The organism is Pseudomonas sp. CFBP 5748, from assembly GCF_053850495.1.
The window spans coordinates 1-110,932 of sequence record NZ_JBSPTN010000008.1; the positions used below are offsets into that span (position 1 = coordinate 1).

At 60.9% G+C, this 110,932-nt stretch carries 109 protein-coding genes (1 of these 109 cut by a window edge); 58 read left to right on the forward strand and 51 right to left on the reverse strand.

The window, feature by feature from the left end:
• Nucleotides 1-344: 344 nt before the first annotated feature.
• Nucleotides 345-1,061 (reverse strand): SIMPL domain-containing protein, encoded by a 717-nt coding sequence (locus ACWNZ1_RS18815; RefSeq protein ID WP_135843676.1) that lies wholly within the window; start codon nt 1,059-1,061, stop codon nt 345-347.
• Between the two features lie 254 nt (nt 1,062-1,315).
• On the opposite strand from ACWNZ1_RS18815, the gene ACWNZ1_RS18820 reads away from it, so the two are divergent.
• The 4 genes from ACWNZ1_RS18820 (at nt 1,316) to ACWNZ1_RS18835 (ending at nt 5,830) form a co-directional block, all read left to right on the forward strand.
• Nucleotides 1,316-2,578, forward strand: coding sequence for an ATP-binding protein (locus ACWNZ1_RS18820; protein WP_135843677.1), 1,263 nt, complete (start codon nt 1,316-1,318; stop codon nt 2,576-2,578).
• On the forward strand, nt 2,571-3,131 hold the full coding sequence (locus tag ACWNZ1_RS18825; protein ID WP_047229017.1) for a response regulator transcription factor: 561 nt from the start codon (nt 2,571-2,573) through the stop codon (nt 3,129-3,131). Before ACWNZ1_RS18820 ends, ACWNZ1_RS18825 begins: the two co-directional genes overlap by 8 nt.
• A 97-nt stretch (nt 3,132-3,228) precedes the next feature.
• The gene (locus tag ACWNZ1_RS18830) at nt 3,229-4,956 is read left to right on the forward strand and encodes an ABC transporter ATP-binding protein/permease (protein WP_456027803.1); all 1,728 of its coding nucleotides are present in this window, start codon (nt 3,229-3,231) and stop codon (nt 4,954-4,956) included.
• A 127-nt stretch (nt 4,957-5,083) separates the two neighbouring features.
• Nucleotides 5,084-5,830: a FadR/GntR family transcriptional regulator gene (locus ACWNZ1_RS18835; protein WP_018601868.1), complete on the forward strand. Its 747-nt coding sequence runs from the start codon at nt 5,084-5,086 to the stop codon at nt 5,828-5,830.
• Between the two features lie 99 nt (nt 5,831-5,929).
• Here the strand turns inward: ACWNZ1_RS18835 and ACWNZ1_RS18840 are convergent, their stop codons facing one another.
• Nucleotides 5,930-6,274, reverse strand: a complete 345-nt coding sequence (locus ACWNZ1_RS18840) for a hypothetical protein (protein ID WP_135843679.1) — start codon at nt 6,272-6,274, stop codon at nt 5,930-5,932.
• Nucleotides 6,275-6,646: 372 nt separating this feature from the next.
• Between ACWNZ1_RS18840 and kdgD the strand changes: the two genes are divergently transcribed.
• The 5 genes from kdgD to ACWNZ1_RS18865 all read left to right on the forward strand — a co-directional run bounded on the left by kdgD (nt 6,647) and on the right by ACWNZ1_RS18865 (nt 13,292).
• Nucleotides 6,647-7,558: a 5-dehydro-4-deoxyglucarate dehydratase gene (gene kdgD / locus ACWNZ1_RS18845; RefSeq protein WP_135843680.1), complete on the forward strand. Its 912-nt coding sequence runs from the start codon at nt 6,647-6,649 to the stop codon at nt 7,556-7,558.
• Nucleotides 7,559-7,626: 68 nt separating this feature from the next.
• Nucleotides 7,627-9,072, forward strand: coding sequence for an aldehyde dehydrogenase family protein (locus tag ACWNZ1_RS18850; protein ID WP_135843681.1), 1,446 nt, complete (start codon nt 7,627-7,629; stop codon nt 9,070-9,072).
• Between the two features lie 87 nt (nt 9,073-9,159).
• Entirely contained in the window at nt 9,160-10,524 is a 1,365-nt protein-coding gene (locus tag ACWNZ1_RS18855; RefSeq protein WP_135843682.1) for an MFS transporter, read from the forward strand.
• A 13-nt stretch (nt 10,525-10,537) separates the two neighbouring features.
• Nucleotides 10,538-12,091, forward strand: a complete 1,554-nt coding sequence (gene garD, locus ACWNZ1_RS18860) for a galactarate dehydratase (RefSeq protein WP_135843683.1) — start codon at nt 10,538-10,540, stop codon at nt 12,089-12,091.
• A 259-nt stretch (nt 12,092-12,350) separates the two neighbouring features.
• On the forward strand, nt 12,351-13,292 hold the full coding sequence (locus ACWNZ1_RS18865; RefSeq protein ID WP_135843684.1) for an AEC family transporter: 942 nt from the start codon (nt 12,351-12,353) through the stop codon (nt 13,290-13,292).
• A 135-nt stretch (nt 13,293-13,427) separates the two neighbouring features.
• Here ACWNZ1_RS18865 and ACWNZ1_RS18870 read toward each other — a convergent pair whose 3' ends face one another.
• The 6 genes from ACWNZ1_RS18870 to gatC all read right to left on the reverse strand — a co-directional run bounded on the left by ACWNZ1_RS18870 (nt 13,428) and on the right by gatC (nt 18,699).
• On the reverse strand, nt 13,428-13,808 hold the full coding sequence (locus tag ACWNZ1_RS18870) for a carboxymuconolactone decarboxylase family protein (protein WP_256454267.1): 381 nt from the start codon (nt 13,806-13,808) through the stop codon (nt 13,428-13,430).
• A complete protein-coding gene (locus tag ACWNZ1_RS18875) occupies nt 13,805-14,866 on the reverse strand; it encodes a calcium/sodium antiporter (protein ID WP_135843686.1) in 1,062 nt (353 codons plus the stop codon). The genes ACWNZ1_RS18870 and ACWNZ1_RS18875 overlap by 4 nt, the downstream gene beginning before the upstream one ends.
• A gap of 49 nt (nt 14,867-14,915) precedes the next feature.
• Nucleotides 14,916-15,293, reverse strand: coding sequence for a septal ring lytic transglycosylase RlpA family protein (locus ACWNZ1_RS18880; RefSeq protein WP_092225335.1), 378 nt, complete (start codon nt 15,291-15,293; stop codon nt 14,916-14,918).
• 194 nt (nt 15,294-15,487) lie between these two features.
• Complete coding sequence (gene gatB / locus ACWNZ1_RS18885; RefSeq protein WP_135843687.1) at nt 15,488-16,933, reverse strand: Asp-tRNA(Asn)/Glu-tRNA(Gln) amidotransferase subunit GatB; 1,446 nt, start codon at nt 16,931-16,933, stop codon at nt 15,488-15,490.
• Between the two features lie 10 nt (nt 16,934-16,943).
• Nucleotides 16,944-18,395 carry an Asp-tRNA(Asn)/Glu-tRNA(Gln) amidotransferase subunit GatA gene (gatA, locus tag ACWNZ1_RS18890; RefSeq protein ID WP_256454268.1) on the reverse strand — a complete coding sequence of 484 codons (1,452 nt, stop codon included), beginning with the start codon at nt 18,393-18,395 and terminating at the stop codon, nt 16,944-16,946.
• A 16-nt stretch (nt 18,396-18,411) separates the two neighbouring features.
• A complete protein-coding gene (gene gatC, locus ACWNZ1_RS18895) occupies nt 18,412-18,699 on the reverse strand; it encodes an Asp-tRNA(Asn)/Glu-tRNA(Gln) amidotransferase subunit GatC (protein WP_003197816.1) in 288 nt (95 codons plus the stop codon).
• Nucleotides 18,700-18,913: 214 nt separating this feature from the next.
• Between gatC and mreB the strand changes: the two genes are divergently transcribed.
• The 8 genes from mreB (at nt 18,914) to tldD (ending at nt 30,174) form a co-directional block, all read left to right on the forward strand.
• Nucleotides 18,914-19,951, forward strand: coding sequence for a rod shape-determining protein MreB (mreB, locus tag ACWNZ1_RS18900; protein ID WP_002555108.1), 1,038 nt, complete (start codon nt 18,914-18,916; stop codon nt 19,949-19,951).
• Between the two features lie 142 nt (nt 19,952-20,093).
• Nucleotides 20,094-21,227 carry a rod shape-determining protein MreC gene (gene mreC, locus ACWNZ1_RS18905; protein ID WP_265073087.1) on the forward strand — a complete coding sequence of 378 codons (1,134 nt, stop codon included), beginning with the start codon at nt 20,094-20,096 and terminating at the stop codon, nt 21,225-21,227.
• The gene (gene mreD / locus ACWNZ1_RS18910; protein ID WP_003197820.1) at nt 21,224-21,712 is read left to right on the forward strand and encodes a rod shape-determining protein MreD; all 489 of its coding nucleotides are present in this window, start codon (nt 21,224-21,226) and stop codon (nt 21,710-21,712) included. The genes mreC and mreD overlap by 4 nt, the downstream gene beginning before the upstream one ends.
• A gap of 37 nt (nt 21,713-21,749) precedes the next feature.
• Nucleotides 21,750-22,346, forward strand: coding sequence for a Maf family protein (locus ACWNZ1_RS18915; protein WP_265072703.1), 597 nt, complete (start codon nt 21,750-21,752; stop codon nt 22,344-22,346).
• A gap of 55 nt (nt 22,347-22,401) precedes the next feature.
• Entirely contained in the window at nt 22,402-23,859 is a 1,458-nt protein-coding gene (gene rng, locus ACWNZ1_RS18920; RefSeq protein WP_025211842.1) for a ribonuclease G, read from the forward strand.
• 60 nt (nt 23,860-23,919) lie between these two features.
• Nucleotides 23,920-27,723: a YhdP family protein gene (locus ACWNZ1_RS18925; RefSeq protein WP_280944691.1), complete on the forward strand. Its 3,804-nt coding sequence runs from the start codon at nt 23,920-23,922 to the stop codon at nt 27,721-27,723.
• Nucleotides 27,724-27,862: 139 nt separating this feature from the next.
• On the forward strand, nt 27,863-28,726 hold the full coding sequence (locus ACWNZ1_RS18930) for a carbon-nitrogen hydrolase family protein (RefSeq protein ID WP_135843692.1): 864 nt from the start codon (nt 27,863-27,865) through the stop codon (nt 28,724-28,726).
• Between the two features lie 5 nt (nt 28,727-28,731).
• The gene (gene tldD / locus ACWNZ1_RS18935; RefSeq protein WP_135843693.1) at nt 28,732-30,174 is read left to right on the forward strand and encodes a metalloprotease TldD; all 1,443 of its coding nucleotides are present in this window, start codon (nt 28,732-28,734) and stop codon (nt 30,172-30,174) included.
• 45 nt (nt 30,175-30,219) lie between these two features.
• Here the strand turns inward: tldD and yjgA are convergent, their stop codons facing one another.
• Nucleotides 30,220-30,744 (reverse strand): ribosome biogenesis factor YjgA, encoded by a 525-nt coding sequence (gene yjgA / locus ACWNZ1_RS18940; RefSeq protein WP_135843694.1) that lies wholly within the window; start codon nt 30,742-30,744, stop codon nt 30,220-30,222.
• 108 nt (nt 30,745-30,852) lie between these two features.
• Between yjgA and pmbA the strand changes: the two genes are divergently transcribed.
• The 6 genes from pmbA (at nt 30,853) to ACWNZ1_RS18970 (ending at nt 36,146) form a co-directional block, all read left to right on the forward strand.
• Nucleotides 30,853-32,199 carry a metalloprotease PmbA gene (gene pmbA / locus ACWNZ1_RS18945; RefSeq protein ID WP_135843695.1) on the forward strand — a complete coding sequence of 449 codons (1,347 nt, stop codon included), beginning with the start codon at nt 30,853-30,855 and terminating at the stop codon, nt 32,197-32,199.
• A gap of 179 nt (nt 32,200-32,378) precedes the next feature.
• Nucleotides 32,379-32,774: a FagA protein gene (locus tag ACWNZ1_RS18950; RefSeq protein ID WP_135843696.1), complete on the forward strand. Its 396-nt coding sequence runs from the start codon at nt 32,379-32,381 to the stop codon at nt 32,772-32,774.
• Nucleotides 32,767-34,143: a class II fumarate hydratase gene (locus ACWNZ1_RS18955; RefSeq protein ID WP_135843697.1), complete on the forward strand. Its 1,377-nt coding sequence runs from the start codon at nt 32,767-32,769 to the stop codon at nt 34,141-34,143. The genes ACWNZ1_RS18950 and ACWNZ1_RS18955 overlap by 8 nt, the downstream gene beginning before the upstream one ends.
• A 26-nt stretch (nt 34,144-34,169) precedes the next feature.
• Complete coding sequence (locus ACWNZ1_RS18960; RefSeq protein WP_135843698.1) at nt 34,170-34,610, forward strand: hypothetical protein; 441 nt, start codon at nt 34,170-34,172, stop codon at nt 34,608-34,610.
• 2 nt (nt 34,611-34,612) lie between these two features.
• Nucleotides 34,613-35,236, forward strand: a complete 624-nt coding sequence (locus ACWNZ1_RS18965; RefSeq protein ID WP_135843699.1) for a superoxide dismutase — start codon at nt 34,613-34,615, stop codon at nt 35,234-35,236.
• A gap of 19 nt (nt 35,237-35,255) precedes the next feature.
• Nucleotides 35,256-36,146, forward strand: a complete 891-nt coding sequence (locus tag ACWNZ1_RS18970) for a ZIP family metal transporter (protein ID WP_135843700.1) — start codon at nt 35,256-35,258, stop codon at nt 36,144-36,146.
• 193 nt (nt 36,147-36,339) lie between these two features.
• Here the strand turns inward: ACWNZ1_RS18970 and ACWNZ1_RS18975 are convergent, their stop codons facing one another.
• The 10 genes from ACWNZ1_RS18975 to ACWNZ1_RS19020 all read right to left on the reverse strand — a co-directional run bounded on the left by ACWNZ1_RS18975 (nt 36,340) and on the right by ACWNZ1_RS19020 (nt 43,347).
• The gene (locus tag ACWNZ1_RS18975; protein ID WP_135843701.1) at nt 36,340-36,615 is read right to left on the reverse strand and encodes an HPr family phosphocarrier protein; all 276 of its coding nucleotides are present in this window, start codon (nt 36,613-36,615) and stop codon (nt 36,340-36,342) included.
• Between the two features lie 15 nt (nt 36,616-36,630).
• A complete protein-coding gene (rapZ, locus tag ACWNZ1_RS18980) occupies nt 36,631-37,488 on the reverse strand; it encodes an RNase adapter RapZ (RefSeq protein WP_135843702.1) in 858 nt (285 codons plus the stop codon).
• A gap of 2 nt (nt 37,489-37,490) precedes the next feature.
• On the reverse strand, nt 37,491-37,955 hold the full coding sequence (gene ptsN, locus ACWNZ1_RS18985; RefSeq protein WP_135843703.1) for a PTS IIA-like nitrogen regulatory protein PtsN: 465 nt from the start codon (nt 37,953-37,955) through the stop codon (nt 37,491-37,493).
• A gap of 12 nt (nt 37,956-37,967) precedes the next feature.
• Nucleotides 37,968-38,276: a ribosome hibernation-promoting factor, HPF/YfiA family gene (gene hpf, locus ACWNZ1_RS18990; RefSeq protein WP_135843704.1), complete on the reverse strand. Its 309-nt coding sequence runs from the start codon at nt 38,274-38,276 to the stop codon at nt 37,968-37,970.
• A 76-nt stretch (nt 38,277-38,352) separates the two neighbouring features.
• The gene (locus ACWNZ1_RS18995) at nt 38,353-39,846 is read right to left on the reverse strand and encodes an RNA polymerase factor sigma-54 (protein WP_135843705.1); all 1,494 of its coding nucleotides are present in this window, start codon (nt 39,844-39,846) and stop codon (nt 38,353-38,355) included.
• A 164-nt stretch (nt 39,847-40,010) separates the two neighbouring features.
• Nucleotides 40,011-40,736, reverse strand: a complete 726-nt coding sequence (lptB, locus tag ACWNZ1_RS19000; protein ID WP_135843706.1) for an LPS export ABC transporter ATP-binding protein — start codon at nt 40,734-40,736, stop codon at nt 40,011-40,013.
• On the reverse strand, nt 40,736-41,284 hold the full coding sequence (gene lptA, locus ACWNZ1_RS19005; RefSeq protein WP_135843707.1) for a lipopolysaccharide transport periplasmic protein LptA: 549 nt from the start codon (nt 41,282-41,284) through the stop codon (nt 40,736-40,738). Before lptA ends, lptB begins: the two co-directional genes overlap by 1 nt.
• Complete coding sequence (gene lptC, locus ACWNZ1_RS19010) at nt 41,271-41,840, reverse strand: LPS export ABC transporter periplasmic protein LptC (RefSeq protein WP_456027804.1); 570 nt, start codon at nt 41,838-41,840, stop codon at nt 41,271-41,273. The genes lptA and lptC overlap by 14 nt, the downstream gene beginning before the upstream one ends.
• 7 nt (nt 41,841-41,847) lie before the next feature.
• Nucleotides 41,848-42,372, reverse strand: coding sequence for a KdsC family phosphatase (locus ACWNZ1_RS19015; protein WP_135843709.1), 525 nt, complete (start codon nt 42,370-42,372; stop codon nt 41,848-41,850).
• Complete coding sequence (locus ACWNZ1_RS19020; RefSeq protein ID WP_135843710.1) at nt 42,373-43,347, reverse strand: KpsF/GutQ family sugar-phosphate isomerase; 975 nt, start codon at nt 43,345-43,347, stop codon at nt 42,373-42,375.
• A gap of 275 nt (nt 43,348-43,622) precedes the next feature.
• Between ACWNZ1_RS19020 and ACWNZ1_RS19025 the strand changes: the two genes are divergently transcribed.
• The 10 genes from ACWNZ1_RS19025 (at nt 43,623) to hisC (ending at nt 51,673) form a co-directional block, all read left to right on the forward strand.
• Nucleotides 43,623-44,432 carry an ATP-binding cassette domain-containing protein gene (locus ACWNZ1_RS19025; protein WP_135843711.1) on the forward strand — a complete coding sequence of 270 codons (810 nt, stop codon included), beginning with the start codon at nt 43,623-43,625 and terminating at the stop codon, nt 44,430-44,432.
• Nucleotides 44,432-45,229 (forward strand): lipid asymmetry maintenance ABC transporter permease subunit MlaE, encoded by a 798-nt coding sequence (gene mlaE / locus ACWNZ1_RS19030; RefSeq protein ID WP_135843712.1) that lies wholly within the window; start codon nt 44,432-44,434, stop codon nt 45,227-45,229. Before ACWNZ1_RS19025 ends, mlaE begins: the two co-directional genes overlap by 1 nt.
• Nucleotides 45,229-45,696 carry an outer membrane lipid asymmetry maintenance protein MlaD gene (mlaD, locus tag ACWNZ1_RS19035; RefSeq protein ID WP_135843713.1) on the forward strand — a complete coding sequence of 156 codons (468 nt, stop codon included), beginning with the start codon at nt 45,229-45,231 and terminating at the stop codon, nt 45,694-45,696. Before mlaE ends, mlaD begins: the two co-directional genes overlap by 1 nt.
• Before the next feature lie 11 nt (nt 45,697-45,707).
• A complete protein-coding gene (locus tag ACWNZ1_RS19040) occupies nt 45,708-46,361 on the forward strand; it encodes an MlaC/ttg2D family ABC transporter substrate-binding protein (RefSeq protein WP_135843714.1) in 654 nt (217 codons plus the stop codon).
• Between the two features lie 8 nt (nt 46,362-46,369).
• The gene (locus ACWNZ1_RS19045; protein ID WP_256454448.1) at nt 46,370-46,675 is read left to right on the forward strand and encodes an STAS domain-containing protein; all 306 of its coding nucleotides are present in this window, start codon (nt 46,370-46,372) and stop codon (nt 46,673-46,675) included.
• Between the two features lie 189 nt (nt 46,676-46,864).
• Nucleotides 46,865-47,104, forward strand: coding sequence for a BolA family protein (locus ACWNZ1_RS19050; RefSeq protein WP_135843715.1), 240 nt, complete (start codon nt 46,865-46,867; stop codon nt 47,102-47,104).
• A 22-nt stretch (nt 47,105-47,126) separates the two neighbouring features.
• A complete protein-coding gene (murA, locus tag ACWNZ1_RS19055) occupies nt 47,127-48,392 on the forward strand; it encodes a UDP-N-acetylglucosamine 1-carboxyvinyltransferase (protein WP_025211869.1) in 1,266 nt (421 codons plus the stop codon).
• 129 nt (nt 48,393-48,521) lie between these two features.
• A complete protein-coding gene (gene hisG / locus ACWNZ1_RS19060; protein ID WP_135843716.1) occupies nt 48,522-49,157 on the forward strand; it encodes an ATP phosphoribosyltransferase in 636 nt (211 codons plus the stop codon).
• Between the two features lie 123 nt (nt 49,158-49,280).
• Nucleotides 49,281-50,624 (forward strand): histidinol dehydrogenase, encoded by a 1,344-nt coding sequence (gene hisD / locus ACWNZ1_RS19065; protein WP_135843717.1) that lies wholly within the window; start codon nt 49,281-49,283, stop codon nt 50,622-50,624.
• Nucleotides 50,621-51,673, forward strand: coding sequence for a histidinol-phosphate transaminase (hisC, locus tag ACWNZ1_RS19070; RefSeq protein WP_135843718.1), 1,053 nt, complete (start codon nt 50,621-50,623; stop codon nt 51,671-51,673). Before hisD ends, hisC begins: the two co-directional genes overlap by 4 nt.
• Nucleotides 51,674-51,824: 151 nt before the next feature.
• Here hisC and ACWNZ1_RS19075 read toward each other — a convergent pair whose 3' ends face one another.
• The 3 genes from ACWNZ1_RS19075 to algW form a co-directional block, all read right to left on the reverse strand.
• Complete coding sequence (locus tag ACWNZ1_RS19075) at nt 51,825-52,544, reverse strand: DUF4198 domain-containing protein (protein ID WP_135843719.1); 720 nt, start codon at nt 52,542-52,544, stop codon at nt 51,825-51,827.
• Nucleotides 52,545-52,555: 11 nt separating this feature from the next.
• Nucleotides 52,556-54,658 carry a TonB-dependent siderophore receptor gene (locus tag ACWNZ1_RS19080; protein ID WP_456027805.1) on the reverse strand — a complete coding sequence of 701 codons (2,103 nt, stop codon included), beginning with the start codon at nt 54,656-54,658 and terminating at the stop codon, nt 52,556-52,558.
• A gap of 159 nt (nt 54,659-54,817) precedes the next feature.
• A complete protein-coding gene (algW, locus tag ACWNZ1_RS19085; protein WP_135843721.1) occupies nt 54,818-55,978 on the reverse strand; it encodes a Do family serine endopeptidase AlgW in 1,161 nt (386 codons plus the stop codon).
• A 104-nt stretch (nt 55,979-56,082) separates the two neighbouring features.
• Here algW and ACWNZ1_RS19090 point away from each other — a divergent pair, with 104 nt between their 5' ends.
• The 3 genes from ACWNZ1_RS19090 to cysN all read left to right on the forward strand — a co-directional run bounded on the left by ACWNZ1_RS19090 (nt 56,083) and on the right by cysN (nt 59,919).
• Nucleotides 56,083-56,841, forward strand: coding sequence for a Nif3-like dinuclear metal center hexameric protein (locus ACWNZ1_RS19090; protein ID WP_135843722.1), 759 nt, complete (start codon nt 56,083-56,085; stop codon nt 56,839-56,841).
• Between the two features lie 252 nt (nt 56,842-57,093).
• On the forward strand, nt 57,094-58,011 hold the full coding sequence (gene cysD, locus ACWNZ1_RS19095) for a sulfate adenylyltransferase subunit CysD (protein WP_003178041.1): 918 nt from the start codon (nt 57,094-57,096) through the stop codon (nt 58,009-58,011).
• 9 nt (nt 58,012-58,020) lie between these two features.
• The gene (cysN, locus tag ACWNZ1_RS19100) at nt 58,021-59,919 is read left to right on the forward strand and encodes a sulfate adenylyltransferase subunit CysN (RefSeq protein WP_135843723.1); all 1,899 of its coding nucleotides are present in this window, start codon (nt 58,021-58,023) and stop codon (nt 59,917-59,919) included.
• 118 nt (nt 59,920-60,037) lie between these two features.
• On the opposite strand, the gene ACWNZ1_RS19105 is transcribed toward cysN, so the two are convergent.
• The 3 genes from ACWNZ1_RS19105 to ACWNZ1_RS19115 are packed head-to-tail and all read right to left on the reverse strand — an operon-like array spanning nt 60,038 to nt 63,443.
• The gene (locus tag ACWNZ1_RS19105; RefSeq protein ID WP_456027806.1) at nt 60,038-60,946 is read right to left on the reverse strand and encodes an acyltransferase; all 909 of its coding nucleotides are present in this window, start codon (nt 60,944-60,946) and stop codon (nt 60,038-60,040) included.
• A complete protein-coding gene (gene pta, locus ACWNZ1_RS19110) occupies nt 60,947-63,046 on the reverse strand; it encodes a phosphate acetyltransferase (RefSeq protein ID WP_135843725.1) in 2,100 nt (699 codons plus the stop codon). It abuts the gene before it with no gap.
• A 58-nt stretch (nt 63,047-63,104) separates the two neighbouring features.
• The gene (locus ACWNZ1_RS19115) at nt 63,105-63,443 is read right to left on the reverse strand and encodes a DUF3565 domain-containing protein (RefSeq protein WP_135843726.1); all 339 of its coding nucleotides are present in this window, start codon (nt 63,441-63,443) and stop codon (nt 63,105-63,107) included.
• Between ACWNZ1_RS19115 and ACWNZ1_RS19120 the strand changes: the two genes are divergently transcribed.
• From ACWNZ1_RS19120 to ACWNZ1_RS19130, 3 genes are all read left to right on the forward strand, one after another.
• Nucleotides 63,412-63,897, forward strand: coding sequence for an FKBP-type peptidyl-prolyl cis-trans isomerase (locus tag ACWNZ1_RS19120; protein ID WP_003178049.1), 486 nt, complete (start codon nt 63,412-63,414; stop codon nt 63,895-63,897). The genes ACWNZ1_RS19115 and ACWNZ1_RS19120 overlap by 32 nt on opposite strands.
• 113 nt (nt 63,898-64,010) lie before the next feature.
• Nucleotides 64,011-64,493, forward strand: a complete 483-nt coding sequence (locus ACWNZ1_RS19125) for a glutathione peroxidase (RefSeq protein ID WP_135843727.1) — start codon at nt 64,011-64,013, stop codon at nt 64,491-64,493.
• 203 nt (nt 64,494-64,696) lie between these two features.
• Nucleotides 64,697-65,800 (forward strand): NADH:flavin oxidoreductase, encoded by a 1,104-nt coding sequence (locus ACWNZ1_RS19130; RefSeq protein WP_135843728.1) that lies wholly within the window; start codon nt 64,697-64,699, stop codon nt 65,798-65,800.
• A 118-nt stretch (nt 65,801-65,918) separates the two neighbouring features.
• Here the strand turns inward: ACWNZ1_RS19130 and ACWNZ1_RS19135 are convergent, their stop codons facing one another.
• Nucleotides 65,919-67,115 (reverse strand): glycosyltransferase family 4 protein, encoded by a 1,197-nt coding sequence (locus ACWNZ1_RS19135; protein ID WP_135843729.1) that lies wholly within the window; start codon nt 67,113-67,115, stop codon nt 65,919-65,921.
• A 40-nt stretch (nt 67,116-67,155) separates the two neighbouring features.
• Nucleotides 67,156-67,911: a sulfate transporter CysZ gene (cysZ, locus tag ACWNZ1_RS19140; protein WP_135843730.1), complete on the reverse strand. Its 756-nt coding sequence runs from the start codon at nt 67,909-67,911 to the stop codon at nt 67,156-67,158.
• 312 nt (nt 67,912-68,223) lie between these two features.
• Here cysZ and trxB point away from each other — a divergent pair, with 312 nt between their 5' ends.
• Complete coding sequence (gene trxB / locus ACWNZ1_RS19145) at nt 68,224-69,186, forward strand: thioredoxin-disulfide reductase (protein WP_135843731.1); 963 nt, start codon at nt 68,224-68,226, stop codon at nt 69,184-69,186.
• An 88-nt stretch (nt 69,187-69,274) separates the two neighbouring features.
• Here trxB and ACWNZ1_RS19150 read toward each other — a convergent pair whose 3' ends face one another.
• The 7 genes from ACWNZ1_RS19150 to ACWNZ1_RS19180 all read right to left on the reverse strand — a co-directional run bounded on the left by ACWNZ1_RS19150 (nt 69,275) and on the right by ACWNZ1_RS19180 (nt 73,867).
• On the reverse strand, nt 69,275-70,525 hold the full coding sequence (locus ACWNZ1_RS19150; RefSeq protein WP_256454273.1) for a 2-aminoadipate transaminase: 1,251 nt from the start codon (nt 70,523-70,525) through the stop codon (nt 69,275-69,277).
• Nucleotides 70,526-70,823: 298 nt separating this feature from the next.
• A complete protein-coding gene (locus ACWNZ1_RS19155; protein WP_135843733.1) occupies nt 70,824-71,162 on the reverse strand; it encodes a HopJ type III effector protein in 339 nt (112 codons plus the stop codon).
• Nucleotides 71,155-71,451: a DUF1244 domain-containing protein gene (locus ACWNZ1_RS19160; protein WP_076383573.1), complete on the reverse strand. Its 297-nt coding sequence runs from the start codon at nt 71,449-71,451 to the stop codon at nt 71,155-71,157. Before ACWNZ1_RS19160 ends, ACWNZ1_RS19155 begins: the two co-directional genes overlap by 8 nt.
• A gap of 104 nt (nt 71,452-71,555) precedes the next feature.
• Nucleotides 71,556-71,927 (reverse strand): dihydroneopterin triphosphate 2'-epimerase, encoded by a 372-nt coding sequence (gene folX, locus ACWNZ1_RS19165; protein WP_135843734.1) that lies wholly within the window; start codon nt 71,925-71,927, stop codon nt 71,556-71,558.
• The gene (folE, locus tag ACWNZ1_RS19170) at nt 71,928-72,488 is read right to left on the reverse strand and encodes a GTP cyclohydrolase I FolE (RefSeq protein WP_135843735.1); all 561 of its coding nucleotides are present in this window, start codon (nt 72,486-72,488) and stop codon (nt 71,928-71,930) included.
• 20 nt (nt 72,489-72,508) lie between these two features.
• Nucleotides 72,509-73,219, reverse strand: a complete 711-nt coding sequence (folM, locus tag ACWNZ1_RS19175; RefSeq protein WP_135843736.1) for a dihydromonapterin reductase — start codon at nt 73,217-73,219, stop codon at nt 72,509-72,511.
• A 78-nt stretch (nt 73,220-73,297) separates the two neighbouring features.
• Complete coding sequence (locus tag ACWNZ1_RS19180) at nt 73,298-73,867, reverse strand: antibiotic biosynthesis monooxygenase (RefSeq protein WP_135843737.1); 570 nt, start codon at nt 73,865-73,867, stop codon at nt 73,298-73,300.
• A gap of 222 nt (nt 73,868-74,089) precedes the next feature.
• Between ACWNZ1_RS19180 and ACWNZ1_RS19185 the strand changes: the two genes are divergently transcribed.
• Nucleotides 74,090-75,049, forward strand: coding sequence for a MerR family transcriptional regulator (locus tag ACWNZ1_RS19185; protein WP_135843738.1), 960 nt, complete (start codon nt 74,090-74,092; stop codon nt 75,047-75,049).
• Between the two features lie 23 nt (nt 75,050-75,072).
• Here the strand turns inward: ACWNZ1_RS19185 and ACWNZ1_RS19190 are convergent, their stop codons facing one another.
• Both ACWNZ1_RS19190 and ACWNZ1_RS19195 read right to left on the reverse strand, forming a co-directional pair.
• Nucleotides 75,073-75,678, reverse strand: a complete 606-nt coding sequence (locus ACWNZ1_RS19190) for a hypothetical protein (protein WP_135843739.1) — start codon at nt 75,676-75,678, stop codon at nt 75,073-75,075.
• Between the two features lie 54 nt (nt 75,679-75,732).
• A complete protein-coding gene (locus ACWNZ1_RS19195) occupies nt 75,733-76,209 on the reverse strand; it encodes a PAS domain-containing protein (RefSeq protein WP_135843740.1) in 477 nt (158 codons plus the stop codon).
• A gap of 154 nt (nt 76,210-76,363) precedes the next feature.
• Between ACWNZ1_RS19195 and ACWNZ1_RS19200 the strand changes: the two genes are divergently transcribed.
• From ACWNZ1_RS19200 to ACWNZ1_RS19215, 4 genes are all read left to right on the forward strand, one after another.
• The gene (locus ACWNZ1_RS19200) at nt 76,364-76,819 is read left to right on the forward strand and encodes a flavodoxin (protein ID WP_135843741.1); all 456 of its coding nucleotides are present in this window, start codon (nt 76,364-76,366) and stop codon (nt 76,817-76,819) included.
• Nucleotides 76,820-76,976: 157 nt separating this feature from the next.
• A complete protein-coding gene (locus ACWNZ1_RS19205) occupies nt 76,977-77,759 on the forward strand; it encodes a class II aldolase/adducin family protein (protein WP_135843742.1) in 783 nt (260 codons plus the stop codon).
• Nucleotides 77,759-78,661, forward strand: a complete 903-nt coding sequence (locus ACWNZ1_RS19210; RefSeq protein ID WP_135843743.1) for an alpha/beta fold hydrolase — start codon at nt 77,759-77,761, stop codon at nt 78,659-78,661. Before ACWNZ1_RS19205 ends, ACWNZ1_RS19210 begins: the two co-directional genes overlap by 1 nt.
• A 234-nt stretch (nt 78,662-78,895) precedes the next feature.
• The gene (locus ACWNZ1_RS19215; RefSeq protein WP_135843744.1) at nt 78,896-79,807 is read left to right on the forward strand and encodes an SDR family oxidoreductase; all 912 of its coding nucleotides are present in this window, start codon (nt 78,896-78,898) and stop codon (nt 79,805-79,807) included.
• A 42-nt stretch (nt 79,808-79,849) separates the two neighbouring features.
• Here ACWNZ1_RS19215 and ACWNZ1_RS19220 read toward each other — a convergent pair whose 3' ends face one another.
• From ACWNZ1_RS19220 to ACWNZ1_RS19235, 4 genes are all read right to left on the reverse strand, one after another.
• Nucleotides 79,850-80,617, reverse strand: a complete 768-nt coding sequence (locus ACWNZ1_RS19220; RefSeq protein WP_280944693.1) for an N-acetylmuramoyl-L-alanine amidase — start codon at nt 80,615-80,617, stop codon at nt 79,850-79,852.
• A 280-nt stretch (nt 80,618-80,897) separates the two neighbouring features.
• On the reverse strand, nt 80,898-81,680 hold the full coding sequence (locus ACWNZ1_RS19225) for an ATP-grasp domain-containing protein (protein ID WP_265072708.1): 783 nt from the start codon (nt 81,678-81,680) through the stop codon (nt 80,898-80,900).
• Between the two features lie 122 nt (nt 81,681-81,802).
• Nucleotides 81,803-82,054, reverse strand: a complete 252-nt coding sequence (locus tag ACWNZ1_RS19230; RefSeq protein WP_265072709.1) for a bacteriocin immunity protein — start codon at nt 82,052-82,054, stop codon at nt 81,803-81,805.
• Nucleotides 82,051-83,997: an S-type pyocin domain-containing protein gene (locus ACWNZ1_RS19235; protein ID WP_456027807.1), complete on the reverse strand. Its 1,947-nt coding sequence runs from the start codon at nt 83,995-83,997 to the stop codon at nt 82,051-82,053. Before ACWNZ1_RS19235 ends, ACWNZ1_RS19230 begins: the two co-directional genes overlap by 4 nt.
• A 628-nt stretch (nt 83,998-84,625) precedes the next feature.
• Here ACWNZ1_RS19235 and ACWNZ1_RS19240 point away from each other — a divergent pair.
• From ACWNZ1_RS19240 to ACWNZ1_RS19255, 4 genes are all read left to right on the forward strand, one after another.
• Nucleotides 84,626-86,419, forward strand: coding sequence for a DUF1302 domain-containing protein (locus ACWNZ1_RS19240; RefSeq protein WP_135843748.1), 1,794 nt, complete (start codon nt 84,626-84,628; stop codon nt 86,417-86,419).
• A 22-nt stretch (nt 86,420-86,441) separates the two neighbouring features.
• On the forward strand, nt 86,442-87,809 hold the full coding sequence (locus tag ACWNZ1_RS19245; protein ID WP_135843749.1) for a DUF1329 domain-containing protein: 1,368 nt from the start codon (nt 86,442-86,444) through the stop codon (nt 87,807-87,809).
• Between the two features lie 291 nt (nt 87,810-88,100).
• Nucleotides 88,101-90,656 (forward strand): helix-turn-helix transcriptional regulator, encoded by a 2,556-nt coding sequence (locus ACWNZ1_RS19250; RefSeq protein ID WP_256454276.1) that lies wholly within the window; start codon nt 88,101-88,103, stop codon nt 90,654-90,656.
• Nucleotides 90,657-90,785: 129 nt separating this feature from the next.
• Complete coding sequence (locus ACWNZ1_RS19255) at nt 90,786-91,487, forward strand: hypothetical protein (protein WP_256454277.1); 702 nt, start codon at nt 90,786-90,788, stop codon at nt 91,485-91,487.
• On the opposite strand, the gene ACWNZ1_RS19260 is transcribed toward ACWNZ1_RS19255, so the two are convergent.
• Entirely contained in the window at nt 91,452-92,273 is an 822-nt protein-coding gene (locus ACWNZ1_RS19260; RefSeq protein ID WP_256454278.1) for an IclR family transcriptional regulator, read from the reverse strand. The two genes, ACWNZ1_RS19255 and ACWNZ1_RS19260, sit on opposite strands and share 36 nt — an antisense overlap.
• A 151-nt stretch (nt 92,274-92,424) precedes the next feature.
• Here ACWNZ1_RS19260 and hmgA point away from each other — a divergent pair, with 151 nt between their 5' ends.
• Genes hmgA through maiA form a run of 3 tightly spaced genes read left to right on the forward strand, consistent with a single transcriptional unit; the run spans nt 92,425 to nt 95,683 of the window.
• Complete coding sequence (hmgA, locus tag ACWNZ1_RS19265) at nt 92,425-93,729, forward strand: homogentisate 1,2-dioxygenase (RefSeq protein ID WP_135843753.1); 1,305 nt, start codon at nt 92,425-92,427, stop codon at nt 93,727-93,729.
• Nucleotides 93,730-93,732: 3 nt separating this feature from the next.
• Nucleotides 93,733-95,037, forward strand: coding sequence for a fumarylacetoacetase (gene fahA / locus ACWNZ1_RS19270; RefSeq protein ID WP_280944697.1), 1,305 nt, complete (start codon nt 93,733-93,735; stop codon nt 95,035-95,037).
• Nucleotides 95,038-95,047: 10 nt separating this feature from the next.
• Nucleotides 95,048-95,683 (forward strand): maleylacetoacetate isomerase, encoded by a 636-nt coding sequence (gene maiA, locus ACWNZ1_RS19275; RefSeq protein WP_256454280.1) that lies wholly within the window; start codon nt 95,048-95,050, stop codon nt 95,681-95,683.
• A 191-nt stretch (nt 95,684-95,874) separates the two neighbouring features.
• Here the strand turns inward: maiA and ACWNZ1_RS19280 are convergent, their stop codons facing one another.
• Nucleotides 95,875-96,678 carry a SirB1 family protein gene (locus ACWNZ1_RS19280; RefSeq protein WP_256454281.1) on the reverse strand — a complete coding sequence of 268 codons (804 nt, stop codon included), beginning with the start codon at nt 96,676-96,678 and terminating at the stop codon, nt 95,875-95,877.
• Between the two features lie 186 nt (nt 96,679-96,864).
• Between ACWNZ1_RS19280 and ACWNZ1_RS19285 the strand changes: the two genes are divergently transcribed.
• Complete coding sequence (locus ACWNZ1_RS19285; protein ID WP_135843757.1) at nt 96,865-97,884, forward strand: Glu/Leu/Phe/Val dehydrogenase family protein; 1,020 nt, start codon at nt 96,865-96,867, stop codon at nt 97,882-97,884.
• 7 nt (nt 97,885-97,891) lie between these two features.
• Here ACWNZ1_RS19285 and ACWNZ1_RS19290 read toward each other — a convergent pair whose 3' ends face one another.
• Entirely contained in the window at nt 97,892-99,097 is a 1,206-nt protein-coding gene (locus ACWNZ1_RS19290; protein WP_256454282.1) for a benzoate/H(+) symporter BenE family transporter, read from the reverse strand.
• 321 nt (nt 99,098-99,418) lie between these two features.
• Between ACWNZ1_RS19290 and ACWNZ1_RS19295 the strand changes: the two genes are divergently transcribed.
• Complete coding sequence (locus ACWNZ1_RS19295) at nt 99,419-100,807, forward strand: aminotransferase-like domain-containing protein (RefSeq protein ID WP_135843759.1); 1,389 nt, start codon at nt 99,419-99,421, stop codon at nt 100,805-100,807.
• Nucleotides 100,808-100,886: 79 nt separating this feature from the next.
• On the opposite strand, the gene ACWNZ1_RS19300 is transcribed toward ACWNZ1_RS19295, so the two are convergent.
• Nucleotides 100,887-101,147, reverse strand: coding sequence for a YebG family protein (locus ACWNZ1_RS19300; protein WP_012722374.1), 261 nt, complete (start codon nt 101,145-101,147; stop codon nt 100,887-100,889).
• A gap of 304 nt (nt 101,148-101,451) precedes the next feature.
• Between ACWNZ1_RS19300 and ACWNZ1_RS19305 the strand changes: the two genes are divergently transcribed.
• On the forward strand, nt 101,452-101,952 hold the full coding sequence (locus ACWNZ1_RS19305; protein WP_135843761.1) for a phosphate-starvation-inducible protein PsiE: 501 nt from the start codon (nt 101,452-101,454) through the stop codon (nt 101,950-101,952).
• Here the strand turns inward: ACWNZ1_RS19305 and ACWNZ1_RS19310 are convergent.
• Nucleotides 101,949-102,266: a DUF3509 domain-containing protein gene (locus tag ACWNZ1_RS19310; RefSeq protein ID WP_135843762.1), complete on the reverse strand. Its 318-nt coding sequence runs from the start codon at nt 102,264-102,266 to the stop codon at nt 101,949-101,951. The two genes, ACWNZ1_RS19305 and ACWNZ1_RS19310, sit on opposite strands and share 4 nt — an antisense overlap.
• Nucleotides 102,267-102,762: 496 nt before the next feature.
• Between ACWNZ1_RS19310 and ACWNZ1_RS19315 the strand changes: the two genes are divergently transcribed.
• Entirely contained in the window at nt 102,763-103,173 is a 411-nt protein-coding gene (locus ACWNZ1_RS19315; protein ID WP_256454283.1) for an HPF/RaiA family ribosome-associated protein, read from the forward strand.
• Between the two features lie 164 nt (nt 103,174-103,337).
• Here the strand turns inward: ACWNZ1_RS19315 and ACWNZ1_RS19320 are convergent, their stop codons facing one another.
• Nucleotides 103,338-104,213, reverse strand: a complete 876-nt coding sequence (locus ACWNZ1_RS19320; protein WP_256454284.1) for a helix-turn-helix domain-containing protein — start codon at nt 104,211-104,213, stop codon at nt 103,338-103,340.
• A gap of 140 nt (nt 104,214-104,353) precedes the next feature.
• On the opposite strand from ACWNZ1_RS19320, the gene ACWNZ1_RS19325 reads away from it, so the two are divergent.
• Nucleotides 104,354-105,256 (forward strand): DMT family transporter, encoded by a 903-nt coding sequence (locus ACWNZ1_RS19325; protein WP_135843765.1) that lies wholly within the window; start codon nt 104,354-104,356, stop codon nt 105,254-105,256.
• 45 nt (nt 105,257-105,301) lie between these two features.
• Here ACWNZ1_RS19325 and ACWNZ1_RS19330 read toward each other — a convergent pair whose 3' ends face one another.
• From ACWNZ1_RS19330 to norR, 5 genes are all read right to left on the reverse strand, one after another.
• Nucleotides 105,302-106,273, reverse strand: coding sequence for a 2-hydroxyacid dehydrogenase (locus ACWNZ1_RS19330; RefSeq protein WP_135843766.1), 972 nt, complete (start codon nt 106,271-106,273; stop codon nt 105,302-105,304).
• A 259-nt stretch (nt 106,274-106,532) separates the two neighbouring features.
• On the reverse strand, nt 106,533-107,282 hold the full coding sequence (locus ACWNZ1_RS19335) for a YkgJ family cysteine cluster protein (protein WP_256454285.1): 750 nt from the start codon (nt 107,280-107,282) through the stop codon (nt 106,533-106,535).
• Nucleotides 107,283-107,361: 79 nt separating this feature from the next.
• On the reverse strand, nt 107,362-107,688 hold the full coding sequence (locus tag ACWNZ1_RS19340; protein WP_135843768.1) for a beta-ketoacyl-[acyl-carrier-protein] synthase family protein: 327 nt from the start codon (nt 107,686-107,688) through the stop codon (nt 107,362-107,364).
• 104 nt (nt 107,689-107,792) lie between these two features.
• Nucleotides 107,793-108,695, reverse strand: coding sequence for a chemotaxis protein (locus ACWNZ1_RS19345; protein ID WP_135843769.1), 903 nt, complete (start codon nt 108,693-108,695; stop codon nt 107,793-107,795).
• A gap of 171 nt (nt 108,696-108,866) precedes the next feature.
• Nucleotides 108,867-110,423, reverse strand: a complete 1,557-nt coding sequence (norR, locus tag ACWNZ1_RS19350) for a nitric oxide reductase transcriptional regulator NorR (RefSeq protein ID WP_280944698.1) — start codon at nt 110,421-110,423, stop codon at nt 108,867-108,869.
• 151 nt (nt 110,424-110,574) lie between these two features.
• Between norR and hmpA the strand changes: the two genes are divergently transcribed.
• Nucleotides 110,575-110,932 carry the start of an NO-inducible flavohemoprotein gene (hmpA, locus tag ACWNZ1_RS19355; RefSeq protein ID WP_135843771.1) on the forward strand. The gene runs 824 nt beyond the window's last position, so 358 of the gene's 1,182 nt are visible here — the first part of the coding sequence; its start codon is at nt 110,575-110,577; its stop codon lies beyond the right edge, outside the window.

Genomic DNA, 110,932 nt, shown 5'->3' on the forward strand with positions numbered 1-110,932 from the left:
GCCGCGAAGGGCCATCCATGGCCCAGCGCGGCTATCCCGGCATCCATGCCGGGATGCCCACTCCACAATGCCTGCGTTCGGCCATCGTGGTTAACGGGGCGCCAAAATCTACGTCCACCGCGAGGCGGCCTGACAGCCGGCCTGGTTCTTGGTGGGACCGCGTCCCCCCTGGGAGCGGGCTTGCTCCCGCTGGGGCGCGAAGCGGCCCTAAAAACAGCGACCCCATTCATCTGACATACCGCGGTGTCAGGTTTGGGGCTGCTGCGCAGCCCAGCGGGAGCAAGCTCCCTCGCCACGGGGAATTTCGTTGCTGGGTGTTAGCGTTCAGCCAGTACGAAACGGATTTACTGCATCAGTACCTCAATCGCCCCATCCGCCGTCATGCTGACCTGGCTGGTGCCCGCTTCCACTTCCGGCGTGACCGACTCAGCATCCATGGACGCCGCTTTCATCATCATCTGCGGGCGCATGAACGGTTGTGGATAACCGTTGGTGTTGAAGTTCAGGTTGACGATTTTGTAACCCTTGCCGCCCAGGGCATCGGTGGCCAGTTGGGCGCGGGCTTTGAAGGCGTTGACGGCGTCTTTGAGCAGGGCGTCTTCGCTGCTTTTGCGGGTGGCGGTGGCGATGGCGAAGTCCATGCCGCCCATTTTCATGTCGGTGAGCAATTCGCCGGTGAGTTTGGACAGGGCGGCGAAGTCGGCGCTTTCCAGGCGCAGTTCGGCGCGTTCGCGCCAGCCGGTGATTTTTTGGCCTTTGTTGTCGTAGATCGGGTAGCTGTTGCGGCTGCCTTGGCGCAGGGTGATGTCCTTGACCTCTTTGGCCTGGCCGATGGCTTTGTTCAGCGTGGTGCTGACGGCCGCGGCGAGTTTGGCCGGGTCGGTGTTTTGCTCCTCCGTGTAGAGGGTGACGATCATCAGGTCGCGGGCCACTTCCTGGCTGACTTCGGCGCGCAGGGAAATCTGGTTGTAGTGAAGCTCGTCGGCGGCCAGGGCCGGCAGGCTGGCGAGGGTACCGAGGCTGAGGGCGAACAGGGCGGCGGGGCGACTGAACGTGTGCATGAAAGCTCCTTGGGATGAGGCGCAGGGGTGAGATCCGGGCCTGCGTGAACGGTAAGACTCTAGCTTTTATGGGCGGGTTCGCACAGTTACAACTTCTATACAGATACGTGAGGCCAGTGAAGGGCTCTTGTGGTGGGGAGCAAGAGGGATATGTAGCATTTAGAGCTGTGGCGCTTTGCCGCATAGCTGCCTGTGCAACCCGCGCCTTGGTTATACTCCGTGTGATTCGCCTGGAGCGCTCATCAGGAGAGCTCATGCTCGCCCCTTTGCAACTGACTTCCGCCTCTCGCCAGAACCTCTGGCGTCTGACGTTTATCCGAATTCTGGTCCTGGCCGCCCAGGCCGGGTCCGTGGGGCTCGCCTATTGGTTCGAGCTGCTGCCGCTACCCTGGCTGCAATTGGCGATCACCCTGGCCTGCTCTTCGATACTGTGCGCGCTGACCGCCATCCGCTTGCGCACCTCGTGGCCGGTGACTGAGCTGGAATACGCCGTACAGCTGGCCTGCGACCTGTTTATCCACAGCGCGCTGCTGTATTTCTCCGGCGGTTCCACCAACCCCTTCGTCTCCTATTACCTGGTGCCGCTGACCATTGCCGCGGTGACGCTGCCGTGGCGGTTTTCGCTGATCCTGTCCGGTATTGCCCTGGCGCTGTACACCTTGCTGCTGGCGCGCTTCTACCCGCTGGAAACCTTCCCCATCGCCCGGGAAAACCTGCAGATCTACGGCATGTGGCTGAGTTTCGCCCTGGCTGCGGCGGTCATCACGTTTTTTGCCGCGCGCATGGCCGAGGAACTGCGTCGCCAGGAAGAACTGCGGGCCATCCGCCGTGAAGAGGGCCTGCGGGACGAGCAATTGCTGGCCGTGGCGACCCAGGCCGCCGGTGCCGCCCATGAATTGGGCACGCCGCTGGCGACCATGAGCGTGCTGCTCAAGGAGATGCGCCAGGATCACCACGACCCGGCACTGCAAGAGGACCTCAGCGTGTTGCAGGATCAGGTCAAGCTCTGCAAGGAAACCCTGCAGTACCTGGTGCGCGCCGCCGAGGCCAACCGCCGGTTGGCCATCGACATGCAGGACGTTACTGACTGGCTCGACGAGGCCCTGAACCGCTGGCACCTGATGCGTCCGGAAGCCAGTTATCGCTTCCAGCGCCTGGGGCAGGGCCCGGTGCCGCGCATGGCGCCGCCGCCGGATCTGACCCAGGCGTTGCTGAACCTGTTGAACAACGCTGCCGACGCCTGTCCCGAAGGCCTGGAAGTGGCGCTGGACTGGAACGCCTATGAGCTGACCATCAGCATCCGCGACCATGGCGCCGGTGTGCCGCTGGCGATTGCCGAGCAGATCGGCAAGCCGTTCTACACCACCAAGGGCAAAGGTTTCGGCCTCGGCCTGTTTTTGAGCAAAGCCAGCGTGACACGCGCCGGCGGCTCGGTGAAACTCTACCCCCATGAGGAAGGCGGCACGCTCACCGAGCTGCGCCTGCCCCATGCCGACCGAGGAGACGAACATGAGTGACGAGATCCAAGTCGACGGCGAAGAACTGCCGCACCTGTTGCTGGTAGATGACGACGCTACTTTCACCCGCGTGATGGCCCGGGCCATGTCCCGTCGCGGTTTTCGCGTGAGCACTGCCGGGTCCGCCGAGGAGGGCCTGAGCATCGCCCAGGCTGACCTGCCGGACTACGCCGCCCTGGACCTGAAAATGGACGGCGACTCGGGCCTGGTGCTGCTGCCCAAGTTGCTGGAGCTGGACCCGGAGATGCGCGTGGTGATCCTCACCGGCTACTCGAGCATCGCCACCGCAGTCGAGGCCATCAAGCGCGGCGCCTGCAATTACCTGTGCAAACCGGCGGACGCCGATGACGTGCTGGCGGCGCTGTTGTCCGAGCATGCCGACCTCGACACCTTGGTGCCGGAAAACCCCATGTCGGTGGATCGCCTGCAATGGGAACACATCCAGCGGGTGCTGACCGAGCACGAAGGCAATATCTCCGCCACCGCTCGCGCCTTGGGCATGCACCGGCGGACTTTGCAGCGCAAATTGCAAAAGCGTCCCGTGCGTCGCTGAACCTGCGCTGAACAGGTGTTGTCCACCCTCGCGACACATCGGGCCGTTGCTCTATGATCGGCCCGAATCTGTTCTTTTCTTTATTTGAGCCTTAACCATGAATCAGAACGCTGAATATTCCGCGGTCAATGACGCGGTGCGCGGGCAGTTTTTCCGCCGTGTCTGGCAAATGACCACGCCGTACTGGCGCAGTGAGGAGAAGGGCAAGGCCTGGACGTTGTTGATCGCTGTTATTGCGTTGTCGCTGTTCAGCGTGGCGATTTCGGTGTGGATCAACAGTTGGTACAAGGATTTCTACAACGCCCTGCAAGAGAAGGACAGCGCGGCGTTCTGGCAGTTGATCCTGTATTTCTGCGGCATTGCGGCGGTGGCGATCCTTGGCGCGGTGTACCGCTTGTACCTCACACAGATGCTCACCATCCGCTGGCGGGCCTGGCTCACCGAGCAGCATTTTGCTCGTTGGCTCAGTGACAAGAACTATTACCGACTGGAGCAGGGCGGTTATACCGATAACCCGGACCAGCGGATTTCCGAAGACCTCAACAGTTTCACCACTAATACCCTGAGCCTGGGCTTGGGGCTGCTGCGCACGGTGGTCAGCCTGGTGTCGTTCTCGATCATTTTGTGGGGGGTGTCGGGCAGCATCGAAGTGTTCGGCTACACCATCCCAGGCTACATGTTCTGGTGCGCACTGGTGTATGCGGCGGTGGGCAGTTGGTTGACGCATCTGATCGGCCGTCGCTTGATCACCCTGAACAACAACCAGCAACGCTTCGAAGCCGACCTGCGTTTCTCCATGGTGCGGGTGCGCGAGAACGCCGAAAGCATTGCGCTGTACAACGGCGAACCGAACGAGAACCGCCGCCTGAGCGGGCGGTTCGGCCTGGTCTGGCATAACTTCTGGGACATCATGCGGGTGTCCAAGCGTTTGACGTTCTTCACCTCTGGCTACGGCCAGATCGCGATCATCTTCCCGTTTATCGTCGCTGCGCCGCGCTACTTCGCCGGCAAGATCCAGCTGGGCGAGCTCATGCAGATCAACTCGGCGTTCGGCAATGTGCAGGAGAACTTCAGCTGGTTCATCAGCGCCTACGCCGACCTCGCCGCGTGGCGCGCCACCTGTGACCGTCTGCTGAGTTTCCGCCAGGCCATGAGCGAGAACGAAGACCGCGTGCCGGCCATTGACGTGCAAAACCAGGGCGATGCGTTGCAGGTGCGTAACCTGGGGCTGGACCTGGCCGACGGTCGTCATCTGCTCAGCAGTGCCGAGATGACCGTTGAACCGGGCGAGCGGGTGATGCTCAGTGGCCGTTCGGGCAGTGGCAAATCCACGCTGTTTCGCGCGATGGGGCATTTATGGCCCGCCGGGCATGGCCACATTCTTCTGCCGACGGCGCGTTATCTGTTCCTGCCACAAAAACCGTATTTGCCGATTGGCAGCCTGCGTGAGGTGCTGAGTTATCCACAGGCCGGCGATGTCTATCCCCACGAACGTTATGCACAGGTGCTGGAAACCTGTCGTCTGCCGCACCTGATTGCGCGGCTGGATGAAAGCAACCACTGGCAGCGCATGCTCTCGCCCGGCGAGCAACAACGCCTGGCCTTTGCCCGTGCATTGCTTTATGCACCGCAATGGTTGTACATGGACGAAGCCACGTCGGCGATGGATGAAGAGGACGAAGCGACGCTGTACCAGGCGCTGATCGACCAATTACCGGGCCTGAGCATCGTCAGCGTTGGCCACCGAAGCAGTTTGAAACGTTTCCACCCGCGCCATGTGCGTATTGAGAATGGCCAACTGGTGGAGCGCACCGTCACCGCCTGAACAACCCAAAACCTGTGGGAGCGAGCCTGCTCGCGATGAAGTCGGCTCGGTTTCTGCACCCACGGTGATCATACAACCACGTTGCGCTATGATGACGCCATTCAGCCGTTTGCCGAGACACAGACCCATGGAAAACCCGATCGACGTACCACGCTTTCCCCGCAAGCGCCGCAGCCTGGCGCAGGAGCTGGTGACGGTGTTGACCGAGCAGATTCGCGACGGTCTGCTCAAGCGTGGCGATAAATTGCCCACCGAGTCGGCGATCATGGAAGCCCATGGCGTCAGCCGCACGGTGGTGCGCGAGGCGATTTCCCGCTTGCAGGCGGCCGGCCAGGTGGAAACCCGCCATGGCATCGGCACCTTTGTGCTGGACACGCCGAGCCCGAGCGGTTTTCGCATCGATCCGGCCACGGTGGTCACCTTGCGTGACGTGCTGGCGATTCTGGAGTTGCGCATCAGCCTGGAAGTGGAATCCGCCGGGCTGGCGGCGCAGCGCCGCAGCGACGAGCAGTTGGCGGCGATGCGCGCCGCCCTCGATGCCTTGAACGAAAGCGCCGCCCACGCCAGCGATGCGGTGGCCTCGGACTTCGCCTTTCACCTGGAAATCGCCCTGTCCACCGGCAACCGCTACTTCACTGACATCATGACCCACCTGGGCACCAGCATCATTCCGCGTACCCGGGTGAACTCGGCGCGCCTGGCCCACGATGACCAGCAGCGCTACATGAACCGCCTGAGCCGCGAGCACGAGGAGATCTACGACGCCATCGCCCGCCAGGACTCCGAGGCGGCCCGTGCGGCCATGCGTTTGCACCTGACCAACAGCCGTGAGCGGCTGCGCCAGGCCCATGAAGAGGCGCAAGCGCAGGGTTAGAAGCGCTTGCCATCCTGTTTCGACCAGGGGGCAGGGTGGGCACATCCTGTGGCGAGGGAATGGGGTCCGCCTGTCTGACCAAATAGCAGGCGCGCAGCCCTACGCGTTGATCCGCAACATTTGCGGCTCGGATTTATCGTTGTCCCAGCCGGCCTCGTAACTCACCTCGTAACGAAGCTCTACCAATTTGCCTTCGAATGCTATCAAGTCGGCGTTGGTTACAGTCAATGTCACCTCTTTGCGTGGCGTAGCCTCCTCGCCCTCAGTCAGGGCGGCAAAAGCGCCCACGCGCTTGGAGCCTAGGGTCAATTGAGCTGACGAGTTCGGGTCGAAATCTGCATCCGGAATCTTTACGGTCAACGTCTTTACGTCTGACAGGCTGATCGTGACTTCTGCAGTGGCTGGAAAATCCTTGAGCGTCGGTTTCGCATAGGTCTTCGCCATGATGTCGCTCCTTGTGAGGCGGCCCTGATCGTCGCGTACGGGCGGGCTCACTTAAAAGATTGAGAAAAGGACTACGGCCAGGCATTGCACGGCCATGCCTGGGTTATGCCCCTATGGCGTGAGGGTGCCTACTGGCAGAGTTGACAGTGGCGATGAGCGGTCCTGGTGCTCGGGCGGCCAGTTTCATCCGTCTTTCAATCCCGCTCAAAGCCCCGATTGACAAGGCTTAGCGATAAAACTCCCTCAGGCCGATCCCCGACAAAAGACGAAATGCAGTTGACGTTCACATTTTAAGTTGTACGATGACCTACAACTTCACTTGAAGCTGAACCGTTTCCTACAACACATCATTGCGTCCAGGGTGTTCGAATAATGAATCCACAAGAACTGAAGTCCATCCTCTCGTCTGGCCTGCTATCGTTCCCGGTCACCGATTTCACTGCCCAAGGCGATTTCAATCGCGACAGCTACATCAAGCGCCTCGAGTGGCTGGCCCCGTATGGCGCCTCTGCACTGTTCGCAGCAGGCGGCACCGGTGAATTTTTCTCCCTGGCTGCCAGCGAGTATTCCCAAGTCATCAAGACCGCCGTCGATACCTGCGCCACCAGCGTGCCAATTCTCGCCGGTGTCGGCGGTGCGACCCGTCAGGCTATCGAATACGCTCAGGAAGCCGAGCGCCTGGGTGCCAAGGGCCTGTTGCTGCTGCCGCACTACCTGACCGAAGCCAGCCAGGACGGCGTTGCCGCCCACGTTGAAGCCGTGTGCAAATCGGTGAAGATCGGCGTGGTGGTGTACAACCGCAACGTCTGCCGCCTGAACGCCACTCAGCTGGAACAACTGGCCGAGCGTTGCCCGAACCTGATCGGCTACAAAGATGGCCTGGGCGATATCGAACTGATGGTGTCGATCCGTCGTCGCCTTGGCGATCGCTTCAGCTACCTGGGCGGCCTGCCGACCGCTGAAGTCTACGCGGCGGCCTACAAGGCCCTGGGCGTACCGGTCTACTCCTCGGCGGTGTTCAACTTCATTCCGAAAACCGCGATGGACTTCTACCACGCCATTGCTCGTGACGATCACGAGACCGTCGGCAAAATCATCGACGACTTCTTCCTGCCGTACCTGGACATCCGCAACCGCAAGGCCGGTTACGCGGTGAGCATCGTCAAGGCTGGCGCAAAGATCGTCGGCTATGACGCAGGTCCTGTACGTACGCCGCTGACCGACCTGCTGCCAGAGGAATACGACGCCCTGGCCGCGCTGATCGACAAGCAAGGCAAGCAGTAACCGACCCGACAAGGCCGCTGAGCAATCAGCGGCTTTTTGCGTAAGGCTTTTTGTAAGGAGAAGCATCCGTGACAGATGCAAAGCGTTTCGATAACTACATCAACGGTCAGTGGGTGGCCGGTGCTGACTACTGCACCAACATCAACCCGTCTGACTTGTCCGATGTCATCGGTGAATACGCCAAGGCTGACGCAGCGCAAGTCAATGCTGCCATCGAAGCCGCCCGCGCTGCGTTCCCGGCCTGGTCGACTTCGGGCATTCAGGCCCGTCACGATGCGCTGGACAAAGTCGGCAGCGAGATCCTCGCCCGTCGTGAAGAACTCGGCCAACTGCTGGCCCGGGAAGAGGGCAAGACCCTGCCCGAAGCCATCGGCGAAGTGACCCGCGCTGGCAACATTTTCAAATTCTTCGCCGGCGAATGCTTGCGCCTGTCTGGCGACTACGTGCCGTCGGTGCGCCCGGGCGTTAACGTCGAAGTCACTCGCGAAGCCTTGGGTGTGGTCGGCCTGATCACCCCGTGGAACTTCCCGATTGCCATCCCTGCCTGGAAAATCGCCCCGGCCCTGGCCTATGGCAACTGCGTGGTGATCAAGCCCGCCGAGCTGGTGCCCGGTTGCGCCTGGGCCTTGGCGGAAATCATTTCCCGGGCCGGTTTCCCGGCCGGTGCGTTCAACCTGGTGATGGGCAGCGGCCGTGTGGTCGGCGAAGTCCTGGTCAACAGCCCGAAAGTCGACGGCATCAGCTTCACCGGATCCGTAGGCGTGGGTCGGCAGATCGCTGTCAACTGCGTGTCGCGCCAGGCCAAGGTGCAATTGGAGATGGGCGGCAAAAACCCGCAGATCATCCTCGACGACGCCGACCTCAAGCAGGCCGTCGAATTGGCGGTGCAGAGCGCGTTCTACTCCACCGGCCAACGTTGCACGGCCTCGAGCCGCCTGATCGTCACTGCCGGCATCCACGACAAGTTCGTCGCGGCCATGGCCGAACGCATGCAATCGATCAAGGTCGGCCATGCGCTGAAGTCCGGCACCGATATCGGCCCTGTGGTGTCCGAAGCCCAGCTCAACCAAGACCTGAAGTACATCGACATCGGCCAGAGCGAAGGTGCGCGGCTGGTCAGCGGCGGCGGTCTGGTGACGTGCGACACCGAAGGTTACTTCCTGGCGCCGACCCTGTTCGCCGACAGCGAAGCGTCGATGCGCATCAGCCGCGAAGAGATCTTCGGTCCGGTGGCCAACGTTGTGCGCGTGGCGGACTACGAGGCGGCGCTGGCGATGGCCAACGATACCGAGTTCGGTCTGTCTGCCGGCATCGCCACCACTTCGTTGAAATATGCCAACCACTTCAAGCGCCATTCCCAGGCGGGCATGGTGATGGTTAACCTGCCGACCGCCGGCGTGGATTACCACGTGCCGTTCGGCGGGCGCAAAGGTTCGTCCTATGGTTCGCGTGAGCAAGGTCGCTACGCGCAAGAGTTCTACACCGTGGTGAAGACTTCCTACATCGGATCGTAAGCGCAATACCGGTCGGCTCCGGGCATCCGGCGCCGATCGCATACAACCTGATTTCCTGTATAAAAATAAATAGTGGAAGTAGATGACATGCAAGAAACCAAGCCGACCCGCGTCCGCTATTTGATCCTGCTCATGCTGTTCCTGGTGACAACGATCAACTACGCCGACCGCGCAACTATCGCCATCGCGGGCTCCAGCCTGCAAAAAGACCTCGGCATCGACGCCGTCACCCTCGGTTATATCTTCTCCGCTTTCGGCTGGGCCTACGTGGCCGGGCAGATTCCCGGCGGCTGGCTGCTCGACCGCTTCGGCTCGAAAAAAATCTATGCCTTGAGCATTTTTACCTGGTCGCTGTTCACCGTGCTGCAAGGCTATGTCGGTGAGTTCGGTGTCTCCACGGCTGTGGTTGCGCTGTTCATGCTGCGCTTTCTGGTAGGGCTGGCCGAAGCGCCATCCTTCCCGGGCAACGCACGTATTGTCGCCGCCTGGTTCCCCACCGCAGAACGCGGCACCGCCTCGGCGATTTTCAACTCGGCGCAGTATTTCGCTACTGTGTTGTTTGCACCGCTGATGGGCTGGATCGTCTACCGCTTCGGCTGGCAGCACGTGTTCATCGTGATGGGCGTGATCGGCATCGTGTTCTCGTTGATCTGGCTGAAAGTGATCTACAGTCCGCGTCAGCACCCGATGATCAACGAAGCCGAGTTCAATCACATCGCCGCCAACGGCGCGATGGTCGATATGGACCAGGACAAAGGCAAGGGCAAGAAAACCGACGGTCCGAAGTGGGATTACATCCGCCAACTGCTGACCAACCGCATGATGCTGGGCGTGTACCTGGGCCAATACTGCATCAACGGCATCACCTACTTCTTCCTGACCTGGTTCCCGGTGTACCTGGTGCAGGAGCGTGGCATGACCATCCTCAAGGCTGGTTTTATCGCGTCCTTGCCGGCGATCTGCGGTTTCATCGGCGGGGTATTGGGCGGGGTGATTTCCGACTACCTGCTGCGCAAGGGCCACTCGCTGACCTTCGCCCGCAAGGCGCCGATCATCGCCGGCCTGCTGGTGTCCAGCAGCATCGTGGCCTGCAATTACGTGGACATCGAATGGATGGTGGTGGGCTTCATGGCCCTGGCTTTCTTCGGTAAAGGCGTGGGCGCATTGGGCTGGGCGGTGGTTTCCGATACGTCGCCAAAACAGATCGCCGGTTTGAGCGGTGGCCTGTTCAACACCTTCGGCAACCTGGCATCGATCACTACGCCAATCGTCATCGGCTACATCATCAGCGCCACCGGTTCGTTCAAGTGGGCACTGGTGTTCGTCGGTTGCAACGCACTGGTGGCGGTGTTCAGCTACCTGGTCATCGTCGGTCCGATCAAGCGCGTCGTGCTCAAAGAGCCAACGGCCAAGGATGCCGGTATCTCCAGCCTGTCTGAAGCAAAATCCTGAAGGAGCGGCGTCAATGCAACTGATTGAACATGCCGATTCACCCCGTTACATCCGCCTGCACGAGCGGGACAACGTGGTGATTGTCGTCAATGACCAGGGCGTACCGGCCGGGACTGAATTCCCGGACGGCCTGGTCACCGTGGACTTCGTACCCCAGAGCCACAAAGTCACTCTGGAAGACATTCCCGAGGGCGGCGAGGTGATCCGCTACGGCCAGATCATTGGCTACGCGCTGCAACCGATCCCCCGTGGCAGCTGGGTCAAGGAAGACCAACTGCGCATGCCCACCGCGCCGCCGCTGGACAGCCTGCCGCTGTCCACCGACGTGCCGGTGGCCGATGCGCCGTTGGAGGGCTACACCTTCGAGGGCTATCGCAACGCCGACGGGACTGTCGGCACGCGCAACATCCTGGGCATCACCACCACGGTGCAGTGTGTGACCGGGGTGCTGGACCATGCGGTCAAGCGCATCAAGGACGAGTTGCTGCCCAAATACCCGAACGTCGATGACGTGGTGGCGCTGACCCACAGCTACGGCTGCGGCGTGGCGATCACCGCCACCGATGCGTACATCCCGATTCGTACCGTGCGCAATCTGGCACGCAACCCGAACCTGGGGGGCGAGGCGTTGGTGATCAGCCTGGGCTGCGAAAAATTGCAGGCCGGGCAGGTGATGCATGAGAACGACAGCTCCGTGGACCTCAGCGAGCCGTGGCTGTATCGCTTGCAGGATTCCAGCCACGGCTTTACCGAAATGATCGAGCAGATCATGGCGCTGGCCGAAACGCGCCTGAAGAAGCTCGACCAGCGCCGCCGCGAAACCGTGCCGGCCTCGGAGCTGATCCTGGGCATGCAGTGCGGCGGCAGCGATGCGTTTTCCGGCATCACCGCCAACCCGGCGCTGGGCTATGCCTCGGACCTGTTGTTACGGGCGGGGGCGACGGTAATGTTTTCCGAAGTCACCGAAGTGCGTGATGCGATCTACCTGCTGACCTCCCGGGCACAAACTCGGGAAGTGGCCCAGGAACTGGTGCGCGAGATGGACTGGTACGACCGTTACCTGGCCAAGGGCGAGGCGGATCGCAGCGCCAACACCACGCCGGGCAACAAGAAGGGCGGGCTGTCGAACATCGTCGAAAAGTCCTTGGGCTCGATCGTCAAGTCCGGCAGCAGCGCGATCAATGGCGTGCTCGGCCCGGGCGAGCGGTTCAAGCAAAAGGGCCTGATCTTCTGCGCCACACCGGCCAGTGATTTCGTCTGCGGCACGCTGCAACTGGCGGCGGGGATGAACCTGCACGTCTTCACCACCGGCCGTGGCACGCCGTACGGCTTGGCCATGGCCCCAGTGGTGAAGGTTTCGACCCGCACCGAGCTGGCCCAGCGCTGGCCGGATCTGATCGACATCGACGCCGGCCGGATCGCCACCGGACGCGCGACGATCGAAGAACTGGGCTGGGAGCTGTTCCACTACTACCTGGACGTGGCCAGCGGCAAGAAACAGACCTGGGCCGAGCGGCACAAGCTGTACAACGACATCACGTTGTTCAACCCGGCGCCGATTACCTGATCTGTTGACCACTGAAGAGCCAATGTGGGGGCGGGCTTGCTCGCGAAAGCGGTGGATCAGCTTGCATTGATGTTGGATGTGCCGACGTCTTCGCGAGCAAGCCCGCTCCCACAGAGGGGCTGCGGTGAGTGTAGATTCTGCGTTCATCCGAGAACAAAATGTGGGAGCGGGCTTGCTCGCGAAGGCACTTCACCAGACGCCAATGCCGTGAGTGGCTTATCATTAGCCACCTAACGACGCCCTCTGAAGGTCCCCCGGCATGCTGGCAATTTTCCTCGAAACCCTGAACATCACCGCGCCGGTGTTTGCCATGCTGTTTCTGGGGGCGTTGCTCAAGCGCATCTATTGGATCAACGACAACTTCATCCACATCGCCTCCTCGCTGGTGTTCAACGTCACCATGCCGGCGCTGTTGTTCCTCGGCATCCTCCATGCCGACCTGCACGCGGCGTTGCAGGCGGACCTGTTGATCTATTTCTCGGTGGCCACCCTGGTGAGCTTTGCGCTGGCCTGGGGCTGGTCGATCTGGCGATGCCCGCGCGAAGATCGCGGCATCTATACCCAAGGTGCGTTTCGCGGCAACAACGGGGTGATCGGCCTGGCGCTGGCGGCGAGCATGTATGGCGACTACGGGATTTCCCTGGGGGCGATTCTCGCGGCGCTGGTGATCCTGTTCTACAACACCTTGTCGACCATTGTGCTGGCGGTCTACAGCCCGGTGATCAAATCCGACCCGTGGAGCATCTGCAAAAGCGTGATCAGCAACCCGCTGATCATCAGCGTGATCGTTGCCGCGCCGTTCGCTTATTGGCAGATCGGCCTGCCGAACTGGTTCGAGACCTCGGCCAAATACCTCTCGCAAATGACCTTGCCCCTGGCGCTGATCTGCATCGGTGGCACGCTGTCGCTGGCCGCTTTGCGCAAGAGCGGCAAGATGGCCCTGAGTTCAAGCCTGGTGAAGATGGTCGGCCTGCCGCTGCTGGCCACCCTCGGTGCCTGGCTCTGGGGCTTTCGCGGGGCGGAGCTGGGGATTCTGTTCCTGTATTTCGGCAGCCCCACCGCCGCCGCCAGTTACGTCATGGCCCGGGCGGCCGATGGCAACCATGAGCTGGCGGCGGCGATCATCGTCATCACCACATTGATGGCGGCGATTACCACCAACCTGGGGATTTTTGTGTTGCAGTGGGGTGGGTGGATATAGGTTCTGGCTTGTGGTGTTCTTGAGGGCCAATCGCGAGCAAGCTCGCTCCCACAGGTAATCGCAGGTGTACCGGAATTTTATGTACACCGAAGATCCACTGTGGGAGCGAGCTTGCTCGCGATAGCGATCTCCCAGTCACTCAGATTTCTGATAACTGTCGATCACTTCCTGCGCCGCCCGAAACGCATCAATCGCCGCCGGCACGCCCGCGTACACCGCGCAATGCAGCAACGCCTCGCGAATCTCTTCCACCGTGCAGCCATTGTTCAGTGCGCCACGCACGTGGCCTTTCAATTCCTGCGGGCATTTGAGGGCGGTGAGGGCGGCGAGGGTGATCAGGCTGCGGGTTTTCAGCGGCAGGCCTTCGCGGCTCCAGACGCTGCCCCAGGCATGTTCGTTGACGAAGTCCTGCAGCGGCTGGGTGAATTCGGTGGCGTTGCCCAGGGCGCGGTCGACGAAGGCGTCGCCCATCACCTGGCGACGCATGTCCAGGCCGGTTTTTGGAGTGTCGCTCATGGCAAATCCCTCTTGTGGTGTTGGCGGCGCCAGGCGCGCAGGGAGGTGAACAGCAAAAACGCGAGCAAGGCCGGCAGCACATAAAACAGCATCAGCCGTTCCAGTTGGCCGGCCAAGGGCATGCCAGTGGTGAACGACACCACGTGCAGCCCGTAGGCCAGGTACAAGCCCAAAAACAGCAGGCCTTCGGCGCGAGTGACGCGGTAGCCGGAATAGAATACCGGCAGGCACAACACTGCCACGCCGAGCATCACCGGCAGGTCGAAATCCAGGGCGTTGGGCGAGACCGAGAGCGGCGTCGGCGCAACGAGGGCCGTCACCCCGAGCACGCCCAGCAGGTTGAACAGGTTGCTGCCGATCACATTGCCCACCGCGATGTCGCGCTGGCCGCGCAGGGCGGCGATCAGCGACGTCGCGAGTTCCGGCAGCGAGGTGCAGACGGCAACGATGGTCAGGCCGATGACGCGTTCCGACAGTCCCAGGTCCGTCGCCACTTCCACCGCCGCGCCCAACAGCAGATGCCCGGCGAAAATCAGCATCGCCAGGCCCAGTACAATCATCGCCAGGCTCTTGGGCCAAGCCCCTTGCGCCACATCGACACCCACGGGGTGCGGTCGTCCTGAGTGTCGCGATTGGCGCAGCAACAGGCCCAGGTACACTGCCAGGGCCATCAGCAGCAGTACACCGTCCAGTTGCGTCAGTTCCTCGTTCCAGGCCAACACGAACACCAGCAGGCTGGCGCCGATCATCAACGGGATGTCCAGGCGCACCAACTGGCGCGAGACGCGCAATGGAATGATCAGCGCCGACAACCCGAGGGTGACGAGGATGTTGAAGATGCTGCTGCCGATCACGCTGCCCACGGCGATGTCGGCGTTCTGCGCCAGAGTCGCCTGCAGGCTGACGGCCATTTGTGGCGCGCTGCTGCCGAAGGCGACGACGGTCAGGCCGATGATCAGCGGCCGCACTTGCAAGCGTACCGCCAGGCCTATGGCAGCCCGCACCAGCAGCTCGGCGCCAATGATCAGCAACAACAGGCCACCGAGCAATTCGATCAGGCTGAGCAGTGGTAGGGCGGTAATCAGGGAAATGGTCGGGCTCCGTCTATCAGTCGTCGAGGGCTTGTACGCGTACCCGTGCGGTGCCGCTGCGTAGCATGCCCAGTTGCTCGGCTGCTGCGCGGGATACGTCGATCAGACGGCCTCGAGTATACGGACCGCGGTCGTTGATACGGACCACGACGCTGTCGTTATTTTTCAGATTGGTGATTTTCACCCGTGTGCCAAACGGCAACTGGCGATGGGCGGCGGTCAGGCCGTTCTGGTTGAAACGCTCGCCGCTGGCGGTGCGTTTGCCGTGGTGTTTTGCACCGTAATAGGAGGCGACGCCGGTCTGGTCGTAGCCGTGTGGATCGACCGTCCCGCTCTGGCTGGCACAACCGGCCAACAGGGACAGCAGGGCGCAGGCGCCGAGGAGACGCTTCATGTAGGGTTTTCCAACTACAGATAGGGGAGCTGGCCAGTGGGAGTAAAGCCTGTGGGAGCAAAGCTTGCTCGCGATGAACGATAACGCGGTCCACTGATGGATCGAGGTGTCTTCATCGCGAGCAAGCTTTGCTCCCACGGGCTCGCTCCCGTAAGGGCGAAGGGAGCCAGGCTTGAAATCTGGCTCCATGGCAATCAGCCCTCGAGCTTGCTTTTGAGCAGTTCGTTGACCTGTTGCGGGTTGGCCTTGCCCTTGGAGGCTTTCATGGCCTGGCCGACGAAGAAGCCGAACATCTTGCCGCGCTTGGCTTCGTCTGCCGCACGGTACTGTTCGACCTGCTCGGCGTTGGCCGCGAGCATTTCATCGAGCACGGCGCTGATCGCACCGGTGTCGGTGACTTGCTTCAAGCCGCGCTTCTCGATGATCTCGTCGGCGCTGCCTTCCCCGTTAGCCATGGCTTCGAAAACCATCTTGGCGATCTTGCCGGAAATGGTGTTGTCCTTGATCCGCAGCAGCATGCCGCCCAGTTGCTCGGCCGAGACCGGCGACTCGTCGATCTCCAGGCCCTGCTTGTTCAACAGGCTGCCCAACTCCACCATCACCCAGTTGGCCGCCAGTTTGGCGTCGCCGCCGATGCTCACGACTTTCTCGAAGTAATCGGCTTGCTCGCGGCTGGTGGCCAGGACGTTGGCGTCATAGCTCGACAGCCCGAACTGCGCTTGGAAACGCTCGCGTTTTTGCGGCGGCAGTTCCGGCAGGGTGGCGCGTACGTCGTCGAGGAACGAGTTCTCGATGACCACCGGCAGCAGGTCCGGGTCGGGGAAGTAACGGTAGTCGTTGGCTTCCTCTTTGCTGCGCATCGGACGGGTTTCGTCCTTGTTCGGATCGTACAGGCGAGTCTGCTGGATGACCTTGCCGCCGTCCTCGATCAGTTCGATCTGGCGCTGGATCTCGCTGTTGATCGCCTTCTCGATGAAGCGGAACGAGTTGACGTTTTTGATCTCGCAGCGGGTACCAAATTCAACCTGGCCCTTGGGCCGGATCGATACGTTGCAGTCGCAGCGCAGCGAGCCTTCGGCCATGTTGCCGTCGCAGATGCCCAGGTAACGCACCAGCGCATGGATCGCCTTGACGTAGGCCACGGCTTCCTTGGCACTGCGCATGTCCGGTTCGGAGACGATTTCCAGCAGCGGCGTGCCGGCACGGTTCAGGTCGATGCCGGTGGCACCGTTGAATTCTTCGTGCAGGCTCTTGCCGGCGTCTTCTTCCAAGTGTGCCCGGGTGATGCCGACGCGTTTGACCGTGCCGTCTTCCAGGGCGATGTCCAGGTGGCCCTTGCCGACAATCGGCAATTCCATCTGGCTGATCTGGTAGCCCTTGGGCAGGTCCGGGTAGAAGTAGTTCTTGCGGGCGAACACGTTGTGCTGGCCGATCTCGGCGTCAATCGCCAGGCCGAACATCACCGCCATGCGCACCGCTTCGGCATTGAGCACCGGCAATACGCCAGGCATGCCCAGGTCGACCAGGCTGGCCTGGGTGTTGGGCTCGGAGCCGAACGTGGTGGAGCTACCGGAAAAGATTTTCGACCGGGTGGTGAGCTGGGTATGAATCTCCAGCCCGATCACGACTTCCCATTGCATGTGTTTCTCCTCAGAAGCCGGTTGGGGTGCGGGTGTGCCAGTCAGTGTTCAACTGATACTGGTGGGCCACATTGAGCAGACGACCTTCCTGGAAATACGGTGCGAGCAATTGCACGCCCACCGGCAGGCCATCGACGAAGCCGGCCGGCATGGACAGGCCCGGCAAGCCGGCGAGGTTGGCGGTGATGGTGTAGACGTCTTCCAGGTACTCGGCCACCGGGTCGCTGTTCTTGGCACCGAGTTTCCAGGCCGGGTTCGGCGTGGTCGGGCCGAGGATGATGTCGACCTCGTTGAAGGCGGCCATGAAGTCGTTTTTCACCAGACGGCGGATTTTCTGCGCCTTGAGGTAGTAGGCATCGTAGTAGCCGGCGGACAGCGCGTAGGCACCGACCATGATCCGGCGCTGCACTTCGGCACCGAAGCCTTCGCCACGGGAACGCTTGTACAGGTCGATCAGGTTTTCCGGATTCTCGCAGCGATAACCGAAGCGCACGCCGTCGAAGCGCGACAGGTTCGAGGACGCTTCCGCCGGGGCGATCACGTAGTACGCGGGAATCGCGTGCTGCATGTTCGGCAGGCTGATTTCCTTGATGACCGCGCCGAGCTTCTCCAACTCCTTGACGCTGTTGTGAACCAGCTCGGCGATGCGCGGGTCGAGACCAGCGCTGAAGTACTCCTTCGGCACACCGATGCGCAGGCCTTGCAGCGAACCGCTGAGGCTGGCGCTGTAGTCCGGCACCGGTTCATCGATGCTGGTGGAGTCGTTCGGGTCGAAGCCGGCCATGCCTTGCAGCAGGATCGCGCAGTCTTCGGCAGTACGGGCCAACGGGCCGCCCTGGTCGAGGCTGGAGGCGTAGGCGATCATGCCCCAGCGCGATACACGACCGTAGGTGGGCTTCAGGCCGGTGAGGTTGGTGAACGCCGCCGGCTGGCGAATCGAGCCGCCGGTGTCGGTGGCGGTGGCGGCCGGCAGCAGGCGCGCGGCCACGGCGGCGGCGGAGCCGCCGGACGAACCGCCCGGAACGTGCTCCAGGTTCCACGGGTTCTTCACCGCGCCGTAGTAGCTCGACTCGTTGGCCGAACCCATGGCGAATTCGTCCATGTTGGTCTTGCCCAGGGTCACGGCGCCGGCGGCGGCCAGCTTGGCGACCACGGTGGCGTCGTACGGGGCCTTGAAGTTGTCGAGCATCTTCGAGCCGCAACTGGTGCGGATGCCCTGGGTGCAGAACAGGTCTTTGTGGGCAATCGGCGCACCGAGCAGGGCGCCGCTTTCACCGTTGGCGCGACGGGCATCGGCAGCCTTGGCCTGGCTCAGGGCCAGTTCTTCGGTGACGCTGATGAAGCTGTTGATCTGCGGGTTGAGCTGGGCGATACGCGCCAGCAGAACCTGGGTCAGCTCTTCGGAGGAAAACTTTTTATCGGCGAGTCCGCGGGCGATCTCGGCCAGGGTCATGTGATGCATGAGAGGCTCTTTCCCTTTAGTCGATGACTTTCGGAACCAGGTACAGGCCGTTTTCGACCGCTGGTGCGATGGACTGGTAGGCCTCGCGGTGATTGGACTCGGTCACGACGTCGGCGCGCAGGCGCTGGCTGGCTTCCAGTGGGTGGGCCAGGGGTTCGATGCCGTCGGTATTGACCGCCTGCATCTCGTCGACCAGCCCCAGAATGCTGTTCAGGGCAGAAGTGATATGTGGAAGATCGGCTTCATTGAGGCCCAGACAGGCCAGATGAGCGATTTTTTCCACGTCGGAGCGTTCAAGCGCCATGGGATTCTCCAGTGGAAAACAAAACGGACGCAGTCTGTCCGTGTGTTAGATTGTCGGAACACTACCGCATTTCTACGGCCTTACGGCCGCGATTGTGGGGTTTGGTGCACAGAAAAGCGGCCAATTTAACATATTGGCGCCTTGCCCAAAATCCCTGTCGTTGTTAGAGTTTGCCGCACTTTTTTACCCACGCGTTGCCTAGGGTCCCTTTCCCATGTTCAAGAAACTGCGTGGCATGTTTTCCAGCGATCTCTCCATTGACCTGGGCACTGCCAACACCCTTATTTACGTGCGCGAGCGCGGTATCGTCCTGAATGAACCCTCGGTCGTGGCCATCCGCACCCACGGTAACCAGAAAAGTGTCGTGGCTGTCGGCACCGAAGCCAAGCGCATGCTGGGCCGTACACCGGGCAATATTGCCGCCATTCGTCCGATGAAGGACGGCGTGATCGCCGACTTCAGCGTCTGCGAAAAAATGCTGCAGTACTTCATCAACAAGGTTCACGAAAACAGTTTCCTGCAGCCCAGCCCTCGTGTGCTGATCTGTGTTCCCTGCAAATCCACCCAGGTGGAGCGTCGCGCCATCCGTGAATCGGCCCTCGGTGCCGGTGCCCGTGAAGTGTTCCTGATCGAAGAGCCGATGGCCGCTGCCATCGGTGCCGGCCTGCCGGTCGAAGAGGCGCGCGGCTCGATGGTCGTCGACATCGGTGGCGGTACCACCGAGATCGCCTTGATCTCCCTGAACGGTGTGGTCTACGCCGAATCCGTACGTGTGGGCGGCGACCGTTTCGACGAAGCGATCATCACTTACGTGCGTCGCAACTACGGCAGCCTGATCGGCGAGTCCACCGCCGAGCGCATCAAGCAGGAAATCGGCACGGCCTACCCGGGCGGTGAAGTGCGTGAAGTCGACGTTCGCGGCCGTAACCTGGCCGAAGGCGTTCCACGGGCCTTCACCCTCAACTCCAACGAAGTGCTCGAAGCGCTGCAAGAGTCGCTGGCGACCATCGTCCAGGCGGTCAAGAGCGCCCTGGAGCAGTCGCCGCCGGAACTGGCCTCGGATATCGCCGAGCGCGGCCTGGTGCTGACCGGTGGTGGCGCGCTGTTGCGTGACCTCGACAAACTGCTGGCCCAGGAAACCGGCCTGCCGGTGATCGTGGCTGAAGACCCGCTGACGTGCGTTGCCCGCGGCGGTGGCCGTGCATTGGAAATGATGGACAAGCACACCATGGACCTGCTCTCCAGCGAATAAATGTTGCTGGAGTGGTCTATGTTGTTCGCTCCCGGGCAGCACTTTGCAGTGCTGCCCGTTGGCGTTTATCTTCTGTCATTCGTATCCAGGCCGGTTTGATGCCGTATGAATAAAGAGAACATTTGCCTGGGAGGAGCGGCCTATTAAACCGCTTTTCGCCAAAGGCCCCTCATTGGGTGTGCGCCTGCTGGTGCTGACCGTGCTATCGGTCGCGCTGATGGTGGTCGATGCCCGCTTCACGCTGCTCAAGCCAGTGCGCAGCCAGATGTCGCTGGTGTTGATGGAGTCCTACTGGATCACCGACCTGCCGCAGCGCTTGTGGCAAGGTGTGGCCAGCCAGTTTGGCAGCCGGACCGAACTGGTCGCCGAAAACGAAAAACTCAAGACCGAAAACCTGCTGTTGCAGGGGCGCATGCAGAAGCTCGCGGCCCTCACCGAGCAGAATGTGCGGCTGCGTGAGTTGCTCAATTCTTCGGCGCTGGTCAATGAGAAGGTCGAAGTGGCCGAATTGATCGGCATGGACCCCAACCCCTTTACCCACCGCATCATCATCAACAAGGGTGAGCGCGACGGTGTGGTTCTCGGCCAGCCGGTGCTCGACGCCCGGGGCCTGATGGGCCAGGTGGTGGAGTTGATGCCCTACACCTCCCGGGTGCTGTTGCTGACTGACACTACCCACAGCATTCCCGTGCAGGTCAATCGCAACGGTTTGCGCGCGATTGCCAGCGGCACCGGCAACCCGGAGCGCCTGGAACTGCGGCACGTGGCCGACACCGCGGACATCAAGGAAGGCGACCTGCTGGTCAGCTCCGGCCTCGGTCAGCGGTTCCCGGCCGGTTATCCGGTGGCGACGGTCAAGGAAGTCATCCATGACTCCGGCCAACCGTTCGCCATCGTCCGTGCGGTGCCGACGGCTGCGTTGAATCGCAGCCGTTACCTGCTGCTGGTATTCAGCGACAACCGCACACCCGAGGAGCGCGCCAACGACGCGGCCGTGGCCCAGGAAGCCCAGGACCGCCAGGGCGGCGAGTCGGCCACCCCGGCTACGGCTAGCCCGGCGCCAGTCCCTGCCACCGTGCCCAAACCGCAAGTGCCTGCACCGGGCGCGGCAGCTCCGGCTACGACGCCGGCGGCTGCACCCGCCGCCACGCCTGCTGCGAAACCGACCCGCTCGACCACTCACGCGCCGGCGTCCCAGCCTGCCCGGCCCGCCGCGAACCCACCTGTCGCCACGCCGGCCGCCGCGCCAGCCACCAGGGGAGCACGAGAAGAATGAGCAGTACTCAATCCGGAAACGGCTGGATGGTCTGGCTGACCTTCGCCATCGGCCTGTTGCTCAGCGTTTCGCCGCTGCCGCAGTTCATGGAAATCCTGCGGCCACTGTGGCTGGCCCTGCTGCTGGCCTTCTGGGCGCTGGCACTGCCGCACAAGGTCGGCATGGTCACCGCCTGGTGCCTGGGCCTGGCCGAGGACGTGCTTTATGGCACGTTGCTGGGGCAGAACGCGCTGATCCTGACGCTGATTACGTTCCTGGTGCTGTCGTTGCAACAACGCCTGCGGATGTTCCCCATGTGGCAACAGTGCCTGGTGATCCTGGTGATCTTCGGCCTGGCGCAACTGGTGCAATTGTGGCTCAGCGCGCTGACCGGCAATCGTCAGCCGACCCTGGCCCTGGTGCTGCCAGCGCTGGTCAGCGCCTTGCTCTGGCCTTGGGTCAGCTTCGGTTTGCGTGGCCTGCGCCTGCGTTTCAAAATCAACTGATTCGGTCAGGCATTGGCCTTGATAGGGAGATGTCTTGATGAAACCGCTTTACCTCGCCTCAGGCTCGCCGCGTCGGCGTGAACTGCTCACGCAGATCGGCGTGCCGTTCACCGCCGTCAGCGCGGACATCGACGAAACCCCCTTGGATCACGAAAGCCCTTCGGCCTATGTCGAGCGCCTGGCGCGCGGCAAGGCCGAGGCTGGATGGCGCGCCCTGGAAACCGACGTGGATGGCTGCGTGCTGGGGGCTGACACCGCCGTGGTGTTGGACGGGCAGATTCTCGGCAAGCCACTGGACCAGACCGATTCCATGGCGATGCTCTTGAGCCTGTCCGGTCGCGAGCATGAAGTATTGACCGCCATTGCCCTACTGGATGGGCAGCGTTGCGAATCCCGCGTTGTCCGCAGCCGGGTGCGCTTTCGCCCCATCACTGAACAAGAAGCGGCGGCCTACTGGGCCAGCGGTGAACCCCGGGACAAGGCCGGCGGCTATGGCATCCAGGGCTTGGGCGCGGTGTTTGTCGCCGGGTTGGACGGCAGTTATTCGGCCGTGGTCGGCCTGCCGCTGTGCGAAACCGCAGAACTGCTGGGCCATTTCGGCATACCCTGTTGGCAAACCTTGAGCGCGCGCTGAGCGCCGTCTGACTGATGCGGCCATAATCGTGAATATGCCTGAACGAGACCCTGCCATGAGTGAAGAGATCCTGATCAACATCACGCCGATGGAATCGCGCGTGGCGGTGGTTGAAAACGGTGTGCTGCAAGAGGTCCACGTCGAGCGCACGCAAAAGCGCGGTATCGTCGGCAATATCTACAAAGGCAAGGTGGTGCGGGTGCTGCCGGGCATGCAGGCGGCCTTCGTCGACATCGGCCTGGACCGGGCGGCATTCATTCACGCCTCGGAAATTTCCATGCGCGAAGGGCCAGCGGTGGAGAGCATCAGCGCGCTGGTCCATGAAGGCCAGAGCCTGGTGGTGCAGGTCACCAAGGACCCCATCGGTTCCAAGGGCGCGCGCCTGACCACCCAGCTGTCGATTCCGTCGCGCTACCTGGTGTACATGCCGCGTACCGCCCACGTCGGCATTTCCCTGAAGATCGAAGACGAAGCCGAGCGCGAGCGCCTCAAGCAGGTGGTCAGCGACTGCGTGGAAAAAGAAGGCATCAAGGAAGCCGGTGGTTTCATCCTGCGTACCGCCGCCGAAGGGGCCGGGGCCGATGAAATCCTCATGGACATCCGCTACCTGCGAAGGCTCTGGGACCAGATCGCCGCGCAGATCAAGACCATCGCTACCCCCAGCGTGATCTATGAAGACCTGGGCCTGGCGCTGCGTACGCTACGGGACCTGGTCAGCCCCAAGATCGAAAAGATCCGCATCGACTCCCGGGAAACCTTCCAGAAAACCACCCAGTTTGTCGCCGAGCTGATGCCGGAAATTGCCGATCGCCTTGAGCATTACCCTGGCGAGCGGCCGATTTTCGACCTGTACGGCGTCGAGGATGAAATCCAGAAGGCCCTTGAACGCAAGGTGCCGCTCAAATCTGGCGGTTACCTGGTGGTTGATCCGGCCGAGGCCATGAGCACTATCGACGTCAATACCGGGGCGTTCGTCGGCCATCGCAACCTCGAAGAAACCATCTTCAAGACCAACCTGGAGGCGGCCACCGCCATCGCCCGCCAATTGCGCCTGCGCAACCTGGGCGGGATCATCATCATCGACTTCATCGACATGGAGCATGAAGAGCACCAGCGCCAAGTGTTGCGGACCCTGGAAAAACAACTCGAACGTGACCACGCCAAGACCAACATCATCGGCATCACCGAGCTGGGCCTGGTGCAGATGACCCGCAAGCGCACCCGCGAAAGCCTTGAGCAGGTGCTGTGCGAGCCGTGCAGCAGTTGCCAGGGCCGGGGCAAACTCAAGACCCCGGAAACCGTGTGTTACGAAATCTTCCGGGAAATTCTCCGGGAAGCGCGCGCCTACCAGGCCACCGGCTATAGAGTGTTGGCCAACCAGAAAGTGGTGGATCGCCTGCTCGATGAAGAGTCGGGCAATGTCGCCGAACTGGAAGCTTTTATCGGCCGTACGATTCGTTTTCAGGTGGAAACCATGTATTCCCAGGAACAATACGACGTGGTGTTGCTCTGAAGGGCCTGGGAAGCGGCGGGCCCGCAGATTTGACCGGCTTTGCCAAGGGAGCCCACTGACATGGAGCGTTTGACTCGTATTTTGGCCGCGCTGACCCGCTGGGGGCTGGGCCTGTGTGCGCTCCTTCTGGTGCTGCTGGCCTTATATGTCAGCCTCGGTCGGGAGTTGGTCCCACTGGTGGCCGAATATCGTGCCGAGGTCCAGGCCCGGGCCGGCCAAGCGCTGGGCCTGCCCGTGCACATCGGCAGCGTCGAAGGTAGCTGGAGCGCTTTGGCGCCGATCCTGGCGGCGCGCGACGTGGTGGTCGGCGAGGGCGCCAATGCCTTGCACCTGGATCAGGTGCGGGCCGTGCCGGACTTGTGGGGCAGCCTGCTGGCGCGTCAGGTGCGTATTGCTCACCTGGAGCTCAGCGGCCTGAAGATCAGCCTCAAGGAGGACGTCGACGGCAAGTGGGCCTTGGAAGGCCTGCCGGTGAAGGATGATCAGCCCCTCGATCCGCAGCAACTGCTCGATCGCATGCAGGTGGTTTCCAAGCTGTCGCTGCTCGATAGCCAAGTGACCTTGCAACCCCTTGAACAAGCACCGTTGACCCTGACCTACGTCGGCTTGAGCTTGCGCACCGGCGCCACCCGCCAGCGCCTGGACGCGCGCCTGACCCTGCCCGACGGCCAGCCCGTGGCGATCAACCTGCGCACCCGCATCCGCGCCAGCGATTGGAAGAACGGCCAGGCCGACGCTTACCTGAGCCTGCCGCAAAGCGACTGGTCCAAATGGCTGCCGAAACGCCTGACCCGGCAATGGAATTTTTCCCGGATCAAGGCCGGTGGCGAGTTCTGGCTGAGCTGGGGTGACGGTACGCTGCAAAGCGCGGCCATGCGCTTGGACGCCCCTGACATCCAGGGTGCCTACGCCGAGCGCAAGCCGGTGCAGATCCACAACCTGGCCCTCAATGGCTATTTCCAGCGTGGCAGCCAGGGATTTACCGCAACCTTCGATTCCCTGGCGATGAACCTGGGCGAAACCCGCTGGGAATCACGCCTGCAGCTGCAACAGAGCAGCGCCACTGAAAAGACCGAAGAACTTTGGCACTTGCAAGCCGATCGCCTTGACCTGGCGCCGCTGACCCCATTGCTGCATGCCCTGGCGCCACTGCCTGAAGGCGTCGCGACGACCATCGACCGGCTCAAGGTCACCGGCGGCCTGCGCAACGTACTGGTGGATTACCGACCGCAGAACAGCGGTGATCAAAAAATCAGTTTCGCCACGAATCTGGACACGGTGGGTTTCGACGCCTACCGCGGCGCCCCCGCGGCACGCAATGTATCGGGGAGCCTGAGTGGCGACCTCGGCGGCGGCGAGCTGCGCATGGACAGCAAGGATTTTTCCCTGCACCTGGACCCGATCTTCGCCAAACCCTGGCAATACCTGCAGGCCAATGCCCGGCTGACCTGGAAGCTGGACAAGCAAGGCTTCACCCTGATCGCCCCGTACTTGAAGGTGCTGGGGGAGGAGGGCCGGATTGCCGGCGATTTCCTGATCCGCCTGCATTTCGACCACAGCCAGGAAGACTACATGGACCTGCGGGTCGGCCTGGTGGATGGCGACGGCCGCTACACCGCCAAGTACTTGCCCGCGGTCCTGAGCCCGGCGCTGGATGAGTGGCTGCGCACGGCAATCGTCAAAGGCGCGGTGGATGAGGGTTTTTTCCAGTACCAAGGCTCGCTGAATAAAGGTGCCGAGGACGCGGCTCGCAGTATCAGTCTGTTTTTCAAGGTGCATGACGCCGAACTGGCGTTCCAGCCGGGCTGGCCGTCGGTCAGCAAGGTCAGCGGCGATGTCTTCGTCGAAGACAGCGGCGTGCGCATCTATGCCAGCCAGGGGCAACTGCTGGAGACCCAGGTCAAGGATGTCTCGGTGAATATTCCCCATGTACCCAGTGGGCAGAGTTCCCACCTGCTACTGGACGGCGGGTTCGCCGGAGGATTGGGCGACGGACTGAAGATTCTCCAGACGGCACCGATTGGCACCGCCGAGACGTTCGCCGGCTGGGAGGGCGAGGGCGCGTTGCAAGGCAACGTGAAACTCGATATTCCGCTGGTCAAAGGCGAGCAGCCGAAGATCCTGGTGGACTTTGCCACCGACCAGGCCCGGCTCAAACTCAGTGAGCCGGCGCTGGAACTGACCCAGCTCAAAGGCGACTTCCGTTTCGACAGCAACAAAGGGTTGAGCGGCAAGGGCATCAGCGCCCGGGCCTTCGACCGCCCGGTGACGGCGCAGATTTTCGCCGAGGGCCGCGCCGGTGCGCTCAACACGCGGGTCGCGGCGTCCGGGCAGGTAGAGATCAAAACACTCACCAGTTGGTTGAACGTCACCCAGCCGCTGCCGGTATCCGGGGTGGTGCCGTATCAGTTGCAGGTGATCCTTGACGGCGCCGACAGCCAGTTATCGGTCAAGTCCAGCCTCAAGGGCGTGGCGCTGGACCTGCCAGCGCCCTTCGGCATGACCGCCGATGCCGGGCGTGACACGGTGTTTCGCATGACCTTGCAAGGGCCGGAGCGGCGTTACTGGGTCGATTATGGCGACCTGGCCAGCTTCACCTACGCAGCCCCGAGCGGAAAACTGGCCGACGGTCGCGGCGAGCTGTTGCTGGGGAGCGGCGATGCTGTCCTGCCAGGGACCAAGGGGCTGCGACTGCGCGGGACACTGTCGGAGCTGGACGTCAGCCCGTGGCAGAAGTTGGTGAGCAAGTACGCCGGCCAGGACCCGGGCAGCAGCGCCAAGCAGTTGCTCAGCGGTGCTGATCTGAAGATCGGCAAGCTCACGGCCATGGGCACGACCCTGGACCAGGCTTCGGTTCAGCTTGATCGTAAGCCGGACGCCTGGGGCCTGCGGCTCGACAGCCAGCAGGCCAAGGGTAGCGTCAGCCTGCCAGACGCGAAAGCCGCCCCGATTGGTATCAAGCTTGACTATGTACGCCTGCCGGCCGTGGACCCGACGGTGCAGGCCGACGAAAACGCCCCGGACCCGCTGGCTTCGGTCGACCCCACTGCCATTCCGGCGATGGATGTCGCCATCGACCAGTTGTTCCAGGGCCCGGACCTGATCGGTGCCTGGTCGTTGAAGGTGCGCCCGACCGGCAAAGGCATCGCGCTGAATAATCTGGATATGGGCCTCAAGGGCATGGTGTTGAAGGGCAACGGTGCCTGGGAAGGTGCGCCCGGTGCGACCAGCAGTTGGTACAAGGGCCGCATTGGCGGCAAGAACCTGGCTGATGTGCTCAAGGGCTGGGGCTTTGCACCGAGCGTCACCAGCCAGTCGTTCCACCTGGACGTCGATGGTCGCTGGCCAGGTTCGCCGGCGTGGGTCGCGACCAAGCGTTTTTCCGGCAGTCTCGATGCGTCGCTGAGCAAGGGCCAGTTCGTCGAGGTCGAAGGCAGCGCCCAGGCATTGCGGGTATTCGGCCTGCTGAATTTCAACTCCATCGGCCGGCGCTTGCGCCTGGACTTCTCCGACCTGTTCGGCAAGGGCCTGAGCTACGACCGGGTCAAGGGGCTGCTGGTGGCGAGCGACGGTGTGTACGTGACCCGTGAGCCCATTACCCTGACAGGGCCTTCCAGCAACCTGGAGCTCAACGGAACGCTGGACATGGTGGCCGACCGGGTCGACGCCAAGCTGCTGGTGACGCTCCCGGTGACCAACAACCTGCCGATTGCCGCGCTGATCGTCGGCGCTCCGGCGGTGGGTGGCGCGCTGTTTTTGATCGACAAACTGATCGGCGACCGCGTGGCGCGCTTCGCCAGCGTAAGATACGACGTCAAGGGCCCGTGGAAAGAGCCGAAGATTACCTTCGATAAGCCGTTCTAATGGACGAATGGGTATCCCTTTTGTGGGAGCGGGCTTGCTCGCGAAAGCGTCGGCACTTTCAATATTGATGTGACAGACACACCGCTTTCGCGAGCAAGCCCGCTCCCACAGGGAACTATGCAAAAGTGAGGGAAGCACCATGCCAGTCGCAGTGATTCAAATGGTCAGCCAGAGCGATGTGCTCGCCAACCTGGCCCGTGCCCGGGTGCTGCTGGAGCAGGCTGCCGCTGGTGGTGCACGGCTGGCGGTGCTGCCAGAGAACTTCGCGGCCATGGGACGACGGGACATCGCCGACATTGGTCGTGCCGAAGCCTTTGGTCAGGGACCGATCCTGCCCTGGTTGAAACAGGCCGCTCGCGACCTCAAGTTATGGATTGTGGCTGGTACGTTGCCGTTGCCACCGGTGGACCAGCCCGAGGCCAGGTCCCATGCCTGTTCGTTGCTGGTCGACGATCAGGGCCAGATCGTCGCGCGCTACGACAAGCTGCACCTGTTCGACGTGGACGTGGCGGACAACCGCGGGCGCTATCGTGAGTCTGATGACTATGCTTATGGCGGCAATGTAGTGGTCGCCGATACACCGGTGGGCCGGGTTGGCCTGACGGTTTGCTATGACTTGCGTTTCCCGGAGCTCTATAGCGAGTTGCGGGCTGCCGGGGCCGAGCTGATCACGGCGCCCTCGGCGTTCACCGCGGTGACCGGCGCGGCCCATTGGGAAGTGCTGATCCGCGCCCGGGCCATCGAGACCCAGTGCTATGTGCTGGCGGCCGCCCAGGGTGGCGTGCATCCGGGGCCACGGGAAACTTTTGGCCATGCCGCGATTGTCGACCCATGGGGCCGTGTGCTGGCGCAACAGGATCAAGGCGAGGCCGTGCTGCTGGCCGAACGCGACAGCAGCGAACAGGCGTCCATCAGGGCGCGCATGCCGGTGGCCAGCCATCGGCGCTTTTTCTCGCAGGGCGCTCGACAGCGGCCTGTTCAAGACGACGAATTCAAGGCGTAAAACATATGAGCGGGTTGTTGTCCTCAGTCAGTGAACACCTTTTAGCCCCCGGTGGCGTAACCCTGGATAGCCTGCAAGGCGTGCTGGGCGACCTGGCCGGCCCGGGCATCGATGCCGCCGACCTGTATTTCCAGGGGCAGATCTCCGAGTCCTGGTCGCTGGAAGACGGCATCGTCAAGGAAGGCAGTTTCAACCTTGATCAAGGCGTGGGCGTGCGGGCCCAATCCGGGGAAAAAACCGGCTTCGCCTACAGTAACGCGATTACCCTCGAGGCCCTCGGCGCCGCTGCCCGTGCCGCCCGCTCGATCTCCCGGGCCGGGCAGAACGGCACGGTCCAGGCGTTCAGCAGCCAGGACGTGGCGCAGCTGTATGCGCCGGACAACCCGTTGGAAGTCATGAGCCGCGCCGAAAAAGTCGAGCTGCTCAAGCGCATTGACGTTGCCACCCGCGCTCTGGACCCGCGTATCCAGCAAGTCACGGTGAGCATGGCCGGGGTCTGGGAACGGATCCTGGTGGCCTCCACCGACGGTGGCCTGGCGGCGGACGTGCGGCCATTGGTGCGGTTCAACGTCAGCGTGATCGTCGAGCAGAATGGTCGCCGTGAGCGCGGTGGCCATGGCGGCGGTGGGCGCACCGATTACCGTTATTTCCTCAGCGAAGATCGCGCCATGGGTTACGCCCGCGAAGCGTTGCGCCAGGCGCTGGTCAACCTGGAAGCGATCCCAGCCCCGGCTGGCACGTTGCCAGTGGTGCTCGGTTCCGGCTGGTCCGGCGTGCTGCTGCACGAAGCGGTGGGCCACGGTCTGGAAGGCGATTTCAACCGCAAGGGCAGTTCAGCCTACAGCGGGCGCATGGGCGAAATGGTTGCCTCGAAACTCTGCACCATCGTCGATGATGGCACCCTGGCCGGACGTCGCGGATCCCTGAGCGTCGACGACGAAGGCACGCCGACCGAGTGCACCACGCTGATTGAAAACGGCGTACTCAAGGGCTACATGCAAGACAAACTCAACGCCCGGCTGATGGGTGTGGCCCGCACCGGCAACGGTCGTCGCGAGTCTTATGCGCACCTGCCGATGCCGCGCATGACCAACACCTACATGTTGGGTGGCCAAAGTGATCCGGCGGAAATCATTGCCTCGGTAAAAAAAGGCATCTATTGCGCCAACCTCGGCGGCGGCCAGGTGGACATCACCAGCGGCAAATTCGTCTTCTCCACCAGCGAGGCCTACCTGATCGAAGACGGCAAGATCACCGCACCGGTCAAGGGCGCGACCCTGATCGGCAACGGGCCGGAGGCGATGAGCAAGGTGTCGATGGTCGGTAACGACCTGGCCCTGGACAGTGGCGTGGGGACGTGCGGCAAGGACGGGCAATCGGTGCCAGTGGGCGTGGGCCAACCGACCCTGAAGATCGATGCGATTACCGTGGGCGGCACGGGCGCATGACGGGAGCGTCGGGTGGAGTGCAGGGCCTCCACCCGCGGGCGTTACTCAGCGCAGGCCGCGTTGAGTCTCGTCCAGCTCACGGATGTACTTGAAGATTTTACGGCTCGAGGCCGGTGGCTTGTTTTGCGCCAACTCGTGCTGGGCCTGACGGATCAGGGAGCGCAGTTGCTGGCGATCAGCGTCCGGGTAGTCGATGACGAATTTTTCCAGCACACCGTCATCGCCTGCGATCAAGCGATCGCGCCAGCGCTCCAGGTTATGGAAGCGTTCGTTGTACTGCCGGGTGGAGGCATCGAGTTGATCGAGCAGAGTCAAGATGGCGTCAGTGTCCTGGTCGCGCATCAGTTTGCCGATGAATTGCAGGTGCCGTTTACGCGCGATATTCGCGGTGTGCTTGGGCGCATCGGCCAGGGCCCGGCGCAAGGCGTCGGTCAGGGGCAGTTTGGCCAGCAAGTCAGGCTTGAGTGTTGTCAGGCGCTCGCCGAGGTCAACCAGAGCATGCAGCTCGCGTTTGACCTGGGATTTGCTTTTTTCACCCTCGTAGAGGGAGTCGTCGTAAGAATCAACCATGGTGGCAGTCCGCAAAGAAACGCCGCCATGATAACCAGTCGGGGGCCGCTTGTCCGGCCCGGTCGCTCGAAGGCCATCACCGAAAGCAGAATTTGAGTGGAGAACACCATGAGTGCAGTTCAGAGCGTCGGCCCGCAAGCATTGCCGGCACTGCAGGAACAAGTCGAGCAGATCCTTGCCGAGGCCAAGCGACAGGGGGCCAGCGCCTGTGAGGTGGCGGTGTCGCTGGAGCAGGGCCTGTCGACCTCGGTGCGCCAGCGCGAGGTGGAAACCGTCGAATTCAACCGCGACCAGGGCTTTGGCATCACCTTGTACGTGGGCCAGCGTAAGGGCTCGGCCAGCACTTCGGCCAGTGGCCCGGACGCCATTCGCGAAACCGTCGCCGCCGCACTGGCGATTGCCAAGCACACCTCCGAAGACGAGGCCTCGGGCCTGGCCGATGCTGCGCTGATGTGCAAGGAGTTGCGGGACTTCGACTTGTTCCACGCCTGGGACATCACCCCTGAACAGGCCATCGAGCAGGCACTGCGTTGCGAAGCGGCGGCGTTCGATGCCGACCCGCGGATCAAGAATGCCGACGGCACGACGCTCAATACCCACCAGGGCTGCCGGGTCTACGGTAACAGCCACGGTTTCATCGGCGGTTATGCATCGACCCGTCACAGCCTCAGTTGCGTGATGATCGCCGAAGCCAACGGGCAGATGCAGCGCGATTACTGGTACGACGTGAGCCGCCAGGGCACGCTGTTGGCTGACCCGGTGAGCATCGGCCAGAAAGCTGCGCAACGGGCGGCCAGCCGCTTGGGCGCACGGCCAGTGCCGACTTGTGAAGTGCCGGTGCTGTTTTCTGCCGAGCTGGCCGGTGGTTTGTTTGGCAGCTTCCTGTCGGCGGTGTCCGGCGGCAACCTGTACCGCAAGTCGTCGTTTCTCGAAGGGGCGCTGGGCCAGAAACTGTTCCCGGAATGGATGACCATCGATGAACGTCCGCACCTGATGCAAGCCATGGGCAGTTCGGCGTTCGACGGCGATGGCCTGGCGACCTACGCCAAGCCGTTCGTGGAAAACGGTGAACTGGTGTCCTATATCCTCGGCACCTATTCGGGTCGCAAGCTCGGCATGCCGAGCACCGCCAATGCTGGCGGCGTGCACAATTTGTTCGTCACCCATGGCGAAGAAGACCAGGCCGCCCTGCTGCGACGCATGGGCCGCGGCTTGCTGGTGACCGAACTGATGGGCCATGGCCTGAACATGGTCACCGGGGATTACTCCCGTGGTGCGGCGGGGTTCTGGGTCGAGAACGGCGAGATTCAATTTGCGGTCCAGGAAGTGACCATCGCCGGTAACATGCGCGACATGTTCAAGCAGATCGTGGCCGTGGGTAACGACCTGGAGCTGCGCAGCAACATCCGCACCGGCTCGGTGTTGATCGAGCGGATGACGGTGGCGGGGAGCTAACGCTCATCGCGTAAAAAAGGCGCGTCATTCGTTTGGATGGCGCGCCTTTTTTGTGCCCGCAGAAACCTTGTTGGGAGGGCGCTTGCTCCCTCGCCACGATGAATTTGTGTGGCCTCGCTGTTGTGTTGCTTCTTATTATCATCTAATAATGAATCTCATTTGCCGAATGAGCCCCGGTCATGAGTTCTGCCCTGCACGAGCAACCCTACCTTGAAAGCTGGCGTTGGATGAGCCGCCAGATTCGCTGCGCGATGAGCCCCGACGAGCCGCGGCTGATCGAGCATTACCTGGCCGAGGGCCGCTACCTGGCCTGCTGCACCGCCACTTCGCCGTGGATGATTTGCGAAACGACCTTTCGCTTACTGCTCGACACCGCCTCGGATGTCGCGTTGCCCTGGCACTGGCGCACGCTCTGCCTCGACCAGGCCTGGCGCCCATTGCGCGACCTCGAACGACAAGCACTGTGCCGCTGCCGCCTCAAGCGCTGGCAGAGCCATGCCTGGGCGTTGGCGACCTGCGCCCTGGAGCCGTCGATTCCTCTTATTGAACTGGTGCAAGGAACTCCCGATGAGTAATACCCGTATCGAACGCGACAGCATGGGCGAACTTCAAGTCCCGGTGGACGCCCTTTACGGCGCGCAGACCCAGCGTGCTGTGGATAACTTCCCGGTCAGTGGCCAGCGCATGCCAGCGCAGTTCATTCGCGCGCTGATCCTGGCCAAGGCCGCTGCCGCCCGGGCCAACGTAGAGCTTGGGCAAATCAGCGCGGCCCAGGGCAAGGCCATCGTCGACGCGGCCCAGGGGCTGCTCGAAGGCCAGTTCATGGAGCATTTTCCGGTGGATATCTTCCAGACCGGCTCCGGCACCAGCTCCAACATGAACGCCAATGAAGTGATCGCTACCCTGGCCAGTCGTCTGCTGGGAGAGACGGTCAACCCGAACGATCACGTTAACTGCGGTCAGAGCAGCAACGACATCATTCCCACCAGCATTCATGTCAGCGCTGCACTGGCCTTGCATGAGCAGTTGCTGCCGGCGCTGCTGCACCTGGTGCAGGTGATCGAGCGCAAGGCCGAAGAGGTTCACCCGTTCATCAAGACCGGTCGCACCCATTTGATGGATGCCATGCCGGTGCGCTTGAGCCAGGTGCTCAATGGATGGGCGCAGCAACTCAAAGCCAATATCGGTCACTTGCAGGACTTGCTGCCGAGCCTGCAAGCCCTGGCCCAGGGCGGTACGGCAGTCGGCACAGGGGTCAACGCCCATCCCCGCTTTGCCGAGTTGTTCAGCCAACAACTGACGCAACTGACCCAAGTGCAATTTACCCCGGGCAAGAATCTGTTCGCGCTGATCGGCTCCCAGGACACCGCCGTGGCGGTTTCCGGACAGCTCAAGACCACGGCGGTGTCGCTGATGAAAATCGCCAACGACCTGCGCTGGATGAATTCCGGGCCGCTGGCAGGCCTGGGAGAAATCGAACTCGAAGGCCTGCAGCCGGGTTCCTCGATCATGCCCGGCAAGGTCAACCCGGTCATTCCCGAAGCCACTGCGATGGTGGCGGCCCAGGTGATCGGCAATGACACGGTGATCACCATTGCCGGTCAATCGGGCAACTTCGAATTGAACGTCATGCTGCCGATCATCGCCCAGAATCTGCTGAGCAGTATCGCCTTGATGTCCACCGCCAGCCGCTTGCTGGCCGACAAGGCCATCGCCACGTTCAAGGTCAACGAAGCCAGGCTCAAGGAAGCGCTGTCGCGCAACCCGATCCTGGTCACCGCACTGAACCCGATCATCGGTTACCAGAAGGCCGCTGAAATCGCCAAGAAGGCTTATCAGCAAGGCCGGCCGGTCATTGATGTCGCCTTGGAACACACCGATCTGACGCGCGGCGAACTGGAGATCCTGCTGGACCCGGAAAAGCTCACCGCTGGCGGTGTGTAACCCGACACCTCTGTGGAGGAATCACCATGGAACATTGGAAACGCACGATCGAACGGGCCAATCGCTGCTTCATGCTCGGCGAGCTGGTGGACGCTCGCGAAGGTTATCTGCAAGCGCTGGCCCTGGCCCAAGTGCTATTTGAGCGTTGGCCAGACGCCGATGAGGCGGTGGCCGCCTGCGTCGTTTCTCATCACAACCTGGCGGATCTGCACTTGCGGCTGAACCAGCCGGAGGAGAGCGCCGAGTATCTGTGTGCCATCCATCAGAGGTTGCTGCAGACGATGCAGGACGAGCGCCAGGCGCCGGCGTTGCGTGCGGCGGCGATGCGCCAGAGCCACAAGACCTATGTCGAACTGCTGAGTTTCATCAGCGAGCACGGTGAGTACCCACGCACCCAACGCTTGTTGCACTGCAACGCCGCTTCGCCGCGGCCGAGCAATGCCCCTCTTCATTATGGAGTTCATTGAGAATGGCTTTCACCTTGCCTGCATTGCCCTACGCCTACGACGCCCTGGAGCCGCACATCGATGCGCAAACCATGGAGATCCACTACACCAAGCATCACCAGACTTACATCAACAACCTCAACGCCGCAGTACAAGGCACTGAATACGCCGAATGGCCGGTCGAAAAACTGCTGTCCAGCGTGGAGCAATTGCCGCAAGGCCTGAGGGCCGCCGTCATCAACCAAGGTGGTGGGCATGCCAACCATTCGTTGTTCTGGGAGGTCATGTCACCCCTGGGCGGCGGTCAACCTGATGGTGTCCTGGCGGCGGCGATCGAGGCGCAACTAGGTGGTCTGGAACAGTTCAAGGAAGCCTTCACCAAAGCGGCACTGACCCGTTTCGGCAGTGGCTGGGCCTGGTTGAGCGTGACCGCGCAAAAAACGCTGGTGGTGGAGAGCAGCGGTAATCAGGACAGCCCGTTGATGAACGGCAATACGCCGATTCTTGGCCTCGACGTGTGGGAGCACGCGTATTACCTGCTGTACCAGAACCGTCGGCCCGAATACATCAACGCATTCTATAACGTGATCAACTGGCCTGAAGTCGCGCGCCGCTATCAGGCTGCGCTGGCCTTGAATCCTCTATAAAAACCATCCAAGGCTGACTATGGATACTGAAACACTGGCGATAGGAAGTGGGCGGCTGTTTCGCTATGCCTTGGGATCGCTGTTGCTGTTGGCCGGGATGACATTGTTGGTGGCTCAGGGCCTGGCGTGGCTGGACCTGGAGCCGAAACTGTTGCGTGCGCTGCAGGGCGGGAGCCTTTGCGCCTTGGGTACGGCGTTGGGCGCCGTGCCGGTGTTGGTCATCCGGCGCATGCCCCAGGCCGTGAGCGATTCGCTGCTGGGCTTCGGCGCAGGCGTGATGCTGGCCGCTACGGCATTTTCGCTGATCGTGCCGGGCATTACCGCGGCCGAACAGCTGGGGCTTACACCTTGGGCTGCCAGCGGGCTGATCAGCTTCGGTATCCTGCTGGGGGCATTCGGGCTATATCTGGTGGATCGCAAGGTGTCAGCCAGTCCCGAGCGGCTGGTGGCGGCGCCGGGACGTCCGATCATTGCACCGAGGATCTGGTTGTTTGTGTTTGCCATTGTGGCTCACAACATCCCCGAAGGGATGGCCGTCGGCGTGTCGGCGGGCGGCGGCATGCCCGATGCCGACAGCCTGGCGATGGGCATCGCTTTGCAGGATGTGCCTGAGGGACTGGTGATCGCACTGGTACTGGCCGCAGCGGGGATGTCGCGGATCAAGGCCTTTATGATTGGCGCCGCGTCCGGGTTGGTCGAGCCGCTGTTCGCGCTGTTGTGCGCCTGGCTGGTCAGCCTGGCCGAGATGCTGTTGCCCCTGGGCCTGGCGCTGGCGGCCGGGGCGATGCTGTTGGTGGTGACTCACGAGGTCATTCCCGAATCGCGTCGCAATGGTCATGACAAGCTGGCGAGTTTGGGGTTGCTGGTGGGGTTTTGCTTGATGATGGTGATGGATACGGCGTTGGCGTGACAAATGACGGGGCGCGAACACAGCCGCCTGTGGTGATGTGATTTATCTGTGGAGAGGGGATCTGTGGAAGCAAGGCTTGCCCGCGATGCAGGCGCTGCGATTGTGCAGGTTGGCCGAGTTATCGTTCATCGCGAGCAAGCTTTGCTCCCACAAAAAACCTCGCCACAATGAGTCCGCCTTGAGCCTGGGCCAGTTACTCGCCTTCGTCGAAATAGTTGTTGATCAGCGCCACCAACGCATCCAATGCCTCTTGCGCCTGTTCCCCTTCAGTTTCCAGGTGGATCCTGGTGCCCTTGCCGGCGGCGAGCATCATCATCGCCATGATACTTTTACCGTCGATCGTGGACTCAGGCGTGCGCCCGACCCGGATGGTGGTGTCCTTGAATTGGCCGGCAATCCCAACGAACTTGGCCGACGCGCGGGCATGCAATCCCAGCTTGTTGATGATTTCGATTTCCAGAGCAGGCATCGCGATGTGAATCCTTTAGCTGAGGTCGCGGTGGCGAACCTGGACGTTCTTCAGGGACTGTTGCAGGAGCTGACCCAGGCGTTCGGTCAGGTAGACAGAGCGGTGATGGCCACCGGTGCAGCCGATGGCGATCGTGACGTAGGCACGGTTGCTCGCGGCAAAGCGGGGCAGCCATTTGAGCAGGTAGGTGGAGATATCCTGGAACATTTCCTCGACATCCGGCTGGGCGGCCAGGTAGTCGACCACTGGCTGGTCAAGCCCGGACTGCTCACGCAATTCCGGTTTCCAGTAAGGGTTGGGCAGGCAGCGCACGTCGAACACCAGGTCGGCGTCTACCGGCATGCCACGCTTGAAGCCAAACGACTCCACCAGGAACGCCGTGCCTGGCTCCGGCTGGTTCAGCAGGCGCAACTTGATGGTGTCGCGTAGCTGATACAGGTTCAGGTGCGTGGTGTTGACCTTCAGGTCCGCCAAGTCGGCGATCGGGCTCAGCAGTTGGCTTTCGTCTTGGATGGCTTCGGCCAGGGAACGGCTGGCGTTGCTCAGCGGGTGGCGTCGGCGGGTCTCGGAAAAACGCTTGAGCAACGTCTCTTCATCGGCATCCAGGTACAGCACATCGCACTGGATATGCCGGCTGCGCACTTCCTCGAGCAGTTCAGGAAAGCGCGACAGATGGCTCGGCAGGTTGCGTGCATCAATGGACACCGCCACCAGTGGCTGCGCCAGTTCGGTGTGGATCAATGCACGCTCGGCCAGCTCTGGCAGCAGGCCGGCCGGCAGGTTGTCGATGCAATAGTAGCCGCTGTCCTCAAGGACATTGAGCGCCGTGCTTTTACCGGAGCCGGAGCGGCCACTGACGATGATCATGCGCATGTTTAATGACCGTTCTGCTCGTCCAGGACAACCTGATACAAGGCTTCGTTGCTCGGTGCGCTGCGCAGTTTTTCGCGAACTTCCTTGCGGTCCAGCATGCTGGCGATCTGGCGCAGCAGCTCAAGATGCGCATCGGTCGCCGCTTCCGGGACCAGCAGTACAAACAGCAGGTCGACCGGGGCGCCGTCGATGGCGTCGAAATCTATGGGGGCTTCAAGGTGCAACAGGGCGCTGATGGGCGCACTACAACCCTTGAGGCGGCAGTGGGGAATGGCGATGCCGTTGCCAAAACCGGTAGAACCGAGTTTTTCACGGGCAACCAGGGCCTCGAAGACGTCCTGCATTTCCAGATCCGGCACTTCGCGGTGGATCAGGTTGGCGATTTGTTCGAGGGCTTTCTTTTTACTGCCACCCGGCGCGTTCACCAAGGAACGGCCGGGGGTCAGGATGGATTCTAGTCGGATCATGGATTGGGGGGGTTAACGACCGGTTGCGCCCTGGAGGAGGCTCTGGGTCTTTTCCTTATGCTTTTTAAGTTGGCGATCCAGCTTGTCGGTCAGCAGGTCAATTGCGGCATACATGTCTGAATGCTCCGCGTTGGCAACCACTTCTCCGCCGGGGATATGCAGCGTGGCTTCGATTTTCTGCAGCAGCTTTTCGACGTTCATCGTCACTTGCACGTTGGTGATCTTGTCGAAATGCCTCTCCAATCGTTCGAGTTTTTCGCCGATGTAGGTGCGCAGAGGTTCGGTCACTTCCAGTTGGTGTCCACTGATGTTGACTTGCATACAGCTTCTCCTTCGTTGCCAGTGCATAAAGCGGCAGGCAGAAATGCCTGCCACTGGAACGCTGTGGCGTGGCCCTTTACATCAACCGCTTGCGTTCGCTCGAAGGTGCGATCCCGAGGGATTCGCGGTATTTGGCGACGGTACGGCGGGCCACCTGAATGCCTTGTGCCTCCAGTAAACCAGCGATCTTGCTGTCACTCAACGGCTTTTTCTGATTTTCCGCAGCCACCAGTTTTTTGATGATCGCGCGGATGGCCGTGGATGAGCATTCGCCGCCTTCGGAGGTGCTGACGTGGCTGGAGAAAAAATATTTCAATTCATAGATACCCCGGGGGGTATGCATGAATTTCTGGGTGGTTACCCGGGAAATCGTCGACTCGTGCATGCCTACCGCCTCGGCGATGTCATGCAGGACCAACGGCTTCATCGCTTCGTCGCCGTACTCCAGGAAGCCGCGCTGGTGCTCGACGATCTGGGTGGCGACTTTCATCAGGGTTTCGTTGCGGCTTTGCAGGCTCTTGATGAACCAGCGCGCTTCCTGCAACTGGTTGCGCATGAAGGTGTTGTCGGCGCTGGTGTCGGCGCGCCTGACGAAGCCGGCGTATTGGGCATTGACCCGCAGCTTGGGCACCGATTCCTGGTTGAGCTCCACCAGCCAGCGATCGTTGTGCTTGCGCACGATCACGTCCGGGACTACGTATTCGGGTTCGGTGGACTCAATTTGCGAGCCCGGGCGCGGGTTGAGGCTCTGGACCAGTTCGATGACCTGGCGCAGTTCATCTTCCTTGAGCTTCATGCGGCGCATCAGCTGGCTGTAGTCGCGACCGCCCAACAGGTCGATGTAGTCGGTGACCAGTCGCTTGGCTTCGGTCAGCCAAGGCGTCTTGGCGGGCAGTTGGCGCAGCTGCAGCAGCAGGCATTCACCCAGGTTGCGGGCACCGATACCGGCCGGTTCGAATTGCTGGATGCGGTGCAGGACGGCTTCGATTTCGTCCAGCTCGATATCCAGTTCGGGGTCGAAGGCTTCGAGGATTTCTTCGAGGGTCTCGTCCAGGTAGCCCTGGTTGTTGATGCAGTCGATCAGGGTCACGGCGATCAGGCGATCGGTGTCGGACATCGGCGCAAGGTTCAGCTGCCACAGCAGGTGGCTTTGCAGGCTCTCGCCGGCAGAGGTACGGGTGGTGAAGTCCCACTCGTCGTCGTCACTGCTTGGCAGGTTGCTGGCGCTGGTCTGGTAGACGTCTTCCCAGGCTGTGTCCACGGGCAGGTCGTTGGGGATGCGTTCGTTCCATTCGCCATCCTCGAGGTTATCCACCGTCGGGGCGGCTTCCTGGTAGGACGGTTCCGGGATTTCGGTGTTGGTTTTCTGTTCGGCGTTGTCGGCCAGCGGGTCGGCGTTATCGAAGTCGTCGCCTTCTTCCTGGCGCTCGAGCATCGGATTGGACTCCAAGGCCTCCTGGATTTCCTGTTGCAGGTCCAGGGTCGACAATTGGAGCAGGCGGATGGCCTGTTGCAGCTGCGGTGTCATCGTCAGCTGCTGGCCCATTCTCAAGACTAGCGATGGTTTCATGGCAGGGGCTTAACACCTTATTCGCCGGCGCACATGCGCCATCCACTACAAGGGCGCCGAAGCGCCAAACTTAAGCAAATTATATGCCTGAAACTGGAGTGTTTGCCTAGGGCGTCGCCGTAATAAAATTAAACGACGCCCAGGCGCTTCGCCAGACTCTTTGCTTACAGGCGGAACTCATGGCCCAGATACACTTCCTTGACCAGGTCGTTGGCCAGGATGGCTGCGGAGTCGCCTTCGGCGATCAACTGGCCGTCATTGACGATGTAGGCGGTTTCGCAGATATCCAGCGTTTCACGCACGTTGTGGTCGGTGATCAGCACGCCGATCCCCTTGGCCTTGAGGTGGTGGATGATCTGCTTGATGTCGCCCACCGAAATCGGGTCCACGCCGGCGAACGGTTCGTCGAGCAGGATGAATTTCGGCGAGGTGGCCAGGGCGCGGGCGATTTCCACGCGGCGCCGTTCGCCACCGGACAGGCTCATGCCCAGGTTGTCGCGAATGTGGCTGATGTGGAACTCCTGTAAAAGGCTTTCCAGCTCCTGGCGACGGCCGGCCTTGTCGAGTTCCTTGCGGGTCTCGAGGATGGCCATGATGTTGTCGGCTACCGACAGCTTGCGGAAGATCGATGCTTCCTGTGGCAGATAGCCGATGCCAGCCTTTGCCCGACCGTGCATGGGCTGGTGGCTGACGTCCAGGTCGTCGATCAGCACACGGCCCTGGTCGGCCTGGACCAGGCCGACGATCATGTAGAAGCAGGTGGTCTTGCCCGCGCCGTTAGGGCCGAGCAGGCCGACGATCTGGCCGCTGTCGATGGACAGGCTGACATCACGCACGACTTGGCGGCTCTTGTAGCTCTTGGCCAGGTGCTGAGCTTTCAGAGTTGCCATTACTGGGCCTTCTGCTCGTCGGTTTTCTTTTTCGGCTGGATCACCATGTCGATGCGAGGGCGGGACTCAGTGACTTTACTGCCCGTGGCACGACCGGCGCTGGCCAGCTTTTTGTTGGTGTCGTAGACGATTTTCTCGCCTTGGGTCACGTTGTTGTCCTTGTCGACGACCTTGGCGCGGTCGATCAGCACGACACGGTCCTGGGATGCGTGATACTGGATGGTCACCCCGTAACCTTGCACAGGCTTGGTGTCGCCCGCGGTCTGGAGTTGTTCGAAGTAGGCCAGGTTGCCCACCGAGGTCACCACGTCGATATCGCCGGACGGGGTGCGGGTGATGGTCACGGTGTTGCCAGTGACCTTCATCGAGCCCTGGGTGATGATCACGTCACCCTTATAGGTGGCGACACCATTCTTGTCGTCCAGTTGCGCGTCGTCGGCCTGGATGCGGATAGGTTGATCGCGATCGTTGGGAAGGGCCCAGGCGCTCGCGCTTCCCAGTGCTGCGCCCAGACTGAGCAAAATAGGGAGGGTTTTAGCGAGCTTCATACTGTCCTCTTACGTTCGATAGCAGGTGTATCCTGCTTTCCTTCAAATACGCTTTCATTCCCGTGCCGGTCGATACACCCCCGGCGCCGTCGATTCTAACGGGTTGCTCGGTCTGCGCATATTCTTGCTGTGGGAACACGGTCATACGACTGCTGGTAATGATGGTCGTACGATTTTTTTCATCGGTTCGGGCTACGCGTACCGAGTCGATCAGCTCCACTTCGGTGCCCCCGGAGTTGACTTCGGCGCGCAGGCTCTGCACATGCCACGGAAACTCGGTGCCGCGGAACATGTTCAGGTCCGGTTTGGTCACCAGCGTAATATCGGTGGCCTTTACGTGGTCGACCTTGTCGGACGTCATCTCATACTGCACTTTGCCATCGGGCAGGTATTGCAGGGTATGCGTGTTGGTTGCGTACCAGTCGATATTCTCTTCAACCGTGGCCGCCGGTTGGTCGAGAAAGCGTTCCGGGCTGATGTTCCAGTAACCCACCGCCGCGAAAATCGCCGCGATGCTGGCGAACACCACGATGGTGCGAATCTTTTTGCTCAGCATAAATGGCTCACAGGTACGCGGCGTTGGCCGCTTCAAGGTGGCCCTGGGCGCGCAGGATCAGTTCGCAGAATTCACGGGCCGCGCCTTCGCCGCCGCGTGCCGTGGTAATGCCGTGGGCGTGCTCGCGTACGAAAGCCGCGGCGTTGGCGACCGCCATGCCCAGGCCTACCCGGCGAATCACTGGCAGGTCTGGCAAGTCGTCACCGAGGTAGGCGACCTGTTCATAGCTTAGGTTGAGTTGGCCCAAAAGTTCGTCCAGTACCACCAGTTTGTCTTCGCGACCCTGATAAAGGTGTGGAATACCGAGGTTCTTCGCGCGCCGCTCGACCACCGGGGTCTTGCGGCCGCTGATGATAGCGGTCTGTACGCCGGCGGCCATCAGCATCTTGATGCCCTGGCCGTCGAGGGTATTGAAGGTCTTGAACTCGCTGCCGTCTTCGAGGAAGTACAGGCGACCGTCGGTCAGAACGCCGTCCACATCGAACACCGCCAGCTTGATGGCTTTGCCCCGTTGCAACAGGTCTGTGTTCATTTACATGACTCCCGCACGCAGCAAGTCGTGCATATTCAGGGCGCCCACCGGGCGGTCTTCATCGTCGACCACCACCAGGGCGCTGATCTTGTGGTCTTCCATGATTTTCAAGGCCTCGGCGGCGAGCATCTCGGCACGGGCTGTCTTGCCGTGGGCCGTCATGACTTGCTCGATGGTCGCGCTATGGATGTCGATGGTGCGGTCCAGGGTGCGACGCAGGTCGCCGTCGGTAAAGATCCCGGCAAGCGTGCCGTCGGCTTCGAGTACTACCGTCATGCCCAGTCCCTTGCGGGTCATCTCTAGGAGTGCGTCCTTGAGCAGCGTGCCACGCAGTACCTGCGGCAACTCCTGGCCTGAGTGCATCACGTTTTCGACTTTCAGCAGCAGGCGGCGGCCCAGGGCTCCACCGGGATGGGAGAAGGCAAAGTCCTCAGCGGTGAACCCCCGGGCTTCCAGCAGGGCGACGGCCAGGGCATCGCCCATGACCAGGGCTGCGGTAGTGGAGGAGGTTGGCGCCAGGTTCAACGGGCAGGCTTCGTGCTCGACATGGACGTTGAGGTTTACTTCAGCGGCCTTGGCCAGCGGCGAATCCGGGTTGCCGGTAACACTGATCAACTGGATGCCCAGGCGTTTGATCAGGGGCAACAAGGTGATGATCTCGTTGGTGGAGCCGGAGTTGGACAGGGCCAGGATGACGTCATCCCGGGTGATCATGCCCATGTCGCCGTGGCTGGCTTCGGCCGGATGGACGAAAAATGCCGTGGTGCCGGTGCTGGCCAGGGTGGCGGCGATCTTGTTGCCGATGTGCCCGGACTTGCCCATGCCGACCACGACCACGCGGCCCTTGCTGGCCAGAATCATCTCGCAGGCGCGTACGAAATCAGCGTCAATATGGGGCAGCAAGCCTTGTACGGCTTCGAGCTCGAGGCGGATGGTACGTTGTGCCGATTGAATCAGGTCGCTGGATTGGCTCATGTCAGAAATCGTATAGCCCGATGAAAAGGCGGCGATTATAGCGGTAATGAACAATTCCCTCACGTTAGTTCGTCATGCTTTGTTCGAACGGTGCTCAAGGTTCGACTCAGCATGTGACCTTTTAGCTTAATCCAGGCTTAACGGGCGGGGCTTGGGCCTTGGGCGCTTCGCTGTTGCAGTGATATAGTTCGCCGCCGGTTCGCATGCCCGGCGGTCCCGGCGTTTGTCGGCTGGCCAGGGCATTCGAATGTGAGGCTGCATCGCAAGGAGTTTAGATGAGTGCCGACAACGCCTACGCGGTCGAGCTGAAGGGACTGTCCTTCAAGCGAGGGACGCGCAGCATTTTCAATGACATCGATATTCGCATTCCGCGCGGCAAGGTGACCGGCATCATGGGGCCTTCCGGGTGTGGCAAGACCACGCTGTTGCGTCTGATGGGCGCACAGCTGCGTCCCAGTGCCGGCGAAGTCTGGGTCAATGGCCAGAATCTTCCCGAATTGTCGCGCAGCGACCTGTTCGATGCGCGCAAGCACATGGGTGTGCTGTTCCAGAGCGGCGCGCTGTTTACCGATCTCGACGTGTTCGAGAACGTGGCGTTCCCGCTGCGGGTCCATACCGACCTGCCGCAAGAGATGATCCGCGACATCGTCCTGCTCAAATTGCAGGCGGTCGGGCTGCGTGGCGCCCTCGATTTGATGCCGGACGAGCTGTCCGGCGGCATGAAGCGCCGGGTCGCGCTGGCGCGGGCGATTGCCCTCGATCCGAAAATCCTCATGTACGACGAACCCTTCGTCGGGCAGGACCCGATCGCCATGGGCGTGCTTGTGCGCCTGATCCGCCTGCTCAACGATGCGCTGGGCATCACCAGCATCGTGGTGTCCCACGACCTGGCTGAAACCTCGAGTATCGCGGACTACATCTATGTAGTCGGTGATGGCCAGGTGCTGGGGCAGGGCACGCCCCAGGAGTTGAAGGACTCGGACAACCCGCGCATTCGCCAATTCATGAAAGGTGATCCGGACGGCCCGGTGGCGTTCCATTTTCCGGCCACGGATTACCGTACCGATCTGCTGGGGAAGCGCTGATGCGCAAGAAGTCATTGTTAGAAAGAATTCGCCTGTTCGGCCGTTCCGGCATCGACGTGGTGGCGGTGCTGGGGCGTTCCTCGCTGTTTTTGATGCACGCCTTGCTGGGGCGCAACTCGACGGGTGGCGGTTTCGGCCTGCTGGTCAAGCAGTTGCACTCGGTGGGTGTGATGTCCCTGGTGATCATTGTGGTCTCGGGGATCTTCATCGGCATGGTGCTGGCGCTGCAGGGCTTCAGTATCTTGTCCAGCTACGGTTCGGAGCAGGCGGTCGGGCAGATGGTTGCGCTGACTTTGCTGCGCGAACTCGGGCCCGTGGTAACCGCGCTGCTGTTCGCCGGGCGTGCCGGTTCGGCGCTGACGGCCGAAATCGGTAACATGAAGTCCACCGAGCAGTTGTCCAGCCTGGAAATGATCGGTGTCGACCCACTCAAGTACATCATTGCCCCGCGCCTGTGGGCCGGCTTCATATCCCTGCCGGTGCTGGCGATCATTTTCAGCGTCGTGGGAATCTGGGGTGGCTCATGGGTAGCCGTCGACTGGCTGGGGGTCTATGAAGGTTCCTACTGGTCCAACATGCAGAACAGCGTCGACTTTCTCGACGATGTGCTCAACGGCGTAATCAAAAGTGCCGTATTCGCTTTCGTGGTGACCTGGATCGCCGTGTTTCAAGGCTATGACTGTGAGCCCACGTCAGAGGGGATCAGCCGTGCCACAACCAAGACCGTGGTGTACGCCTCGCTGGCGGTCCTGGGCCTTGACTTTATTCTGACCGCCTTGATGTTTGGAGATTTCTGATGCAAAACCGCACCCTGGAAATCGGTGTCGGCCTTTTCTTGCTGGCTGGCATCCTGGCTTTGCTGCTCCTGGCCCTGCGAGTCAGTGGCCTGGCGCCGACGGCAAGCACCGATACTTATAAACTTTATGCTTATTTTGACAATATCGCCGGTTTGACGGTCAGAGCCAAGGTGACCATGGCCGGTGTAACCATCGGCAAGGTCACGGCAATCGATCTGGATCGTGACAGTTTCACTGGCCGGGTGACGCTGCAGCTGGAAAAGCGCGTGGATAACCTGCCGACTGACTCCACTGCATCTATCCTCACGGCTGGGTTGCTGGGCGAGAAATACATCGGGATCAGCGTGGGCGGGGAAGACAACCTGCTCAAGGATGGCGGGACCATCCACGATACGCAGTCGTCGCTGGTGCTCGAGGACCTGATCGGTAAATTCCTGCTCAATACCGTTAGCAAAGACGCCAAATGAGGAGCTTTTGAATGATCTCTATCTTGCGACGTGGCCTGTTGGTGTTGCTCGCAGCGCTGCCGCTGATGGGTAATGCCATGGCTGCGCCTTCGGCCCACGAAATCATCCAGGACACCACGACCCGGTTGCTGGCCGATCTTGCCGCCAACAAAGAGAAGTACAAGCAGGATCCGAGCGCGTTCTATAACGCGTTGAACGGTATCGTCGGCCCGGTGGTGGACGCCGACGGCATCTCCAAGAGCATCATGACCGTCAAGTACTCGCGCAAGGCGAGCCCTGAGCAGATGACTCGCTTCCAGGAGAACTTCAAGCGCAGCCTTATGCAGTTCTACGGCAACGCCTTGCTCGAATACAACAACCAGGGCATCACCGTTTCGCCGGCCAAGGACGAAAACGGCAACCGTACCAGCGTCGACATGCAGGTCAAGGGCAGCAACGGCGCGGTCTACCCTGTGTCCTACACACTCGAGAAAATCAACGACGAGTGGAAAGTGCGCAACGTGATCATCAATGGCATCAACATCGGCAAGCTGTTCCGCGATCAGTTCGCCGACGCGATGCAGCGCAATGGCAACGACCTGAACAAGACCATCGATGGTTGGGCCGGTGAAGTCGCCAAGGCCAAGGAAGTGACCGAAGAAGCCAAAGAGAAGCAGGAACAATGATCGAGTCGGTGAGTGAGTCGGCCGTTCGTCTGGGTGCTGCCGGCGAGCTGATGCTCAGCGGCGTGCTGGACTACCGCACCGGCCCGGCCTTGCGCAAGCAGGGCCAGGCGCTGATCAAGTCCGCCAAGAACACCGAGCTGGTCATTGATTGCTCAGGCGTCGAGAAGTCCAGCAGTGTCGGCTTGTCGCTGCTGCTGTGCTTCATGCGTGACGCCAAGGCTGCCGGTAAAACGTGGAGCATCCGAGGGATGCCCGAAGACATGCGCGAGATTGCCCAGGTCAGTGAACTGACCGAGCTGCTTGTGCACCCCTGACCCCAACCTGTGAACGCCTGTGGCGAGGGAGCTTACTCCCATTGGGGCGAGTCCCCTCGCCACGAAGATGCGAGCAAGCCCAAGTGGGCAGCGTTACTCGTCAGAGTCCTGCTTCGCGGGGTTCGCAGGTGCGGGGCTTTTTTGTATGATGTGCGACCCGTGCGCACAGGGCGCCGATAGAGGTTGAGCATGCAGGCCGTAGAAGTGAAGAGCTTCCTTGAAGGAAAGCTGCCCGGAACTGTCATTGAAGTTGAGGGCGAAGGCTGCAACTTTCAGCTGAACGTGATTAGCGATGAACTGGCGGCATTAAGCCCAGTCAAGCGTCAGCAGAGCATCTATGCCCATTTGAACCCGTGGATCGCCGATGGCAGCATCCATGCGGTCACTATGAAATTTTTCAGCAGCGCGGCCTGGGCCGAGCGCACCTGAGCCCAAGGGCGTCGAGATTCTTATGGATAAACTGATTATTACCGGCGGCGTTCGTCTTGATGGCGAAATCCGCATCTCCGGGGCAAAGAACTCCGCCCTGCCGATCCTGGCCGCAACCTTGCTGTGCGATGGTCCGGTGACTGTGGCCAACCTGCCGCACCTGCACGACATCACCACGATGATCGAGCTGTTCGGTCGCATGGGTATCGAGCCGGTGATCGACGAGAAGCTCAGCGTCGAGATCGACCCGCGCACCATCAAGACCCTGATCGCCCCGTACGAGCTGGTGAAAACCATGCGTGCGTCGATCCTGGTACTGGGTCCGATGGTCGCTCGCTTCGGTGAGGCTGAAGTTGCACTGCCTGGCGGTTGCGCCATCGGTTCGCGTCCGGTGGACCTGCACATTCGCGGCCTGGAGGCCATGGGTGCGGTAATCGACGTCGAAGGCGGCTACATCAAGGCCAAGGCGCCTGAGGGCGGCTTGCGTGGCGCGAACTTCTTCTTCGATACCGTCAGCGTGACCGGTACCGAGAACATCATGATGGCGGCGGCACTGGCCAAGGGTCGCAGCGTGTTGCAAAACGCCGCGCGCGAGCCTGAAGTGGTCGACCTGGCGAACTTCCTGATCGCCATGGGCGCCAAGATCAGCGGTGCTGGCACCGACACCATCACCATCGACGGCGTCGAGCGTCTGCATTCGGCCACTTACAAAGTGATGCCGGACCGGATTGAAACCGGCACCTACCTGGTGGCTGCTGCCGTCACCGGTGGCCGCGTCAAGGTCAAGGACACCGATCCGACCATCCTCGAAGCCGTCCTGGAAAAACTCAAGGAAGCCGGTGCTGAAGTCACCTGCGGCGAAGACTGGATCGAAGTGAACATGCACGGCAAGCGGCCAAAGGCCGTCAACGTGCGGACCGCTCCGTACCCGGCGTTCCCGACTGACATGCAGGCCCAGTTCATCTCCCTCAACGCCATTGCCGAAGGCACCGGTGCGGTGATCGAGACGATCTTCGAAAACCGCTTCATGCACGTGTACGAACTGCACCGCATGGGCGCCAAGATCCAGGTCGAAGGCAACACGGCCATCGTCACCGGTACCGAGAAGCTCAAGGGCGCGCCAGTGATGGCCACCGACCTGCGGGCTTCGGCCAGCCTGGTGATCTCGGCCCTGGTTGCCGAAGGCGATACCCTCATCGATCGCATCTACCACATTGACCGTGGCTACGAGTGCATCGAAGAGAAACTGCAGATGCTCGGCGCCAAGATCCGTCGCGTACCGGGCTAGTTGTGGTTGCAGGGGCGCAGGGACGCGTCCGTTGATTTCGTTTCAGGTCGGGGGTGTCTACACCCTCGATGTGTGTCCGGCGCCGTTTGCGACCGGGCATGAGTACCTTGATAAGGACTGACGTTTCCCATGTTGACCATCGCACTGTCCAAGGGCCGCATCCTTGACGACACCCTGCCGCTTCTGGCTGAAGCGGGCATCGTGCCGACCGAGAATCCGGACAAGAGCCGCAAGCTGATCATCCCCACGACCCAGGCCGATGTGCGCTTGTTGATCGTGCGTGCCACCGATGTGCCGACTTACGTGGAACATGGCGCCGCCGACCTGGGCGTTGCCGGTAAAGACGTGCTGATGGAATACGGCGGCCAGGGCTTGTACGAGCCCCTGGACCTGCAAATTGCCCGCTGCAAACTGATGACCGCCGGTAAAGTCGGTGCGCCAGAGCCCAAGGGGCGCCTGCGGGTGGCGACCAAATTCGTCAACGTTGCCAAGCGTTACTACGCCGAGCAAGGCCGTCAGGTCGATATCATCAAGTTGTACGGTTCGATGGAGCTGGCGCCGCTGATCGGCCTGGCGGACAAGATCATCGACGTGGTCGACACCGGCAATACCCTGCGGGCCAATGGCTTGGAGCCCCAGGATTTCATCGCTGACATCAGCTCCCGGCTGATCGTCAACAAGGCATCGATGAAAATGCAGCACGCCCGTATCCAGGCTTTGATCGATACCCTGCGCAAGGCAGTGGAATCGCGACACCGCGGCTGATTCACCTGCGCGACCTTGAGTCGCGCCCGTCTATCCGTGTCATAGCCAATTTTCTCAGGTGCCCACGCGAATGGACTGGTAGCTTAGGGCGCCTGAGCATTTGCCATTAATGAGGCCCTCGCTATGACCGCTCCCACTTCGATTCGCCGACTCAACGCTGCCGACCCGGATTTCGCACATCATCTGGATCATCTGCTGAGCTGGGAAAGTGTGTCTGACGACTCGGTCAATCAGCGGGTGCTGGACATCATCAAGGCCGTGCGCGAGCGTGGCGATGCGGCATTGGTGGAATTCACCCAGAAATTCGACGGCCTGCAAGTGGCGTCCATGGCCGACCTGATCCTGCCGCGCGAGCGTCTGGAGCTGGCCCTGACCCGCATCACCGTGCCCCAGCGCGAAGCCCTGGAAAAAGCCGCATCGCGGGTGCGCGACTACCACGAAAGGCAGAAACAGGAGTCCTGGAGCTACACCGAAGCCGACGGCACGGTGCTGGGCCAGAAGGTCACGCCGCTGGACCGCGCCGGCCTGTACGTGCCGGGTGGCAAGGCCTCCTATCCGTCCTCGGTGCTGATGAACGCGATCCCGGCCAAGGTCGCCGGCGTGACCGAGGTGGTCATGGTGGTCCCGACCCCGCGCGGTGAAATCAACGAACTGGTGCTGGCCGCCGCCTGCATCGCTGGCGTGGACCGGGTGTTCACCATCGGCGGCGCCCAGGCCGTTGCCGCGCTGGCCTATGGCACTGAAAGCGTGCCACGGGTCGACAAAGTGGTCGGGCCGGGCAACATCTATGTCGCCACTGCCAAGCGCCACGTGTTCGGCCAGGTCGGCATCGACATGATTGCCGGCCCTTCGGAAATTCTCGTGGTGTGCGACGGCCAGACCGATCCGGACTGGATCGCCATGGACCTGTTTTCCCAGGCCGAGCACGACGAAGACGCCCAGGCGATCCTGGTCAGCCCGGACGCCGAGTTCCTCGACAAGGTGGCCGCCAGCATCGATAAGCTGCTGCCGACCATGGATCGCGCCGAGATCATCAACACCTCGATCAACGGCCGTGGCGCGTTGATCAAGGTCGAGAACATGGAACAGGCGATCGAGGTCGCCAATCGCATCGCGCCGGAACACTTGGAACTGTCGGTCGCCGACCCACAGGCCTGGCTGCCGCAGATCCGCCATGCCGGTGCGATCTTCATGGGCCGCCACACCAGCGAAGCCCTGGGTGACTACTGCGCAGGTCCCAACCACGTGTTGCCGACGTCCGGCACCGCGCGCTTCTCGTCGCCGCTGGGGGTGTATGACTTCCAGAAACGTTCGTCGATCATTTTCTGCTCCGAGCAGGGCGCGTCCGAACTGGGCAAGACCGCTTCGGTGCTGGCCCGTGGCGAATCGCTGAGTGCCCACGCCCGCAGCGCCGAATACCGCATTCTCGATGAACGCTCCATTGAAGAGCAGGGGAAACTGAAATGAGTAAATTCTGGAGCCCGTTCGTCAAGAATCTGGTGCCCTACGTGCCGGGCGAACAGCCGAAGCTGACCCGCCTGGTCAAGCTCAACACCAACGAGAACCCCTACGGGCCATCGCCCAAGGCGCTCGCGGCGATGCAGGCCGAGCTGAACGACAACCTGCGCCTGTACCCGGACCCCAACAGCGATCTGCTGAAAAACGCCGTGGCCCGCTATTACGGCGTGCAGAGCAACCAGGTGTTCCTCGGCAACGGTTCGGATGAAGTATTGGCGCACATTTTTCACGGCCTGTTGCAACACGACCAGCCGTTGCTGTTCCCGGACATCAGCTACAGCTTTTATCCGGTGTACTGCGGGTTGTACGGGATCAAGTTCGATGCGGTACCGCTGGATGCGCAGTTCCAGATCGACCCGGCGGACTACGCCAAGCCGAACGGCGGGATCATCTTCCCCAACCCGAACGCCCCGACCGGCTGTCTGCTGGCGCTGGAGGCGGTCGAGCAGATCCTCAAGGCCAGTCCGAACTCGGTGGTGGTGGTCGATGAAGCCTATATCGACTTCGGCGGCGAGACGGCCATCAGCCTGGTGGACCGTTACCCGAACCTGCTGGTGACCCAGACGTTGTCCAAGTCCCGCTCATTGGCGGGGCTGCGGGTGGGCCTGGCGGTGGGGCATCCGGACCTGATCGAAGCGCTGGAGCGGATCAAGAACAGCTTCAACTCCTACCCGCTGGATCGCCTGGCGAATGTCGGCGGTGCCGCCGCGTTCGACGACCGCGAGCACTTCGACCAGACCTGCCGGTTGGTCATCGAGCACCGGGAATGGGTCGTGGCGCAATTGCAGGCCAAGGGCTTTGAAGTGCTGCCCTCGGCCGCCAACTTCATCTTCGCCCGTCACCCCCGCCACGATGCGGCAGGATTGGCGGCGAAAGTGCGCGAGCAAGGGGTGATCGTGCGGCACTTCAAACAGGAGCGGATCGCCCAGTTCCTGCGAATCAGCATTGGCACGCCGGAGCAGAACCAGGCGCTGATCGAAGCCCTGGGTGAACTCTAAAAGCCCTGTGAAAATCCCTGTGGGAGTAAGGCTTGTCGGCGATGGTGGTGGTTCAGTCAGCATTTAAGTTGACTGACACTGCGCTATCGCGGGCAAGCCTTGCTCCCACAGGTCAATCTTTCCCACTGATTAATGTGCCTATCAGTGTGGGTTACTCGTGATGCTCTTCACCGAGGAATGTCAGCGAAGTAAACACCCCCCGCGTCGCCACGTCCTTGTTGTCCTTGAGCGCCATTTCCATCTGCGCGGCAATCACATTCAACCCTTCATTGCGCACCAGCACCTTGGCCCGTCCTTCGGCATCGGTTTCAGTCGACACGGTGTTCGGCGCGCTGCGGTAATCGCCCACCAACTTCACCCCAGCCGCCGGTTTACCGTCGAGCAGTACCCGGACGGGCAATGACTGGCCCGGGCCTACGGTCAGTGGGTCGACTTCCGGCAGGATCAGAAACTTGACCTGATCGAGCTTGGGCAGCTTCGCCCCAGGCTCGTAGATCGCCAGGCTGTACTTGAAGGTGTGGGTTGATTCAATCGCGCCGGGTACCTTGCTGCGACCTTCGTTGATCCACTTCTTGTCGGCGGTCTGCGACCACATGCCGTTGTCCAGCGCTACCGCCATGACAGCCGGCGGCTTGAGGGGTTGCAGGCGAGCGTGGTCTGGCAGGCGCTCCACGGTCACCGGGATCATGTTGCCGCCCAGGTCATAGGCCCAGGCCCCGCTGATTTTCTGTGCCTTGAACGCGTTGTCTTCGGCGCCGTGGCCGTAGATCACTTCGATATTCCCGCGCCGTTGTTCGGTCCACAGGCCGTGGGCCGATACGTGTGTGGCCAGGAGCAGGCCGAGCAGGGCGAAGGTCTTGGGGTATTTCATGCTGACTTCCTTTACAGATCGAGGGTGAGGCTGACGGTAAAGTTGCGCGGCTCGCCGGGGGTGACCCAGTAGTTGCTGTAGGAGCGCTCGTAGTATTTTTCGTCGAAGACGTTGTTCAGGTTCAGGCCGACGGTGACGTCGTCGCTGGCCTTGTAATGGGCCAGTAGATCCACGGTGTGGTAGGCCGGCAGTTCGAAATCCTTGCCGGCTTCGCCCGAGCGATCCCCGACATAAGTGAACGCCGCGCCGACATCCGAGCCACGCAGATGTCCGTCCTGGAATTCGTAGACGCCGAGCAGGCTGCCACTGCGCTTGGCGACACCGAGGATCCGGCTGCCGGTGGGAATGGTTTCGTCACCCTCGGTCACTTCTGCGTCGATGTAGGCGAAGGCACCGATCACCCGAATGGCGTCGGTCAGTTGCCCGGTCACTTGCAAATCGAAACCCTGGCTGCGGGCCTTGCCCATGGCGCGGTTGGTATTGGTGGCCGGGTCCAGCGCCAGGACGTTTTCCTTCTCGATATGAAACGCTGCCAGGGTGGTACTCAAGCGATCGTCGAGCAGTTCGCTCTTGATCCCCACTTCATAGCCGACACCTTCCTCCGGATCGAAGGTGGCGCCGCCGGCAGCCAAACCGTTGTTGGGCTTGAACGAGGTGGAGGCGTTGGCGAACAGTCCGACCTCGGGTGTCAGTTGGTACAGCAGGCCGGCCCGTTGGGTGAAGGCGTCATGACGTTGGCGGCTGGTGAGCTGTGTGGTGTGATCGTCGATGCTCTGCTCGAAATGCTCATAACGCACGCCGATCATCCCCCGCAGTTTTTCGGTGAAGACGATCTGGTCCTGGAGGTTCAGGGCCCGGCTTTGCACACGCTCGAAGAAGTCTGTGCCGGAAGGCGTGCCGGTGGGTTTTGGCTGGCCGTAGACCGGCTGATAGATATCGATGGGATAAGCGCCGGCGATGTTGGTCACGCGCTCGTTCTTGCGGTAATCCTCGTATTCAGTGCCGATCAACAATTCATGCTGCCAGGGGCCGAGGTCGAACAGCCCACGCAATTCCAGTTGGGTGATGCTGTCGTGCCAATTGTTGTCGCGCTCGCGGTAGCGGCGGTTCACCGTACGGCCGTCGGCGTTCAATGGCCGAGCTTCGGAAGCGAAGCCCCAGAGTTCGCCCTGCTTGTAATGGCTGGCCAGGCGCAGTTGCCAGGCGTCGTTGAGTTGATGTTCGAGGGCCGCCTGGAGCATGTTGTTGTGGTTGTCGATGTCGCCGTCGTTGGGTTCGCCCAAAAAGGTCGAGCGGGAAACGCCGCTCCAGCGGTTGTTCGGTGCGACGATGCCGCGGTCGAAGGTCGAGCTGTGGCGCACGATTTCGCTTTCCACCAGCAGGCGCGTGTCGGGGCTCAGTTGCCAACTGATGGACGGCGCGACGAAGACGCGCTTGCTTTCGACGTGATCGCGAAAGCTGTGATTGTCCTCGACCGCCAGATTGACCCGCGACAGCAGATTGCCTTCGGCGTCCAGCGGTGTGTTGACGTCCAGCGCGGTGCGGTAGCGATCCCAACTGCCGGCGCTGGTTTGCAAGGTGGTGAAGGCTTCGGGTTGGGGTTTCTTGGTGACGATGTTCACCGTGCCGCCCGGATCGCCGCGTCCATACAGGCTGGCGGCCGGGCCCTTCAACACTTCAATGCGTTCGATGTTGGCCGCGTCCGGCGTGCTCGGATAGCCCCGGTTGGCACTGAAACCGTCCTTGTAGAACTCCGAAGTCGTGAAGCCGCGCACGCTGTATTCATAGAGTGTCAGGCCGCCGAAGTTGTTTTGTTTCGATACCCCACCGGCGTATTCCAGCGCCCGTTCGACGTTGGTGCTGCCCAGGTCCTTGAGGACGCTGGCGGGAATCACGCTGATCGATTGCGGGATGTCGCGCAGGGCCGTGTCGGTTTTGGTGGCGCTGGCAGAGCGGGTGGCGCGATAGCCCGTCACGGGGCCGGTGGGTGATTCGTACTCGGAGGTGACGCTGATGGCATCCAGTTCCAGTGGTTGGATTTCTTCGGCGTAGGCGGGATCAGCCAGCAGGCCGAGGGCCAGACTGGCGAAGGAAATCCGTTTCAGAGGCGGCATGTTATGTTGTTCCAATTCTTAGAATAGAAACAATATAACACTACTAATGAGAATTTATGCTATCTATAATTTCAGGATAAGTAGAGCCGGACGCTGTTTCTGTGGCAAGGGAGCAAGCTCCCTCGCCACAGGGGATTTTGGAAGGCTGTTATGACCGGCCTACTGTTCTTCCTTCACCGCCACCGGTGCCGGCGGTGGGCGCAGGCCTATTTCCGCGGTGAGCTTGAGCTCCTTGCCATTGCGCATCACCTGGATGGTGACTTTGTCGGTGGGCTTGATCCGCGCCACCTGGTTCATCGAGCGGCGACCATCGCCGGCCGGTTCGCCGTCGATGCTCAGGATCACGTCGCCCAGTTGCAGGCCGGCTTTTTGCGCCGGGCCGTCGCGGAAAATCCCCGCCACCACGATCCCGGGACGACCGGAGAGACCGAAGGATTCCGCCAGTTCCTGGGTCAGCGGCTGCACTTCAATGCCCAACCAGCCACGAATCACTTGGCCGTGTTCAATGATGGACTTCATCACTTCCATGGCCAGTTTCACCGGAATGGCGAAACCGATGCCCTGGCTGCCGCCGGACTTGGAGAAGATCGCCGTGTTGATCCCGGTGAGGTTGCCGTTGGCATCCACCAGCGCACCGCCGGAGTTGCCGGGGTTGATCGCGGCATCGGTCTGGATGAAGTCTTCGTAGTTGTTCAGGCCCAACTGGTTGCGCCCGGTGGCGCTGATGATACCCATGGTCACGGTCTGGCCGACGCCGAACGGGTTGCCGATGGCCAGGGTCACGTCGCCGATGCGGATGCTGTCGGAGCGGCCGATGGTAATGGCCGGCAGGTTCTTGAGGTCGATCTTCAGCACCGCGAGATCGGTTTCCGGGTCGCTGCCGATCACCCGGGCCAGGGTTTCACGACCGTCCTTGAGGGCTACCACGATCTGATCGGCACCGCTGGTGACGTGGTTGTTGGTCAGGATATAACCTTCCGGGCTCATGATCACGCCCGACCCCAGGCTCGACTCCATGCGCTTCTGCTTGGGCGAGTTGTCGCCGAAGAAACGCCGGAATTGCGGGTCTTCGAACAGCGGATGGCTGGGTTTGTTGATGACCTTGGTGGTGTACAGGTTCACCACGGCCGGCGCGGCGGTGGTTACGGCATCGGCGTAGGACACCGGCCCCTGTTGCACCGCCTTGGTTTGCGGCGCCTGCTGCAAGTTGACGTCGAGGCTCGGCAGCCCGACCCATTCCGGGTAACGCTGGATAATCAGTAGAGCGACAAGCACGCCGGCCAACAGCGGCCAGCCGGAAAAACGCAGCGCCTTGAGCATTAAGCACGTCCTACAAAGGTTGCAGGCGGGATGAGACCGCCCATAATGACGCGCATTATACGAGGCCGCGCGCGCCTCTGAACGGGATATTTAGGAGTCTTTTCATGGCCGTAGCCCTGAGCACCCTGGTCGAAGAAGCGGACCGTTACCTGGCAAGCAGCCGGATTGCCGATTATTGCCCCAATGGCCTGCAGGTCGAAGGCGCGCCCCAGGTGACGCGCATCGTCAGTGGCGTCACCGCCAGCCAGGCGCTGCTCGATGCCGCCGTAGAGGCCGACGCCGACCTGATACTGGTGCATCACGGCTACTTCTGGAAGGGCGAGAACCCCTGTGTCACTGGCATGAAGCAGCGTCGCCTGAAAACGTTGCTCAAGCATGACATCAGCCTGCTGGCCTATCACTTGCCGCTGGATCTGCATGCTGAGGTGGGCAACAACGTGCAACTGGCCCGCCAGTTGGACATCACCGTCGAGGGGCCGCTGGATCCGGAGAATCCCAAGATTGTCGGCCTGGTCGGTTCCCTGTCCGAACCGATGACGCCCCGGGATTTCGCCCGCAAGGTCCAGGAAGTCATGGGCCGCGAGCCGTTGTTGATCGAAGGCGAGCAGATGATCCGCCGGGTCGGCTGGTGCACTGGCGGCGGCCAGGGCTATATCGATCAGGCGGTGCTGGCCGGGGTGGACCTGTACCTCAGCGGCGAGGCATCGGAGCAGACCTTCCACAGCGCCCGGGAAAACGGCATCAGCTTCATCGCCGCCGGGCACCACGCGACTGAGCGCTACGGTGTGCAGGCATTGGGTGATTACCTGGCGCGACGCTTTGCCCTGGAACACATCTTTATTGATTGCCCGAATCCAATCTGACTAACGCTGAACTGAATGTGGGACCGGGCCTGTGGGAGCAACGCTTGCTCGCGATGACGTCGGCACATGCAACACTGCTATCGCGAGCAAGCTTTGCTCCCACAGAGTCTACGCGCAACGCCCGAACCACCAGGCATATCCATATGCTGTTTCGATCTAGTTGGCGCCCTGATTAGAAGAGGTCGCTGTGCTAGGATTCCCCGCTCGAACACGGCCCGCTGGCCGTTCATAAGAAAGTTTTCGTGAGTAGCCATGGTCGACAAACTGACGCATCTGAAACAGCTGGAGGCGGAAAGCATCCACATCATCCGCGAGGTGGCCGCCGAGTTCGATAACCCGGTGATGCTGTACTCCATCGGTAAAGACTCCGCCGTGATGCTGCACCTGGCACGCAAGGCGTTCTTCCCCGGCAAGCTGCCGTTTCCGGTGATGCACGTCGACACCCGCTGGAAATTCCAGGAAATGTACAAGTTCCGCGATCGCATGGTCGAAGAGCTGGGCCTGGACCTGATCACCCATGTGAACCCGGACGGCGTGGCGCAGGGCATCAACCCGTTTACCCACGGCAGTGCCAAGCACACCGACATCATGAAGACCGAAGGCCTCAAACAGGCTTTGGACAAATATGGTTTCGACGCAGCGTTCGGCGGTGCCCGTCGCGATGAAGAGAAATCCCGCGCCAAGGAGCGTGTGTATTCGTTCCGCGACAGCAAGCACCGCTGGGACCCGAAGAACCAGCGCCCGGAGCTGTGGAACGTCTACAACGGCAAGGTCAACAAGGGCGAGTCGATCCGCGTATTCCCGCTGTCGAACTGGACCGAGCTGGACATCTGGCAGTACATCTACCTCGAAGGCATCCCGATCGTGCCGCTGTACTTCGCCGCCGAGCGTGAAGTGATCGAGAAGAACGGCACGCTGATCATGATCGACGACGAGCGCATCCTCGAGCACCTGTCCGACGAAGACAAAGCCCGCATCGTCAAAAAGAAAGTGCGTTTCCGTACCCTTGGCTGCTACCCGTTGACGGGCGCGGTGGAGTCCGAGGCTGAAAGCCTGACGGACATCATCCAGGAAATGCTCCTGACGCGAACTTCCGAGCGCCAGGGCCGGGTCATCGACCACGATGGCGCAGGCTCGATGGAAGATAAAAAACGTCAAGGTTATTTCTAAGGGGTTGTCATGTCGCATCAATCTGATTTGATCAGCGAGGACATCCTCGCCTACCTGGGCCAGCACGAGCGCAAAGAGCTGCTGCGTTTCCTGACCTGCGGTAACGTCGACGACGGCAAGAGCACCCTGATCGGGCGCCTGCTGCACGACTCCAAGATGATCTACGAAGATCACCTGGAAGCGATCACCCGCGATTCGAAAAAAGTTGGCACCACCGGTGATGACATCGACCTGGCGTTGCTGGTCGACGGCCTGCAGGCCGAGCGCGAGCAAGGCATCACCATCGATGTCGCGTACCGCTATTTTTCTACCGCCAAGCGCAAATTCATCATCGCCGATACCCCGGGCCATGAGCAGTACACCCGCAACATGGCCACCGGTGCGTCCACCTGTGACCTGGCGATCATCCTGGTAGACGCCCGCTACGGCGTGCAGACCCAGACCCGTCGCCACAGCTTCATCGCCTCGTTGCTGGGCATCAAGCACATCGTCGTGGCCATCAACAAGATGGACCTCAAGGACTTCGACCAGGGCGTGTTCGAGTCGATCAAGGCCGACTACCTGAAGTTCGCCGAAGGCTTGAAGATGAAGCCTACCAGCATGCACTTCGTGCCGATGTCTGCCCTCAAGGGCGACAACGTGGTGAACAAGTCCGAGCGCTCGCCGTGGTACACCGGTCAGTCGCTGATGGAAATCCTCGAGACCGTGGAAGTGGCGGGCGACCGCAACTTCACCGACCTGCGTTTCCCGGTGCAGTACGTCAACCGTCCGAACCTGAACTTCCGCGGTTTCGCCGGCACCCTCGCCAGCGGCATCGTGCACAAGGGCGACGAAGTGGTGGTACTGCCGTCGGGCAAGAGCAGCCGGGTGAAATCCATCGTCACCTTCGAAGGCGAGCTGGAGCATGCCGGTCCTGGTCAAGCGGTGACGCTGACCATGGAAGATGAGATCGACATCTCCCGTGGCGACCTGCTGGTGCATGCCGACAATGTGCCGCCGGTGACCGACAGCTTCGAAGCGATGCTGGTATGGATGGCTGAAGAGCCGATGCTGCCGGGCAAGAAATACGACATCAAGCGCGCCACCAGCTATGTGCCGGGCTCGATTGCCAGCATCGTCAACAAAGTCGATGTGAACACCCTGGAAGAAGGTCCTGCCAGCGCGTTGCAGCTCAACGAAATCGGCAAGGTGAAGATCGCCCTGGATGCGCCGATCGCCCTGGACGGTTACGAGAGCAATCGCACCACTGGCGCGTTCATCATCATCGATCGCCTGACCAATGGCACGGTCGGTGCCGGCATGATCGTCGCCCAGCCGCTGGCTCACGGCAGCAGCACGCACCACGGCAAACTGGCCCATGTGTCGGTGGAAGAGCGCGCCCAGCGCTTCGGCCAGCAACCGGCCACGGTGCTGTTCAGTGGCCTGTCGGGCGCTGGCAAAAGCACGCTGGCTTATGCGGTGGAACGCAAGTTGTTCGACATGGGCCGTGCGGTCTTCGTCCTCGATGGCCAGAACCTGCGCCATGACTTGAACAAGGGCCTGCCACAGGACCGTGCCGGGCGTACCGAGAATTGGCGTCGGGCGGCCCACGTCGCGCGTCAGTTCAACGAAGCCGGCCTGCTGACCCTCGCCGCGTTCGTTGCGCCGAATGCCGAAGGGCGTGAACAGGCCAAAGACCTGATCGGCCGGGAGCGTCTGCTGACGGTCTACGTCCAGGCCTCGCCAACGGTCTGCGCCCAGCGTGATCCGCAAGGGCTGTACGCCGCTGCTGGCGACAACATCCCGGGCGAATCCTTCCCGTACGACGTGCCGTTGGATGCCGATCTGGTGATCGACACCCAGTCGCTGACGCTGGAAGAAAGCGTCAAGCAGGTACTGGATCTGCTGCGCAAGCGCGGGGCGATCTAACCAACGCTGCTGTCAGTAAAAAGCCCGCAGGTGAGCAATCATCTGCGGGCTGTTTCATTTATCTGGACTTCAACGCGGTCAACTGTGGGAGCGAGCAAGCCCGCTCCCACAGGGGAAGTTAGTGGCGGTCTGGATACTCGCGATGCATCTGCGCAAGCAACGCATCCTTGTCCTGCCACAACTGGTTGATCCAGCCCTGGAACTCCAGGCGATACGCCCCGTCCTGGTCGTAGTTTTTCCCGATGAACTGCGGCGGGATCGGCAGTTCCTGGAAATGCACCACCACCTCATCCACGTTGCCGCAGAGCAAATCCCAATACCCCGGACGACCGCCCGGATAATGAATCGTCACGTTGATGATCGACTCCAACTGCTCACCCATGGCGTCGAGCACAAACGCGATGCCCCCGGCCTTGGGCTTGAGCAGGTAGCGAAACGGTGACTGCTGCTGGGCATGCTTGCCCTCGGTAAAGCGTGTGCCTTCGACGAAGTTGAAGATGCCCACCGGGTTGTTGCGAAACTTCGCGCAGGTCTTGCGGGTGGTTTCCAGGTCTTTGCCTTTCTTTTCCGGATGCTTCTCCAGGTAAGCCTTGGAGTAACGCTTCATGAACGGGAAGCCCAGTGCCCACCAGGCCAGGCCGATCACGGGCACCCAGATCAGTTCCTGCTTGAGGAAGAACTTCAACGGGCGGATGCGCCGGTTCAGCACGTACTGCAACACCATGATGTCGACCCAGCTCTGGTGATTGCTGGTGATCAGGTACGAGTGCTGGTAGTCCAGGCCTTCCAGGCCGCTGAGGTGCCAGCGGGTGCGGCGCAGCAGGTTCATCCAGGCCTTGTTGTTGCTGATCCAGGCTTCGTGGATGTGGCCCATCAGCCAGTCGGTGCAGCGCTGGGCGGCGGGGAAGGGCAGTAGCAGTTTGAAAATCGCCACGATGAACAACGGCGTGCAGCAGGCGATGGTGTTGAGCGCCAACAGCAGCGAGGCAATCACGCCGCGCAGTGGGGCAGGCAGGAAGTCCAGCATTTAAGTATCCATGGGTCGGTTGGCGGCTTGGATCGCGGTCAGGGCGATGGTGTACACGATGTCGTCGACCTGGGCGCCGCGCGGCAAGTCGTTCACCGGTTTGCGCAGGCCTTGCAGCATCGGCCCGAGGCTGACGCAATCGGCGCTGCGTTGCACGGCCTTGTGGGTGGTGTTGCCGGTGTTCAGGTCCGGGAAGATGAAGACCGTCGCGCGGCCGGCCACCTGACTGTTGGGTGCCAGTTGCCGCGCCACGGTTTCGTTGGCGGCGGCGTCGTATTGCAGTGGGCCGTCGATCAGCAAGCCGTGTTGCGCTTCATGGGCCAGCAGGGTGGCTTCGCGGACTTTCTCCACTTCCTCGCCACTGGCCGACTCGCCGCTGGAATAGCTGAGCATCGCCACCCGTGGCGTGATGCCGAACGCGGCGGCCGAGTCAGCGCTTTGCAGGGCGATTTCCGCCAGTTCCGCCGCGCTGGGGTGCGGGTTCATCACGCAGTCGCCGTAGACCAGTACTTCCTCAGGGAACAGCATGAAAAACACCGAGGACACCAGGGAGCAACCCGGTGCGGTCTTGATCAGTTGCAGGGCCGGGCGGATGGTGTTGGCGGTGGAGTGAATGACGCCGGACACCAGTCCGTCCACCTCATCGAGCGCCAGCATCATGGTGCCGATCACCACGGTGTCTTCCAGTTGCTGCTCGGCCATTGGCGCGTTCAGGCTCTTGCTCTTGCGCAGGCGTACCATGGGTTCGACGTAACGCTCGCGAATCGAATCCGGGTCGAGAATCTCCAGCCCTGGCGGTAATTCGATGCCTTGGGCGCGGGCTACGGCCTCGACGTCGGCCGGTTTGGCCAGCAGCACGCAACGGGCGATGCCCCGGGCCTGGCAAATGGCGGCAGCTTGTACGGTCAGCGGTTCGCTGCCTTCAGGCAGCACGATGCGTTTGTTGGCGGCCTGGGCGCGCTGGATCAGTTGATAACGGAATACCGCGGGCGACAGGCGCATTTCCCGTGGTGTGCCGCAGCGCTGATGCAGCCACTTGGCGTCCAGGTGGCTGGCGACAAAATCGGTGATGATCTCGGCGCGTTCGCGGTCGTCGATCGGGATTTCCTTGTTCAGGCCGTTGAGCAGGTTGGCGGTGTCATAGGAGCCGGTGCTCACCGACAGTACAGGCAACCCGGCCTGCAACGCGCCGCGACACAGGTCCATGATGCGCGGGTCGGGCAGCGTGTCGCTGGTCAGCAGCAGGCCGGCCAGCGGCACGCCGTTGATCGCAGCCAGGCTCACCGCCAGGATGATGTCGTCGCGATCGCCGGGGGTCACCACCAGCACGCCGGGCTTGAGCAGTTCCACGGTGTTGCGCATGGTGCGGGCGCAAATGATGATGTTGCTCATGCGCCGGGTCTCGTAGTCGCCGGCATTGAGCACTTGCGCGCCCATCAGGTCGGCTACGTCGCGGGTGCGCGGGGCGTTGAGTTCGGGGCGGAACGGGATGCAGCCCAACAGGCGGAAATCGCCGCTGCGCAGCAGGGGCGAGTGTTCCTTGAGGCGTGCGGAAAACGCCTCCATGCTTTCGTCGGTGCGGACCTTGTTCAGGATTACCCCGAGGACTTTCGGATCTTTCGGCCCGCCGAACAACTGCGCCTGCAATTCCACCCGACCGGACAGCTCGGTCAGCACTTCGTTTTCCGGGGCCGACACCAGGATGACCTCGGCGTCCAGGCTCTTGGCCAGGTGCAGGTTGACCCGGGCGGCGTAACTGGCATTGCGGGTCGGGACCATGCCCTCGACGACCAGCACGTCCTTGCCGATGGCGGCCTGTTGGTAAAGGGTGATGATTTCTTCCAGCAGTTCATCGAGCTGGCCGTCGCCAAGCATGCGCTCGACGTGAGCCAGGCCCAGGGGTTGCGGCGGCTTGAGGCCGTGGGTACGGGCCACCAGTTCAGTGGAGCGTTCCGGCCCGGTATCGCCGGGATGGGGCTGGGCGATGGGTTTGAAAAAGCCGACTTTGAGCCCGGCCCGTTCGAGGGTACGCACCAGCCCGAGGCTGATGGAGGTCAGACCCACACCAAAATCGGTGGGCGCGATAAAAAAAGTTTGCATGCGGATTCTCTAAAGGTGCATGGCAAGGGCGAGGCTATAACTGCCGTCTACCGTCAATTCAGTCGCCAAGGTTATCGCTAACCGGGGCCTGTGCGCACCAGCCGCAGTCAAAGGACTGGCCTATTTTTTCAAGACGTTGCGCCGGGTCCAGCACCCAGGCCCGGGATTGCCACGGTGGCTGGTGGCGCAGGTGCTGGGTGTGGCCGCAGGACAGCTCGGCTACCCAATGCCCATCCTCGTCCTGGTGGAAACCGGTGACCGTCGGTCTGTTCGAGCAAGCCCGTTTGTCCGGGTTCCGTTCGCTTTCGGGCAAATCCTTGTTTAGACTTGTCCGTTCTTCATTCTTATGCAAAAGGTCTCGCCCCATGCTGATCGCCGCCAATAAGGCTGTCTCCATCGACTATACCCTGACCAACGACGCTGGTGAGGTCATCGACAGCTCTGCCGGCGGCGCTCCGCTGGTCTACCTGCATGGCGCAGGCAACATCATCCAGGGTTTGGAAAAAGCCCTGGAAGGCAAAACTGTCGGTGACGACCTCGACGTTACCGTTGAACCGGAAGACGCTTACGGCGAGTACTCCGCCGAACTGGTCAGCACCCTGAGCCGCAGCATGTTCGAAGGCGTGGATGAGCTGGAAGTAGGCATGCAGTTCCACGCATCGGCGCCCGATGGCCAGATGCAAATCGTCACCATCCGCGACCTGGAAGGCGACGATGTCACGGTTGACGGCAACCACCCGTTGGCCGGCCAGCGCTTGAACTTCAAAGTCAAGATCGTCGACATTCGTGACGCCAGCCAGGAAGAAATCGCCCATGGTCACGTCCATGGCGAAGGTGGCCATCACCACTGATTTGTGCGCTACGCTCAAGTGAACTGGAAAGGCGCCATGCGGCGCCTTTTTAGTCGGTTGCTGTTAGCATCATCCGTGGCTGTTTCGAAAAGATCGCAAATCTGGAGTTCGTCATGAGTGCTTTTCACGACCTTAAACTCAAAGCCCTGGATGGTCAGGAGCTTGCTCTGGCGCCTTTCAAGGGGCAAGTCGTGCTGGTGGTCAACGTCGCCTCCAAATGTGGCCTGACGCCGCAGTACGCTGCGCTGGAAAATCTCTATCAGCAATACAAGGCCAAAGGCTTTACCGTCCTGGGCTTGCCCTGCAATCAGTTCGCCGGGCAGGAACCTGGGACCGAGCAGGAAATCCAGGAGTTCTGCAGCCTCAACTATGGCGTGACGTTCCCGTTGTCCAGCAAACTGGACGTCAATGGTCATGATCGTCATCAGTTGTACCGCCTGCTGGCGGGCGAGGGCGCGGAGTTTCCCGGGGACATTACCTGGAACTTCGAAAAATTCCTGCTCGGCAAGGACGGTCGGGTGCTGGCGCGTTTTTCGCCGCGCATGGCGCCGGATGATCCTGTCGTGATCCAGGCGATCGAAAAAGCGTTGGCCTGAAAGCTAGCCAGCAACCCTGTGGCGAGGGGATTTATCCCCGCTGTGGGAGCAAGCTCCCTCGCCACAGATGTTGCGTTTGGGCCATCGCCTCTCCGCTTTCTTCTGATCCTTAATCACCCAAATCAATAGTGCTACCCAGCACTCGGCACTCCCAATATTATCCTCGTCATATCGACCTGCGACTTTGTCCCGTGGAGTGCCTCATGCCTGTAAAAGCCCTGTTCAAACCCTTCCACCTCGGTGCGTTCGAGCTGCCGACCCGGGTAGTGATGGCACCGATGACCCGTTCTTTTTCGCCGGGCGGCGTGCCAAATGCCAAGGTGGTCGAGTACTACCGTCGCCGCGCGGCGGCCGGGGTCGGCCTGATCATCACCGAGGGCACCACCGTCGGGCACAAGGCCTCCAATGGTTATCCGAACGTGCCGCATTTCTATGGCGAAGCGGCGCTGGCCGGTTGGAAAAAAGTGGTTGATGCCGTGCACGCCGAAGGCGGCAAGATCGTTCCGCAGTTGTGGCATGTGGGCAGTGTGCGTCGCACCGGGACCGAACCCGATGCCAGCGTGCCGGGTTATGGCCCGACCGAGAAGCTCAAGGACGGCCAGGTCGTGGTTCACGGCATGACCCAGGCCGATATCGATGAAGTCATCGCCGCATTCGCCCAGGCAGCGAAAGACGCCCAGAGCGTCGGCATGGACGGCGTGGAGATCCACGGCGCCCACGGCTATCTGGTCGACCAGTTTTTCTGGGCGGGCAGCAACCAGCGCACCGACGGTTACGGCGGCAGCCTGGCCAATCGTTCGCGCTTCGCGATCGAATTGATCCGTGCCGTGCGTGCAGCGGTGGGCGAAGGCTTCCCGATCATTTTCCGTTTCTCTCAATGGAAACAGCAGGATTACACCGCGCGCCTGGTGCAAACCCCGGAAGCCTTGGGCGAGTTTCTCAAGCCGTTGTCCGACGCCGGTGTGGATATTTTCCACTGTTCGACACGGCGCTTCTGGGAGCCGGAATTCGAAGGCTCCGAGTTGAACCTGGCCGGCTGGACCCGCAAGCTCACTGGCAAGCCCACCATCACCGTCGGCAGTGTCGGTCTGGATGGCGAGTTCCTGCAGTTCATGGTCAACACCGACAAAGTCGCACAACCGGCCAGCCTGGAGAAACTGCTGGAGCGCTTGAACAACGATGAGTTCGACCTGGTGGCAGTGGGGCGTGCGCTGCTGGTGGACCCGGACTGGGCGCAGAAAGTGCGTGAAGGGCGTGAGCAGGAGATTCTGCCGTTCAGTCGTGAGGCGTTGATGACGTTGGTTTAAGCGGCGCCTTCCAGGGCCTCATCGCGGGCAAGCCTTGCTCCCACAGGATTATCAGTTGTTCACAAGTAATGTGTTCACTGAAGATCCATGTGGGAGCAAGGCTTGCCCGCGATGCTTTTCAGCGTGGCGACACTGCTTGCGGCAATGGTAATTCGCTCTGACAAACCCCGCGCAACTGCGCCTCGAACTGCTCGATCACCGACGCCCAACCCTGGCGACTGGCATGCTGGCGCGCATTGAGCCGCACGCAGCGCAGCGCCTCGCGCCCCTCCAGCAGCCAACGGGCTGCGTCGCAGAAGGCTTCTTCATCCCCTGGCATCGCCAGCACACCGTTGTAGCCATGGCGGATATGCTGCGCCGCCGCGGCCTGATCGTAGGCCACCACGGCCAGTCCGGACGCCAGCGCTTCCAATACGACATTGCCGAAGGTTTCGGTCAGGCTCGGAAAGACAAACACATCCCCGGACGCATAATGGCTGGCCAACGCCTCGCCACGCTGGGAGCCACAAAAGATCGCGTCGGGCAGTGCGTGTTCCAGCGCGGAGCGCAACGGGCCGTCACCGACCACGACCAGTTTCAGCCGCCGCTGTGGGAAAGCGCCGCACAGCGTGTCGAAACTGCGCTTGAGCAGCCCGAGGTTTTTTTCCTGGGCCAGACGCCCGACATGGATCACCGCGATGTCGTCATCGCCCAGGCCCCAGGCTTCACGCAGGCTTGCCGAGCGTTTGACCGGATGAAACAGCTGACTGTCCACACCGCGGGACAACAGCGCTACGCGTTCGAAATGGCGCCGCTCCAGTTCCAGGCGCTGGCTGAGGCTGGGTACCAGGGTCAGGCTGGAGCGGTTGTGGAACCAGCGCAGGTAATGGGTGAGCACGCGACTCAACAACCCGAAGCCGTACTGCTGGGTGTATTGCTGGAAATTGGTGTGGAAACCGCTGACCACCGAGATGCCCAGGCGCCGCGCCGCGCGCAACGCCGACAAACCCAGCGGGCCTTCCGTGGCGATGTACAGCACGTCCGGGCGATGACGTTTCCAGCGCCGCAACAGTTTGTGCACCGAAGCCTGGCCCCACTGCAAACCCGGATACCCCGGCAGCGGCCAGCCCCGGCACAACAACTGATCGTCACTGGCCTGGCGTGGGTCGCCGGCCTGGCGCGGTCGTATCAGTTCCACCTGGTGGCCGCAGGCGCGCAGGCCGTCGTACAGGCGGCCAAGAGTATTGGCCACACCGTTGATTTCCGGCGGGAAGGTTTCAGTGACGAGGGTGATGTGCAGGTGTGTGGTCATGACCCCAGTGTCGACCGGGGCCATTTCGTCATTGTGACGCCAGGATGATGGATTTGTGACCGATTCAGCCCTGGCGGGCCAACGCGGTCTCGGCGCCTTGCTCGCGCACCCAGAACAACGTCGCCCCGGCCACCGCCGCCGGCATCATCAGGATGTTGACCACCGGGATCAGCAGTACCAGGTAAACGCTGCCGCCAAAGCCCAGGCTCTGCCAGCGTTTTTCCCGCAGCCAGGCGAGCATTTCGTTCCAGCCCAGCTTGTGGTTGTCCGCCGGGTAGTCGATGTACTGGATCGCCATCATCCATACACCGAACAGCAGCCACAGCGGTGCGGCGACGAGATTGACCACCGGGATGAACGACAGCACGAACAACCCGAGGGCGCGGGGCAGGAAATAGCCGAGTTTGCGTGCCTCACGGGACAACGTACGGGGAATCATGGCGACCAACTCGCCCCAACTGAAGGCCGGGAAGTCGTCGGTGCCACGGATGACCACTTCGACTTTCTCGGCGAGAAAACCGTTGAATGGCGCGGCGATGATGTTGGCGAGCATGGTGAAGGTGAAAAACACCATCAGCACCACCAGTACCACGAACAGCGGCCAGAGGACGTAGCTGAGGAAGCTCAGCCAGTCCGGCAGCGATGGCATCAGCGTATCGACCCATAGGCTGAACTGATGGCCGGCCAGGTAAATCAATCCGACGAACAGCACCAGGTTGATTACCAGCGGCAGGAGTACAAACAAACGCAGGCCCGGGCTGAGGACCAACTTGAGACCCTCGCGCAAATATTGCGGGCCGGACAGGACGGGGGCGGGCATGACAAGCTCCAAGCGAAGGTGAACGCGCCGACCTTACCGACTTTGCCCGGCGCGGGAAAGCGGCGACACGGCGTGTAACAAAGGTTTATGGGAAGGGACGTCCCTATTAAAAGGCCCGCTGCGGATAGAGCTCACCTATGAGCTGGATTGTTAATCCGTATTTCCTTAATCTTCGCTCCCTCGATACGCTGCACCCAATCTTTTTCAGGACTGTGGAACCCAAGCCTTCCCCAAGTGCATCAACGGTCCTTTTTTATTCGCGCCGCTCACCCGGCGTTCCGGCCCGCAAGGTCCGGTCAACAGGAGCAGGTCATGTCTGAAGTCCGTCATTCGCGAGTGATTATTCTCGGTTCCGGCCCTGCCGGTTACAGCGCTGCGGTTTATGCGGCCCGTGCCAACCTCAAGCCACTGCTGATCACCGGCATGCAGGCCGGCGGTCAATTGACCACCACCACCGAAGTCGACAACTGGCCGGGCGACGTCCATGGCCTGACTGGCCCGGCGTTGATGGAGCGGATGAAGGAACACGCCGAGCGCTTCGAAACCGAGATCGTTTTCGACCATATCAATGCCGTGGATTTTGCCGCCAAGCCGTACACCCTGACCGGCGACAGCGCGACCTACACTTGCGATGCCCTGATCATCGCCACCGGTGCCAGCGCTCGTTACCTGGGCCTGCCGTCGGAAGAAGCTTTCATGGGCAAAGGGGTTTCCGCCTGCGCCACCTGCGACGGTTTCTTCTACCGCAACAAGCCGGTGGCCGTGGTCGGTGGCGGCAACACCGCCGTCGAGGAAGCCCTGTACCTGGCCAACATCGCCAGCACGGTCACCCTGATCCACCGTCGTGAAACCTTCCGCGCCGAGAAGATCCTGATCGACAAGCTCCATGCCCGTGTGGCCGAAGGCAAGATCATCCTCAAGCTCAACGCGACCCTGGACGAAGTGCTGGGTGACAACATGGGCGTGACCGGTGCCCGCCTGAAGAACAACGACGGCAGCTTTGATGAAATCAAAGTCGACGGCGTCTTCATCGCCATCGGCCATACGCCGAACACCTCGTTGTTCGAAGGCCAGCTGGAACTCAAGGACGGCTACCTGGTGGTCAAGGGCGGCCGCGACGGTAACGCTACCGCCACCAGCGTTGAAGGCGTCTTCGCCGCTGGCGACGTGGCTGACCACGTCTACCGCCAGGCTATCACCTCGGCCGGCGCTGGTTGCATGGCGGCCCTGGACACCGAGCGTTACCTGGACGGCCTGCAGAACGCTTCGTTCTGATCCGTCAGGCTTGAAAAAACCGGCTTCGGCCGGTTTTTTTGTGCCTGGAAATCTGCCGGCGAACCCCTGTGGTCAGAAACACCGTATTTCAGGCCAGCTTCGCCAGGCACGCCTCGAGAATATCCAAGCCCTCTTCCAACACCGGCGCCTCGGTGGTCAACGGTGCCAGCAGCCGAATGATGTGCCGTGATTTACCGCTGGGCATCAGCAGCAAACCGGACTCCCGGGCCAGGGCCAGCAGTTGGGTCAATTGCGCCGCAGCGGGGGTGCCGTCGGCGTGGGCCAGTTCGATGCCGCGCATGGCGCCGACGCCGGTCAGGCGGCCCAGGTAAGGTGTCAGCCCACGGCTGCGCCAGGATGCGTAGCGACTGACGATCGCTTCTTCCTGTTGCGTGCCCCACGCTTGCAGGTTCGCGTCGCTCATCTCGTCCAGGGTCGCCAGTGCGGCGGCGCAGGCGATGGGGTTGCCGGAATAGGTGCCGCCGAGTCCGCCCTTGGGCAGGTTGTCCAGCAACGCCTTGCGCCCGACCACCGCGCCGAGGGGCACGCCGCCGGCGATGCTTTTGCCCAGCAGGATCAGGTCGGGCTCGATGCCCAGTCGCGAGAACGCAAAACGCTTGCCGGTGCGGCCGAAGCCGGACTGGATTTCATCGATGATCAGCACGATGCCTTTGTCGTCGCAAAACTGCCGCAGGGCTTGGGCGAAAGACACGTCCATCGCCAGGAAACCGGCTTCGCCCTGCACCGGCTCGACGATGAAACAGGCGACGTCGTTCACGTCGATCTCGACGCTGAACAGCCGCTCCATGGCCTTCAAGGCCTCCGCGCAGGTGACGCCGTTGTCCTGGCTGGGGTAGGGCAGGTGATACACCGGTCCGGGCAATACGCCGACTTTCTGTTTGTAGGGGGCGACCTTGCCGTTGAGGTTGAGGGTGGCCAGGGTGCGACCGTGAAAGGCGCCATCAAACGCAATGACGGCGGTGCGGCCGGTGGCGCCGCGTACGATTTTCAAGGCGTTTTCCGCCGCCTCGGCGCCGCTGTTGGTGAGCATGCCGCTGACCGGGTAATCCACCGGGACAAATGCCGCCAGGCGCTCCATCAACTCAATGTAGGGCGCATGGGGCGCGGCGTTGAACGCGTAGTGGGTCAGCCGGGTGGCTTGTTCACGGATGGCGTCGACGATGCGCGGATGGCAATGGCCGAGGTTCAACACGCCGATTCCGCCGACGAAATCGATGTAGCGCTTGCCATCGGTGTCCCAGACCTCGGCGTTTTTGCCGTGGCTGAGGCTGACGGGGTGCACGATGGAAATCGACTGGCTGATGGTTTCGCTGCTCATGGATAACGGCTCGGACGAAGGAAAGATTTCCTTTATCTAAGCCGCGAGCAGAGGGGCCCGGCAAACGAAATAAAGTTGCCGGGTCAATCTTAAAAGTCGGGATGTGGGCAGGTGTCGCTTACCTGGGAGGCAGCCCGTGGTGAGGGAGCTTGCTCCCGCTGGGGCGCGAAGCGGCCCCGAAGCCTGCAACCCGGTGCGTCAGGCAAATTGAGTTTGGCTGCTTGGGTCTGCTGCGCAGCCCAGCGGGAGCAAGCTCCCTCGCCACAAAAGCGGGCCTCGCACAGAGCGGGGGCTCAGATCAGCGCCGTTGCAGCGGCTGTGCCTCAAACTTCACACCCGCCAACCCGTGGACCATCAACGCGCGGATATTGCCGTGATCGCTGTCTTGCGGCGTAGCCAGCACTGAGCGGTAATGTTCGCCAAACGCCAGCAACGCTTCTTCATCGCTCAGCCCTTCGAGCAGTGCCAGACCCAGGGTCTTGCAGGAGCCTTCGTTCTGTCCGGCGGCATTTTCCACGCCGCCATTGTTGAAGGCCTGGGGCTGGTAGTCGTAGCCGGCGGCGATAAAGGCCAGGGTGTCGGCAAAGGCGTGTTCGCCACTCTTGAGGCTGGCGCGCAGGGTGTTCAGGTCAAGCATCGGGTTTTCCTTTGGCGAATGCCGCTTGCTGTTCGGCGCTGGCTTCTTGCTGGTATTGGGCTTTCCACTCGGCGTACGGCATGCCGTAAACCACTTCGCGGGCGTCATCGAGGCTGACCTCGATCTGGCGTTCATCGGCGGCGGCCTTGTACCACTTGGACAGGCAGTTGCGGCAGAACCCGGCGAGGTTCATCAGGTCGATGTTCTGCACATCCTTGCGGCTGTCCAGGTGGGCAACCAGCCGGCGGAAAGCGGCGGCTTCAAGTTCGAGGCGTTGTTGATCGTTCATGGTGTTCTCTGACGGACAGCTTCAAGCGGTGCGCTTCAAGCGACGGGATGGATTGCAGTGGTGACAAGTTTACCGCTTGAGGCCTGGGGCTGAAAACGTACAGCTCAGCGACTCGCCGCAAGCGTAATCGACACCGACTCGGCAAATCGCAAGGCGTGGGGCTTGTCGACTTCGACTTCGGCATACAGCACCGACGCATTGGCCATGACCAGATCGAGCAATTCCTGGGTCAGGCGTTCGAGCAGGGCGAAACGGTTACCTTCCACGTGGGCGATGATCGCCTTGGTGATGGTGCGGTAGTTCAGCGCGTGGTCGATGTCGTTGTCGCGCACTGCCTCCTGGGCGGCATAGAGAATGGTCAGGTTGATCAACACATCCTGCTTGTTGAGGATCTCGTCCTCGTTGATGCCGATGAAGGTGCGCAAGCGCAGGTCCTTGACCTTGATGCGTGCCATCGCTGGCTGAAGTTGTGGCATTTACTTGCTCCGTCGAATCAATTGCAGGAACTCCTGGCGGGTGGTGCTGGAATCGCGAAAGGCGCCGAGCATCACCGAGGTGTTCATGGTCGAGTTCTGTTTTTCGACACCGCGCATCATCATGCACATGTGCTGGGCTTCGATCACCACCGCGACGCCAGCGGCTTGGGTGACCTGTTGCACCGCGTCGGCGATTTGCCGGGTGAGGTTTTCCTGGATTTGCAGGCGGCGGGCGAACATGTCCACCAGCCGGGCAATTTTCGACAGCCCCAGGACCTTTCCCGTAGGAATATAAGCCACATGGGCCTTGCCGATGAAGGGCAACAGGTGATGTTCGCACAGGGAATAGAGTTCGATGTCGGCGACGATCACCATTTCATCGCTGTCGGAGGCGAACAGGGCGCCGTTGACGATCTGCTCGACGCTTTGCTCATAGCCGTGGCAAAGGTACTGCATGGCCTTGGCCGCGCGCATCGGGGTGTCCAGCAAGCCTTCGCGCTCCGGGTTTTCGCCCAGGCCGATGAGGATCTCGCGATAGTTCTGGGGCAGGGATAACGCCATGGGGCATCCTCGAAGCAAGGCTATTTGACGTGCCGCCCGCCGTTGACGGTCAGGGTCGTGCCGGTGACATAGGGGTTGTCCAGCAGATAACGCAGGCTCTGGTAGATCACTTCGCTGCCGGGTTCGATACCCAGCGCCGACTTGGCCAGGGCCTTGGCGCGGTAAGCGGCATCGTCTTCGGGATTGAACAGTAGCAGGGCTGGGGCAATACCGTTGACCTTGATGCCCGGCGCGTACTTGGCCGCAAACGACAGGGTCAGGCTTTCGAGACCGGCCTTGGTGGCGCAATAGGCGATGTGCTTGCTACTGCCCTTGCGCGTGACATCATCGCTGATGTGCACGATATCCGCTGGAGTCGAGCGTTGCAGCAGTTCGGCACAATGCAGGTTGATCAGGTAAGGCGCGAGCATGTGCACGCCAAACATGGCGTTGAACGCGTTCGCTTCGTCGCCCGGGGCCTCGGCCAGCCACGCCGAGGCGTTGTGCACGATGGCCCGCAACCGGTCGGTGTGCTGTTTGAGCTGTTCGATAAATCCCAGGATCCCGGCTTCGCTGGCCAAGTCGGCGAACAGCATCGTCGCCCCCAGGTCACGCAGCATCTGCACGCCCGGGCGTTCGGTACGATAGGTGGCGATCACCGGTTGCCCGTCTTCAAGCAGGCGTCGGGCGCAATGCAGGCCGACGCGCTGGGCTGCGCCGGTGATCAGGATCGGTGCGGTGGCGCTGGACATAGGGTGGCTCGGTTCACGGCAAGAGCAAAACTATAACAGCGACGCAAGCCCGCTCCCACAGAGGATCATCGGCGCAGCTTAATGATTCTGCGTGGACGGCTTGACCGGCAACGCCTGTTGCGGCGCACCGTTTAGCCAATTCGCCAGCAGATGAGTCGACATCGGGATAAACAGATAGACCATCAGCGGCGTCAAAATGAGTGTGCTGATGAGCACGCGACTCAACAGGCCCAGCTCGCTCAGCAGGGGGCCCAACAGGAAGTTGAACAACAGCGACACGGGAAAGAACGCGAGCCAGATGGCCACGGCCTGCTTCCAGCGCGGCGGACGCTGGCCAATCGTGCCGAACCAGCCATCGATACCGCGTACCCGGTGTTCGGAAGGATCGGCAAACAGCTCGCTGCCCCGTCCCAGCCAAGCCGTGCGCGAGGCGGAGTGTTCCCAGGCATGCAGGGTCTGCTCGTCGACAAAGCGGAAAATGATCTGGAACTCGTCATCCTCGGGCGGTGGGGCGAGTACGCCCGAACCCAGGTAGCCGGGAAAGTCGGTCGCCAGTTGTTCGCCCTCGCGCAGCCAGGCGATCAGGTCCTGGTAGCGTCCGTTGGCGACGCGGCGGGCAACCATCAGGGTGACGGGTGAGGTAGACATTATGTATCTCCGTAAGACAAGGCGCGGCACTCCGGGTAGGACGTTCGCGGGAGACGCTCCCGGGGTGGTGGGTAACGTCTGGTCGCCAAAAAGCACGCAAGGATTATTCCTGATCGAACGAAATACAACAAAACCGCATATCGGTAATGTTTCTTGTTGTCATCATATGACTGGGAGGGAGTAAACTAGGATCCAATTTGCCAGCCGGACTTGTCTGCCAAAATGAGCGTGATCACAGAAGATAACTTCGTTTTCCAGGCGTCGGGTGCCTTCAAGCGGGAAGACTTGTTCCCCATCCGCGAAGTGGCACGCTTGACCGGTGTGAACCCTGTAACCCTGCGCGCATGGGAGCGTCGCTACGGTCTGATCCAGCCCACTCGCACCGAAAGCGGGCATCGCCTGTATTCCTTGGGCGATATCGAAAAGGTGCGCAGCATCCTGGCCTGGATCGAGCGTGGCGTGGCGGTCAGTAAAGTGGGCAAGATCCTGGCGAAGACCGAGTCGGTGCAACCGGTCTCCGCACTGATCTCATCTGATCTGGTAAGCGCCGATTACGCCCAGTGGCAGCAACAGGTGGCGGATGCGGTTGGCAACTTTGACGATATAGAGCTGGATCGCATCTACGGGCAGATTTTCTCCACCTACACAGTACCGGTCATTTTTCAGGACATCCTGATGCCGCTTTGGCGACAACTGCTGCAACGCCAGCAGACGTTCGGGCAAGCCAGCGAATGGGTGTTTTTCGATGGTTTCCTGCGTTCGCGCATCATCCAGCGACTCTTGTTAAAGCGCGAAGGCACATCGCGGCGGGTCCTGGTCAGCGCCATTGCCGGGCAGTGCCGCGAGCTGGAGCTGCTGGTCACGGCGCTGTATCTGTCCAAGGCGGAAGTAGGCGTCAGGGTGCTGACGGTCGGCCTGCCATTCAACGAACTGCCCCTGGTGTGCCAGAAGGTCCAGCCTTTGGCGCTGGTCCTGGTGTCCAATCATGCGCCGGTCCCCGAGTTACCCAAACGCTTGGGTAAATTGGCGATGAGCCTGGATTGTCCGTTGATGTTGGCCGGCGATGCGTCCGATCTGGCTGAAGACTGCCTGGCAGGTTCGTCGATCGGTTGCCTGGGCAATGAAGGGACGTTGATGCGCCAGCGCTTGCGGCAATTATTGACGGGTACTCTGGATACGTAATACCCGGTTTGTGCAGCAGGGGACTAGATATGCATGGCCGGATGGGTCAGGCGGTGCTGCTGAAGGATGTACTGACGCAGGCGCTCGGTCTCATCCTCGTCATTCTGGCTCAGATGGTAGGCAAACAAACCTTGAGCAGTTTCCCGTTCGAAGGTGCCCCGCAACGAAATTCTCTCGTAGCCTGACGGGCTGAACCACAAAGCGAATTGCTTGGGTGGCTTGGTCCGGCTGCGGCTTTCCAGCAAGACGCCTTTACAGGACACCTCGTGTACCCAGAGAGGTCCTGGCCGGCTCCGGGCATCTTCCAGAGCCACTGGCTCCTCGAGGGCCAGGCGCCATGGGCGTACCTTCGGTCCGTCTTCGTAGATACTCGGCACACCCAACCGCAGGTGCATCGCATGGAATTCATCTTCCACCAGATGCAACGGGAAGGTCATTTGCTGGTTTTCAAAATTGGCTTGCAGCGTAACCTGCTCATTGGCCGCCAGGCGCGTCAGCAGGTCACGGATTTGCGATCCACCGTTTACCAGCAAGCTCGACGTGACATCCCGCTCGTTCAACTGCGGGTTGTGCTGCATGGTCCGGATGAAATCCAGTTCATCCTGAGTCAGGAGGGCATCGCGCTGCATGGTCTACTCGAAATGATGATTTACATATTCACTGGTGATTGTAGTGACTGACCGTTAATTCGCGGCTTTGTTTGTACCGTTCGTCGCCTCGAGCCGAGTAATTGTTTCCCGGGCTTCGGTCAGTTGCTGTTCCAACTGGGCGATACGCTGCTGGGCCTTGACCTGGGCCGTGACGTCTTTCTGGACGCCGACGAAATAGGTATGGCCGTCGGCCTCGCTTCTAACCGTTGATAACGACAGTTCATTCCAGAATGGCGTGCCATCCTTGCGGTAGTTGCGCAGCACCTCTCGGCACGCACCACCTTTCTTCAAGGTATCGCGAATCAGTTCGAGGGAGGGCTGGTCGCGATCGCCCGATTGCAGGAATCGGCAATCCTGATAGAGGATTTCGTCGCGGTTATAACCAGTCAATCGTTCGAAGGCTGGGTTCACGTAGATCAGGATATTGTCTTCGTCGCCTTCTTTTTCGGCGATGACAATACCGTCGTTCGAAGCATTGATGACCAGTTGCATCAGATGAGCGTTGATCATGGCGGGCCCCTTTAAACATCCTTGTTAAAGCACATTCTAGAAGAAATCGACAGGCTGTCTACTGGCCATTATTGGCTTGTTGAGAGCTATTCGCAGCCCGGCGAGTGCTGCTGTTACTATCGCGGTTCTCTTATTTTGGTTCAGGATCAGATTGATGAAAGTCGCCATCCTTTCCGGCTCGGTATATGGCACCGCCGAAGAAGTCGCCCGACACGCTGCCAAACTGTTTCGCGACGCGGGTTTTGAAGCCTGGCACGACCCTCGCGCCACCCTGGCGCAGATTCAGGCATTTGCTCCAGAGGCCTTGCTGGCGGTGACCTCTACGACGGGCATGGGTGAGTTGCCGGACAACGTGATGCCATTGTATTCGACGCTGCGCGACCAATTGCCTGGGTTCCTCCGCGGCTTGCCTGGCGCTGTGATCGGCCTGGGCGATGCCAGCTATGGCGATACGTTCTGCGCCGGGGGCGAGCAGATGCGCGAGCTGTTCGGTGAGTTGGGCGTGGGTGAGGTGCTGCCGATGCTGCGTCTGGACGCCAGCGAAAGCGTCACCCCGGAAACCGATGCCGAGCCATGGCTCGCTGAATTGATCGACGCCTTGCGCCGTTGACGGACGGGCGGTGACTCGTTCGGCCAGTAAGCTGGCTGCCAATGCAACTACCGCCTGCGCAAGAGCTGACTAGACTGGACTTCTTGGGCATCAAGTTTCTTGATCAGATTCACATAATAAGAAACTCACATAATAAGAAACCAAGGGGATCCGAGCCGTGAGCGTAGCGCCCGTCCAATCAACACTCAGCATCAAAGATCAGGTCAGTGCGGCCGAATGGCAAACCCGGGTAGATCTTGCCGCCTGCTATCGGCTTGTCGCCCTGCATGGCTGGGATGACCTGATCTTCACCCATATCTCTGCCAAAGTCCCCGGCACTGAAGATTTCCTGATCAACCCGTTCGGGTTGATGTTTCATGAAGTCACCGCGTCAAGCCTGGTCAAGGTTGATCAGGCCGGCAACAAACTGATGGACAGCCCTTACGAGATCAACCCGGCCGGCTACACCATCCACAGTGCGGTGCACGAGGTGCGTCATGATGTGGTCTGTGTGTTGCACACCCACACTGCTGCCGGTGTCGCGGTGTCGGCACAGAAGCAGGGTGTGCTGCCGATCAGTCAGCAATCGCTGTTCGTGCTGTCGAGCCTGGCCTATCACGCGTACGAAGGGGTGGCCTTGAATCATGAAGAAAAAGCACGTTTGCAGGCAGACCTGGGCGACAGTAATTTCCTGATGCTGCACAACCATGGCCTGCTGACATGCGGCGGCACCATCGCCGATACCTTCCTGATGATGTTCACCTTCCAGCGAGCCTGTGACATCCAGGTCCTGGCCCAGAACGGTGGTGCCGAACTGATCGCCATCGAACCGCAGATCCTGGCCGGCGCCCGGGCAATGATCGCCGGGGTGACCAGAAGTGCCCAAGGCATGGGCGGTGCACTGGCCTGGCCGGCGCTGCTGCGTAAACTTGACCAGCAAGATTCGGGTTATAGAAGCTGATGCCTCTGGCCCAGATTCCCCTGCGCATCTGGCGCCAGCGCGGCCAGACCTTCATGTTCCGTGGTCATGCCATTCGTTACTGGGTGGCGGGGCAGGGCGAGCCACTGCTGCTGATCCACGGTTTCCCCACCGCCAGTTGGGATTGGCATTACCTGTGGCAGCCATTGGCGCAACGCTACCGGGTGATTGCGTGTGACATGCTCGGTTTCGGCGACTCCGCCAAGCCGATGGATCATGCCTACAGCCTGCTGGAGCAGGCGGATCTGCAACAGGCGCTGCTGGCGCATTTGAATGTGAAGCAAGCGGTGCATGTGCTGGCCCACGATTACGGTGACAGCGTGGCCCAGGAGCTGATTGCCCGGCATGGCGAGGCGCGCATCCAGATCGCCAGTTGTGTATTTCTCAATGGCGGCCTGTTCCCCGAAACCCATCGTCCGGTACTGGCGCAAAAACTGTTGCTCAGCCCCCTTGGCTGGCTGCTGGGGCGGGCGTTCTCCCGACACAGCCTGGTTAAAAGCTTTCACCAGATTTTCGGCCCCAGGACCGGCCCAACAGAAAGTGAGCTGGATGACTTCTGGAGCCTGGTGCAAACCCATCGAGGTCCGCGGATCATGCACAAACTCATCGCCTATATTCCCGAGCGGCGTGTGCAGCGAGATCGCTGGGTACAAGCGATGCAGCGCGGCGAGGTACCGTTGCGGGTGATCGACGGCGCGGTCGACCCGATTTCCGGTGAGCACATGGTGGCGCGCTATGAGGCCCTGATCCCTAACCCGGACACGGTGCTGTTGCCCGACATCGGTCACTACCCGCACACCGAGGCACCGGCGCTGGTGCTTGAGCACTATCTGGCATTTCGCGAAGCTATCGCGGCGCCGCGCAGACAAATGGCTTGTTCATGATGATTTAGCACGGCAGGAGCAGACCTGTGGGAGCGGGCTTGCTCGCGAAGGCATCGGCACATCCATCACATGTGCCTCTGCCAGCAGGGAAATCGAATATGCCGCTGTGGTGTGGGCCTGCATCATCCCCCCACCTTATCGGCCACCATTCACTTCCAACCGTGTTGATTGTGACCGGCCGACTTGTGCCGGACACTCGTGCTCATTGTCCTGTCGGCCTACTGGAGTTCTGCCATGAATGAATCTGTGCGCTTCGAAGATAAAGTCGTGATCGTCACAGGAGCCGGTGGTGGCCTGGGGCGCGCCCATGCGCTGTTGTTCGCCAGGCAAGGCGCGAAAGTATTGGTCAACGACCTTGGCGGCTCGGCGCAAGGGGAAGGGGCCAATGCCTCGGCTGCGGACCGGGTGGTCGCCGAAATTCGCGAAGCCGGCGGCATTGCCGAGGCCAACCACGACTCAGTCACCGATGGCGACAAACTCGTTCAAAATGCCCTCGACGTGTTTGGTCGGGTCGATGTGGTGGTCAACAACGCCGGTATCCTGCGGGACAAGACCTTTCACAAAATGGACGACGCCGACTGGGACCTGGTCTACCGCGTTCATGTCGAAGGCGCCTACAAAGTCACCCGCGCCGCCTGGCCGCACCTGCGTGAGCAGAATTATGGGCGGGTGATCTTCACGGCCTCCACGTCTGGTATCTACGGCAACTTCGGCCAATCCAACTACGGCATGGCCAAGCTCGGTCTGTATGGCCTGACCCGCACCCTGGCCATCGAAGGCCGCAAGAACAATATCCTGGTCAATGCCATCGCCCCTACCGGCGGTACTCGCATGACCGAGGGCCTGATCCCGCCGCAGGTGTTCGAACAGCTCAAGCCAGAACTCGTCAGCCCGCTGGTGGTGTACCTGGCCAGTGAAACCTGCCAGGAAACCTCCGGTTTGTTCGAAGTAGGCGGCGGTTGGATGGGCAAGGTGCGCTGGGAGCGCAGCCTGGGTGCCGGCTTCGACCCGCGCAAAGGTTTCTCGCCTGAAGACGTCGCCGCCCATTGGCAGCAGATCTGTGATTTCGAAGATGCGGTACACCCCAATGACAACCTGGAAGCGTTGAAGGAGATGATGGCGAATCTGCAACGTCACGCCGTTTAATCCGCCGCCTCGACCGGTTGCCGTCAGCGACGGCAACTTCGGTCAGGGGAAGTATTTCTTCACCAGCGCCGCCAGGTTTGCGGCGGTCTCGATATCCATCACACCGTCATATTTCGCCTGCCGAAAGTGCAGCTGGAAGGCCCGCACCAGACGCTGGAAACCCGCAGCCGTGGTGGCTGCCGACGTGTCATAGCCATATTTCTTGAACAGCCCGAGCAATTGTTCGCGGGTGGGCAAGCCGTTGCATTGGTAGGCCTGCGTGTAGGCCTTTTGCGTGGGCTCATCGAACCACGCGCCAATGCCCTTGGTGTACAACGCCTGCCAGGGAAACATCGGGCCGGGGTCGCTTTTCCTACCGGCAGCAATATCCGAATGCCCCACCACATTGACCGGGCTGATGTCGGGATAACGCTTGAGAATGTTCAACGCCAGGTGTTCGATCGCCTCGATTTGCTCGGGCTGATAGGATGGAAAGGTGAATTGCCCTTGGTTATCGGTGGCAAGGTTGACGATTTCTACGCCAATCGAGGTGTCATTCAAGTTATTGCGACCGCCCCAACTGCTCACCCCCGCGTGCCAGGCACGTTGGTTCTCGTCCACCAGGTTGAAGATCTGCGGCTGGTTGAAACCTGCTTTCAAATAACTTAGGTCGGTGAAGTCCGGGACCAGGTAATGGGCGCTGACCGAGGCGCCGGTCAGTGCGTTGACGGAAGAGGAGAAGTTCGCGGCGGTGTAATGGAAAACCAGGAAACGAATTCGGCTGTTGTAGCCTTGTTTTGATCGATAGCTGTTGTAGTTGATGGGGGTCATAAAGAACTCACTGAAATTTAAAATCGAAGCAGAATGCTGCGACTAACTTTCAGCCTATCAGTGGATTTATTATGAGCTTGTAGTGGAGTTCTTACATTGTTGTAGGAACAGGCGTTTGGGTGTTTGGGAATTGACGGTCGTGGATGTAATGGAGTGATAAGCCAAAGACGCCCCTGAATCCTTAATGCTTACGCGGATGAAATGATTCCTCGCCACGATGATTCAAGCAAACCTCAAGTGAACGACATTACCCATAAGGCGGGTTCCATCGGGTACATACCTATCCTGCGCGGCTCAACATCCAGGCAAAGCGCTCGGCGGGCCATTCCTTGCGGTCTGACACCTGGCCGTCGCCCAGCTCGATCACCCGCAGTACACCGTCCGACCTGAGCACTATGTCGATCGAGAAAAAGGGACTGTCGATCAGCGGTGCGCATTCGATCACCAACTCAGGCACCTCGTCGGTGACACCATAGGCCTGCCCGTGGAGCACAAAGTAACGACGTTCGGTTTCTTCGAGGTATTCCTCTCGTCGCCTGACGCATATACCGCCTTCAATCTGGCCACGATATTGGCGCATCTTTTCAACAAGCGGCGCTATACCTTCGGGAGTGTTCACCAGGCTGCCACCACCGGTGTTAAGTGACTTTACGTAGTCCTTGATGAAGTAGCCTGGCCATTGCAGGCCTTCGAGTGCCTGATTGAAGTTTGCATCGCTATCCAGCACCACCGTTTCACTTGTGTGAGCGACCAACAGCGGATACCACTGCGGCAAGTGATGACAGTGTCGATATTGCGTGGCGTCGGTCACTCCAATGACGCCCTTTTCGCGCAGGTGGTTAACCAAAGCGGCATACGCTTCGGGTGTCAGCATCCACCCACGATATAAAACCGAGTCTCCGGGCGTGAGGGGCGCAGAAGTCTTGAAAAGGCCTGCTTCGAAATCTTCAAAAGAGAACAGCACAGTCCTCAGTCCTGCGATCATTACCGCTTCGTACTCTTCAGCGTACTGCTCATCGGGACGTTTTTTATCAAATGGGTCGCTAGGATAGAGGAGGTGCATAATGCTTTTTACCGATGAGAAGTGGAGGGTCAAATGCTGCTGGACTCGGCACATCACGACGCGGAGTCGAGAGAGCCTGCTGCCGATTATTCAGCAGCAGGGTCGTTTAAGTATTTGGAAGGTCAGGGTTGCTTGAATCCCGGTTTTCCGTTGGCGGTGCGCCAGTTCTTTATCTCATCTACTATTGCTTCTGAGCTTTCCTTGCCAGGCTCTGGATAGAATAGTAAATCTGACCCGGCGGGATGCTCTGAGACTCTCTCGAATTCTAGTACCGCGTCGATATCCGCTTCTTCTGAAGGATAATTCCCCTCGGAAATTTCTATTACAAAGGCGAGAAATTCTTTCTCGGTTAGATCTGTTATTGATTTTTTCATTGCTTGCGTTCTCTATGAATTTCAATGTGTCTTTTAGGGGGGGTGAGAGTGATGTTGTCGATGTCGTAAACTTGACCATTTAAAGAGATGAAATGTTTGTGATGAAGTTCATATTTTGTTCGGCCGCCAATTTTTTCAGCTTTCCTGACGTAGGCAGAGCGTCCTTTCTTCATACGAACCCGATTGCGTAAATTAAACTGTTGAGAAAGTATAGGATCGTCAGCGACGGCTTTCCAAAGAGCCTCCCGAAACTCCTTGAAATTCCCAAACTCTTTCCCCCTCAACTGATCCGCAATCTGGGACGGAATGGGTGCCCCTTTACCTTTTGATGCAGCGTCCGTCCACACGCCTAAAACCGGGGCGCCTGTTCCCGCTGCAATCCCAGGGTCTTCCCGTCGATTCCTGAACATGACGTACAGGGGCGGCAGGCCTGAGTCGATTGGGAAAACGAAAACATAATCATTGAAACTGTTTTGGGTTATCTCAGGGAATGGATCGATTCGCCCCACCACGGGCGTTACCGATGCGCCTGTGTAAGCAGGCGGGGCGGGTGGCTCGGCTGGAAGTGCAGTGAAACTGTTTCCGGGTTGAACGACCGGTGTCCAGGTCAAGGTTCTGGGTGGGGTTTCTTCAGTTGTAGCGGTGTAGAGGTTCTGTTGTGCGTTGTAGGTAACCGGTAGCACTCGGACTTTCGACGGGTGGGTTACACCGTCAGTGTTGATCACGAGGATTTCTGACTGGCCATCCGCTGCCGCTTGGGACGTGAGGCGTACAGGTAAGTCAACGGTCCCGCCGGCCGCCGCGATAGCGTGCAAATCGTGGTGTTGTGTCGGTGCGAGCTCTGAGAGTGGCGTGCTGAACGTATATCGCTCGGGTAATTCACCGTTCGCCAGCTTGGGTGAATAGAGCAGCGCCGCAAAACCCGCCAAGGTCGGTGCAGCCACTGCGGTGAGCGATTCGACAGCCATGGTGACTGCGGTTCGTAGCGCAGCCTGGATGGCTAGGGTCGTTGCCGGGCTTGTGGCTAAGGTGCTGTCAGCGGTGGCGAATACCGGACCGGCGCCGGCTGCCGCGCCCAGCATGGGGAATGTGCGACCAGACAGGGCTTGGCGCAGTGCTTGTACCTCGGCCGTGCGTCGGATTTCGGCTTCGGTTGCCTTGCGTGCCTCCTCTGCGGCCAGGCGTTTGGCTTCGGCTTGAGCTGCGGCTTTTGCAGCCGCTGCCAGGCGCTGTGCCTCTGCTGCCAGCCGTGCTTGTTCTTCGGCCAGGCGTTTAGCCTCTGCCGCCAGCCGTGCTCGTTCTTCAGCCGCACGTTTAGCTTCGGCTTGGGCCTTTGCCTGAGCCGCTGCCGCCGATTTTGCCTTGGCCTCGGCAATGGTTTTGTTTTGTATGGCTAAGCGGGTCTCCAACAGTTTTATCTGTTCGGCCAGGAACTTCGCCTGGTAAGCTGCGGCGTAAGAAATATTCCATTTGGCTATTGCGTTGTAATAACCTCTTTGCCCTCCGCGACGACCAACGAGCTCGAAACCTTTATGGGCAGGATCTCTGGCCTTGTGGGTCAGTGGGTCGTGACCATAATAAAGGTTGGCGGTTTTTATTTGTTGTTGGTGATCTGCCCTGGCTTTGGAAAGTTGTAGATTAAGTGTCCGTAACTCGATGTCGAAATCAGAGGCCGTTGTCGGGATCGCAGCCCGAACAGTTGCTCTTGTTTTCACGAGTTCGGCATCGGTTATGTAGGTAATGTTTTTGATGTTTTCTTTGAAGCATTCTTCGACAGATTCATTGCTTTCATCCAGCCAATCAAAGGCATAGTCAACTGCGTCGTATGCGCGATCGGCGTGGTCGGGACCTGACACTCCCCTGGCGCTAAATCCGAATCCAGAAGACGACGAAGGTGTACGGGGTATGCCTCTATTTACGAGAATATTTTTCTCTTGCTGCATATCGAATCCCTTTCGATTAGCGTGTTGATATAGCCATGTGTTCAGTATTTGCCATCATTCATGGCTATTGATGTCGTCTCCATCCAAGGCGACGAAGAAGACTATAAGTTCGATCACATAAGCCGGGCAGGTGAGCTTTTCCGGCGGTGTTGTAGGAAACAAGAAGTTTTATCTGGGAAATAACCGCACATAAAAAAGGCCGCTGCAAAAAGCAGCGGCCTAAACATGACGTTGCAAAGGAGCTACAAATCAACGTCGGTGAACACGGGATGATGGATCGATACGCCAATCCATCCGAAGGACGGTGCGTCAGGTACGAGGGGACCATGACGACTTGTGCTTGCAGGCCCGTTGCTCTGCAAGCCCGGCCAGCATAGGCATCGTGTGCGTTCGGAAACAGCCCGGAACCGGACATGCACTGTTGCAGGGCGCGCAACAGTCAAAAGGCCGGGATGAATATGCGCGGCGCTGATGGTCCATCATCCAGTCTGTCCATGCTCGGCGCAAAGACCCGCCCCATAGGGGGTGTCATCCTTTCGGGGTACAGCGCGAATACCTCCTTGGTGCGCTTATCGCCCATGGCGGGCGGCAGTAGGGTGAAGCCTCTGTCACTCACCGGGGAAGACGCATGACAACAATAACAATGCGCGCCATCTTCAAGCCGCAGGCGCTGGCCGTCGCGGTGGCCTTGGGTTGCTGTGCCCAGGCGCAGGCCGTTTCATTCAACATTGGCGAGATCGAGGGGCAGTTCGACTCCTCGCTGTCCGTGGGCGCGAGCTGGGGTATGCGCGACGCGGACAAGGACCTGATCGGCACGGTCAACGGCGGTACGGGCCAGTCCTCCACCGGTGACGATGGGCGGCAGAACTTCAAGAAAGGCGAGACCTTTTCCAAAATCTTCAAAGGCCTGCACGACCTCGAACTCAAGTACGGCGACACGGGTGTGTTCGTGCGCGGCAAGTACTGGTACGACTTCGAACTCAAGGACGAAAGCCGTCCGTTCAAGGACATCAGCGACAGTAATCGCAAGGAAGGCGCCAAGTCGTCAGGGGCGCAGATCCTCGATGCCTTCGTCTACCACAACTATTCCATCGCCGATTTGCCGGGCACGGTGCGCGCCGGCAAGCAGGTGGTCAGTTGGGGTGAGAGTACCTTCATCGGCAACTCCATCAACAGCATCAACCCGGTGGACGTGTCTGCGTTCCGTCGTCCGGGTGCAGAGATCAAGGAAGGCCTGATCCCGGTGAACATGCTGTTCGCCTCCCAGGGTTTGACCGACAAGCTGACCATCGAAGGGTTCTACCAACTGGAGTGGGACCAGACGGTTGTGGACAACTGCGGTACGTTCTTCGGCAATGACGTGGTGGCCGATGGTTGCACCAGTGGCTACACCGTGGGCAGCCCGGCGATCGCGCCATTCGTGCCATTGACTCAAGCCTTTGGCCAAGGCATCGAGGTGAATGACGAAGGCGTTGTCATTGCTCGCAGCGGCGACCGTGACGCCCGTGATTCCGGGCAGTGGGGCACCGCGTTGCGTTGGCTCGGCGATGATACCGAGTACGGTTTGTACTTCATGAATTACCACAGTCGCACGCCGACTGTTGGCACCACCACGGCGGGCGCCTCGACGTTGGCGGCCCTGCCTGGAATGATCGCGATCGCCAACGGTATTTCTCCCGGCAGTGGTGCCGGCCTGGCGCAAAGCGTGATGCTGGGACGTGGTCAGTATTACCTCGAATACCCCGAGGACATTCGTCTGTACGGCGCCAGCTTCTCCACCACGCTGCCTACCGGCACCGCGTGGACCGGCGAAATCAGCTATCGCCCCAACGCACCGGTGCAGATCAATACCAACGACCTGACCCTGGCCTTGCTCAACCCGATTGCCGGTGGCGCGGCATCACCTATTGCCACCTCGGCAGGCGCCGACAACACCGGCTACCGCCGCAAGGAAATCACCCAGGTCCAGAGCACCCTGACGCACTTCTTCGACCAGGTACTGGGCGCCGATCGCCTGACCCTGGTGGGCGAGGCGGCGGTGGTACACGTCGGCGGTTTGGAGTCCAAGGACAAACTGCGTTACGGCCGCGATTCGGTCTACGGCCAGTACGGCTTCAACGGCGACACCGACGGTTTTGTCACTTCGACCTCCTGGGGCTATCGCGCCCGGGCGATTCTCGACTACTCCAACGTGATCGGTGGCGTGAACTTCAAGCCCAACGTGTCCTGGTCCCATGACGTGGCCGGCTACGGTCCCAATGGCTTGTTCAACGAAGGCGCCAAGGCCGTCAGCCTTGGTGTCGATGCCGATTACCGCAATACCTACACCGCCAGCCTCAGCTACACCGACTTTTTTGGCGGCGATTACAACGTTCTCGAAGACCGCGATTTCCTCGCGTTGAGCTTCGGCGTGAACTTCTGATCTGGCTGACAAGGAAAACCCAATGCGCAAGATGATCCTGCAATGCGGTGCCCTGGCCTTGAGCCTGCTGGCCGCGAACGTAATGGCGGCAGTCTCGCCGGACGAAGCGAATAAGCTGGGCACCAGTCTCACGCCACTGGGCGCGGAAAAGGCCGGCAACGCCGATGGTTCGATCCCGGCCTGGACCGGTGGCATTCCAAAAAACGCCGGTGCGGTGGACAGTAAAGGCTTCCTCGCGGATCCGTTCGCCAATGAAAAACCGCTGTTCACCATCACTGCCGCCACCGTGGACAAGTACAAGGACAAGCTGTCCGAAGGGCAGGTCGCGATGTTCAAGCGCTACCCGGAAACCTACAAGATCCCGGTCTATCCGACCCACCGCAGCGTGGGCCTGCCGCCGGAAATCTACGAAGCGGCCAAGCGCAGTGCGCTCAATGTGAACGCCATCAACGACGGTAACGGCCTGGCCAATTTCACCGGCAACCGCTACTACGCGTTCCCGATTCCCAAGAACGGCGTGGAAGTACTGTGGAACCACGTCACCCGTTATCACGGTGGCAACCTGCGGCGGGTCATCACCCAGGCCACCCCACAAACCAATGGCAGCTTCACGCCGATCCGCTTTGAAGAAGAAATCGCCGTGCCGTTTCTGATCAAGGACGCCGACCCGGAAAAGGCCAGCAACGTGCTGACCTATTTCAAGCAGTCGGTCACCGCCCCGGCGCGCCTGGCCGGTAATGTGTTGCTGGTGCATGAGACCCTCGACCAGGTGAAAGAACCGCGCCTGGCCTGGATCTACAACGCCGGCCAGCGCCGCGTGCGTCGCGCCCCGCAAGTGGCCTACGACGGCCCGGGCACCGCCGCCGACGGCTTGCGCACCTCGGACAACTTCGACCTGTTTTCCGGTGCGCCGGACCGCTACGACTGGAAGCTGATCGGCAAAAAGGAAATGTACATCCCGTACAACAGCTACAAGCTCGATTCGCCGAGCCTCAAGTACGACGATGTGATCAAGGCCGGCCACATCAACCAGGACCTGGCTCGCTATGAATTGCACCGGGTCTGGGAAGTGGTCGGCACGGTCAAGCCCAGCGAACGGCACATCTACGCCAAACGCCATATGTACTTCGACGAAGACAGCTGGCAGGCGGCGCTGGTGGATCACTACGACGGTCGCGGTCAACTGTGGCGGGTGGCCGAGGGGCATGCGCAGTTCTACTACGACCACCAGAACCCGGGCTACACCCTTGAGGCGCTCTACGACATCATCGCCGGTCGCTACATCGCGCTGGGGATGAAGAACGAGGAGAAGCACAGTTACGAATATGGTTTCGAAGCCAGGGCAGCCGACTACACGCCAGCGGCGTTGCGTTCTGAGGGGGTTCGTTAAGGACTGGCATTTAACTGTGGCGAGGGGATTGATCTGTGGGAGCAAGGCTTGCCCGCGATGAACGATAACGCGGTTGAGCTTTTAGACTGCGGCGTGTCCATCGCGGGCAAGCCTTGCTCCCACAGTAAATCCTCTCCTCACAAAGTGTGCCTGACTTGATAATCATGATCGACCGGCAGCGAATCTGCCGGTCATTTTTTTATGGGCGCCAATCAGCGCGCTGAATACTTCTCCAAAGGTGAGCGGCACAGGGCTAGGGTGATGGAACAATAATAAACAGGACTCTCGCACATGACCGCCATGACTCCGTGCCCGGATCGTCCTGGATTGCTGCCTCGCCTGTCCTCGACGCATGTGCCACGGCGGTCCTTGAGCGAGCCCTTGCTGACCTCCGAGGCGCGGGTGAAGCTGCTTTGCGCCCCGCCGGGCAGTGGCAAGAGTGCGTTGTTCGCCGAATGTTTCCTGCAGGCCCCCGCCGAGTGTCGGCTGCACTGGCTGCCCCTGGCCGGCGCGGTGCTGGACACGCAGCAGATGTGCGAGTGCCTGGCGCAAACCCTCGGCTTGCCCACGCAGGATGAAGCAGCGCTGTTGGCGCACCTGGCGCGTTTGCAAACGCCGACCTGGCTGTTCCTGGATGATTATTGCCGGGTACCGAATCCCGAGCTGGACCAATTCCTCGACCGTCTGTTGAACGTCAGCAGTCCGGCGTTGCACCTGTGGATCAATAGCCGCCGCCGTCCACATTGCAATTGGCCGCGGCTGTTGCTCGATGACGAGTTGCACGAATTCGACACCCAGGCCCTGGTCTTCACCCATGATGATGTCCAGCAACTGCTCAGTCATCTGCCCGCCCCCCAGGCAGCCCGTACGGCCCGCGAGGTGATTCAACGCAGCGGTGGCTGGTGCGCCGGGGTGCGCATCGCCCTGCTTGAGCGTTGTGAATGGGCGCGCCGTCATGCATCACCGGGGCGGCCAGGGACCTTGCATGATTACCTCGAGTACGAGCTGTTCAGCACGCTGGCCCCGGACCTGGCGCAAGCCTGGCGCGTGTTGGCCCATTTACCGCGCTTCAATGCCCGACTTTGCGAGCACCTGTTTGGCGATACGGTGGGCGCCGAATGCCTGCCTTTGTTGCTGGACCTGGGGTGTTTTATCGAACCGTGGGAGCAGACTTCGGACTGGCTGCACATTTTTCCACCCCTGGCCCGCCTGGTACGTGACGAGCCCTGGTCGCAGGGACGGTCCTGGCATCGACGGGCCTGCCAGTGGTTCGCGGCCGAGCAGGACTGGCAAATGGCATTCGAACAAGCCATGCACGCCGGGGAGTTCGAGTCCGCCGTCAGCTTTTTGCAGCACCTGAGCTTCGAGCACGTCTTGCAGCGCAACAACGTGGCGCTGTTGCTGAACCTGCATGATCAACAAGGTGAGGCGTTGACGCTCGGTACGCCACAATCGGTTGGGTTGGTGACCGCTGCCCTGCTGTTCGCCGGACGCTTCGAACAAGCGTCGGCGTGCATCGAACAACTGGCCAGATTTGTGCCACAGCCCCAGGCCTGTCAGCAGCGAAAACTAGTGGCGCGGTGGCAGGTCCTGCGGGGGTGGCTGCTGCACCTCTCTGGCGATGGCGAACAGGCGCACGAGCATTTCCTCCAGGCCCAGGCCGGCCTCGATCCAGATGCCTGGGCGCTGCGGCTGCTGTGCCTGTTAGGACTGACGCAACAGGCGTTGCTCAAAGGCGAACTGGCTGCGGCCCATCGGATCAACCGCGAGGCGTTATGCCTGGCACGCGCCCAAGGCTCGCTGGTATTTGAAGGGCTGCTGGAACTGGATCACGCCCAAGTGCTGGAACAGCGCGGTGCCCCTCATCGGGCCGACCACCTACTGAGTGCAGTCCAGGCCCTGCTGGATAAACCTGGCCAGGATTTTTCAGCCTTGTCAGGGCGTATTGCCCTGCGACGTGGGCGCCTGGCATTGCGCATGGGGTTTGACGAGTTGGCCGCCGAACAGTTTCAAACCGGCCTGGAAACCGGCCTGCGCAGCCAGGACAAACAAGTGCTCTATGGTTTTCTCGGCAAAGCGAACCTGGCGGCCAACCAAGGCGACTACGGCGAAGCGTTCATGCAGCTGCGCGATGCCGAGCGGATCATGCAGCAACGGCACATCCCTGACACGGTGTACCGCGGCGTGTTGCTGCAAACCAGTTGCCAGTTCTGGTTGCAACAAGGGCGCCCGGAGCTGGCCCATGAAGCCTTGACCCGCGTGTTGCGGCATTTTCGCGGGCCCCAGGCCAAGCATGCGCCTCCCGCGACCCTGGAGCTGATACCGCGACTTGAATATCTGCTGGTACTGGCCGAGGTCTACCTGCATCGAGCCCACGATCCGCACACCCAGCTGGGAGCAATGATCGCCCAGGCGCAGCGCGGTGAAATGCACAGCCTGGAAACCGAGTTGCATCTGGCGTTGGCTGAAGTGGTCTGGTTGTCCGGCGACCGTTCCCTGGCTCGGACGATGGTGCGCGAGGGGCTTGAGCGAGTCGCCAACTGGCGGGCCCAGCAAGCTCTGTGTGAGCTGCGCTTGCGCCAGCCCGAGCTGGTGCGTTGGGCACAAACGGCGGAGCAGATCGAGCCGCCCGCCGTGCTGGCGGTCGAGGAAACGTTACTCAGCCATCGTGAGCTGGAAGTGCTCGAGCTGATTGCGCAAGGCTATTCCAATCTACAAATTGCCGAGCGGTTATTCATATCGTTGCATACCGTAAAAACCCATTCGCGGCGAATACATAGCAAGTTGGGGGTGCAACGGCGTACTCAAGCGGTAGCGAAGGCTAAAGTTATGGGGGTAATGGCTTAGATTGAAAACAATAAGTGGAAGTCTTTACGCACTCTTACATTTGTCTTTTTACAGTAAGGGGTTGGGCTGATGTATAACTGAGCCGACGGATCGAACAGGACGTTCGACCATGACATGACAAGGACGTATATGAACACTCAGTTATTTTCTTCTTACTCCGAAAAACTGCGGGCACTGAAGAACACTCGCGTGGATTTTGCAGTGCAGGTGTTGTTGGGACGTTATCTGGAAGCACTGGGCGTCAACCCGCTGCACACTTATCTGAATACATTGGCGGATTTTCCGAAGCCCGAAGTTGGAACTTCCGAAACCCTGTTCGATGAAACGCTGGCCTGGGTTGAAAAACAGCGGGCGCCCCACTACACGCAAGGCATCAGTAACGTTTTCAGCAAGCGTTATTCCTTTGCCGCTGAAGATCGTGTCAAGGCGCTGGATTTAATAGCGTTTGAAAAAGTTGTCGCGGAGATCGTCACCAGCCTGACTGAAAAACCTTCAATGGATTTATCCCGGCGTTCCCTCAAGCCTTTATCCGTTGAAGATCTTCATGGCGCACTGAAAGTGCACTTGCCCGGCGTCGATCTGGATAAAGTCTACGTCACCGGTTTTGTGACCCATGACTCGGGTGAGCGGGTGGTGTCTTCTTCTCAAGCGCTGGTCGACTATCTACTGGACCATTTCAGCAATAATGATATTCCCTATCACTGCACAGGTGATCACCAGGCTATTTATATGGTCGCCTTCAGCGACGAAGAACGTTATCTCCACCCGCGGCTGGCCCCCGCTCACCTCAACGATCTACTGATCAGGATTGTTCCGGATTTGCTCGTCTGATCCTGGACCTGCTTCATACCCCATCCGCCAACTCACGGCGCGGGTCGCCGTCAGCAGTCGTTGCGCCGCCGGGCCGTGCTCGTCGGCGTGGAACAGCGAGGTCGGGCCGACGATGGTCATGACGGCCGTCACCTGACCGACGGCGTTGAATACCGGGGCGGACAAAGCGTCCACCCCGGGCATCAGCAAACCGTGCACATGATGCAGGCCACGACTGCGGATCTGCTCGCACAGGGCGGCATAAACCTTATCGTCGGCCAGGGCATGGCGGCTGGTGCTGTTCACTTCCTGCTCACGCAACCCGATGGTCTCGCGCTCCGGCAAATAGGCACTGAAGACCAACCCTGTGGACGAGCTGAGCAGCGGCAATACCGAACCCAGTTGCGTCACCACGGTCACCGCCCGCACGGCAGGCTCGATGCGCACCACGGTCGCGCCATGATTGCCCCACACCGCCAAAAAACAGGTTTCGTTCAAGTCATCGCGCAACTCGGCCAGGGGCAGGGCGGCCACTTGCAGCACGTCCATGCCGTTCAATGCGGCCAGGCCCACGCGCAAGGCCTCGCGACCCAGGCCGTAGTGGTTGGTGGCGCTGTTCTGCTCGGCAAACCCGCTGGCGATCAAGGCCTGCAGGTACCGGTGAACCTTGCTCGCCGGCATTTGCACGTGTTCGGCCAGGCGCGACAGTGACGTGGAGGGGGAGAGTTCGGCCAGGGCCTTGAGAATGTCGGTGCCGACTTCGGCCGAGCGAACTTTCTGTTTACCGTTGTTGGGCGGGGTTTCCATGGAGGCGCTGGGTCCAGAGGCGAATGGGCGTCTTTATAGCTTGACGGTCGCTGTCGAGCAAATTACGTTATGCGTAATTGGATTACGATAAAAATAACCCGGTGCGCCTCAAACTTTCCGTTGAGTGACGGGCCGCATCTCAGGAGGCTCCATGAACCTCGATTCCACAGCGTCGGAGCTGGTTTACCAGTCCGGCTTGGGCAATGAGTTCGCCAGCGAAGCGCTGCCCGGCGCACTGCCCGTCGGCCAGAACTCCCCGCAAAAAGCCCCGTACGGTCTCTACGCCGAATTGTTCTCCGGCACCGCATTCACCATGACGCGCAGTGAAGCGCGGCGTACCTGGATGTATCGCATCCGGCCGTCGGCCAATCACCCGGCTTTTGTCAAGCTGGAACGGCAACTGGCCGGTGGCCCGCTGGGTGAGGTCACGCCCAATCGCCTGCGCTGGAACCCGCTGGAGATTCCCGCCGAACCCACCGATTTCATCGACGGGCTGGTGCGCATGGCGGCCAATGCTGGCGCGGACAAACCGGCCGGCATCAGCATTTTTCACTACCGGGCCAACCGCTCCATGGAGCGGGTGTTCTTCAATGCCGACGGTGAGTGGCTGATCGTGCCGCAGCTGGGACGGCTGCGGATTGCCACCGAGTTGGGTGTGCTGGAACTGGCACCGCTGGAAATTGCCGTGTTGCCCCGGGGCCTGAAGTTTCGTGTCGAGCTGCTCGATCCACAGGCCCGCGGTTACCTCGCCGAGAACCATGGCGCGCCGCTGCGCCTGCCGGACCTCGGGCCTATCGGCAGCAATGGCCTGGCCAATCCGCGGGACTTTCTGACCCCGGTCGCTCATTACGAGAACCTCGCCCAGCCGACCACGCTGGTGCAGAAATTCCTCGGTGAGTTATGGGCCTGTGAACTGGATCATTCGCCCCTCGACGTGGTGGCCTGGCACGGTACCAACGTGCCGTACAAATACGACCTGCGCCGCTTCAACACCATTGGCACGGTCAGCTTCGACCACCCGGACCCGTCGATTTTCACCGTGTTGACCTCGCCCACCAGCGTCCCCGGCCTGGCCAACCTCGATTTCGTGATCTTCCCGCCACGCTGGATGGTGGCGGAAAACACCTTTCGTCCGCCGTGGTTCCATCGCAACCTGATGAATGAATTCATGGGCCTGATCCAGGGCGCCTACGACGCCAAGGCCGAAGGTTTCCTGCCGGGCGGGGCTTCCTTGCACAGCTGCATGAGCGCCCATGGCCCGGACGGTGAGACCTGCACCAAGGCGATCAATGCCGAATTGGCACCTGCGAAAATCGACAACACCATGGCCTTCATGTTCGAAACCAGCCAAGTCCTGCGCCCGAGCCGTTTCGCCCTGGACTGCCCGCAACTGCAAACCGACTACGATGCTTGTTGGGCCTCGCTGCCTGTCACGTTCGACCCGACCCGGAGATGACCCATGACTCAACTTTCCCCTGCCCGTAGCTGGGTCGCCTCCGCCAACGGCCATGCCGACTTCCCCCTGCAAAACCTGCCGCTGGGCATCTTCAGCACCGACGGCGGTGCGCCCCGTAGCGGCGTGGCGATTGGCGAGCAGATTTTCGATTTACAGGCCGGGTTGCAGGCGGGCCTGTTTGACGGCGCGGCGGGCGAAGCCGTCGAGGCGATGAAGGACGGCCAGTTGAATGCATTCTTCGACCTGGGCCGCAGCGCCCGGGTGGCCTTGCGTGAACGCTTGCTGGAACTGCTGCGCGAAGACAGCTCGCTGCGGGGCAAGATCGAAGCCCAGGGGGCGAAACTGCTGGTCCGCGCAGCCGACTGCCAGATGCACTTGCCGGCCAAGATCAATGACTACACCGATTTCTACGTCGGTATCGAGCACGCGCAAAACGTCGGCAAGCTGTTCCGTCCCGACAATCCGCTGTTGCCCAACTACAAATACGTCCCCATCGGTTATCACGGCCGCGCCTCGACCATTCGCCCGTCCGGCACCGATGTGCGCCGTCCCAAGGGCCAGACCCTGCCGGCCGGCCAGACCGAGCCGACTTTCGGCCCGTGTGCGCGGCTGGATTATGAGCTGGAACTGGGCATCTGGATCGGCAAGGGCAATGCCTTGGGCGAACCCATCGCCATCGGCGATGCCGCCGAGCACATTGGTGGTTTCTGCCTGCTCAACGACTGGTCGGCCCGGGACATCCAGGCCTGGGAGTACCAGCCGTTGGGGCCGTTCCTGTCGAAGAGTTTCCTGACCAGTATTTCGCCATGGGTCGTGACGGCCGAAGCCCTTGAGCCGTTCCGTCGCCCGCAACCGGCGCGCCCGCAAGGCGATCCGCAGCCACTGCCGTATTTGCTGGACAAGCGTGACCAGGCCGCAGGGGCATTCGATATCGAGTTGGAAGTCCTGTTGCTGACCGAAACCATGCGCGAGCAGAACCTGCCGGCCCATCGCCTGACCCTGAGCAACACCCAGTACATGTATTGGACCGTGGCTCAGATGGTCGCCCACCACAGCGTCAACGGCTGCCAGTTGCAGGCCGGTGATCTGTTTGGTTCGGGCACCTTGTCGGGGCCTGAAAACGGTCAGTTCGGCAGCCTGCTGGAAATCACCGAGGGCGGTAAAAAGCCGATCGAGCTGGCTTCTGGCGAAGTGCGTAAATTCCTCGAGGACGGCGACGAAATCATCCTGCGGGCCCGCTGCCGGGGTGAGGGCGTGACCTCCATCGGCTTCGGCGAATGCCGCGGCAAGATCTTGCCGGCGCGTTGAGGGGCAGGGCATGGAACTCTATACCTACTATCGTTCCACCTCGTCCTATCGGGTGCGCATCGCCCTGGCGCTCAAGGGCCTGGATTACCAGGCCCTGCCGGTCAACCTGATCGCTGTGCCTGGGGGCGAGCATCGCCAGCCGGCCTACCTGGCGATCAATCCCCAGGGACGGGTACCGGCGCTGCGTACTGACGAAGGCGCGTTGCTGGTGCAGTCGCCCGCCATCATCGAATACCTGGAGGAACGTTATCCACAGGTGCCGCTGCTCAACGCAGACCTGGTGGTGCGGGCCCATGAGCGCGGCGTCGCGGCGTTGATCGGTTGCGACATTCATCCGCTGCACAACGTCAGCGTGCTCAACAAGCTGCGGCAGTGGGGCCACGATGAAGCCCAGGTGACGGAGTGGATCGGGCAGTGGATCAGCCAGGGGTTGGCGGCGGTCGAGCAGTTGATTGGCGACCAAGGTTACTGCTTCGGTGCCGCGCCAGGAGTGGCGGATGTTTACCTGATCCCACAGTTGTATGCGGCCGAGCGGTTCAATGTGTCTTTGCAGGCGTGCCCGCGGATCCGTCGCGTTGCGGCGTTGGCGGCTGCGCATCCAGCGTTCCAACAGGCGCATCCGGCGAATCAGCCCGATACACCTTGATCGCCCATCAGTTATTCCTGTGGGGTTCCGGGGTGTGCGCGAATCCTGCAATCACCATAAACCCCTGTGGGAGCTGAGCTTGCTCGCGATAGCGGTGTATCAGCTTGCATCAATGTTGACGGAGTCACCGTCATCGCGAGCAAGCTCGGCTCCCACAGGTGTGATGAACAGGCAATCTCCACCCCACCGGTTCAATGCACAACCGAATTCGGTGGCAGATGCCCCAGCCGCTCCGTCAATCGTATCCGCTGGATCGGGTCTTCGCTGAGCATCAGCGCGTGCTCCAAGTCGAATCGTTCGGCGTTGGGGCAATCGAGGCGCTGGTACAGGCTGGCGCGGGCCAGGTAGTCGGCGGCGCTGGCGTTGCCCAGTTCCAGCACCCGTTCGGCGTCGATCAGCGCCGCGATGTAATCGTCGTTCGCCAGATGCAACTGGCGCAGATTACGCGACAGGCGTTGGAGCATCTGCATCGGCTCGGCGTTGACCAGATGTTCAGCTTTGAGCGGCATGTTCGCGCCGTATTGGCGTTGCAGCAATTCCCGGCAGTCATTGGGGTACAGCCGACGCCCGCCACATGGATCGAGCAGATGGTCGGCCCCGGGTACTTTCAGCAGGAAATGGCCGGGGAAATTGACACCGACCATCGGAATTTCCAGGCCTCGGGCCAACTCCAGGGCAATCAGGCCCAGCGCCAGGGGTTGCCCACGTTTGCGGGTGAGCACTTGGTTCAGCAACGCCGCACGGGGGCGCAGGGGGGTGAAATCGTCCTGGGCGAACCCCAGGTCATTGAGGCGTCGCAACAAGGGCTGGCCCAATTCACTGACAGGCAGCAACGGCAAGCCATGGCTGACCCGCTGTTGCAGCTCCTTGAAATCCTTCAGCAAGGCCGGTACGTCCACGTCGCGATCGTGTTCGGCAGCGATCCATAACGCCGCTTCGAACAGCGCCGGTGGCGAGCGGTGCAGGCAATCAAAAAAGGCTTGGCGCGGTTTCATCAAACTCTCCGGGCTATGTCCCGTTTTAGCTCTGTCACGGATTTTCGTCCAGTCTCGCAAAGATGCGGTGACAGGTTATGTCCAAAAAGACTGACGACCCTGGCGACTTATTCCGGCTCGCTCCAGCAATTTTCAACTGCACGCCTATACTGGCGAAACAAACAAAAGTGATTCGGGAGCCTTTCGATGTTCGCTCTCATGCAAAGCTCCCGCCTTGAATCGCTGCACTTAAGCGTAGACCCGATGACCGGGTTGAAGGCGGTGATTGCCATTCATTGCAGCCGTCCCGGGCCCGCCCTGGGGGGGTGTCGTTATCTTGCCTACCCCGACGACGAAAGTGCCGTGGTCGACGCCGTGCGCCTGGCCCAGGGCATGAGCTACAAGGCCGCCCTGGCCGGTCTACCCGTGGGTGGCGGAGTGGCGGTGATCATGCGCCCGGCCCATGTCGAAAGCCGGGCGGCGTTGTTCGAAGCCTTTGGTCGCTGCATTGAGCAACTGGACGGGCGCTACATCACCGCCATCGACAGCGGCACCTCGGTGGCCGACATGGATTGCATTGCCCAGCAGACCCGCCATGTCACCAGCACCACGGCCTCGGGCGACCCCGCGCCCCACGCGGCGATGGGTGTATTTGCCGGCATCCGTGCCACGGCCATGGCCCGCTTGGGCAGCGATAACCTGGAAAGCCTGCGGGTGGCAATACAGGGGCTGGGCAATGTCGGCTATGCCCTGGCCGAACAGTTGCACGCGGCGGGCGCCGAACTACTGGTCAGCGACATCGACCCAGGCAAGGTGCAATTGGCGATGGAGCAACTGGGCGCCCATCCGATCGCCAACGATGCGTTGCTCAGCACGCCATGCGACATCCTCGCCCCCTGCGGCCTGGGCGGTGTGCTCAACAGCCAAAGCGTGGCGCAACTGCGCTGCTCGGCCGTCGCCGGCTCGGCCCATAACCAGTTGAGCAACCTGCAGGTGGCGGATCAACTGGAACGGCGCGGGATACTGTATGCACCGGACTATGTGATCAACTCTGGCGGCCTGATCTACGTCGCCCTCAAGCATCGCGGCGAAGAGCTGCCGACTATCACCGCGCACTTGTCGAAAATCGGTGCGCGACTCACGGAAGTCTTCGCCCACGCCCAGGCAGAAAAACGCTCACCAGCCCGGGTGGCCGATGAGCTGGCGGAGCGTTTGTTGTACCGATAAAAACCGGTCAGGGTCGGCTGCCCTCAGCGATGGCGGCTGTTTGGCTTTGGCGGGTCCAGGTCAGCACGAAATGCGCCACGAGGCCGAAGATCAAGCCCCAGAACGCGGCGGCCAAGCCGAGAAAACTCATGCCCGAGGCCGTCACCAGGAAGGTGATCAGCGCCGCTTCCCGTTGTTTTTCGTCGGCCATTGCCCCCGTCAGGCCGGCACTGATCGCGCCGAACAAAGCCAGGCCGGCGAGGGACGCGATCAGTTCTTTGGGGAGCGCGGAAAACACCGAGGCCAGGGTCGCGCCGAAGATGCCCATCAGAATGTAGAACACCCCGCAGGCAATCCCGGCGATGTAGCGTTTGTCGCGGTCTTCGTGGGCTTCGCGACCGGTGCAGATCGCTGCGGTAATGGCAGCCAGGTTCAAGCCGTGGGAGCCGAAGGGTGCCATCAGGACCGAACCAATCGCGGTGACCGAAATGATCGAGCGCGCCGGCGTGCTGTAGCCCGCGGTGCGCAACACCGCCATGCCCGGCACGTACTGGCCGGTCAGGGTCACCAGTGCCAGTGGCAGGCCAATGTTGATGATCGCGTGCCAGCTCCATTCAGGGCCGATGAAAACCGGCTGGGCCACGGCGATGGTGATCGAGCTGCTGTTGAGTTCACCAAAGAAGGCGGACACCGCGCAGCCGACAATCAGTACCGACAGAATCGCGTAGCGTGGCGAAAAGCGTTTGAAGATCAGGTAAGACGCAATCATCGCCAATACCAGCGCCGGTTGCAGCTGGATCGATGTGAACAGTTCGGCGCCAAAGCGAAACAGAATGCCCGCGAGCATGGCGGCGGCGATGGCTTTGGGCAGGCGACTCATCAGCTTGTCGAACGCTCCGGACAAACCGACCACGGCAATGATCACCGACGCCACTACGTAGGCGCCGATGGCCTGGGGCAGGGTGACGCCGGGCAGCATCGACACCAGCAACGCCGCGCCCGGTGTCGACCATGCCGTAATCACCGGAACCCGCAGGCGCCAGCTCAAGAACAAGCCAGTGATCCCGCTGCCGATGGAGATGGCCCAGATCCACGAGGACACCACGTCGTTGGGCAGGTGCGCTTGCTTGGCTGCCTGAAACACGATGATCAGCGGGCCGGCATAAGAAATGATCACGGCGATAAAGCCCGCAATCACGGCTGACAGGGATAGATCCTTTCTGAGTGTGTCCATGATGTCTCGACTTGGCGCGGCAGGTCGCGCGGTGATCAGGGAGGGATTGAGTCGATTGATTCGATTCATTATCAGTGTATTTGAAAGGATTGGGTTGATTCAATTGAGGAAATGAACGTTTTACTTGTTCTCTCGGTTATTTGATATTAGTCAATTGATTTATAAGGATATTATTTTTATCGGATCTTTTGTCATGCCTGGGGTCGAATTGATGAATCGAATCAATCGACTCAATTTTTTGGTCTGATCGATTTATTAGGCGTTTTACCACCCTGTGATATCCTCGGATGTTCATCATTTCTACGATGGCAGCGATCATCCATGTGGGTTCCCCAGCTAAGCGAGTTCAACCAGCCGGTGTATTTATCGATTGCCGATGCGTTGGCGCGCGATATCAGCAACGGTGTGTTGAACGAAGGTGATCGACTGCCGACGTTGCGGGAGCTGGCCACTGCCCTGAGTGTCACGCCGGGCACCATCAGCCGGGCTTACAGCGAAGCTCATCGGCGCAGGCTGGTGCAGGGGGAAGTGGGACGTGGCACTTACGTGCTCGGCCAGAAGCCTTTGGAGCCGCTGGCGAGCAACAGCGCCGCGCCGCTGAATCTGGGACACGCCGAATTACTCGACCTTTCAATCATCAAGCCGTCCAGCGAAACCCTGGAATACTGGTTGCGCGATGCGCTGGTGGGCATGGCCAAGAGCACCGATTTCGCCCGCGCCCTGGATTACGCGCCGGACGGTGGCCATCCCGCGCATCGCGAAGCGGGCGCGCAGTGGTTGCGTCATGCGTTGCCTGACGCGCAAGGGCAGCAAGTGGTAATCACCGCCGGGGCCCAGCATGGCTTGATGGTTGCGATGAGCGCCCTGACCAGCGCCGGTGACCTGGTGCTTTGCGAGGCGCTTTGCTACCCCGGCATCATTTCCCTGGCCCATGGCCTTGAGCGCCGCCTGCGTGGCGTGCCAATGGACGACGAAGGCATCATCCCCGACGCGTTGCGCGAACTGTGCCTGCGGGAGAAACCGGCGATGCTGGTCTGCGTGGCGACCTGCCAGAACCCGACGACGGCGATCATGTCACCAAAGCGCCGGGCCCAGATCGCGGCGCTGGCCGAGGAGTTCGACTTCATCATCCTGGACGATGACATTTACGGCTTCCTTGCCACCGACCCGTCGATCAAGCCGCTGTCGGCGTTTGCCCCGGATCGTTCGGTGTACCTGACCAGTCTGTCGAAGGCGGTCATGCCGGCGCTTCGCATCGGCTATCTCTATAGCCCGCCGAAACTGTTGTCCCGCCTGAGCTCGATGGTGCGCAGCAGCGTCTGGATGCCGTCACCGTTGACCGCGCAACTGGCCAGCAATGTGATTGGCGAAGGCCTGGACAAAAAACTGATCCGTATCCAGCGCAACGAAGCCGCCGGACGGCAAGCGATTGCCCGGGAAATCTTTGCCAATTTCGAACTCAAGGCCCAGCCATATTCGTATCACGTCTGGTTGACGCTGCCCGAGCCTTGGACCAGCGACGAGTTCACCATGCTCGCCCGGGCCAACGGTGTATTGGTGCTCAGTGGTACCCAGTTTCAGGCTGAGCGGTCCGGGAGCACCCGTTGTGTGCGACTGGTATTGATGTCGCCCACCAGCCAGGACGAGCTGCGTTTTGCCCTGACTAAGCTGGCCAGCCTGATCGATTCCGATCCGCGCCGTTATTACTAAAAAAAATCGCAGCCTTCTACAGCTCCTACCTGGAATACACCGTGTAGGAGCTGCCGAAGGCTGCGATCTTTTTTAAAGGTTATTCAGCCGGAGCATTGAGCAATTCGGACAAGGCGTCCGGCTGGCTCTTGAACGCCTTGGCGAACACATCGCGATTCTTCGCCATGTAGATCCCGGCTTCTTCCACCTGTTGCTCACTCAGCGATGGAACGGCTTTTTGCAACACTTCGGCCAGCAATTCGGCGAGTTCCAGCATTTTGTCATGACGGTCAGCTTCGGCTTTATCCATGAACAAGCGCTCCAGATCTCGGCTGCTGCGGTATACCACTTCGACGGCCATTCACCACCTCACATGCCTTCACATTGGTTGTCTGTGTGACTACTGTATTTATATACAGGCAAAAGAATAAGCGAATCCTCTGCCTTTGGATAGTGGCTTTTTAATGTAGACCGATTTCGGCATGTGAGGGCAAAGCTTGCGTGGGAGCAAAGCTTGCTCACGATAAGCCCCATGACGCTCACAAAAGTGTCGAATGCTATCCCATCGCCATCTCACCCCAGCCGCTGGCCTTTTTTCTGCATGCAGAACAACCGTCACGTCCAACCCGCATCATCCGGTCGAGTCGACCTAAGGAAACTACATCGTGAAAATAAACTGGGCCGAGAACCTGCGCCAGAATGTGCATCAACTGGCGGAGTCCCTGGGAAACCTGTTCGTCGAGACCTTCCACTACCTGGCGTTGTTCGCCATTGGTGCGGTGACCGCCTGGGCGGCGGTGATGGAATTCCTGCAGATGATCGAAGCGGGGCACATCAAGATCGATGACATTCTCTTGCTGTTCATCTATCTGGAATTGGGCGCGATGGTCGGGATCTACTTCAAGACCAACCACATGCCGGTGCGGTTTCTGATCTATGTGGCGATTACCGCGCTGACTCGCCTGCTGATTTCCAACGTCTCCCACCACAGCCCGCCGGACCTGGGAATCATCTACCTGTGCGGTGGCATCCTGCTGCTGGCGTTTGCGATTCTGGTGGTGCGCTACGCCTCGTCGCAATTCCCTTCGGTCAAGATCGAGCACCCGCACCGTAAGGTTGGCGCGGGTTCCAGTGAGCATGCCGAAGTAGAGAAGGGCGAAATCTAGAGGGTGACGGCGGAAGACGCCGGGCCCTGCGTGCGCGGTGGTGGCAGCTTGATGTTGTCACCGCCGGTCATGGCTTCGAGGATCGCCACGGCGCTGTGGCCCTGTTCGATGGCGATGCCGAACTGAATGCTTTGCACCAGGCGCTTGAGCCGTTCCGGATCGTTGCGCTGCTGGGCGCTGATCATGCGTTTGGCGACAATGCGCCCACTCTTGGACAGGGTCAGCATGATGCTGCCGTCCAGGCCCTGGATGCTCAGGTTGATTTGATACTGCGGCGCAAAAGCGTCGGTAATAATCTGAAAAGGGTTGTCCATGATGCGTCACCGCCTGATTGAACGTGCAGTTGTTGACCGGCCGCGATCGGGATTAGTTCGCAACATCGGACCATCGGCCATTCCATGATCGTGTTCATCCAAGCCTGGCAGGCGACGGATCAAAGGATCGCAACCTGCGGCAGCTTCCTAGGGGAGTTAGCAAGGGGCATGCCGGAAAAACTGTCGGACAATGATCGCGGTACTTAAGCGCCGAACGCTCTGGAATGCGGCTGGTGTGGCTGCCCGTTTCGGGGCAATAACGAACGGATGTTCGTTGACGGTGCAGGGCGGGAAGGGGATTTGCGAGGGATAAGCAAGGCGAGGCAACTCCCGACATTAACAGCGCTTTTGCTCGTTGTCCGGCTTTATTTGCAAATCAATATTTATCTTTTTTCAGGGGTTGAATTGTTCTTCTGTCAGCCCGACTCTGTATTCAAGGGGCCGTTGCATCAACGTCGACGGCCCCCGGCGAGCTAGCTGAAATAAGGGATGAACTATGCAAATCCAAGTCAACAGCGATAACCATATTCAAAGCAGCATCCGACTGGAGGAGTGGGTACGTACTACCATCGAAAGCACGCTCGAACGTTATGAAGAGGACCTGACACGGGTCGAGGTTCATTTGCGTGATGAGAACGGCGACAAGCCCGGTCCCCACGACCTGCGTTGCCAGCTTGAAGCGCGGCCAAAGGGCCACCAGCCGATTTCCGTGACGCACAAGGCCGATACGCTGGAATTGGCGATCGAAGGGGCGGCCACCAAACTGGAAAACGCCCTGGAGCACTTGTTCGGCAAACTGCGTGGCAAACGCGCTGTCATTGCTGCACCGAGCGATTCTGTAGCCTTGGCCGATGCGATGCTGGAAGAAGAATTCCTGGAGAACGAACGGGCTGCGCTTCACGGCTGAAACCTCGTTCCTTTTTAAATTCCTGACTGAAAACGGGCCTGCATTTGCAGGCCCGTTTTGTTTTTATCGATCCGGTGTGGTGAGCAAGTGAGCGGTGCCTGGAAGCATGCGATCAATGTGGGAGCGAGCTTGCTCGCGATGGCGATCGCCGGGGCAGTACCGTCCTAGCGCAAAAACGCCTGCCGATACTCCCCGGGCGTTGCCCCCAAGGCCTGGCGGAAGCGATTGGTGAAATGGCTGGCGCTGGCAAATCCACAGGCCAGCGCCACATCGCCCAGCGGTTGTGCAGTGCTGCGCAGCAAGTGCCGCGCGCAGGCCAAGCGTCTTGCCAGCACATATTGATGGGGCGGCAGCCCGAAGCTCTCGCGGAACATCCGCGCAAAGTGATACTCGGACAACGTGCACAGCGCCGCCAATTGCCCGAGGCTGATGGCGTCGGCCAGATGGCTGTCGATGTAGTCCACCAGCAACCGCCGCTGGTGAGCGGCCAGTCCACCTTTGAGGCGCAGCCCCTGGCGCAGGCCAACCTGGCTGAGCAGCAGATGGTTGAGCAGGTCGTGGGCCAGGCTGGTGGTCAGCAGGCGTTCGCCGGGTTCGTCCCAGTTCAACGCAATCAACTGGCGAAAGCGCTGTGCCTGTTGCGGATCGTCGAGGAAAGTCGCCTCGCACAACTGCACTTGCCGGGGTTCGCGGTCCAGCAGCGTGACGCAGCCGAGGGCGAATTGTTCGGGGCTGAAGTACAGGTGGGCGAGGCGAATGTCGCCGTTGATGACCCAGGCCGACTCATGCCCGGCCGGCAGGACGCAGAGTTTGTCCGGTGCGCCGGTGGTGTCGGGCCTTTCGCGGCGAAACGTGCCGGTGCCGCCGGCGATGTAACACGACAGCGTATGGTGGGTCGGCGCCTCATAGTCCTGGGCGTCGTGATGATTGCTCCACAAAGCGGCCGCCATGCCGTCCCCGAGCTCGGCGCTGTGCTCCAGACGAGCATTGGGCGAACTGTTGAGGGCCTGGAAGACTTGCAGGGTTTGCAGTGTGGGCATGATCGGTTCTCTCTAACGCCTTGCATCCTACTCCGTCGCTGTGCTCGTGCCAGCCTGCAAGTCGACAAAACCGCAAGTTTACGCAAGCGCCCGGTGAGGCGGCGGCGTGACACTGGACGCCATTGTCAGGAGTCATCGCCATGAACCTCTCGTTGTACCTGCTTACCGTGCTCATCTGGGGCACTACCTGGATCGCGCTGAAACTGCAGTTGGGCGTCGTTGCCATCCCCGTGTCGATTGTCTATCGCTTCGGCCTCGCGGCGCTGATTCTGTTTGCAATGCTGTTGCTCAGCCGGCGCCTGCAGGTGATGAACCGGCGCGGCCATTTGATCTGTGTAGCCCAGGGCCTGTGCCTGTTCTGCATCAACTTCATGTGTTTCCTCACCGCCAGCCAGTGGATTCCCAGCGGATTGGTCGCCGTGGTGTTTTCCACCGCCACGCTTTGGAACGCTTTCAATGCCCGAGTGTTCTTCGGCCAGCGGATCGCACGCAACGTGCTCTTGGGCGGCGCCTTGGGGTTGCTCGGGCTGGGGCTGTTGTTCTGGCCAGAGGTGGCCGGCCACAGCGCGAGCCCGCAGACGCTGCTCGGGTTGGCGTTGGCGTTGCTGGGGACGTTGTGTTTCTCGGCGGGCAACATGCTCTCGAGCCTGCAACAAAAGGCTGGCCTCAAGCCGTTGACCACCAATGCCTGGGGCATGGCCTACGGTGCGACGATGTTGGCGGTGTGGTGTGCGTTTAAAGGCATCCCGTTCGACATGGAATGGAATGCTCGTTACGTCGGCTCGTTGTTGTATCTGGTGATCCCGGGTTCGGTGATCGGCTTTACCGCTTACCTGACGCTGGTGGGGCGCATGGGCCCGGAGCGGGCGGCGTATTGCACGGTGCTGTTTCCGGTGGTGGCGTTGAACGTCTCGGCGTTTGCCGAGGGCTATCAATGGACCGCACCGGCGCTGGCCGGGCTGGTCCTGGTGATGTTGGGGAACGTGCTGGTGTTTCGCAAGCCGCGACCAGTGGCAGCGAATGTCGTGCTGGGTGCGCGTTGAGACTTGGCGTCTAGCGGTAATCCCGTGGTATCCGCGTAAGAGGGGTTACTTCCAGACCTGCGGGTTGACCAGGTTCTGCGGTCGCTCGCCCATCAATGCACTGCGCAAGTTAGCCATAGCAAGATTGGCCATGGCTTCGCGGGTTTCGTGGGTCGCCGAGCCGATGTGGGGCAGGGTCACGGCGTTCTTCAGTTGGAACAGCGGCGATTCGGCCAATGGTTCTTTCTCGTAGACATCCAGCCCGGCACCGCGGATACGGTTGTTCTGCAAGGCTTCGATCAACGCCGGTTCATCCACCACCGGACCACGGGAAATATTGACCAGGATAGCGCTGGGTTTCATCAGGGCCAGTTCACGCTGGCTGATCAGATGACGGGTCTTCTCACTCAGGGGGACCACGAGGCAGACAAAGTCCGCTTCGGCCAGTAACTGATCCAGCTCGCGAAATTGGGCGCCCAACTGGTTTTCCAGTTCGGTCTTGCGGCTGTTGCCGCTGTAGATAATCGGCATGTTGAACCCTAGCCGGCCACGCCGGGCAATGGCCGCACCGATGTTACCCATGCCGACGATACCCAGGGTCTTGCCGTGTACATCGCTGCCGAACAGCTGTGGGCCGACCGTCGCCTGCCATTGTCCGGCCTTGGTCCAGGCGTCCAGTTCAGCGACGCGCCGGGCGCTGCTCATCAGCAAGGCGAACGCCAGGTCGGCGGTGCTTTCGGTGAGCACGTCGGGGGTGTTGGTGAGCATGATCCCGCGTTCATTGAAGTAGGCCAGGTCGTAGTTGTCGTAGCCCACCGACACGCTGGACACCACTTGCAGGTTCGCGGCGCCTTGCAGTTGCTCGCGGCCAAGCTTGCGACCGACCCCGATCAGCCCGTGGACGTGGGGCAAGGCTTCGTTGAATTGCGCGTTGATGTCGCCGTTCGACGGGTTTGGCACGATCACGTCGAAATCCTGCTGCAGGCGCTCGACCATCTTGGGTGTGATACGGCTAAAGGCAAGTACGGTTTTTTTCATCGCGGAAGGCTCATCGGGCAAGGAATACCAAGCACGCTAACATTCCTGGTGAGGATTAGGCGAGAGGGGGGGCGACTGGATAGCGCAAATTCCACCTGTGGGAGCGGGCTTGCTCGCGAAAGCGGTCTGGCATTCAACATCAATGCAAGCTGCCCCGACGCCTTCGCGAGCAAGCCCGCTCCCACATTTGCTCTGTGGTGGGCTTTGATTGTGTGAGTGCTGCAATTCCCACAGGGGGGCTACTTCATCCTTTGGTTATCTACGCCGCCCGCAGCGAAATAAACGCGTAGTTGACCGGTACTTCAGTGACCACGCGCGCGCCGCTGGCCAAGACCTGGCTGGCGATGTCGTCACCGGACAAGTGGAACTGCCATTCACTGGCTTGTTGCGCCAGCGGTTGCGAGCGGAGCTGATCGAGGGTCGCGGCGAAGGCGGTCATGTCCGGCAGATACGCGGTAAACCCGTCGCCCTTCAGCGCGGTGGTGTGAATGCCCAGCGAAGCGCAGATGCGCTCCTTGACCTGGATGTCTTCACGATCGGCCTGGCGTGAGCGTTCGATCAGCTGTGCCAGTTCCCGATCGACCAGTTCACCGCCGAGGATCAATTGCGGCCCGGTCTCCCAGGATTCCGGCGGGCATTCTTTCGCGGCGATATTAAGAGGGATGTGCGGGTTGATTTCCATTGGATAGATGCGGCACACCAACGGCCGGCGTTCGTAGATGCGGCAGAGGTTTTCATCGTCAAGATTTCGGCAGCGGCCGGTGTTATAGGCGGCGAAAGTGATCGCCACGCGGGCTTCGGTAGTGCCGCTGCGGACCACCGCTGAACGGCGCTCGGCGTGTTCGCGTTGTGCCGCCGGCAGGCCGAGGCCATTGGGCAGGAACGCCTCCACCAGGACAATCACCTGGCCGCCGTCGTCCGCCCACATGCGGGCCTCATCGAGGGTCAGGGGGACGTGGTGATCGGTGCAGCACTTGCCACACCCTACGCAGGAAAACGTTGTGTTCATTGAGCGACCGGTCGCAGAAGGCTGGAAAACGGCGACAGAAAAACGCCGTGATCAACCTGCGAAGCAAGTTATGCGCCACTCATTGGGCGTCATTGGCCGGGCGGATCGAGTCCCACTCGGTCACGTAGGCGGTTTTGGTTTTTTTGCGGTAGAGGCACAACTCGGTACCGGTCGCGCCTTTCATGTGTTTTTGCGGGTATTGGCCCTGCAGCAACAGCGCGGTGTAGCCCACCCGGTCATCGAATTGCGCAGCGGTGCCCACCGGTTCGGCGCTTTTCAAACCGCTGGCCTTGAGGCAACTGGCGAGCGCGGCTTTGTCATGGGCGGCCCAGGCGTCGGGGCTGGAGGCATGGGCTTGGAAGGCCAGGGCGGTGAGGCCAAGGAGGATCAGCGCGTGGGGTTTCATCAGGAGTGTCCTTGTTCTGGGAAGCCAGGACAGGAGTATGCCTGAGGTTTGCCGGGTGACGATCAACCCCATGCTGGCGCGTGGGATCGATCGTCAGGCACGGATCAGTGACCCTGCTCGGCGACGGCCTTGGCGGCCGTGATCAGGCACTTGGTCAGTTCCGGCGAGGAGAACTTGGTCAGTACACCGTTGGCACCGGCCAGCCGGGCTTTTTCGCTGTTCATGGCGCTGTCCAGGGAGGTGTGCAGCAGCACGTAGAGGTGGGCGAAGTCCGGGGTCTCGCGCAGGGTTCGGGTGAGGGCGTAGCCGTCCATTTCCGACATTTCGATGTCGGAGACGATCAGGTTGATCTGCTGTTCGGTGCCCTGCAGGTCCAGCAGGCACTCGATGGCTTCCTTGGCGCTACGGGCGGTGTGGCATTGCAGGCCCAGGTTGCGCAGGGTGTAGACCGATTGTTGCAGTGCCACCTGGCTGTCGTCGACCACCAGGATCCGTGCATTGCCCAGTACCTCGGCGTCTTCCATGCTCAGTTCGGTCGGCGCGGTTTCGATCTGTGCCGGGGCGATGCCATGGATGACCTTTTCGATGTCCAGCACCTGCACCAGCGTGCCATCCACCGAGGTCACGCCCGTGATGAACGCACGCACACCGCCGGAACCGTAGGGCGGTGGTTTGATGTCGGTGGTCAGGCAATGCACGATCTTGCTCACGGCCTGTACATGCAGGCCCTGCTTGGACCGGCTGACGTCGGTGACGATCAGGCAGCCGCCGTCCGGATCTTCCAGTGGCCGCTCGCCAATGGCGCGGCTCAGGTCAATCACTGACAGCGAAGTCCCGCGCAGGGTGGCAATGCCTTTGACGTGCGGGTGCGACTCCGGCAGCTTGGTCAGGGGCGGGCAGGGAATGATTTCACTGACCTTGAGCAGGTTGATTGCCATCAGCTTGCCGCTGCGCAAGGTAAACAGCAGAAGCGAAAGTGAATCTGCGCGGGCTTTGTTGGAAGACATAAAAACCTTCTGTGGAAAAAGGTGGGGCGAGCGCTGGGATCGCCAAAACAGCTTGTGATATTGGGTTATCGACTTGTCGGGGGCAGGCTTTAGGACGAAAGCTGTCGATGGCCGGGATCGTTGTAACAAGGTCCTTATGAAGAGGTGGCTTTTGTGGCGAGGGCTTTGCTGTTACTTGAGCCCCAGCCGCCTGGCCATCCGCCCCAGATTCGCCCGATCCAGCCCCAATTCCCGGGCGGCGCTGGCCCAGTTGTGCTGGTGGCGTTCCAGGCTGGCGCCGATCAGCCTGCGCTGGAAGTCGTCCATCGCGTCGCGCAAGTCTCCCGTGACCCCGTCCAAGGTCGGCACAGGGCTCGCAGATGAAGGCGCTGGAGTGTCCTCGGCGGCCTGGGGCAAATCCAGATCCTGGGCGCTGAGGCTGAGGATTTTCGGGCGCACGGCGCAGTTGCCCAAGGCTTTCAAGGCGCTGCGGCCGATCAGGTGCTCCAGTTCACGGACGTTGCCCGGCCAGTCATAGGCCAGCAGCGCGGCCTGGGCGTCGCTGCTCAGGCGCAGGCTGTTAAGGCCCATGCGCGAACGGTTCTGTTCCAGGAAGAAGCCGCTGAGCAGCAGCACATCGCGCCCGCGATCGCGCAACGCTGGTACCTGCAACGGATACACACTGAGACGATGGTAGAAATCGGCCCGATAACGTCCGTTGCGCACTTCCTCGGCGAGGTCGCGGTTGGTGGCCGCGATCAGTCGCACATCGACGCGATGTTCCCTGTCCGAGCCCAGACGTTGCAACTGGCCGCTCTGCAACACGCGCAGCAACTTGGCCTGGACGGTCAGGGACAGCTCGCCCACTTCATCGAGGAACAGCGTGCCGCCGTCGGCCAGTTCAAACTTGCCGCGACGGTCGCTCGTGGCCCCGGTGAATGCGCCGCGGACATGACCGAAGAGTTCGCTTTCCACCAGGGTGTCCGGCAGCGCGGCGCAGTTGAGGCTGATGAGGGGCTGTTCGGCGCGCTTGGAGGCGGCGTGGATGGCTTGGGCGACCAGTTCCTTGCCAACCCCGGTTTCACCCGTGATCAGCACTGTCAGGTCGCTGCCGCCCACAAGCTTGATCTCTTCCACCAAGCGTTTATGGGGCTTGCTCTGGCCAATCATGTCGCGCTGTTGCTGGCCGCTGGCCTGGCGATAGACCTCGGCACGGCGGTGTTCGTCCTCGGCCTTCAAGGCCAGGCGCTCGATGCGTGCGGCGGCGCTGACCGTGGCGGCGGCGAGGCTGGCGAAAGCTTGCAGGGCGCTCAGGTCGATGGGTTCGAAGCTTCCCGGGTCCAGCGAGTCAAGCGTCAGCAGGCCCCAGGGGCGCTCGTCGACGAACAATGGGCAGCCCATGCAATCGTGGACTTCCAGATGCTCAGCGAGGCCTTCAACCAAGCCGTCGTAGGGATCAGGCAAGTTGCTGTCGGCGGCGAAACGGGTGGGCAGCGGGTTGGCCAGCAAAGCCGCGAAGCGCGGGTGTTCGCTGACGCGGAATCGGCGACCCAGGGTATCGGTGCTCAAGCCGTCCACTGCCAGCGGCACCAGGCAATCGCCATCCAGGCGCAACAACGCCGCGGCATCACAGGGCAGCAGGGCGCGCAAGGCGCCGAGCAGGCGACGATAACGCTCGCCTTCGGGCAGTTCTCGGGAGAGGTCGGCCACCAGGGGCAGCAAGGCCGTCAGCAGGGAGGTTGCGGTCATAATGACTCCATGTAGTCGTAATGACTATAAGTTGCGTCGTGTCGATATGACTACACATTATTTAAGTAATTGATAATAAACATAAAAATTTATGGCATGGAATCTGATACAGCCTGTGGACTGTTATCTGTAACACGCCAGGAGTCACTCTATGCTCAGTCGAGAAGAACGCGCCATTATTCGCTCCACGGTTCCATTGCTGGAAAGCGGCGGGGAAGCGCTGATTACTCACTTCTATCGCATGATGCTGTCCGAATACCCGCAGGTGCGCCCGCTGTTCAACCAGGCTCACCAGGCCAGTGGCGATCAGCCGCGTGCGTTGGCCAACGGTGTGCTGATGTATGCGCGGCACATCGATCAGCTTGATCAACTGGGTGACCTGGTGGCGAAAATCGTCAATAAGCACGTTGCCTTGCAGATCCTGCCGGAGCATTACCCGATTGTCGGTTCGTGCCTGCTGCGGGCGATTGCCGAGGTGCTGGGCGAAGAGATCGCCACGCCTGAAGTGA

Bases quoted from the DNA above. Each gene is read 5' to 3' on its own strand.
- ACWNZ1_RS18815 (WP_135843676.1), bottom strand. From the start codon at position 1,061: ATGCACACGTTCAGTCGCCCCGCCGCCCTGTTCGCCCTCAGCCTCGGT.
- ACWNZ1_RS18820 (WP_135843677.1), top strand. From the start codon at position 1,316: ATGCTCGCCCCTTTGCAACTGACTTCCGCCTCTCGCCAGAACCTCTGG.
- ACWNZ1_RS18825 (WP_047229017.1), top strand. From the start codon at position 2,571: ATGAGTGACGAGATCCAAGTCGACGGCGAAGAACTGCCGCACCTGTTG.
- ACWNZ1_RS18830 (WP_456027803.1), top strand. From the start codon at position 3,229: ATGAATCAGAACGCTGAATATTCCGCGGTCAATGACGCGGTGCGCGGG.
- ACWNZ1_RS18835 (WP_018601868.1), top strand. From the start codon at position 5,084: ATGGAAAACCCGATCGACGTACCACGCTTTCCCCGCAAGCGCCGCAGC.
- ACWNZ1_RS18840 (WP_135843679.1), bottom strand. From the start codon at position 6,274: ATGGCGAAGACCTATGCGAAACCGACGCTCAAGGATTTTCCAGCCACT.
- kdgD (WP_135843680.1), top strand. From the start codon at position 6,647: ATGAATCCACAAGAACTGAAGTCCATCCTCTCGTCTGGCCTGCTATCG.
- ACWNZ1_RS18855 (WP_135843682.1), top strand. From the start codon at position 9,160: ATGCAAGAAACCAAGCCGACCCGCGTCCGCTATTTGATCCTGCTCATG.
- garD (WP_135843683.1), top strand. From the start codon at position 10,538: ATGCAACTGATTGAACATGCCGATTCACCCCGTTACATCCGCCTGCAC.
- ACWNZ1_RS18865 (WP_135843684.1), top strand. From the start codon at position 12,351: ATGCTGGCAATTTTCCTCGAAACCCTGAACATCACCGCGCCGGTGTTT.
- ACWNZ1_RS18870 (WP_256454267.1), bottom strand. From the start codon at position 13,808: ATGAGCGACACTCCAAAAACCGGCCTGGACATGCGTCGCCAGGTGATG.
- ACWNZ1_RS18880 (WP_092225335.1), bottom strand. From the start codon at position 15,293: ATGAAGCGTCTCCTCGGCGCCTGCGCCCTGCTGTCCCTGTTGGCCGGT.
- gatB (WP_135843687.1), bottom strand. From the start codon at position 16,933: ATGCAATGGGAAGTCGTGATCGGGCTGGAGATTCATACCCAGCTCACC.
- gatA (WP_256454268.1), bottom strand. From the start codon at position 18,395: ATGCATCACATGACCCTGGCCGAGATCGCCCGCGGACTCGCCGATAAA.
- gatC (WP_003197816.1), bottom strand. From the start codon at position 18,699: ATGGCGCTTGAACGCTCCGACGTGGAAAAAATCGCTCATCTGGCCTGT.
- mreB (WP_002555108.1), top strand. From the start codon at position 18,914: ATGTTCAAGAAACTGCGTGGCATGTTTTCCAGCGATCTCTCCATTGAC.
- mreD (WP_003197820.1), top strand. From the start codon at position 21,224: ATGAGCAGTACTCAATCCGGAAACGGCTGGATGGTCTGGCTGACCTTC.
- ACWNZ1_RS18915 (WP_265072703.1), top strand. From the start codon at position 21,750: ATGAAACCGCTTTACCTCGCCTCAGGCTCGCCGCGTCGGCGTGAACTG.
- rng (WP_025211842.1), top strand. From the start codon at position 22,402: ATGAGTGAAGAGATCCTGATCAACATCACGCCGATGGAATCGCGCGTG.
- ACWNZ1_RS18925 (WP_280944691.1), top strand. From the start codon at position 23,920: ATGGAGCGTTTGACTCGTATTTTGGCCGCGCTGACCCGCTGGGGGCTG.
- ACWNZ1_RS18930 (WP_135843692.1), top strand. From the start codon at position 27,863: ATGCCAGTCGCAGTGATTCAAATGGTCAGCCAGAGCGATGTGCTCGCC.
- tldD (WP_135843693.1), top strand. From the start codon at position 28,732: ATGAGCGGGTTGTTGTCCTCAGTCAGTGAACACCTTTTAGCCCCCGGT.
- yjgA (WP_135843694.1), bottom strand. From the start codon at position 30,744: ATGGTTGATTCTTACGACGACTCCCTCTACGAGGGTGAAAAAAGCAAA.
- pmbA (WP_135843695.1), top strand. From the start codon at position 30,853: ATGAGTGCAGTTCAGAGCGTCGGCCCGCAAGCATTGCCGGCACTGCAG.
- ACWNZ1_RS18950 (WP_135843696.1), top strand. From the start codon at position 32,379: ATGAGTTCTGCCCTGCACGAGCAACCCTACCTTGAAAGCTGGCGTTGG.
- ACWNZ1_RS18955 (WP_135843697.1), top strand. From the start codon at position 32,767: ATGAGTAATACCCGTATCGAACGCGACAGCATGGGCGAACTTCAAGTC.
- ACWNZ1_RS18960 (WP_135843698.1), top strand. From the start codon at position 34,170: ATGGAACATTGGAAACGCACGATCGAACGGGCCAATCGCTGCTTCATG.
- ACWNZ1_RS18965 (WP_135843699.1), top strand. From the start codon at position 34,613: ATGGCTTTCACCTTGCCTGCATTGCCCTACGCCTACGACGCCCTGGAG.
- ACWNZ1_RS18970 (WP_135843700.1), top strand. From the start codon at position 35,256: ATGGATACTGAAACACTGGCGATAGGAAGTGGGCGGCTGTTTCGCTAT.
- ACWNZ1_RS18975 (WP_135843701.1), bottom strand. From the start codon at position 36,615: ATGCCTGCTCTGGAAATCGAAATCATCAACAAGCTGGGATTGCATGCC.
- rapZ (WP_135843702.1), bottom strand. From the start codon at position 37,488: ATGCGCATGATCATCGTCAGTGGCCGCTCCGGCTCCGGTAAAAGCACG.
- ptsN (WP_135843703.1), bottom strand. From the start codon at position 37,955: ATGATCCGACTAGAATCCATCCTGACCCCCGGCCGTTCCTTGGTGAAC.
- hpf (WP_135843704.1), bottom strand. From the start codon at position 38,276: ATGCAAGTCAACATCAGTGGACACCAACTGGAAGTGACCGAACCTCTG.
- ACWNZ1_RS18995 (WP_135843705.1), bottom strand. From the start codon at position 39,846: ATGAAACCATCGCTAGTCTTGAGAATGGGCCAGCAGCTGACGATGACA.
- lptB (WP_135843706.1), bottom strand. From the start codon at position 40,736: ATGGCAACTCTGAAAGCTCAGCACCTGGCCAAGAGCTACAAGAGCCGC.
- lptA (WP_135843707.1), bottom strand. From the start codon at position 41,284: ATGAAGCTCGCTAAAACCCTCCCTATTTTGCTCAGTCTGGGCGCAGCA.
- lptC (WP_456027804.1), bottom strand. From the start codon at position 41,840: ATGCTGAGCAAAAAGATTCGCACCATCGTGGTGTTCGCCAGCATCGCG.
- ACWNZ1_RS19015 (WP_135843709.1), bottom strand. From the start codon at position 42,372: ATGAACACAGACCTGTTGCAACGGGGCAAAGCCATCAAGCTGGCGGTG.
- ACWNZ1_RS19020 (WP_135843710.1), bottom strand. From the start codon at position 43,347: ATGAGCCAATCCAGCGACCTGATTCAATCGGCACAACGTACCATCCGC.
- ACWNZ1_RS19025 (WP_135843711.1), top strand. From the start codon at position 43,623: ATGAGTGCCGACAACGCCTACGCGGTCGAGCTGAAGGGACTGTCCTTC.
- mlaE (WP_135843712.1), top strand. From the start codon at position 44,432: ATGCGCAAGAAGTCATTGTTAGAAAGAATTCGCCTGTTCGGCCGTTCC.
- mlaD (WP_135843713.1), top strand. From the start codon at position 45,229: ATGCAAAACCGCACCCTGGAAATCGGTGTCGGCCTTTTCTTGCTGGCT.
- ACWNZ1_RS19040 (WP_135843714.1), top strand. From the start codon at position 45,708: ATGATCTCTATCTTGCGACGTGGCCTGTTGGTGTTGCTCGCAGCGCTG.
- ACWNZ1_RS19050 (WP_135843715.1), top strand. From the start codon at position 46,865: ATGCAGGCCGTAGAAGTGAAGAGCTTCCTTGAAGGAAAGCTGCCCGGA.
- murA (WP_025211869.1), top strand. From the start codon at position 47,127: ATGGATAAACTGATTATTACCGGCGGCGTTCGTCTTGATGGCGAAATC.
- hisG (WP_135843716.1), top strand. From the start codon at position 48,522: ATGTTGACCATCGCACTGTCCAAGGGCCGCATCCTTGACGACACCCTG.
- hisD (WP_135843717.1), top strand. From the start codon at position 49,281: ATGACCGCTCCCACTTCGATTCGCCGACTCAACGCTGCCGACCCGGAT.
- hisC (WP_135843718.1), top strand. From the start codon at position 50,621: ATGAGTAAATTCTGGAGCCCGTTCGTCAAGAATCTGGTGCCCTACGTG.
- ACWNZ1_RS19075 (WP_135843719.1), bottom strand. From the start codon at position 52,544: ATGAAATACCCCAAGACCTTCGCCCTGCTCGGCCTGCTCCTGGCCACA.
- ACWNZ1_RS19080 (WP_456027805.1), bottom strand. From the start codon at position 54,658: ATGCCGCCTCTGAAACGGATTTCCTTCGCCAGTCTGGCCCTCGGCCTG.
- algW (WP_135843721.1), bottom strand. From the start codon at position 55,978: ATGCTCAAGGCGCTGCGTTTTTCCGGCTGGCCGCTGTTGGCCGGCGTG.
- ACWNZ1_RS19090 (WP_135843722.1), top strand. From the start codon at position 56,083: ATGGCCGTAGCCCTGAGCACCCTGGTCGAAGAAGCGGACCGTTACCTG.
- cysD (WP_003178041.1), top strand. From the start codon at position 57,094: ATGGTCGACAAACTGACGCATCTGAAACAGCTGGAGGCGGAAAGCATC.
- cysN (WP_135843723.1), top strand. From the start codon at position 58,021: ATGTCGCATCAATCTGATTTGATCAGCGAGGACATCCTCGCCTACCTG.
- ACWNZ1_RS19105 (WP_456027806.1), bottom strand. From the start codon at position 60,946: ATGCTGGACTTCCTGCCTGCCCCACTGCGCGGCGTGATTGCCTCGCTG.
- pta (WP_135843725.1), bottom strand. From the start codon at position 63,046: ATGCAAACTTTTTTTATCGCGCCCACCGATTTTGGTGTGGGTCTGACC.
- ACWNZ1_RS19120 (WP_003178049.1), top strand. From the start codon at position 63,412: ATGCTGATCGCCGCCAATAAGGCTGTCTCCATCGACTATACCCTGACC.
- ACWNZ1_RS19115 (WP_135843726.1), bottom strand. From the start codon at position 63,443: ATGGAGACAGCCTTATTGGCGGCGATCAGCATGGGGCGAGACCTTTTG.
- ACWNZ1_RS19125 (WP_135843727.1), top strand. From the start codon at position 64,011: ATGAGTGCTTTTCACGACCTTAAACTCAAAGCCCTGGATGGTCAGGAG.
- ACWNZ1_RS19130 (WP_135843728.1), top strand. From the start codon at position 64,697: ATGCCTGTAAAAGCCCTGTTCAAACCCTTCCACCTCGGTGCGTTCGAG.
- ACWNZ1_RS19135 (WP_135843729.1), bottom strand. From the start codon at position 67,115: ATGGCCCCGGTCGACACTGGGGTCATGACCACACACCTGCACATCACC.
- cysZ (WP_135843730.1), bottom strand. From the start codon at position 67,911: ATGCCCGCCCCCGTCCTGTCCGGCCCGCAATATTTGCGCGAGGGTCTC.
- trxB (WP_135843731.1), top strand. From the start codon at position 68,224: ATGTCTGAAGTCCGTCATTCGCGAGTGATTATTCTCGGTTCCGGCCCT.
- ACWNZ1_RS19150 (WP_256454273.1), bottom strand. From the start codon at position 70,525: ATGAGCAGCGAAACCATCAGCCAGTCGATTTCCATCGTGCACCCCGTC.
- ACWNZ1_RS19155 (WP_135843733.1), bottom strand. From the start codon at position 71,162: ATGCTTGACCTGAACACCCTGCGCGCCAGCCTCAAGAGTGGCGAACAC.
- ACWNZ1_RS19160 (WP_076383573.1), bottom strand. From the start codon at position 71,451: ATGAACGATCAACAACGCCTCGAACTTGAAGCCGCCGCTTTCCGCCGG.
- folX (WP_135843734.1), bottom strand. From the start codon at position 71,927: ATGCCACAACTTCAGCCAGCGATGGCACGCATCAAGGTCAAGGACCTG.
- folE (WP_135843735.1), bottom strand. From the start codon at position 72,488: ATGGCGTTATCCCTGCCCCAGAACTATCGCGAGATCCTCATCGGCCTG.
- folM (WP_135843736.1), bottom strand. From the start codon at position 73,219: ATGTCCAGCGCCACCGCACCGATCCTGATCACCGGCGCAGCCCAGCGC.
- ACWNZ1_RS19180 (WP_135843737.1), bottom strand. From the start codon at position 73,867: ATGTCTACCTCACCCGTCACCCTGATGGTTGCCCGCCGCGTCGCCAAC.
- ACWNZ1_RS19185 (WP_135843738.1), top strand. From the start codon at position 74,090: ATGAGCGTGATCACAGAAGATAACTTCGTTTTCCAGGCGTCGGGTGCC.
- ACWNZ1_RS19190 (WP_135843739.1), bottom strand. From the start codon at position 75,678: ATGCAGCGCGATGCCCTCCTGACTCAGGATGAACTGGATTTCATCCGG.
- ACWNZ1_RS19195 (WP_135843740.1), bottom strand. From the start codon at position 76,209: ATGATCAACGCTCATCTGATGCAACTGGTCATCAATGCTTCGAACGAC.
- ACWNZ1_RS19200 (WP_135843741.1), top strand. From the start codon at position 76,364: ATGAAAGTCGCCATCCTTTCCGGCTCGGTATATGGCACCGCCGAAGAA.
- ACWNZ1_RS19210 (WP_135843743.1), top strand. From the start codon at position 77,759: ATGCCTCTGGCCCAGATTCCCCTGCGCATCTGGCGCCAGCGCGGCCAG.
- ACWNZ1_RS19215 (WP_135843744.1), top strand. From the start codon at position 78,896: ATGAATGAATCTGTGCGCTTCGAAGATAAAGTCGTGATCGTCACAGGA.
- ACWNZ1_RS19220 (WP_280944693.1), bottom strand. From the start codon at position 80,617: ATGACCCCCATCAACTACAACAGCTATCGATCAAAACAAGGCTACAAC.
- ACWNZ1_RS19225 (WP_265072708.1), bottom strand. From the start codon at position 81,680: ATGCACCTCCTCTATCCTAGCGACCCATTTGATAAAAAACGTCCCGAT.
- ACWNZ1_RS19230 (WP_265072709.1), bottom strand. From the start codon at position 82,054: ATGAAAAAATCAATAACAGATCTAACCGAGAAAGAATTTCTCGCCTTT.
- ACWNZ1_RS19235 (WP_456027807.1), bottom strand. From the start codon at position 83,997: ATGCAGCAAGAGAAAAATATTCTCGTAAATAGAGGCATACCCCGTACA.
- ACWNZ1_RS19240 (WP_135843748.1), top strand. From the start codon at position 84,626: ATGACAACAATAACAATGCGCGCCATCTTCAAGCCGCAGGCGCTGGCC.
- ACWNZ1_RS19245 (WP_135843749.1), top strand. From the start codon at position 86,442: ATGCGCAAGATGATCCTGCAATGCGGTGCCCTGGCCTTGAGCCTGCTG.
- ACWNZ1_RS19250 (WP_256454276.1), top strand. From the start codon at position 88,101: ATGACCGCCATGACTCCGTGCCCGGATCGTCCTGGATTGCTGCCTCGC.
- ACWNZ1_RS19255 (WP_256454277.1), top strand. From the start codon at position 90,786: ATGAACACTCAGTTATTTTCTTCTTACTCCGAAAAACTGCGGGCACTG.
- ACWNZ1_RS19260 (WP_256454278.1), bottom strand. From the start codon at position 92,273: ATGGAAACCCCGCCCAACAACGGTAAACAGAAAGTTCGCTCGGCCGAA.
- hmgA (WP_135843753.1), top strand. From the start codon at position 92,425: ATGAACCTCGATTCCACAGCGTCGGAGCTGGTTTACCAGTCCGGCTTG.
- fahA (WP_280944697.1), top strand. From the start codon at position 93,733: ATGACTCAACTTTCCCCTGCCCGTAGCTGGGTCGCCTCCGCCAACGGC.
- maiA (WP_256454280.1), top strand. From the start codon at position 95,048: ATGGAACTCTATACCTACTATCGTTCCACCTCGTCCTATCGGGTGCGC.
- ACWNZ1_RS19280 (WP_256454281.1), bottom strand. From the start codon at position 96,678: ATGAAACCGCGCCAAGCCTTTTTTGATTGCCTGCACCGCTCGCCACCG.
- ACWNZ1_RS19285 (WP_135843757.1), top strand. From the start codon at position 96,865: ATGTTCGCTCTCATGCAAAGCTCCCGCCTTGAATCGCTGCACTTAAGC.
- ACWNZ1_RS19290 (WP_256454282.1), bottom strand. From the start codon at position 99,097: ATGGACACACTCAGAAAGGATCTATCCCTGTCAGCCGTGATTGCGGGC.
- ACWNZ1_RS19295 (WP_135843759.1), top strand. From the start codon at position 99,419: ATGTGGGTTCCCCAGCTAAGCGAGTTCAACCAGCCGGTGTATTTATCG.
- ACWNZ1_RS19300 (WP_012722374.1), bottom strand. From the start codon at position 101,147: ATGGCCGTCGAAGTGGTATACCGCAGCAGCCGAGATCTGGAGCGCTTG.
- ACWNZ1_RS19310 (WP_135843762.1), bottom strand. From the start codon at position 102,266: ATGGACAACCCTTTTCAGATTATTACCGACGCTTTTGCGCCGCAGTAT.
- ACWNZ1_RS19315 (WP_256454283.1), top strand. From the start codon at position 102,763: ATGCAAATCCAAGTCAACAGCGATAACCATATTCAAAGCAGCATCCGA.
- ACWNZ1_RS19320 (WP_256454284.1), bottom strand. From the start codon at position 104,213: ATGCCCACACTGCAAACCCTGCAAGTCTTCCAGGCCCTCAACAGTTCG.
- ACWNZ1_RS19325 (WP_135843765.1), top strand. From the start codon at position 104,354: ATGAACCTCTCGTTGTACCTGCTTACCGTGCTCATCTGGGGCACTACC.
- ACWNZ1_RS19330 (WP_135843766.1), bottom strand. From the start codon at position 106,273: ATGAAAAAAACCGTACTTGCCTTTAGCCGTATCACACCCAAGATGGTC.
- ACWNZ1_RS19335 (WP_256454285.1), bottom strand. From the start codon at position 107,282: ATGAACACAACGTTTTCCTGCGTAGGGTGTGGCAAGTGCTGCACCGAT.
- ACWNZ1_RS19340 (WP_135843768.1), bottom strand. From the start codon at position 107,688: ATGAAACCCCACGCGCTGATCCTCCTTGGCCTCACCGCCCTGGCCTTC.
- ACWNZ1_RS19345 (WP_135843769.1), bottom strand. From the start codon at position 108,695: ATGTCTTCCAACAAAGCCCGCGCAGATTCACTTTCGCTTCTGCTGTTT.
- norR (WP_280944698.1), bottom strand. From the start codon at position 110,423: ATGACCGCAACCTCCCTGCTGACGGCCTTGCTGCCCCTGGTGGCCGAC.